This window comes from Microbacterium sp. NRRL B-14842 (assembly GCF_050470785.1).
The window spans coordinates 335,713-445,817 of record NZ_JBFLUM010000001.1 but is presented as its reverse complement, the minus strand read 5'-3'; the positions used below and the strand labels follow the sequence as shown (position 1 = coordinate 445,817).

Genomic DNA, 110,105 nt, shown 5'->3' with positions numbered 1-110,105 from the left:
CTCGGGGACGAGGTCGGCGTTGCGCAGCACGGCGATGTTCTCGACGGCGTACGGAAGCATGTAGACGGTGCCCTCGTAGGTCGCCGCCTGGAGGGCGACGGGGAGGTAGTCCTCCGAGCTGTCGCCGAGCTCGATCGGCGCGACGACACCGTTGGTCGAGAGCTCGCCGAGCCAGTCGTGAGCGCCCATGACCACGTCGGGGCCCTTGCCGGTCGGGACCTGCTGGATGAAGTCGTCCTTCATGTCGTCGACGGACTTCCCCACCAGCTTGACCGTGACACCGGTCTTCTCCTGGTACGCGTCCGCCGCGCCCTGCAGCGCGTCGACCCGCTCGGCGTCGACCCAGACGGTCAGCGTGCCGCCGCTGTCTCCACCGGAGGAAGAGTCGTCGCCGCCGGAGCCGGTCGAGCAGCCGGCGAGCGTCAGAGCCGAAACGATGGCGATGGCGCCCGCGGCGACCATGCCCCTCTTGTTCACCTTCATTGGTGTGTGCCTCTCTCAGTGCTGAGCGCCTGCAAGACTGCAAGCGCTTACAGTATGTATCGTTTCGAGAGGCGATCACAATCCGCGAACGCGCTGATATCAACCTGTGATCGGCCCGACGCGAGGCACGCGTTATGAAAACGCTTCCATATCGGCCGGAGGTCAGACCTCTCGAGGCTCCGCGGCAGAGTCTGCAGGGTTCCGCATGGGGCTCATCTGCGAGAGCATCGCCGGATGGGATTCCACGTTCGACCGTCTGCCGCCGCCCTCGCCGTCATCCTGTCCACGGTCGCACTCAGCGGGTGCACGGCTGCGGGAGGCGCATACTCCGTGCTCGATCGCGAAGCCGAGGCACGGGACGAGGTTCCTGCCGATCTGCCCGGCTACGCGTGGGACGACGTGGACCAGGCGACAGCCCGGTTCGTCGGAGAAGGCGACGGGACGTCCCTGTGGCTCGCTCGCGCTCGTGACGATGCCGCAGCGTGTCTCCTCGCCTACGTCGACGCTGACACGTGGGTGATCGGGTGCGGTGGGAACGGGGCCCCTTTCTCGATCGGAGGCGTCACGGGCACGTTCACCGTGGTCCCCGACGACGCGCCTGCTCCAGACGGGATGACTCGGGTGTCCGACAACGTCTACACGACGACCGGAAGCTAGCGGGCCCCGGCCCGGGCGGGAGCCAGAGGGCCAGCGCGCGCCGGCCCCGAACAGACTCCACGCGCCGGAGTGCGCGTGCCAGGCCAGCAGGAACTGCTCGCCGTCGCGGATGACGGCGGTAACGCCGGGCAGAAGGAGGAAGTCGTGCCTCGCCCACGGGACTTTCCGCACACCCGCGGATACGGTCTACGTTCGGGGCATGGGTTACGAACTCCCTTTCGCCGCCTTGCCCGCCTCCCAGACCGATGTGACCTACGAGTACGGGCCGGACTCCGAGCTGCGCGCCGGCGTGGCCGCTGGCCGTGTCGAAGAGATCACCCATGAAAGCGTCGTCTTCCCGGGGACCACCCGGAAGATCTGGATCCACCGCGCAGCCGGCCATGACCCATCGCGTGCGAGCGCCGTCATGTTCTTCAACGACGGCTGGTGGTATCTCGACCCGGAGCTGAGCGTTCGCGCCGCGATCGTCTTGGACAATCTCGCAGCGGCCAAAGCGATACCCCAACTGATCGGAGTGTTCGTAGACCCAGGTGTCGTCGCCTCCGAAGGAGGGCCGATCAAGAACCGCAACGTCGAGTACGACGCGTTCGACGATCGCTACGCGACGATGCTGATCGACGAGATACTCCCACTCGTAGCGACACGCGCAGTGATCTCGACTGACCCCATGGCACGCGGAATATGCGGCGGAAGCAGCGGAGGCAATGCCGCGATGACCGCGGCGTGGACTCGGTCGGACGCCATCGGCCGGGTGATCGCGTTCAACCCGAGCTTCGCACAGATGCCGGGCGGGAACCCGTACCCGCACTTGCTCACCCAATTCGAGGCTCGCGCGACACGAGTCTTTCTCCACGCTGCTCATCGCGACCTCAACTGGAACTCGACGACAGACAACTGGTTCGCGGAGGGCCTTGAGACCGGCGCGGCGTTGGCCCGCGCGGGGTACGACTTCCGCCTGGTCGTCGGCGATGGCGGCCACAGCCCAAATCATGGCGGCGTTCTGCTCCCCGATGCCTTGCGATGGCTATGGGCCTGACCAGCGGGCCGACCCGTCATAGACTGGCCCAATGGCTGACAGTTCCTTTGACATCGTCTCGAAAGTGGATCGCCAGGAGGCCGAGAACGCCCTGAACCAGGCGCGCAAAGAGGTGGAGCAGCGCTACGACTTCAAGGGGACCGGCGCTTCGATCGCCTGGAGCGGCGAGCAGATCCTCATCACCGCGAACACGGAGGAGCGCGCGAACGCCGTCCTCGACGTTTTCCAGTCCAAGCTCATCAAGCGCGGCATCTCGCTGAAGAGCCTCGACTCGGGCGAGCCCTTCGCCAGCGGCAAGGAGTTCCGCATCCTGTCGAGCCTGAAGGACGGCATCTCGTCCGAGAACGCGAAGAAGATCGGCAAGATCATCCGCGATGAGGGCCCCAAGGGCGTGAAGAGCCAGATCCAGGGCGACGAGCTGCGCGTGCAGTCCAAGAGCCGCGACGACCTTCAGTCCGTGATCGCGCTCCTCAAGGGCAGCGACCTCGACATCGATCTGCAGTTCATCAACTACCGGTAGGGGTTGGCTCTGACCTGGGGTTCTTAGTCGCGAGTCCGCAGGGAGTCCGCAATCCCCAGCACTTCACCCATGAATGTGGCCGTCGCGGAACGCGTCTTGTCTTCCGCCGACGGCCACAGGTGGCTGTAGACATCGAGCGTGATCGACGGCTGAGAGTGCCCTAGCGCGCGTTGCACAGTCACCACGTCACAGCCTGACGCGATCAGGTTCGACGCGAAGGTGTGACGGAGTGCGTGCAGCGTGATCCCTTCGTCGAGGCCAAGAGCTTCACGGACCTTGCGCCACTCATGTCCAGCGTTGTTCCGGTTGTACAGGTGCCCGCGCGGGGTTCGGAACAGGAAGGCATCAGATGAGACGCGTGCTTCACGTGCCAGCATCTCGACGAGCTCCCGCGGCACGAACACTTCGCGCTCCGAACCCGCCTTCGGCGGTGCCACCTTGGTGGATGGAACAGATGTGCCCTGCACCTGCCGACGAACCGCGATCGTTCCCCGGTCGACGTCGATATCGCCCGCCTGTAGCCCCGCGGCCTCGCCCAACCGCAAGCCCGCGAAAGCGCACACTGCAACGAACAGGCGGAACTCCCCCGCCGCCTCGAGTGCTGCCGCCACCTGATCTGAAGTCAGGATCTTGATAGCCGTCTCGGCCTTTTGTTTCCGTGGCGTTTTAACTCGCAATGCAGGGTTGCGGGCGATCACCTGATTGTCGACCGCTGCCCGGAACGCCATCTGCACGTAGTTCAGTCGGGTGCGGATCGTCGAAGCGGCCAACCCCCGATCCCGCTCGACAGCCACCCAGCCCTGCACATCGGCCTGCTTGATATCGCGGATCGAGCGGCGACGCCACGGTACTGACTCCACCGCCGTCAGCGCCGCGCTATGGGTTCCCGGCGCCCACACCTGCATCGCCATCCACGACGACACCCATTCATCCCAGGAGACGCGACCGGCAGCCGGATCCGCCCACTGCCCCGTCACCACCGCGGCCGTCTGCTCGTCTAGCCACCTCTGAGCCTCGCGCTTCGTCTTCCGATGCGCTGAGTGCTCCCTGCCATTCTGATCGCGGTAGCGCGCGCGCCAGACCCCGTTAGGCCTCTGCTTAATGCTCGACACGCCTAGTCCCATCTCCACCGTCTAGAAGGTCGTAGATATCGCCCTCCAACTCCGCGATCCACTCCGCATATGGGGAGTCCGGCGGAATTCGGCCGTCTTCCCGCATTCGGCGAACACTGCTGAGAACCTCGTCCGCCGACTCGGCGCCAATCTTGAAACTCCTGTTGGCGGCAAGCAGTTGACCTCTCACATCTCGGAGCGCAGCGAGGGCTTCGGGCCCGCCATCGCCACCGCTGATCATCAGAGGCAAGGTCACATTGAAGACCCGGGCGAGAGCGAGGGCTTCGTTCAGACGGATCGGACGTTCAAGCTTCTCGGTTCGGCTCACGGTCATCTGTGAGTAGCTGGGCCACCCGGCGGCGACCATTCGGCGCGCCAGCTCGCCCTGACTCCACCCGCGGTCTTCCCGCAGTCTCTGGACGGCTTGGGCGAAAGCGGCTTCTTCAGTGTGTTCCACATATCGAGTCTCCCACACAAGTGTGGGGGTGTTGCAGAATCGTTGGGGGCTATGCAATACTGTTTGCACGCCACAATTTTGATGGAAGGAGAACGCATGACCCTCACCGCACTGCCGGAGCCTGAACTGCTCACGGTCGAGGAGGTCGCCGAACTGACCCGACGCACGCCCGCGTCGGTTCGATGGCTCATCCACACGAACCAGATCAAGTCCGGCAAGATCGCCGGTCGTCGACTTGTCCGCCGCTCGGGCCTCAACGAGTTCATCGAAGCGGGGTTCACGGACGCAGGATGACCCAGACCGCCAAGCGGGCGAAGTTGGACCCGCGCGACGTTGACAGGCTCATCGTCTACGCGATGAACGAACTAGAACGTCACGGAATGTCATTCGTCAATGACAGCGGCTTGTTGGTGTGCATCGGCACCTCAACCGGCCAAATGGCTCGGCTCGCCCGAGACGCCTTGCGGATCTTCGGTCCCGAGAAGGCCCGCCAAACCATCGACGAACACATAGCCAATCTGATCGAGGTAGAACGCGAGTCCTACCGATCCGGCACTAGCCGACCCAAAAAGAAAACCGCCGTCCTGCTGCAACAGGGCGACGGTCGAAGTCACATCGAAGGGAACCGAAAATGACTGGTAACACCAGTATCGCAGATGCGCGCGCCAACCGCACCTTGTTGGCAGCGGGGGCGGAGAGCACAGCGGCAACTCCGCCCCCAACCCGCCGCGATCCCGGCTGGGACGAGTACTCGGCAACCTACCTGCGGGCTCACCCCGAGGTGTCAGCAGCGGCGCCCTCGTGGACCGAGGAGCTCGAGTTCCTGGACATCGAAGACGAGGTGGAGGGGACTGTCTTCTCCTTCTCTCGGACCATCCGGGATGTCGAGCTCTACGGCGGGGGACGCCTCCACCCGGACGGCCGCGTCGAGCTCTGCGACAACGGCATGCCGAACCTCTATATCCGTGCGGAGCTTCGCGCCGACCAAGACCCGGACGTCGCACGTTGGGCGATGGACGTGGCAGAAGACCTCGTGGCCGCTGCGTTGTTGTTGCGAGCAGAGCCGAAGTTGTTGCGGCGGCCCGCTCAGGTCGACGCCGAGTTGCAGAGGCTGGACATCTGATGGCCTGCCGGTTCGGCTGGTGCGATACGCCCGCCAAGATCCACGCCGACGACATCAGCTATCACACGCGGGAGTTGGGGCACGGGATGCTGTTGGCCGTCCAGACCGACGGAACACCGATCAGCAACTGGATGCCCGACTGGGACGAGTGGTGGATCGATGAGCCCGGGGAGATCGACACCGAATACGAGAGCGTCGTCGAGACCCTACGCGCCCTCCCCGACAACTACCGGCGCTTCCGCGCCGAGCTCTTGAACGACCCGCTCTTCGCTGACGAGGTCGCCACGATGCAGGCCAGGGATAAGGAGTTGAGGAACCGTGGTCGAAACCAAGCCTGACCGTGGAGTTGTGCGGGCCTGGGCTCGCACGAACGGTATCCCCGTCTCGAAAACCGGCAACATCGCACGTCATGTTCGAGAGAGCTTTCTGGAAGCCCACCCGGAGATGGGCACCGAGCTGCAAGCGCGCAACTCCCGTCCGGATCTGTTCGCCCTCGCTGACGACATGGTCGAAGCAGAGATGGTGGGCACCGGCCGTTTGAGCTTCGAGCCACCAGCGGACGAACAGCGGCGCGAAGAGCCACGGTCTCTGGCTGCGTGGCTCAGGCTACGCGACGAGCTCGCGGACGCGATCGCACAGCATGTCGGCGGTTCTCCTTCCGTCCGAGAGGCAGCCGAAGCACTCCTTGTGCAGGGCTGGATGCGGAACGTTGCTGCCTGACGGACCGCCTCGTGCCCTAATCCGGTGCCCCTTGTCCCCAGCGATGAGGGGCACCGTCCGTTTCAACTGAACACAGACCCTGGGGAAGGGGACCACATGACCACTCAGAAGAAGGAGAGCGCGTTCGAGAGACGCATGAAGGAGTTTCACGAAGCACGCGAACGGAACGCAGCCAGCCGGCAGCGGTCAAAGGGAGGTGACGATGACCGATCTGTTCACGAAGCTCCCGCACTGGCTGATCAGGGAGAGTGAATACCTCGACGGCAACGAATTGCTGCTGTACATCGCGATGCTGAGCCGCGCGAACTCGAAGGGGATCTGCTTCCCGAGCGTCAGCCTGCTGGCCAAGGAAGCGCGGATGTCGGAGAGCACGGTCCGCCGTACCCGCAAGCGCTTGGTCGATAAAGGTCTCGTGACGGTGACGCGGCGGATGATCGGCGATTCACGGAACGACTCGAACCTCTATCAGGTCGCGTTGCCGAAGCGCCCACCGGTCAAGTTCATCGAGGACGACCCTGTGGATAACTTGCCGCCCGAACCGCATGATGACGTTTCGAATGGCAGTCACAGTGACTGGGGTGGTTCCACGGTGACAGTACCCCCCTTTCAGGGTGACTGGTGGGGTGGTGTCACGGTGACTGGGGAAGAAGAACCATTACAAGAAGATCCATTGAAGAAGACTCTTAGCGTCGAAAACGACGCATTCGAGTTCAGCGACCTGGGGATAACAGAAGCGCAATGGTGGCTTCTGTCCGACCTCTACATTCACCTCACAGGCAAAACGCCTAGTGACCGCACTCAAGCCGAATGGCGCGTACTGAGCTCAGACGACGCACGCGAGCTCATCGGCCGCTTCTACTCAAACGTTGGCAGGAACGACGACTACACCGGACCGGAGTACGGGACGCCCGCCTACGCGGAACTAACCGAGCGCGGCAAAAAGTGGGCCGACGGCGGGATGATCCCCGACAACGTCCTGACCGGAGAAGCCGCATGAACCGACCCGAGGCGTCCGGACCGCAACTCAAAGAAGGGAGAACCCGATGGGCGCAGCAGCCCCGAAGCCACTCAACTTCCGAGCACTAAGCAGCGCATGGGACGACCCACTCGCATTCGCCCGCGAACTGAGCCGCTACTACTCACAACTCGAAGCCTCGGGACACAGGCATCCCACGCGCGACTGGACGGCCGCACTTCGAAAGGAGCAACCAATGAACACCAACGAGGACGACCCCGCAACCGGGCTCAGAGACCCTGCCGGCCTCAACAAGACCGAACCGGGACTGTACGCGCCCGAGGACATGGAGAAGGTCGCACCAGGCCTCTACGCCCCAAAGGAGACCCAGTGACCATCCGGGCCGCAGTCCTCTGCGACGAAGCCGGGTGCGACGCCGTATTCGCAACCACCGAACGGCTCGCACACCACGAACTCATCCGAGAAGCACATGCCGATGGATGGGTATCCACGAACAAGTCGGGGCACTGGACGAACGAGTGCCCGGACCACAACGAATGAACAGGACACACAAGATGACGAAGATTCAGAAGCACACCATCGACCTGCGATCCCCTCGGACAGAAGCACTCGAAGCCGCCGAAGCCGAACTCGAGAACCTCACCGCGCAGACCGACACGCTCAAGGCCTCCGCCCTCGCCGGCAACCTCGGCGCCGAAACACTCGCAGCACACACGGACCGCCTCAACCTCGCCACCATGCGAGTAGACGCAGCCCGTCACGCCGCCGAAGCCGAACTCAACAACCTCGCCGACCGGAACACCATCGCCGACGCGGTCGCTGAACTCCTCGACGACCCGGCTCTCACGACCACTCCCATCGAAGACGCCATCACCCGGCTCCGACAGGCACTCGCCGACATCACCACCGCCAACGAGACCCGCAACAGCGCGATCGCTGCCTGGGTTTCTCGACTTCGGGAACTCGGCATCCCGGATACGGGGCTCACCGTCAACGGCGACGAGGTTCACATCCAGTCGGCAGGCCCGACCGGAACAACCATCACGATCGGCGGTGGCCGCGTCTCCACGATCGGATCCGTTGCTGGCCACATCCGGCACACAACGCAGAAGCACAGCGACAGCGCTCACATGGCCATCGACCCAGCCAACCTGCCAAGCTTCGACACCCGAGGTCGTGCAATCGGAAGCATCACAGCGGTCCGCCTGCTGAGGGACCTCGGCGGACACAAGGCAGGGACTGTGCTCACTACCCGCACACACGTACTCGGTGTCCTCGCGCAGATGGTGCACAACGACAACGCGGAACTCATCGAAGGTGACATCCCCGCGCCGTCCCCGCACGTACTGAAGCGGTTCGGGGTGGACTCCCGCGCACAAGAAGCACCAGAGCACATCACCCCGAGGAACGCCAACGACGCCGCTCTCGTCGAGGCGGCAGTGGCACGCGCGTTCCAGAACTGACCTTGAGCCGGCAAAGAGGGGGTGGGGGTGACTCCTGCCCCCTCTATGCAGGTCGCCGGGGATAGCCGTCCACGTTATACGTGCGCAGCTATCCCGTTTTTTTACCTTCGAGCCGCGGAACTACGCGCTTTTTAGGACTGAAAGGACTTCCGATGACGGATTTGAAGACGCTGATTGAGAAGCAGAAGCGTATGGCTGAGGAGCTGGTGGCTGAGGCTGAGGCGTATTACGAGAAGGTTGGGCCGGTTGAGGTGGAGACCGTGTTCGGTGACAGGCCGGCGTCGTTCCGGGTGCCGTTCATGCATCCGAGCGAGTTCAGTGAGCTCGCTGACCGGTTTGCGCCTCGCCCGGGTGTGGCAGTGGATATGCCGTTGTGGTTCAACTTGGACCTCGTTGCCAAGAACTACCCGGGGGTGACGCTCGTCGTTGATGGCGAGGTGGACGACTTGTTCCGGGTGCGGGAGAAGCAGGCGGTGTATGTGTGGCCGGAGCTGTACCCGCAGATGCCGCCTGAGGATCAGAAGGAGTTCCGGATGGCGGTGTGGGGCCTGAATGTGTGGGAGCCGCAGCAGCGGCGCGAGGCGCTGTTGGCCCGCAAGAAGGAGGAGGCTGCTGATGCCTGAGCGGGTGGTTAAGGTCCGTCTTTCTGCGGTGGTTTCGGACTTTGAGAAGTCGATGCGTGACGCGGCGAATGCGACCGCGACGGTGGGCACGGAGGCGGAGAAGCTGGCGCAGAAGAAGCAGGCTTTCAATCAGCTTGGGGCCGCTGGGGTGGCGATGGGGGCGGTGTTGTCTGCTGGCCTGGCGGTTGCGGTGAAGGCGTCGATGGATTTCGATGCGCAGATGTCGAACGTGCAAGCGGCGACGCATGAGACCGCAGCGAACATGGATCTGCTGCGCCAGGCGGCTTTGGATGCCGGCGAGTCCACGGTGTTCTCGGCCACGGAGTCTGCTCAGGCGATCGAGGAGCTTGCGAAGGCGGGTGTGTCGACGAAGGACATCCTCGGCGGTGGCCTGGCGGGTGCTCTGGATCTGGCGGCTGCTGGCGGTTTGGACGTTGCGACGGCGGCGGGGATAGCGGCTACTTCGTTGCAGCAGTTCAACCTTGAGGGCTCGGACATGTCGCATGTTGCGGACCTGTTGGCCGCTGGTGCCGGCAAGGCGATGGGTGACGTCACCGACTTGTCGCAGGCGTTAAATCAGTCGGCGCTTGTCGCGAAGCAGACGGGTCTCTCGATTGAAGAGACGACGGCGGGTCTGGCGGCGTTCGCGTCGGCCGGTCTTCTCGGGTCGGATGCCGGTACGTCGTTCAAAACCATGCTGCAGGCGTTGAATCCGACGTCCGCTCAGGCGGCGGCGCTGATGGAGAAGTACAACTTGCAGGCGTACGACGCCCAGGGGAACTTCCTCGGGCTGTCGGAGTACGCGGGGCGGCTCAAGGAGGGCCTGTCGGGGTTGTCGACGGAGCAGCAAAACGCAACTCTCAAGACGATCTTCGGTGCTGATGCTGTGCGTGCCGCGACGGTCCTGTACCAGCAGGGGGCGGAGGGGATCGAGAAGTGGACTGATGAGGTCAATGACCAGGGCTACGCGGCCTCCACGGCGGCTATGCGGCTCGATAACCTCAAGGGCGATGTCGAAGCACTCGGTGGTGCTTTTGAGACCGCTCTGATCGATACAGGCTCGACCGCCAATGACACACTCCGGACAATGGTGCAGGCGCTCACAGGCCTGATCGGCATGTACAACGACCTGCCGGAACCGGTTCAAGCGTCGGTCATGGCTCTGGGTGGGGCTGCGGCTGCGGTGGCCCTTACTGGTGGCGCGGCTTTCCTCGCCGTTCCGAAGTGGCTCGAATTCAAGGCGACGGTGGAGGCGTCCACCTGGACGATGAAGGGCATCGGTCTGACAGCCGGCGCCGCGGGTCTCGCTCTCGGTGGGTTGTTCCTCATCGTGGGTGAGCTCGCCTCCCAGCATCAGAAGGCGCAGGCGCGAGCTCAGGCGTACGCGGACTCGATCGAGGACGGCACGAACAAGCTGTCCGACGCTGCACGGTCCACGGCCATTGACGAGTTGCAGAAGGGCGGCGAGCTGCTGACGTTCAACTGGCAGTCGGCGTTCGACGCGGCGGAGAAGCTGGGTGTCGGGGCTGATGTGGTCACGGATGCGGCGTTGAAAAACGCGGATGCGATCGACGAGCTCAGTACCTATTACGACGCTCTGAACGGCGACCAGGAGGCGTTCAACCGTATCCAGGAGGAGACCGGGATGAACGCGTACGAGGCCCGTGCGGCGCTCGAGGCGATGATCGGCGGGATTCAGAAGCAGAACGGCGCAATCGATGAAGCCATCCGGTTGAAGGGGCAGGAGGCGGAGGCAACTTCGACGTCACAGGCGCAGTCTGAGACCGCCGCAGATACGTACCTTGCGCAGGTCGACGCGGTGGAGGCGCTCGAGAGCCAGTTGACTCAGTTGATCGACACGATCAACGCCGCGAATGGTGTCGGGCAGGACTCCATCACGTCGAATATCCGGTACCAGGAGACGTTGGCGGCGGTGAACGATGCCATCGCGAACGGTGCGGCTGGTCTGGATATCTCGACTGAGGCCGGCCGGGCGAACATGGACATGCTTGTTGGGCTTGCGTCTGATTCGCAGGCTGCGGCTGCTGCACAGTTCGAGCTTGATGGTTCGACCCAGGCGTATACGGCGCGGATGCGTGAGGGCCGTGAGGCTTTGATCAACTCTGCGGTGCAGATGGGTGCGACTCGTGCGCAGGCTGTCGCGTTGGCGGACAAGGTGTATGCGATTCCGACTGAGCGGCAGATCAAGGTTCTGGCGGACACGTCTCAGGCGCACGCGAACTTGAACGGGATTCTTAGTCGGTTGAATGAGGCGGTTCGTACGCACTTCAACATCCCGGTGTCGACGGTTGGTGTGGGCACGGTGTTGAAGGCACCTGGGATGTCGGCGGGTGGTCCGGTTCGTGGTCGTGGGCCGAAGGGCAAGGACTCCGAGCTCCGCCTGCTGGCTCCTGGCGAGCACGTCATCCCTGCGGATGAAGTCGACGCGGCAGGCGGACACTCGGCAATCGAGAAGTGGCGAGGGGAACTTGCTGCTGCGGGGCACAGTCTGTCCCAGCAGCAGACCACCTGGGTTCCCTCGCAAACGCCCTTCGTTGTCCAAGCAGCGGCACCTCAGTCGTTGTCGCTTGAGGGCATGTCGATCTCGGGGACGTTGGAGATCGGCGGGGATGGTCTCGCGCGGATCATCGACGGCCGTATCGGTTCCTACGATGCCGCGTCGAAGGCGTGGTCGCGTGGTGGTGTTCGGTTCTAGCCCCTCCGTCTTTCAGGGCCCGTGTCAGTTGTCGGTGACACGGGCCCTTCTCATTTCTTCCGACAGACTCATGATTGGAGTACCTACTTATGGTCAATCGACTTGTAGCAGTAGATGACTCGGACTACCGCCTCCCCGAGCCCGTGCGTCAGGGGATCGCAGCGGACGTTGACGATGTCTCGAGCGAGCTTGGCTCAAGAGTAGAAGCGCGCACCTTCGTCGTGGACACGAACTATGCGTCGCTCGAAGACGCGTTGGCGGCGACACCATCCGGCGGAGTGCTTGAAGTGCGCGGCACCCACGAGCGAGGCACAACGTTCACCGTGGACAAAGCGTGCACGATCCGTTTCACACAGGGCGCCCAGATCACCACCAGCGTCTCAAGCGTCGCTGCGGTCACCGTAACCGCTTCGGGCGTCACCCTTGACGGTCCGGTGCTTGTCGGTACGGGAGGGAACACGGCGGGTACTGGTCGAGGGATATCGGCGGTGGGCACCTTGGGTTCGGCCATCCGTGACCTTCGGGTTTTGAAGCCGCAGATCACACAGTTCAGCGAGTACGGGGTCTACCTCGAGTTTTGCGACGGTTTCCAGGTCGAGGATGTGAGCATCGCAGGCATCGCGTATGCAGGCATCTCGCTCGCATCGTGTGCGAACGGAGTCATCCGCGGCGGGACCATCGCGAACGTCGTGCAGCCGGCCGGGTTCCTGAACTCCTACGGCATCACCGCATCCCGTCGCACGAACTCACCAAGTGAACTGTCAGCGTTCCCTCGTTCCCGCAATATCGTGGTGAACGGTATGACGATCGACGGGGTTCCGCTCTGGGAGGGGCTGGATACCCACGGTGGGGAGAACATTGAGTTCTCCGGGAACACGGTCCGGAACTGCCTCGTCGGTATCGCTGTCGTCGCTTCTAGCAACAACAGCGGCGTATCCACATACGCACCCCTGGGCGTGAAGGTGACCGGCAACACTGTCGTCGGCGCCGGGGACGGGTCGAACTCGGCAGGCATCTGGTTCATCGGAACCGCCACCGAGTACGCGACCGGTTCCATCGTCGACAACCGCGTCATTGACACAGGGGGCGACACTGCAAGCGCGGGCAACAACTGGGGCGGAATCGCAATCGACCGCACCAGCAGCTTGAAGATCGCAGTGAACACACTTGTTCGGTGCGCGGTCGCAGGCATCCATGTGATCGCCGGGAACGTGGGCACCCAGATCGCGAGCAACGTTGTGGAGGACGTCTACTCGAACGTGTCCGGTATCTGCGCGGCTGTCTACGTTCGTTCGTCCCCGAACTCAATCCTTGTGACGGGCACCGAACTCGTCCGCGGGACAAAGACGGCGACACGAGTCAACAACGAGGGCATCCGCTGTAACGCCTCATCGACTCAGCACGATGGCGGCGGCAACCAGTGGTCTCTCGCGGCGACTCCGGTCGTGAACAGTGCCGCGCTCCGGTCGTCGGCGTATGGTGCGGTTCCGGTGGCTCGGGCGGCGGCGATCACCGCACCGCCTGCACCAGGAGCGACATACGACCAGACGCAGATGACCGCGCTGAAGACCGCGCTAGACGCGGCTATCGCGGCGTTGAGGAACTACGGCATCACCCTCTAGGTATAGGCCGCTCGGACCCCCGTCTGAAATCTGCGACCAGAGGGCGGCCCGCATTCGAGCCGGCGCCGACCTAACGGCGCCGGGTCGGTAAATCACGAGGCGCGCCAGAGTCTTCAGCGGACCGCGGTAGGAACTTGGAGTCCCACTAGGGTTGCGCACATGGACGTCAGCTTCTTCATGACCTATATGGGCGCCCTCGCTTCATTCCTTGCGATCGGTGCGATGGTGACCCACCTCCTCCTCAGCAAGGAGATCCTGCCCGCAGGGTCAATGCTCGAAGCTGCGCAATGGACCCTAGCGGTCCTCTCGCTCGGCGCCGCGATCGTATCGATCATCGACACCATGGTTGATGCGGTCGGTCCAGCCGGAGACGCGGTCGGTCCGTCCATCAGCGGGATCGTTCTGTGCGTCGTGCTGACGGTGATAGGCATGGCCGCGTTCGTCGTGGGAGCAGTTGCGCTCGATTCGCGTAAGGAGCGCAAGGCTCAAAACCGTGTCGCATCCTCGGTGGCGATGTAGAGCGACAGCACCCCTGCCCGACGCAAGTCAGACAGGGGTGTTGTCCTCAACCATCACTTGGTTAGCAGGGCTCGTCGGCGAGCTGCTCGTGCTCCTCGTATCCGAGCTCTTCGTCCTGCGCGTGCTCAGCCTCGAGCGCGAGTTCCGACTGTCGACTCATGACTTCCCCGATTCTTCAGTTATGCCCGACCCCAGTGACCGAGAGTCGAAGTCTAGGGCCTCACAGGCATCCCACGGTGATCGGAAGGCCAATATGCTCGCGCCATGGCCGAGGTCTCACTTCGCTCTTGCAGCGACACTTGGATCGTAGAGGATCCCACATGACGCTCATCACCGCGGTGCTGACGGATGAGTACGTAGTCATGGCATCTGATCGACGCGTCACCTGGCGCCATGGCACGAGAACAGAGCGATTCGAAGACTCCGCGATGAAGTGCTTTGTGCTGGGTGGGCACCTGCTGATGGGCTTCACCGGGGTGGCTGTCATCGAAGGCAAGAGCATGGAGCTATGGCTGGGCGAGACTATCAGCCGAGTCGACACGGCCGACATGATCGGAGAACTCCAGAAGCGGATTCAAGAGGTATTCGACCGCACGCCGTCACTGAGCGGCCAGCCACATTCGTTCTTTGCCGCGGGTTTTTTGCGGCGTCGCCCGGATGGCAAGTTCATTCCGGTCGGCATCCTGCTCTCGAACTGCATGAACCGGGCGGGGGTGCCTGATCCGCGACGAGTGAACGGGACGTTCCTGGGTCGCAAGATGCGGCTAGGCAATCAACGTCACCACGTTCTCACGATCGGATGGGATGTACCCGAAGTGGAGCGTCAGAGCCTGGACCGACAAGTCCGGATCGCCCTGAAGGCCAACTCCCGTGATCCTTTGCTCATCGCTGGACCGGTGATCGAGATGATGCGCCGCGTCGCCGGGAAGAGCCGCGGTGGAGTCGGAGAATCCATCCTCTTCTCCAGCATGCCGCGCGTCAGCGTTCCGATAGACGGATGGGCGCTTCCGATCGCCGGCATGAAGCCAGACTCAGCGAACACCCCAATGGCGCTCTACTTCGAGAAGAACACACTCGATCCCGACAGCGCACTCATCTACCTGCCGGCGATGTATTGGAAGGGCTCGGCGGCGGCTGGAATCGAGATCCGGCAGCTTGAACCTTCGACGGACGACGAACGCGGGGTCCCCTGGAGTCGGGACCGGTAACCGAGGACTCCGACGACGGAAGACCTCTCTAGTTCGTGGTGATGTACAGGGGCAGAGCAGCGGCCTGACCGTGCCCAAGAACCGCCGGTGTACTGGGGTCTGGGAGTGACCGGCGATGCTGACCCACGGCTATCCAAGGCTCAAGGCCGGGGAGGGTTCTCAGGGCCGCACACAACGTCGCCGTGTATTCACCCTCGAAGTAGCCAACCCATGTGCCTACCGCCTCAGCGAGCACGTCTACGCGTTCGCCGGCCGCTGCCCTGAGCTCGTCCAGCACGAGCGCCGGGTCAGTCGTGTACCTGTTGCGCGAACAGATCGCATCCAACGCGATACTCAGCTTTACGCTCGCAGAGAGCCCTCGAGAAACCACGGCCAGATGTCCTTTCTCCGGCCGAGGGAACCCGCTCCATACTCAAGAAAATGCGCACAATATCACATTTTCCCCATGAGGTACAATAGAAGACGGCCCCCCGTGTAGGAACGTGGGGCCGTCCAGGCTTGCTCCCGAAGGAACAAGTGAATCAAACTCTCAACCTTGATTCTACTCGTCCTCTCTCGGATCGGCAAGCGCCGCATCTAGTAGAGAGGACGGGACCGTGGAAGCTGTATATCTGCTAATCGTAGTGCTGCTCATCATCGTCGCAGCCAAGAGCTGACCGCTGGAACATGACCTGGGCATGGTCTAGCCCAGCCCAGGTCGTTCCTTTCACCCGCCAAAAGAAGGATCCAACCGTGGCGAGGGGCCGCCCACTCTGGGAACTGGAGATGGGCTGCTCCTCGCTCCTGTGCCGAGCACGTTGTCCGCCTCCGCCGAAGTGTCAGTATTAGCCCGCAACGATTCATTGCCTCGAGGGCAGTCAGACCGGCATACTGGCTCGGTCCCCTCTCTGCCTCCCCGCAGAGGGGGGGGCAGCTTTCAAGACGCCTTTGGTCGTGCTGTTCGAAGCCAGCTAACGCCACCACCTCGGCGGGATGCCCAGCGCCGAAAACGCCCGTGATGCGAGCTAAGACGATGATCGGACGCTCGGAACTACTCGTTCCTCCGTGCCGACCAGCTCGTAGATCAATCTTCCGTCTTGCGTTCGCCCTTTGAAGTGATAGACCTCTACTCGAGTACCGTCGACCTTCCGGTACTGCGGCTCGTCCGGGTCGAAACGGTCAACCTTGCGCTCGTGTACCTCTTCGGGACCGACGAGATGTAGCACCGTCTTGGGGGTCATACAGGCAGAGTAGTAGCGACCCTGTTCCGGGTGCTACCAGTCGCGGCAGTGAACGTGCCTTAGTCCCGCGGGTTCGGCTGAAAGCCGATCCGAGTCGCGGCCGTTTTAAGGTGCCCCCAGGGGTTCTCATGAACACGACGAGCCTCGTCGTCACGGATGATTCGGAACTCTCGCTCAAGCTCGTCGAAGCGATCGCGATCATGCTTGGTGTAGTTACCTGCACTCATCGTCATTCCTCCTCCTACCATCATGCCGCACAGTACCGACATCGACCTACATTTCAAGTTGCTCGCGCGGCTTCAAGCGCCGCGACCAGCACAGCGATACTGGTGAGATACCGGACGTGCAGCTCGCCCAGTCCTCTCTTACGACTGCTGTTGAGCGAGATCATCCCTAGCGGTGATCCATCCTCGCGAAGGATTGGAAGCGAGATGAATGAGCGGTAGCTTCGTTCGACGTCCGCAAGTCGAAGCTCGCGACGGTGCTTCTTCGACCGCACGTCAGTACAGATCGCTGCCACTCCGCCCTTCACGCGCTCGATAACCTGCCGTTCCTCGGCGACGACGTCTGCCGGCCGCCCCCGGGCGATCGTCTCGAATACCGCCCTGGCATTGCCGGCTGAGCGGTTGACTCGGACCAGCCGCCCTCTCTCCAGGAGGTAGACATTCGCATCCGGACTATCGTTGTCCTTCTTGGCAAACAATTGACAACGCGCCGTGAGTTCAGTTATTGCGTCCTCGAACATCGCGTCAGTCACCGGGCGCGGGAGGCGAATGAAGTGGTTAGCGGCCGGCACCAAGGACGACCGGACGGCTACCATGAGCTCCGCTTGACCCTGCACCGTGGCACGCTCGTAGCGCCACGCGCCGAAGATCACGCCGCCGCCCGCGGCGACAGACGCAAGCACAAGTACTGCGGCGGCGATCCAGTCGTCAGCGCCGATGTGGGCGCCCCAGGTCCTGAGGTGATCAAGAAACAAGGGGCTGAGCGCTAAGACTAGGGCCCCCACGATTGCTACCGCATGGGGCCACACGCGATCCAATACTGCACCGATGGCCCTGAGCATCCGCCCAGCATATTGCAGGCCCTCGTCGCGATGGCGGCCTCTGCCGCTTAAGCGTTCGGTGCTCGTCTGTGAGCGCGCGTGTGTAATAGCCCATCAAGGCAACGGCTGAGCGATGATCGATCGAATCTCAGAGGCGATGAGGTCAGATTTTCGAGAGCGAATTCGGGAAAGTTGGTCGAGGGCAGGGAGAATGGCCAGCGTGAGTTCGATGTGGCGGTCACGCAGTTCCGCGTAGCGGCTCGCGATGCCCGGCATGTCGACGTCCGCCCACTGCATCAGAATCCGCCGCATGGCTTGATCTTCCCTCGCCCACCGTTTGACCCTCTTGGCAAACCGATCATCTGCGAAGGTCTCGTCGTCGTACCAAGCTCCGCCCTCTGCCTGACGACGAATACTGAGCTCGTGCTCCTCCCGCTCGCGCTGCGAGACGTAGCTCGTGATTGCGTCCGGGTAACGCCGGCAAAGCTCCTGTACAACACGAGCGACGGTGGGCCAGGGCACGTAGGTGACACCGCCCTCGACGATGGTGTCGGGGTGGCCGGAAAGCTCGCGCGTGGCGATACCTGTCGCTGCGCTGAGTCCGTCGAGGTTGGAGATTTCGAGGGCGGCCGAGCGGAGAGCAGGAGTCGCGATCGACTCCTCAAGGAGCTCAAGGGTGACAAACTCCGCAGCGCGGCGATATGAGGCTTCGGGATCATGTGAGGCCAACCGGGTCCACGCGGCCTTCGTCGCATCAAACGCATCACGCAGACTCCATGGCACCTTGCATCGTCTGGCCGGCACCCACTCTGCTTTCCCACGCATGTCGGCGTCGAGATGTTGGATGCGCACTCGCGTAGGCGACTCGGGGACCGTGAGAAGGATGACCCGATGCCAGCGCTTCCGAGGCGGGTCCCAGTACAACCATTCAGATTCCTCGTCCGCTGGCGCTGGCAGCCGCTCGTAGACAAGCTCCATGGGACACAGATCCTATCTCTGGTCGCTCTCCACACTGTTTGTTGGCCGTCCCGCTACTCTCGACCAGATGGGCGACCAGACCTTCCAATCCGCGGTGGCAGGAGCCGTCAGGGCCGAGCTAGCTCGGGCGAACAAGAAGCCCAGCGAACTCGTAGACGTCCTAGGCCTGACCAGACCAACGATCTACGGCCGTATGTCCGGCGCATACCCCTTCACGACAGCAGAGCTAGAGAAGGTCGCAGCGTTCATTGGCATCACGGCGCAGGACATCATGCTTTCAGCCGCGCTCGCAGAGCGCTTCGGGACGGACCGTCCCTTGGGGGTCGCGCCGCTGTCTGCGCCGAGCCGCGATGCATGGAGCCAGCCACGAGGTTCGTTCAGGCGTCGACGGCTTTCATGAATAATGCGATTCAGTCCGCACGGAGTCCGCAAAACATGCCGATCTGACCATCATCGGCCAGCCACTGCCAACGCCCAATCCCGCGGAATCCCAGCGGACACGTTAGCCAGCAACGATCACCAACCAATCGGGCACTGTTCATCAACTACCGCTGACAACACTCGCGTCGGCGGTCGGGGCTCGGGAGTCATCCCGAGCCCCTTCTTTTCTCCGGTTAACGCATATCGAGATATCGGTGTTCTTCGTCGAGACTGGAAGCGGTCGTGACTCGTCACGACTCCGACGCCATCCCCGTCCGACACCCGATCGCCGCGGTGGATGCGCTTCGAGGATGCCACGCCGACTCAGGGGAGGGAGCGGCGCGGGCCCCCGAAGCTCGCGTCGGCTTGGGGTCTGCCGGCGTCGCACGTCGACCGGTCCCGGGTTCATGACAAGCCTCCCCGCCCGCTGCGCGCCCCCACGCGGATCGGCCCCCCGTGGAGGCATGACGGCAATCCTGCGACCGTCGCTCCCCTCACCGCCCGGGAGTGGACGCCGGTGGCAGACCAAGAACGACCGGGGGCTGGGCCATGGGGCAGATCGAGTCGAGAAGCATCGGAGAGAACAAGCAGCTGCTGGCGGATGAGGTGTTCCACCACATCGGGCGGCTGATCACGGAGGGAGAGTTCGCCGAGGGTGACCGGATCCGGGACGTCGACGTGGCGGACGAACTCCACGTCTCGCGGACGCCCGTGCGCGAAGCACTCCAGCGCCTGGAGCGCCTGGGACTGGTGACGATGTACCCGAGCCGGTACACGGAGGTGACGATGGTCACGCCGCAGGTCGTGGCCGAATCGCTGGAGTTCGCCGGCTATCAGGGCGGGATCACCGCCCGGATGGCGGTGCCGCGACTCAGCGCCGTCCACCGCGAGCGGGTCCTGGAGCTCATCGCGCGGATGCAGGACTCGCTCGCCGACGGCGCATCGACGGCACGGGCGCGATGGGCGGTCTTCGCCTACCTCGCCGACCACAGCGGCAACCGCCAGCACCGGATGCTCATCGGCGATGTCGCCGTGGCCGTGACCCGGAACCTGCGCGGATGGGTCGTGCGTCCCGGCGATCGCGAACGCATGCGCGAGGTGTATGCCGACTTCGCCGAGGCGGTGCGCAGCGGCGACGGCGACGAGGCGGAGCGTCTCGCCCGCGCGATGTACTACGTGTGAGCGGCGCGCCAGCCGACGACCCAGCGGTGCAGGCGACGGTAGGCGTCCTCCCGGGCGTCGTGCCGGGACAGGAAGACGTCGTGCAGGGCGCCGTCGATCCGTTCGACCGTCACCGTGGAGCCCAGCCGCAGGGCTGCGCGGGCGATGTCGTCGACGACGAGAACGGAGTCGGCCGAGGTGAGCTCCTCCGACCAGCGGGTCGGCGGAACGAACCGCGCCGACAGCAGCACGCAGACCGGTGCCGCGATGTTCAGACCTGCCGCGACGGTCTTGTGCCCGGAGAGGATCGCGTTGAGCCACCCGGCGTAGACGGCCATCGTCTGCACCGGGCGCCACGCGGTGTTGACCTCCATCGGGTCGTCCGGGTCGGCCACCTCCTGCTGCGCCCGCGTGTAGTAGCCGAGGTCGATCTGCGGCGCGACGTCGAGCGGCCGGATCCGCGCCTGGAACTCCACCATCGGAGCGATGGCGGCCCGCACGGGGGCGAACTGGAACTCGAGCCAGGGACTGTTGAGGACGAGGGCATCGGCCGCACCGGGATGCCGCGACGCCCATAGGCTCAGTGTCAGGCCCCCGGTCGAGTGTCCGAACAGGATCAGACGACGACCGCTCTCCTCGCCGCCGTCGCCGCGTCCCATGACGTCCAGGGCCGCGGCGATGTCCTCATCATAGGTGGACAGATCGGTGATGTAGCCCGGGGTCTGTCCTTCCCGAAGACTGCGCCCGTACTTGCGCAGATCGAGGGCGAAGAAGCGGGCGCCGCGAGCCGTCCAGAACCGCGCCAACCGCTTCTGGAAGAAGTAGTCCGACCATCCGTGGACGTACAGCACGTCCACGCCCTCCAGCAGCGGGCGACGGCGCCGGGCACGCTCCCACCACGGGACGGGAGTCGGCAGAGCCCGCACGAGAGTGGCGACCACAGGACCCTGCTCGTCGCTGCCGAGGTCGAGGGTGAGCTGGGCGAACTCATCGCCGAGAACATCCGGAACCCACTCGGCCATGCGTCCTCCCCCTCGCGCCCAGGCTAGCCCACGGCGGTCATTGTCCGCCGGGACGGGCCACGGCGAAGTCGTCCGCGATGGTGGCCGCGATCGGCGCGAGGTCGTCGATTCCGGACCCGTCGAACGTCGTGAGACGCAGCCAGTCCGCGCCCACGCGGAGATCCAGCACCGGACGGCGGAGTTCGTCGACGCCGGTGCGGGCGGCATCCGCTCCCTCGACCTCGATCTCCTCCTCGCCCTCGAGCTCGTCGAACGCCCACGCGCCACCGGGCAGCGTGGTGAGCATGATGTACCCCTGCGCGGCGTATTCGTCGTCCCCGGAGGCGTAGTAACAGATCCGCGCACCGTTGCGCTCCTGGTAGACCTCGGCCGGAATGGACCACCCGCCGAACGCGTCGACGACGTACACCTCGGCGTCGACCTGCTCCGCGAGCTCCGTCGCGGTGAGGAACCGCGTGCAGTCCACACCCTCCACCGGGCTCTCCGGCACATCCACCTCCCGCAGCGACGCCACGGCTGCGGTGCCGAGTCCGCGCAGAGCCTCCTCGAACGCCGCGGTGTCGTCCGGCCCCTTCTCCGGGTCCACGACGGTCGCCGACACGAGCACCTCGCCGTCGAGGAGCTGGAAGAAGCAGTACCCGCCGCTCTCGCAGCGGGATTCCTCACCGTAGTAGCCGCCGCGCGACTCCGCGCCCGCGACCGTTTCATCGGCCCCGGGGAGGATCGTGACCTCCCAGTTGTGCTCCGCCGTTCCCGCCGAGCAGGCGATCCCGCCCGCCCGCTGGAACATGTGCTGCGCCGGACCGGGGTACCAGCTCGGCGACGACCACACGCCGAGCACCTCGGCCACCTCACCGCCGACATCGCCGCCGGCGGTCGACATCGCCGCCTCGACATCGGCGCAGTCCACGTCGAAAGCCGGGGTGGGCGCCTGCGCCGCCGCGTCCGTCGGGGCGGGCGTGATCGCGGCCGACGGCGTCCCGGTCGGCTTCACCTCGGGTTCGGGCGCACAGCCGGACAGCAGGAGCACGGCCACGGCGCCGAGGGCCAGGAGTGCACGAGGTCGCATGGCCTCAGCCTAGGGCTGCGGGGACCCGGCGCCGGGAGCACGCCCCGGCGCCGAGACGACTCACTCGCCGCGGGAGACGCGCACCATCTCGTCGCGCGGGACGACCTTCACACGCGCCCGCTCCTGGGGCGCGCCGAGGCCGATCTCGTGCTCGTCGAGGCGGTGCCAGCCGTCCAGATCGGTCCAGGCGACGCCGCGCTCGGCGAGCAGTGCCGGGATGGCCTCCTCGGACGGGTCCTCCGGGTGCCACCACGAGCCCTGGTCGTTGATGAGGTGACGGACGGTCTCCATGGCGTCGGACTTCGTGTGGCCGATGAGGCCGACGGGGCCGCGCTTGATCCAGCCGGTCGCGTACACGCCGGGCACGCGATCGTTGGAGTCCTTCGCGAGCACCTGGCCCTCGTGGTTCGGGATGACGCCGTGCTTCTTGTCGAAGGGGACACCGGGCAGCGGCGAGCCGAAGTAGCCGATCGCGCGGTACAGCGCCTGCACGGGCACCTCGCGCAGCTCCCCGGTGCCGACCGCACCACCCTGGCCGTCCGGCTGGGTGCGCTCGTACACGAGGGCCGCGACACGGCCGTTCTCGTCGGTGCGGACCTCGACCGGGCGGGCCCAGAAATGCAGGTGCAGGCGGCGCGATGCCGTGCCGCCGGAATTGTTGACGGAGTCGCGCGTGCGCCACGACTGCAGGATGCGGTCGATGACCATGACCTGCTTGTTGCTCGCGACCGCGTCCTTCGAGGCCTCGTCGTAGTCGAAGTCCTCGTCGTAGACGACCATGTCGACGTCGCGCAGCTCCCCCAGTTCGCGGAGCTCCAGCGGCGTGAACTTCACCTGAGCCGGGCCTCGGCGGCCGAACACGTGCACGTCCGTGACGGCGCTCGCCTTGAGGCCCTCGTACACGTTCTCGGGGACCTCGGTGACGAGGAGGTCTTCGGCGTGCTTCGCGAGCATGCGGGAGACGTCGAGGGCGACGTTGCCGTTGCCGAGGACCGCCACCGACGCGGCGTCCAGCGGCCACTCGCGCGGCACGTCGGGGTGCCCGTCGAACCAGCTCACGTAGTCGGCGGCGCCGTAGGAGCCCACCGCGTCGATGCCGGGGATGTCCAGCGACGTGTCGCGGATCGCTCCGGTAGCGAAGATGACCGCGTTGTAGTGCTTCTTGAGGTCGTCGAGCGTGATGTCCTCACCGAAGCGGACGTTGCCGAAGAGGCGGATGTCGCCGCGGTCGAGCACGTCGCGCAGGGCGGTGATGATGCCCTTGATGCGGGGATGGTCGGGGGCGACGCCGTACCGGACGAGTCCGTACGGGGCGGGGAGCTGCTCGAACAGGTCGATGGACACGTCGAACTTGCGCTCGGCTTTCAGCAGGATGTCCGCGGCGTAGATGCCCGCGGGGCCTGCACCCACGATGGCCAGTCTCAGCTTGGTCATGGAGGTCCTTTCGTGTGCCGTCGCGGCAGACACCCGGGCCTTCGGCCCGCGCGATGTCAGCTGGAGCGCTCGGCGAGGGTCTCGGCGAATCGGGTGAGCGCTTCGCGCACGGTGCCGCGCGGAAGGGCGGTGAGGGCGTCGATCGCCTCCTGCGTCCAGGCGTGGGCGAGCTCGAGTGTCTTCTGGGTGACGGCGTGGTCGCGGAGCTCGTCCAGCGGTCCGTCGAGGATGGCGGGGTCGGCGCCGTCGGCGATGAGGGCCACGCCGTCGTCGATGCGGGCGGCGAGATCGGCCGCGGCGTCGTCGTCCTCCGCCTTGAGCAGGAGGTACGGCATGGTCGGGACGCCGGCGCGGAGGTCGGTCCCCGGGACCTTGCCGGTCTCCTCGGGCTTGGCCGACAGGTCGATCACGTCGTCGAGCAGCTGGAAGGCGACACCGATCTTCTCGCCGTAGGCGCGCAGCGGCTCCTCGTACTCCGCGGGGGCGTTCGAGAAGATCACGCCGCCCTGGGTGGCCGCCGCGATCAGCGAACCGGTCTTGTCGGCGAGGACCTGGATGTAGAACGCGATCGGGTCGTCGTCCGGCTGCGGGCCGAGGGTCTCGTGCATCTGCCCGAGGACCAGGCGCTCGAACGTATCGGCCTGGAGTCGGATGGCCCGCTCACCCAGGCGGGACATGAGCTGGCTGGCCCGCGAGAAGAGGATGTCGCCGGTGAGGATGGCGATGTTGTTGCCCCACACCGTCTGCGCGGCGGGAACCCCCCGTCGGCGGTCGGCGCCGTCCATGACGTCATCGTGGTAGAGCGACCCGAGGTGCGTGATCTCCAGCGCCTTCGCGACGTCGATCACCTCTCGGGTGTTCCCGTCGCCGAGTTGGGCCGCGAGCAGCGTGAGCACGGGACGGATGCGCTTGCCACCGGCCTCGTAGAGGTAGCGGCTGGCGGCGTCGGCGAGCGGGTCGGCGACGCGGACGTCGTCCGCGAGCCCGGTCTCCACCAGCTCCAGTCCGTCCTCGATGGTGCGGGCGATGCGACGCGCGGCGGGACCGACGAAGACGCGATCGCTGAAGCCGAGACGGCTCGCGAGTCGCGAACCCGGGGCGCTGGGGCTCGAAGTCACGGTCCCAGCCTACCTGCGTCGGGTGCCGCCGTTCGCGCCGTGGTCACGCGGGCTTGCGAGCCCGGTGCAGGGCCACGATGCCGAAGGTGAGGTTGCGGTACGCGACGTCGCGCCAGCCCGCCTCCCTGATCCATTCGGACAGCCGCTTCTGGTCGGGCCAGTCGCGGATCGACTCGTTCAGATAGTCGTAGGCGTCGCCGTTCGTGCCGGCGACGCGGGCCACGCGCGGGAGCACCTGCGCGTTGTAGAACCGGTAGGCCCCGCGGAAGAGCTTCCCGGGCGGCGTGGAGAACTCGTTGATGACGAGGCGGCCGCCCGGCTTGGTCACCCGGTAGAGCTCGCGCAGTGCCTTCTTCGGGTCGTTGACGTTCCGCAGCGCGTAGGACATCGTCACCGCGTCGAACTCTTCGTCCGCGAACGGCAGGGCCGTGGCGTCCGCCTGCACGAAGGAGAGGTTCCGCATCGCTCCGTGGCGGCGCTGACCCTCGGCGAGCATGCCGGGCGAGAAGTCCGCCGCGACGACCTGCGCGCCGCTGCGGGCGAGGGAGGCGGAGGAAGACGCGGTCCCCGCGCCGAGGTCGAGGATGCGCTCCCCCGGCTTCGGGGCGACGGCGCGGGTGGTCGCGGCCCGCCACAGCGCGTCGTTGCCGAACGTCATCGCCGTGTTCGTGCGGTCGTACCCGGCGGCGACCTGGTCGAACATGCCGCTGACGCGGGCGGGGTCCTTGCCGAGATCGGCGCGGTTCTTGTCGTTCGCGGTCACGCGTCCAGTCTAGGCGCGAGCTCCAGCGCTTCCAGCCGGTCCAGCCACGGATCGGCCGTGGCGTCGTCGAACGGCGCCGTGCGCTCCCTGACCCGCGTCTCGAGGTCGAGCGCCAGCTCCTCCAGATGCCGCATGACGGTGGCCGGGTACCCGTAGCGGGCGCTGTGCTCCGCCCATTCGTCCCGGTCATCGACCCAGGTGCCGCGCTCGCCCTCCACGCGGACGACGTCGAGATCCATGTCGATGCCGATCGCGAGCAGGGGATCGTCCGACCACCGGACGTCCCACCCGAGATCGATGTAGACGCGCATGCCCCGGGGGTGGCGGCGATTGACGGTGAGCGCGAAGTCGGCGCTCGGCGGGACGAGGGTGACGTTGGGCGTGGCCGCATGGAACTCCGCCCCCGGACGGGCGCTGTGCCAGCCGGCGGGCTGCCCCACCCAGTCGCCCCACCGGTCGGCGCCGAGGTACACGCACTCGTGACGCCAGTGCGGCGACCCGTCCCACTTGCGCCACTGGAAGATCATCTCGGCACCGGCTGCGGGACGCGCATCGCTCATCCGCCCACCCTACGTCCGCGGGCTCCGCCGACGCCCCGCGGAATAGGCTGGAGTCGTGCAGCACACCCCCCTGGTCGTGGAGACCCGAGAGATCGACCCGGTCGAAGACCTCCTCTCCTTCGCGGACCCCGCCCGCCCGCTCGCCTGGTTCCGCCGCGGCGACGGGATCGTGGCGGTGGGCGAGCCGCTCGCCGAGCTCCGCCCGCCGGCCGAGGAGGGACGCACCCGCGCCGAATCCCTCGCGGCGCTCTGGCAGGGGCTCTCGGCGGAGGCCGCGGTCTCCGATCCGCTGCGACTCCCCGGGACCGGGCTCGTCGCGTTCGGGGCCTTCACCTTCGACGAGGACTCGCACGCCGACAGCGTGCTCGTGATCCCGTCGCGGATCCTCGGCCGCCACGGGGACCGCTTCTGGGAGACCCGCATCCGTCGCAGCGACGACCGTGCGCCGGGCGCCGTCGAGCCCGCGGAGTACGGACCGCACTGGGCCGGCACCGTGGGCCCGGGAGCGCAGAGCCCCCAGGGCTACCAGGACGCCGTGCGGGGAGCGCTCGCCCGCATCGCGGACGGCGAGCTCAGCAAGGTGGTCCTCGCCCGCGACCTCCAGGGCACCATCCCCGCGGGCTCCGACCTGCGGCGACTCGTCCGGGCACTGGCCACCGGGTACCCGGACACCTGGGTCTTCGCGGTCGACGGGCTCATCGGCGCGAGCCCGGAGACCCTCGTCACCGTGCAGGACCGGACGGTGACCGCCCGCGTGCTCGCCGGCACGATCGGACGCGGAGCGGATGCCGACGCGGACACCGCCGCGTCCGCGCACCTCGCCTCCAGCACCAAGGACCTCGACGAGCACCAGTACGCCGTGCAGAGCGTGCTCGCGTCGCTCCGCCCGTACACGAGGGCGCTGGCGGCGAGCGAGCAGCCCTTCCTCCTCAAGCTGCCCAACCTCTTCCATCTCGCGACCGACGTGGAAGGCGAGCTGGAGAACGGCCGCTCGGCCCTCGACCTCGTGCGCGCCCTGCACCCGACCGCGGCCGTCGCGGGCACTCCGACACCGACGGCCATCGCCGCCATCCGGGAGCTCGAGCCGTTCGACCGCGGCCGCTACGCCGGGCCGGTCGGCTGGGTCGACGCGGACGGCAACGGCGAGTGGGCCATCGCCCTGCGGTGCGCACAGTTCACGACGGCCGAGGACGCGATCACGGTCACCGCCTACGCCGGGGCCGGGATCGTCGCCGGATCGGATCCGGAGAGCGAACTCCTCGAGACGCGGGTGAAGTTCCGTCCCCTCGTCGACGCGCTGGCCTGACGTCCGCCGCGGTCAGCTCGCGGCGAGGCGCTTCTTCTCGGCCTCGACATCGAAGTCGGCGACCGGCCACTGGGGATCGATGTCCTCGAGGGCGGCGAGCAGCAGCTCCTGCACGGCCAGCCGCGCGTACCACTTCGCATTCGCCGGCACGACGTACCAGGGAGCGGACTCGGTCGACGTGCGGTCGAAGACGGTCTGGTACGCCTCCATGTACTGCGGCCAGAGCATCCGCTCGTCGACATCGCCGGGGTTGTACTTCCAGTGCTTGTCCGGCCGTTCCAGACGCTCCATGAGCCGCGCCTTCTGCTCCTCCGGCGAGATGTGCAGCATGACCTTGACGATGCGGACGCCGGAGGCCGCGACGCGCTCCTCGAACGCGTTGATCGCATCGTAGCGGCGTTCGATCTCCGCGGGATCGGCCAGCTGCCGCACCCGTCCGATGAGCACGTCCTCGTAGTGCGAGCGGTCGAACACCCCGATGAACCCGGGCTCGGGGAGCCGCTTCTCGACGCGCCACAGGAAGTCGTGCCGGCGCTCCTCCTCCGTCGGCGCCTTGAACGCCGCCAGCGCCACGCCCTGCGGATCGACAGCGCCGACCACGTGCCGCACGATGCCGCCCTTGCCCGCGGAGTCCATCGCCTGCAGCACGAGCAGCACCGCATCCTGCGCCGTGCCCACCCGGCTCTCGGCGAACAGCCGCTCCTGCAGGTCGTTCAGCTGCTCGAGACCCGCTTCGAGGTCGGCCGTGCCGCGGGACTTGCCGTGGTCGTAGCCGGGCTTGCTCTCGGGGTCGACGTCGGCGAGGCGGAAGCCGGGCCGCACCCGCAGGTTCTGCGTCCAGGTGTGCGCGTTCATACGCACATGATGCCAGTCACCGCGGCAGCGGCACCTCGATGATCTGGCGACCGCCGCGCGGCGTCGTCAGCGCCTGGTCGAGAGCGGTGCGCGTGGTGACCCGCTGATACTCCCAGCCGTAGGCGAGCGCGAGGTGCTCCAGGCGGACACCGTGCGGGGTGTAGAACACACGATCCAGGTGCGCGGAGGGGGCGGTGCCCGCCACCTCCAGGCCGTCGAAGATCGTGCCGCCTCCGTCGTTGCCGACGATGACCTGGAGGCGCGGCTCCGTCTCGTCACTCGGGAACAGCAGCGCACCGACGTCGTGGAGGAACGCGAGGTCGCCGAGCAGCACCCGGGTCACACCCGGCGCCCCGGCGGCCTGGCTCGCGACCGCGACGCCCGTGGCGGTGGCGATCGTGCCGTCGATCCCGGCGAGTCCGCGGTTGGCGTGAACGGGGACCTTCTTGCCGCCGAGCACCTCGTCGGCGACGCGGACCAGGCGCGACGATCCGAACACGAGGCGGTCGTGCGGCCAGGTGGCCCGCCACACCGCATCCACGAGGCGCTCGCGGTCGAGCGGGCGGCGCACGGCGTCGAGTTCCGCGCGCACGGCGACGCGGCGGGCGGCGACGTCGGTGGAGGAGAGCCCTTCGGTGTCGGGCGCGTTCTCACTGAGATCCACGGCCTCGGCGGCGGCGGCCCGCATCCACGCTCCGAGCCACTCCCTGTCGGTCTCCCCCGGGGCGACCGCGACGGCCGCGACGGCGCGCGTGCGGTGGTTGAGGTTCAGCTCCTCGCCGCCCTTGCGGACCGCGACCACCTCCACGTCCGCGCGGGAGAGCAGGCGCGCGGCCTCGCGGCTGAGCGTCGGGTGGCCCAGCACGACCACCCGCTCGATGCGCCCGCCGAGGTCGTCGCGGGACAGCAGCCGCCGGTACCCGTGGACCACCTGGCGCCCGAATCGCGCGCCGCTGACGATCTCCGCGATGAGCGGCCAGCCGCCGACGTGGGCGACCTCCTCCGCCTCAGCGCCCGCATCGGCGCCCGCCAGGACGACCGTCCGGGGACCGCGCTCCAGCGGGAACGCCTCCGGCTCCGGAAGCCGCGGCGGCTCCCCCGGTGTCAGCGTGCGTGAGGGCATCGCGCCCGACAGCGGCTCGCGGGAGGGCAGGTTCAGGTGCACGGGGCCGGCCACGCCGGGAAGCCCGGACTCGGCATCCGCCGCTCCGAGCGCGAGGGCGACCACTCGCGCGGCGAGGCCGTCCCAGTCGCCGTCCCCGGGGACGGCGGCGTCGATCTGCGCCCGCACCCAGGGGTGGAAGAGCCCCTCCTGGACGGTGGCCTGATTCGCACCGACCCCCCGCAGCTCGGGAGGCCGATCCGCGGTGAGCAGCAGCAGCGGCACTCCGGAGTGGAAGGCCTCCATCGTGGCCGGGAGGAGGTTCGCGACGGCCGTGCCGCTGGTGCACACGACCGCGACGGGGACGCGGGTCTCCCTGGCGATGCCCAGGGCGGTGAATCCGGCGACCCGCTCGTCGATCCGCACGTGCACGCGGAGCGGGCCCTCGTCGGCGAAGGCCGCCGCGGCGAGCGCAAGAGCCTGCGAACGCGACCCCGGCGAGAGGACGACGTCACGCACGCCGTGGGACACGAGGTCGGCGAACAGGGAGGCCGCGGCCTCCATCGCCGGCGACGAGGTCACGGGCGCGGATCCGCGGCGGGCGGCTCGTCGGTCTCCTCGTCGAGCCGCGCGAGCTCCTCCTCGAGGCGACGGATCCGGGCGTCCTGCTCCGCTTTGCTGATGCTGCGGAGGAACGCGGGGTCGTCGTCCGGGGCGACGGTGCGCGGCACACCCTGGTCGTTCGCCCGGCGACGGCCGATGACGAACCAGAGGATCCCGCCGATGACGGGGATGAGGACGACGATGGCGACCCAGGCGGCCTTGGGCACGCCGCGGTGCCGCGTCGCCGGCTGCACGGCGCAGTCGACGATGCTGTACACCCAGAACACGGCGGCGAGGAAGCCGCCGATGATCAGTAGTCTCGCCACCCCTCCAGTCTAGGCACGTCGGGGCCGGTCGGGCCCGGAGACGGCAAAGGCCTCGTTGCTAGACTGCGCGGGACATGCCGCCCCTCGCCCCCGTCCCGACGCCGCGAGCGCGCGCCGAGCGGATCCTGCCGAGCCGGATCATGATCGCCGTCGGCCTCGCGCTCCTCCTCGTCGTCGGTGCCTGGTCGGCCTCCCACGGGTCGGTGGATCCGCATGCGACCCTGTGCCTCGCCCCCGGCGTCTCGCAGCCCGCCGACGCCACGGCAGCCGGAGTCCCGCTCGTCGATGGCCCCTCGGCCGATCTGGCTTCCGATGCGGCGGCGTGCGCAATGGCGGCCCTCTGCTGCGTCGCCCTCGTCCTGCTCCTCCGGCACCTGCGCACCCGCGGCGGCGTCCGTCTCCGCGGTCTCCTGCCCCGGGCGACCGCACGCCTCCGCGCCGGCCCTCGCCCGCTCCTCCCCGCGGTCTCGCTCGTCCAGCTCTCCATCTCCCGCACCTGATCCGACGCCGGCCCCGGCCGCGTCTGCGGCACCCCTCGTCGTATCCCCCGTGTTTGGAGACCCCATGAAGACCCCCGTCAAGGCGACCCTGATCGCCGTCGCCGTCGCCGTCGTGCTGCTCGTCGCCGGCATCGTCTACGCCCTCAGCCAGCAGCCCGCGAAGCCCGATCCCGAGGCCGGCGAGAAGCTGCCCACCGTCCGCACCGACTCCCACGTCCTCGATGAGGGCGGCCCCGACGCCGTCACGGTCGTCGAGTTCCTCGACTTCGAGTGCGAGGCCTGCGGCGCGTTCTACCCGATCGTGGAGGAGCTGCGCGAGACCCACGACGGCGACATCCGGTACGTCACCCGGTACTTCCCGCTGCCAGGGCACGTGAACTCGACGCAGGCCGCGCTGGCCGCCGAGGCCGCTGCACAGCAGGACCGCTACGAAGAGATGTTCCACCGTCTGTTCGAGACGCAGGCCCAGTGGGGCAAGCAGTCGACGGAGACGCCCGAGGTGTTCCGCGCGTTCGCCGAGGAGCTCGGGCTCGACATGGCCGCGTACGATGCCGCGGTCGCCGATCCGGCGACCCTCGCCCGCGTGCAGCAGGACAAGCGCGACGGTGAGCGGCTGGGGGTGAGCAGCACCCCGACTTTCTTCGTCGACGGCGAGAAGGTCGAACTCGTCGAGTGGAACGACCTGGAGGAGGCGATCGCGGCGGCCGTCGCCGAGTGACCCCGCCGGTGGGGTCGCCGTGCGGCGGCCCCACCTCTACGCTGAGCGCATGACCTCGGAGCGCCCCTCGTCGGCCCGTCTCCTGTTCGGGGCCCTGCGGACCACGCCGGCGACGCTGACGATGATCGGCCTGGTCCTGCTCACGGGCGTGATCTGGCAGGGGCTGTGGCGGCCGTTCGAGGACTCGGCGCTCTTCCCCGCCGTCGCCTACGGGCTGCCGAGCCTGGCCGAGGGCAAGTGGTGGACGCCGGTCACGGGGACGTTCTTCGTCAACGAACCCTGGGTGTACCTCTTCACCATCGCCGGGTTCTGGGGCATGGGCTACCTGGAGCACCGCCGCGGCACCCGGGTCGCCCTCGCCTACTTCACGGTCGGGCAGCTCTTCGCGATCTTCGCGACGGCTCTGTTCCTCCTCCTCGTATCGCAGCTTCCGTGGGCGTGGGCGCAGACTCAGGCGCAGGCCCTCGACGTCGGCGCATCCGGCGGGACCATGGCCTGCATCGCCGCCGCCGTCGGCCTGTTCCGTCCGCCCTGGCGGGTGCGCGCGTGGCTGGTGCTCCTCGGATTCGTGTTCGTCGCGATGATGTTCTGGGGAGAGCTGGCCGACCTCGAGCACCTGTTCGCGGTCCTGCTGATCCTCTTCGTGGACCGGAGTCTCCGCGTGCGGCGCACCACGGTCCGGGAGCAGCGACTGATCGCCGTGATGGCGGTGCTCACGCTCGTGGCCATCGAGATCATCACGGTCCTCGTGCCGACCGACGGCCCGTTCGGTCCCACCGATCCCGCTTCGGGCGGTTTCATCGACACGGCGATCGACGTCGCGGTGATCCTCTTCATCGCGAACGGCCTGCGGCGCGGTCGCCGCTGGGCGTGGGTCGTCGCCGTCATCCTCGGCCCGCTCAACGTGCTCGCCGCCACGCTCGTGCTGGTCCTCATCATCCTCACGAGCGAGGCACAGCTCGAGACGGTGATCGATGCGGAGACCGAACTCACGCTCGCCACCGGGATCCTCTGGGCGCTGGTGCTCACCTATCTGATCGCGGTACGCCGGGCTTTCCGTGCGCGCCGCTCGACGGCGCTCGGCCGGCAGCCTGTCCCGACGGGAGACGAACTCCGGCGCGAACTGCGGGCACATGGCGGGGGCACGCTCTCCTGGATGACGACATGGGAAGGCAACGGCTATGCCCGCGTGGACGGCGGGATCGTCGCGTACCAGCGCCGCAACGGCGTCGCCCTGGCCCTCGCCGATCCGATCGGCCCGGCGGAGTCCCGTGTGACGGCGGTGCGCGACTTCATCCGCACGGCCGAGGACGCCGGACTCGTGCCGTGCTTCTTCAGCGCGGACGAGGCGACGAGGGCGGCAGTCCCGGAGACGTGGCGCAGCCTCGTGGTGGCGGACGACACGATCGTCGACCTTCCCGGCCTCACCTTCACCGGCAAACGCTGGCAGCCGGTGCGCACATCGCTCAACCGGGCCGGGCGGGAGCAGATGACCTTCCGGCTCACCCACCTGGCGGCGGAGACCTGGGGCCTCCGTCAGCAGCTCCGTGGGATCTCCGAGGCGTGGGTCGGCGACAAGGACCTTCCGGAGATGCGGTTCACCCTGGGAACCCTGGAGGAGGCGGAGGACCCCGAGGTGCGGCTCGCCCTCGCGATCGCTCCGAACGGCGACGTCGACGGCTTCCTCTCGTGGTTGCCCGTGTACGGGGAGGGCGGGGTGGTCCGCGGCTGGACCCTCGACCTCATGCGGCGTCGCGAGGGCGGTTTCGGACCGGTGATGGAGTATCTGATCGGCGCCTCCGCGCAGCAGTTCTCGGAGGAGGGAGCCGAGTTCATGTCACTCTCCGGCGCTCCCCTCGCGCACGACTACCCGCCGGACGCCGGTGTGATCGCCGCGTTGAGCGACCGGCTCGCCGATGCGCTCGAGCCCGTGTACGGCTTCCGCTCGCTGCACCGCTTCAAGGAGAAGTTCCACCCCCGCTACGAGACCATGTACCTCCTCTTCCGCGACGAGAGCGACCTCACCCGCATCGGCGGAGCGCTCACCCGGGCCTTCCTCCCCGACGCCACGCTGCGGCAGTTCGCCGGGGCCGGGCTGGAGCTCGTCCGCGGCGAGCACTGATCCTCGCGCCCGGGCCCTATCGAAAAACCGCCGATGGGAGTACATTCCAGGCAGGACATCTGGTCATGCTGTCGCGAACGCGAGTGGAGTGGTGATGGACCCTCAGAACGTGTTGCCCTTCCCCCCGACCCCCTCGGCGAGCACCGCGGGCCCGACCATCGCAGAATCCACCTACACGCCACGCGTGAAACCCGATCGACTGCCCCCGGATGCCCCGAATGTGCTGATCATCCTGATCGACGATGCCGGTCCCGGCCTCCCTGACACGTATGGCGGCGAGGTGCGGACCGACACCCTCTCCCGGGTCCAGGGCGAGGGGGTAGGTTTCAACCGATTCCACACCACCGCGATGTGCTCGCCGACACGCGCATCGCTGCTCTCCGGCCGCAATCACCATCGGATCGGCAACGGACAGATCGCGGAGCTCGCCAACGACTGGGACGGGTACGCGGGCGAGATCCCGAAGAGCAGTGCACTGGGTGCAGAGGTGTTGAAGGACTACGGGTACGCCACCGCGGCGTTCGGCAAGTGGCACAACACACCGGCGGTCGAGACCGGCGCCTCAGGGCCGTTCCACAACTGGCCGACCAGCATCGGCTTCGAGTACTTCTACGGCTTCCTCGCGGGCGAGGCTTCCCAGTACGAGCCGAATCTCGTCCGCAACACGACGAGCGTCCGCCCGGGGAAGACCCCCGAGGACGGGTACCACCTCAGTGAGGACCTCGCGGACGACGCGATCCATTGGCTGCGCACGCACAAGGCTCTGCAGCCGGACAAGCCGTTCTTCCTGTACTGGGCGACCGGATGCCTGCATGGTCCGCACCACATCATGACGGAGTGGGCGGACAAGTACGCCGGCGCGTTCGATGACGGCTGGGACGCCTACCGCGAGCGCGTGTACGCCCGCGCCAAGGAGAAGGGTTGGATCCCGCAGGACGCCGAGCTGACCCCTCGTGACCCGCGTCTGCCCGCATGGGACGACATTCCCGAGGACGAGAAGCCCTTCCAGCGGCGGCTGATGGAGGTCGCGGCGGGATTCGCCGAGCACGCCGATGTGCAGGCGGGCCGCCTCGTCGATGAGCTGGAGCGGTTGGGGTACGACGAGAACACGCTCATCCTCTACATCTGGGGCGACAACGGCTCCTCCGGAGAGGGACAGAACGGCACGATCAGCGAACTGCTCGCGCAGAACGGCATCCCGTCCACCATCCCGCAGCACATCCAGGCGATGGAGGAGATGGGCGGACTCGATGTCCTGGGCACGGCGAAGGTCGACAACATGTACCACGCGGGCTGGGCATGGGCAGGCAGCACGCCTTACAAGGGGATGAAGCTGCTCGCGTCGCATCTCGGCGGCACCCGCAACCCGATGGCCGTGCGCTGGCCGGCGCGCATCACCGCCGACCCGACGCCTCGGACGCAGTTCGTGCACTGCACTGACGTCGTGCCGACCCTCTACGACCTGATCGGCATCGCACCGCCGGACGTGGTGAACGGCATCCCGCAGGATCCGATCGACGGCTCGAGCTTCGCCGCGGCCCTCACCGACCCCGCGGCACCGGAAACCCATCGCACGCAATACTTCGAGATCATGGGAAGCCGCGCGATCTACCACGACGGCTGGATGGCGTCCGCCTTCGGGCCGCGGGCCCCTTGGATCCCCGGTCTGCCGGAGGGCATCTTCGAGTGGTCCCCCGACCACGACACCTGGGAGCTGTACGACCTGGAGCACGACTGGTCGCAGGCGAGAGACCTCGCCGAGGAGAGGCCGGACAAGCTCGACGAGATGAAACGGCTCTTCGCTTCCGAGGCCGCGCGGAACAGCGTGTATCCGGTCGGCGGTGGGCTCTGGGTGCCGGTGTTCCATCCAGAACTGCGGATCTCCACGCCGTACCGCGAGTGGAACTTCGCGGGCGACATCACCCGCGTACCCGAGTTCATCGCTCCCGCACTGGGCACCCGCGCCAACCGCGTGACGATCACCACGACTCCCGGCGCCGCTCCCACAGGGGTCCTCTACAAGCTGGGCGGTGCGGGCGGAGGGCTGACGCTCTACGTCGACGACGGGCATCTCTGCTACGAGTACAACCTGTTCCTCATCCAGCGCACGAAGATGCGCTCGGAAAGGACTCTGCCCGCCCACGGGGTCACGATCTCCGTGGTCACGAGCTACATCGACCCCCGACCGGGTGGTCCTCTGTCCGTCACGATCGAGGTCGACGGCGAGGAGTGGGCCACAGGCACCGTACCCGTCAGCGTCCCGGTCCTGTTCACCGCGAACGACTGCCTCGATATCGGCGTCTCGCTCGGGGGCTGCGTCTCGTCGGACTACCTGGATCGGGCCCCATTCCCGTACTCGGGCACCATCGACGACGTTCACGTCGTCTACGGATCGTGAGCGATCCGGCGCCCGCGCGGGGACCGGCCGCCGCGGCCTGGAACGAGGCGAGGGTCCGCCGCCGGTTCGTCAGCCCTGAACTGGTCTCCGGCATCGTCCTGGTCAGCGTCGTCATCGCCATCGCGGACGAGGCCGGCGGCATCCTCGACGTGTTCGCGGTGACCGTCCTCAGCGTCCTGGTGTTCTGGGTCAGCGACGTCTTCGCGCACACGGTCGCCGCGCAGCGACGGCGGGCGGATGACGAGCCGGTCGACCTGCGGACCTCCCTGGCGACGGCGCTTCGGGAGTCACACGGCTATCTCCTCGCGGCCGTCGTCCCGGTGGCGTTCCTGCTGGTCGGCCTCCTCGGTCCCTACGACGGGAGAGGGGCGTACTGGATCGCACTCTGGGTGCAGGTCGCCGTCCTCGCCGTCGTGGGCTGGATCGCCTTCGGGGGACGCGGGATGCCCTGGCCGCAGCGCGTCGTGGGAAGCCTGGCCACCGCTGCTCTCGGGGTGCTCGCGGTCCTGCTGAAGATCCTCGTGCACTGACGGTCGCCCGCGGACGTCAGCAGTCGAACGGCTCGCGCCGGGCCTGCGCGTCGCCGGACTCAGGCCCGCGCCTCGGCCACCTGCCCGGCGACCTCCCCGGCGACGCCATCCCGAGTCTCCGCGGCCGGACGCTTCGCCGTGTTCGCGATGTGCGCCCGCGCGACGACGAGCGCGGCGACGACCATGATCCCGACGCCGAGCCCGTACGGCGCGGCATGGCTGACGGCGGTGTAGAGGGCGGCCGCGATCAACGGGGCGACGGTGCTCATCGCGGCGTTGAGGGACTGGGTGGCACCTCCGAGCCAGCCCTGTTCGTCGTCGCCCACGGCGTTGGACATCGCGCCGTCCATCGCGGCCTGGGCAGCGCCCTGACCGGCGGCGAGCATCAGCGCGCCGACGATGAAGAGCCACGGCTGGGCGAGCAGCGAGGCCACGATCGCGAGACCGGCGAGACCGATCGCCTGCGCGACGATGGCGCTGACGATCACGCCGCGCTCCCCCATCCGTGGCAGCAGGATGCCGAGCAGCACCCCCTGGATGAGGATGTCGATGATGCCGACCCCCGCCGTGAGCAGGCCGATCTGCGTCGGCCCCCACTGGATGGCGTCGAGGGCGAGGACGCTGAAGTTGTTCACGAAGAACCCGAACGGTAGGGCGAGCAGCGCGAACGCGATCATCAGCCCGCGGAGCTCGGGGCGGCCGAAGGCTGTGCGGAACACCCCGAACGGCTGGACGTCGCGGAGGGCGATCCTGGCGATCCGGTTCTCCGGTCGCAGGCTCTCCGGCAGCAGGAAGATGCTGAGGATCGCTATCGTGAGGCCGACCGCCGCAGTGAGGAAGACAGGCAGACGGAGATCGATCGCGGCGAGCAGACCGCCGATGGCGGGACCGATCATGGTGCCGATGCCGGTCAGTGCGCCGAGGAGGCCGAAGCGCTGCGCGCGCTTCTCGGGCGGCGTGATGTCGGCCAGGTAGGCGAACAGGGCAGGGAGGTCTCCGGCCGTCAGCCCCTGGATGACACGGGCGAGCACGAGCACCCAGATCGCCCCGCCCACGCCGAACAGCGCCATGGAGAAGGCCGCGCCGAACGCCGCGACGATGATGACGGGTCGTCGTCCGAACCTGTCGGAGAGCCGCCCGAGGAGCGGGGCGGCGAGGAAGGCGCACAGCCCGTTGACCGCTTCCAGCACCCCGACCCAGAGGGCGAGGTCGTGTTCGTGCGCGACGTACTGCAGCACGACGAACGGCAGCACGGGCAGGACGACGGTCATGCCGATGACCGTGAGCATCGTCAGGACGACGAGCATGACCCACGCGCGGCCGGCGCCGCGAACGGGAGAAGGAGGTGAAGTCATACCGAAAGTGTAGTGATACCGGTTTTGGTGTCAATACACTTTCTGGTCGAGTGCACGATAGGGTGGCCGCATGACGACGCCCCCGCCCCTGGGTCGCCGCGAGCGCAAGAAGGCCGCGACCCGCAAGAACATCTCCGACGTGGCCACCCGGATGTTCCTGGAGCGCGGGTTCGACAACGTCAGCATCCGCGAGGTCGCGGACGCCGCCGATGTCTCCCCCACCACCGTGTTCGCCCACTTCCCGCAGAAGGAGGCGCTCGTCTTCGACGAGGACGACGAGCAGCGCGACCGCCTCGTCTCGGCCGTGCGCGGCCGGTCGACCGATGTGACGATCAACAAGGCCATCCACGACTTCTATGCGGCCGAGATCGCCGCCAACCTCGATGAGCACGGCGACGACGTGGCCCGCATCTTCCTGCGCTTCCTCAACGAGACACCGGCGCTCCGGGACTACGCGTCGAAGATGTGGCTGCGCCACGAGGACGCGCTCGCCGAGGCCATCGCCGACGAACTCGACATCCCGGCCCCCACCCCCGAGGTCCGCGTGTACGCGCGGTTCGTCCTGCAGATGCAGATCCTCGTCACCGAGAGCGACGACCAGCAGAGCGTGCTCGACGCCGGCTCGGCCCTTCTCGAACACGGCTGGGCCCCGATCGAGGAGCAGCTCGTCGGCTCGCGGAGCGAAGAGAGATCCGCGGACCTCAGTCCTCGCGGGGGCGCCGCCGCAGGCTCTTGACGTCGGTGCGGCGATGCTTCGCCGTCAGCCGACGCTCCTTCGACCCTCGACTCGGCTTCGTCGCCCGCCGCGTCGGCGCCGGCGGACGCACGGCCTCCGCGACGAGCGCAGCGAGCCGTTCTCTGGCCGCTTCCCGATTGCGCAGCTGCGCGCGGTGCTCGGACGCGGCGATCGTCAGCACACCGTCGACCAGGCGCCCGCGGAGCCGCTCCCGGAGCCGGTCGCGCTGCGTCGGCGACAGGGCCGCGGAGTTCGCCGCATCCCAGACCAGCTCCACCCGGGAGTCCGTGGTGTTCACGCCCTGACCGCCCGGCCCCGACGATCGCGAAAAACGCCACGACAGTTCGGCCTCCGGGATCGTCAGACCCGCGGAGACGCGGAGTCCGGGGCGAGGGGCGGAAGGCATGCCTCCATCATCGAGGATGAACGGCCGCGAGCGCCGAGTGGACGCGACGGCGGGAGTCGAACCCGCAACGCCTCCGGATATGAGCCGGGGCCCGGGACCGCCCGGATCGCCGCGATGGGGATGACGTTACCCGGCCGTGATCCTTCCCACCAGGACCGTTCCCTGGGATAACGCCATGAGTCGCCGGATGACGCGGACGGCTAGCGTCGCCGCCGCTCGTCGTCAACCGGTTCGACCACTCCCGACCCTCCCCGTACCGTCGCTCGCACCGATGACGTCCGAGCAGGAGGCCGACATGTCCGAATCTCAGCACAACGACAAGACCCCGACGCCGATGGCGGAGGCCGGGGATCCGCAGGCGCGGCTGGAGGCCGAGGCCCGCCGCGCGATCGTGACCGGGGCCGACTCCGGCATCGGCCGCGCGACCGCCGTGGCCCTCGCCGCGGCGGGCATCGACGTCGGCATCACGTGGCACAGCGACGAGGCCGGGGCCCAGGAGACCGCGGACGAGGTGCGCAGCCACGGCGCCCGGGCGGTGGTGACCCAGCTCGACGTCTCCGACATCCCCGCCTGCGGCGACGTGATCGACGGGCTGATCGCGGAGCTCGGCGGCGTCGACGTGTTCGTCAACAACGCCGGCGCCGGGCTCCAGACCCCGTTCCTCGACGTGACGCTCGACGAGTGGAACCGGGTGCTCGACACCGACCTCACCGGAGCCTTCGTCTGCCTGCAGCGGGCGGCCCGGTCGATGGTCGCCGCAGGTCGGGGCGGACGACTCATCTCCGTCACCAGCGTGCACGAGCACCAGCCGATGGTGGGGGCGAGCGCGTATGACACGGCCAAGCACGGCCTCGGCGGGCTCATGAAGAACCTCGCGCTCGAGCTCGGCCGGTACGGGATCAGCGCCGTCAGCGTCGCCCCGGGTGAGATCGCGACCCCGATGACCGGGCAGACGGACACCGACCCGCACGCCGAGGATCGCCCCGGTATCCCGCTCGGACGCCCTGGCGACGCCCGCGAGGTCGCTGCGCTGATCGCCTTCCTCGCCTCGCCGGAGGCCGCCTACATCTCGGGGGCCTCGGTCGTGATCGACGGCGGCATGCTGCAGATGGGACCGCAGGCGGGCGCGGCGATCGAGAGCCACGACTGGCGCACGGTCTGAGCGCAGGTCAGCGGCGGATCGAGTCCCGGAACGGGTTCGGTTCGAGCGTGTAGTCCGTGGTCGGGTCCGCCCAGGTGTCCTGGGCGGACCGGTGGCGGCCCGAACGCAGGGCGGAGAGCGCATGCGTCGCAGGCACGCCTGCGGCGAGCGCGAGGCGGCCGGTGAGGGAGCGGTCCGCGCGGCCGAGCACGCTCGCGCGATGCCAGGCCTCGTGCAGCGCCCCGCCCCGGGCCGCGGGCACCCGTCGATGCGGCAGAGCGCCGGCCCGACGCAGCGCCACGAACTCCTGCACCCGATCCCACCAGTCCGCCTCCGACTCCGGGTGGAAGTAGTTGTCGCGGAGCCAGGACGGGTGCGGGTGGCGGAACCGGCCGGCGACGACCTCGCCCGCGCCGCCCAGCAGACCGCTGCCGATGAAGACCGTGTTGAGGAGACTCTTGTGCACCCCGAAGCGGTCGAGCGCGATCACGGGGACCCCGTGGGCCAGCGCCTCGACCGCCGCCGTCGAGCTCACCGTGACCAGACCGGCGGCGGACTCGAGCGCGGTCGCCATCGGCGCGTGCGAGAACACGAGGTTCGCCGGGCGGCCCGCCGTGAAGAGACGGGTGTACGGATCACGGTCGAGGTGGGTCTCGGCCTCCCCCGGCCGGGACCGCACCTTGACGACCACCCGGCGCGACGGATCGGCCTCCGCGGCGCGCACGAGGATGGCCGCGATCGCTGCGCGCTCCTCCGGCCGTCGGGGCACGAGGGCCTGCGCGGCGAAGACGACGTCCGTCGCCCCGGGCCGACGGACCGCCGCGGGTGCTCCGTCGACAGGACGTTCCGCCAGAGCGATGCCGCCCGCACCCCCGGAGAGCACTCCGGCCGCCGCGGACTCCCGGAGACGGCTGCCACTCCACCGCTCGCGACCCCGCGCGAAGGGCAGGGTCGCCAGAGCGAGCGGCGTCCGCACCCCGATGCGCTCGCCGAGCTCGGCGAAGGCACGGCGCTCGCGGTGCGAGTGCACGATCAGCAGGTCGGTGTGTCGCCGGTAGTCGAGCGCCCCGCGCTGGGCGGGGATCGCCATGCCGGGGAGCCCCGAGACGGTCACCGGACGATGCCCCAATGCATCGACGACTCGGCCCAGGAGGCGGACGAACGGTCCCCGCCCGGCGAGCAGCACCACGTCCGGGCGCTGGACTTCGAGCCATCCGGCCACGCGCTCGAAGTCGAGCCGGGTGACGTCGGCGGCGCCCAAGCCGGTGCCCGCCAGCGCCGCATCCTGCTGCGCGACGCTCACCGTCAGCGGCGTGCGCACCAGCAGGAGCTGCGACCGCAGGTCGGGCACGGCCCCCAGCAGCGATGCGGCCCACTTCACGAACGAGTCGGCGTCCGCGATGGCGACGACGCGCATCCCGGCGCCGGCGGTCATGCGGGCACGCGGCGGAGCTTCGCCATCGGCGCCCGCTCGCTGTCGAAGACGCGCTTGACGCCGTCGCCCACCGCGCTCTCGATGACGCGGATGTCGCGGACCAGGTGTTCCAGGCCCCCGGGCTCCAGGGATGCGGCGTGATCAGAACCCCACATCGTCCGATCCAGGGTGATGTGGCGCTCCACGGCGACGGCTCCCATCGCGACCGCGGCGAGGGAGATCTGCAGGCCGCGCTCGTGTCCCGAATAGCCGACCGGGATCCCCGGATAGCGGTCCCGCAGGGTCGCGATCACCCGAAGGTTCGCCTCCTCGGGCTCGAGCGGATAGGTCGAGGTCGCGTGCATGAGGACGACGCGGTCGGTGCCGAGCGTGTCCAGCGCGCGGTCGATCTGCTCCATGGTGGACATGCCCGTCGAGAGGATGACCGGCTTCCCGGTCTCGCGCAGCGCGACGAGCAGCTCGGTGTCGGTCAGACTCGCCGACGCGACCTTGTGCGCCACGACGTTGAGGTCTTCGAGGAAGGCGACGCTCGGCACGTCCCACGGCGAGGCGAACCAGTCCAGGCCCTGCATCGTCGCGTGGTCGCCGATCTCGACGTACTCGTCGCGGCCGAACTCCACTCGGCGCCGGTAGTCGAGGTAGCTCATGGTGCCCCACGGCGTCTCCCGCGGCACGTCGCGCATGTGCTCCGGGGTGGAGATCTCGGGCGTGCGCTTCTGGAACTTCACCGCGTCCGCGCCGGCTCGGGCCGCGACGTCGATGAGGCGCTTGGCGATGTCGACGTCGCCGTTGTGGTTGAGGCCGATCTCCGCGATGACGTAGGCGGGACGGCCGCCGCCGATCACGTGTGATCCGATGCTGACAGTCATGATTCCTCCGGTCGTCGAACGGTCAACCACCCCGTCCTTCCTGAGTACGGGCCGCGGGTGAACACCGATCGACCGGACGGTTACCGGGGGCGGTCAGCTCGACAACACCCGTTCGACGAGCTCCCGCACGGCCCCGTCCCCGCCTCGCCTCCCCAGCACGACGCGCGCCTCCGCACGGACGAGCGGGTGGGCGTTCGCGACGGCGACCGGCCAGCCCACGACCCGCATGGCGGGAAGGTCGTTGACGTCGTTGCCGAGGTAGGCGATGTCGGCGAGCGCCACATCCTGCGCCTGCGCCCACTGCCGCAGCGCGGCCTCCTTGTCGGCGATCCCGTGCAGGACGGGGACGCGGAGCTTGTCGGCTCGGGCTCGCACCACGGAGTTCACCTCGGTAGAGAGGATCAGCATCGGCACCCCCGCCCGCCGCAGGAGCGAGACGCCCATCCCGTCCTCCCGGCTGACCCGCACCCGCTCTCCGCCATCCGCGTCGATGATCGCCGTGTCGTCGGTATGCACGCCGTCGAAGTCGGTGACCACGGCGCGGACGGGGATCCGCACCGGGCTCTCATGCAGAACGGCAAGGGCCCGTGCGGCCTGAAGCTGCGCGGCATCGTCGATCTCGATCGCGGTCTCCTCGGACACGGGGGCGATCCCGATCCGCCCGAAGAAGCGGTGGCGGTGGGTGCGGAATCCGTCGACCCGGAACACGTAGAAGGCTCCGGTCTCCAGATAGTGCGGCTCTCGGTCCTGGCGGCGAGGGCGGTGGCCGGCCTCGTGGTTGATCGCCTCGGCCGTGCCGTCGGCTCCCCGGCGCCAGAGGAAACCGTAGGTCTCGACGGCGGAGAAGACGCTGTCGGACTCTCCCTGCTGCACCTCGGCGACGGCATCGGCCAGCGCGGCGCTCGGGAGGAAGGGCGACGTGGCCTGCAGGAACGCGACGACCTCGAACCGCTCACCCTCGCGCTCCAGCTCATCGAGCGCATGGAGGATCGCCGCCTCCGAGGTCGCGGTGTCTCCGGAGAGCTCGGCCGGTCGCCGGATCACCCGCGCGCCCGCCTCCTCGGCCGCCACGGCGATCTCGTCGTCGTCGGTCGAGACGATCACGAGGTCGAAGCACGCCGCCGCCCGCGCAGCGTGCACGGCTCTGGCGACGAGGGGGACACCTCCCACACGCTCGAGGTTCTTCCGCGGGATCTGCTTCGATCCGCCCCGCGCGGGGATGATCGCCACCGCCGTCTGCAGGCGCTCGTCCATGTCGTGTCTCCTCATCGTCCGCGGATCTCCCGCCAGGCACGGCCCACGCGGCGTCGGGCGCCGACAGCGGTCAGCCGCCATTCCTCTATCCGTCCCACCCCGCCGCGCGGAGCCAGCAGGCGGCGCACGCCCCGCGGCGCCGACCCCCCGGGGAGGGCGAGCGCGGTCAGCCGGTCCGGTGCGAAGTACCGCCGACGCTCCTCGCGGTCGAGGCCGTCGAGCAGCTCCTCCGCCCTGGCTCGAAGGTGCCCCGCGATCTCCGGTTGCATCGTGTAGCCCACCGCGTCCACGAGGAGCTGCAACCGATCCGGATCGGCGTAGGGGGAGAGCGTCCGTGTGAGCGCATCGACGATCGTCAGGGGGATGCGGTTGCTGTTCTCCACCGGGGTCAGGGTGCGGAGCAGCTCCGTCGCGCCCGCGGCGCCGATCCTCCGCCCGAATAGGGTGCGGACCGTGGGCAGAGCCGTCGAGAAGGTCGCCACGACGGCGCGCGCGTCGAGGCGCTCCGCCAGGAGTTCGGCAGCCAGACGACCGCGGTCCTCCACGAACGCCAGACCGCGACTCTCCGCGTGCGCGCGCACGGCGCGGGCGAGCTGCGGCGGTGCTGCGGGATGGGGCTTGAAGACGATGCGCCCCGGGTGCTCTTCCGCCGCCCGGTCGACCAGGCGCTGCTGGAGCGCGACCTCCTCCGTCGCGGTCATCAGACCGAGGGCCGCGAGGTACTGTCCCAGCACGAGCACGGTCGCCGGTCCTGCGGCGGTCGACCCTCGCGACGACTCTCCCGTCTCCTGCAGCGCTGCCGCGAAGGGCTCCGGAGGCACCGGGACCGCCACCGCGTGCGGAGAGGCCACCAGCGGACGGACGCCGGGCACCACGTCGGCGTACACGACCCGTTCGATCCGCGCCGTGACCGCGTGCGGCAGCCGTACCCGCATCGGCGCGTAGGTCATGAGGCCGTCGCCGACGATGGTCACCCGCGCCTCGGGGAACACGGAGAGGAGAGTACGGGCCGGTGCGACCTGGGGGCTCTGCACGAACAGCTCGATCTCCCGCGGGTCGAGCCGCCACGCTCGCGCGAGGAGTCGCCCCAGCACGGGGAGGTCGGCGTCCGCGGGTTCCCAGGCGCTCGGATGCAGGGGTCCCAGCACGTCGGCCAACGGCTCGACACGATGGAACCGGCCGCGGAGGGAGTGCAGCGCGGGATCCGTGTCGATGCCGACGACCGTCTCCGGGACCCGCGACGAGGTGAACGGCACGAGCACCCGCTCCGGGGCGCGAGCGCCCGCGCCGGAGCCCGCGTCGAGCAGGCCCGCATCGATCGCGGCGGCCGCGGTCGCGAGTCCGTAAGCGCTGTGCAGGGCGAAGAGGCGGGTCATGTCGCGTGGCCTCCGCCGCGCAGGCTGCGCGCGAGCACCCGACGTCGCGGACCATCGAGCCGGGCGAGCACCGTGGCGACCTCCGCCGCCGGGAGGTCGTGCAGCAGCGCGCGGATCCGCCTCCGCATCTCGCGACGCACGGGTGGCGCCATGCGCCGCGAGCGCACCAGGTGATGCGCGCTGAGGGCGAGCGCGGTCCAGACGGCCTTCGGGAGGAAGCGGTCGGCATCGCGGTCTTTCCGGACGAGCTCGATCACCTCCGCCAGCGCGGGGGCGAAGTCGAGCTGGCGGCGGTCGTGCACCTGCGTGAGCGACGTCTCGACGCCTCGGCGGTAGAGCAGCGCCGGGGCGTCCACCACGGCGAACGAGGCCGCGTCCAGATGCAGGCGCCAGATCCACGGGCGGTCCTCGGCCGTGAAGAGGCCGGAGGGGAACGCGGCGAGCCCCCGGTCGAGCAGACGGCGGTGCAGGAGTCCCGCCCAGGCGAAGGGGTAGTCCACCATGCTCGGCTCATCGACCGGAAGGATCGCCTCCCGGGGTGGCACGACCCGCTCCCTCCACGGATACGGAGCACGGACGAGCGCACGCCGCGTCCCGGTGACGGTGACATGATCCGTCCGGAGGAAGTCGCACCGGAGCTCTCGCAGGCGCGCGGCGAGGACCGCGAGGCGCTGCGGCTGCATCCAGTCGTCCCCGTCGACGAAGCAGAACGCCTCGCCCTCGACGTGGGCGAGCCCCTGGTTGCGTGCCGACGCCAGCCCGCGCGGCTCGGCGTTCCGCAGCACCTGGGCGTGCGGGAACCGCTCCGCATAGTGCGCCATGAGCGCGCCGGTGTCGTCGCGGGAGCCGTCGTCGATGGCCACGAGCTTCAGAGCGGCGGGATCGTCGAACTGCCGGGTGAGCGTCTCGAGGGTGGTGCCGATGTACGGGCCGGCGTCCTTCGCAGGCAGGATGACGGTGACGAGGGGCGTGCGCACGGAGCTCCCGGAGTGGGCGATGGGCTCGTCATCGTGGCAGGCGACGGTGGCCGGAGAGCGACCGTGCGGTGAACGTCCGGTGACGCGCGAGGTGAACGCTGAGGTGTGGCCCGCACCCGAACGAGCCACACCCCCAGTGCGTTGCACTGCCGGATGCGAACACCCGGTGAACCGTCACCGTGAGGCGACGGCCACCTCGCGGCGGTACTGGCCCCCACCAGCGAACCGCGAGGCGTCGTCGAGAGCGACTCCATGAAGATCAGCACTCAACACGTAACACGATACAACCGTCTGTTCGATCGCGCGAATCGACCTAGGTCAATCCGTGAAAATTCGCGCCGAGCCTCCGGATCGGCGACGATGGACGGATGCGGTGGCCCTGGAGCACGATGTGGCGCCCGATGTGGCGGCGCCAGCGCGTCGGAGGCATCGAGCTGCGCTGGCTCACGGCACGGTCGTGGACCCAGCGCTGGTACCCCCAGGGCATCGACGTCGGCGAGCGCCGCGGACGACGCGCTCTCGCGGTGAGCTGGTTCCGACAGGACCCGTCGGGGCGCCACCTCGCCTCGCGCGTGACCCTCGTGGATCGCGAACGCGCCCGCCGCCTCGACATCGTGCTGGCCGTCGCCGACGACGACGGCGTCCTGCAGCCCGCACCGATCCATGCGGGAGGACTCGCCTGGTTCGGCGACCGCCTGTTCGCGGCGGCCACCGGGCAGGGCATCTGGGAGTTCGACCTCGGTGCACTCCGGCGGGTGCACGGCACCGAGGCACAGCGGATCCGAGGAGGCACGAGCCGCCGCGATCGGCGTACGACGGTGGCGGCCGTGCGGACCCGTCGCCACCCGGTGACGCTGCGGTGTTCCTTTCTCGGTCGCGTGTTCGACGAGGACGGGACGCCGCTCCCCCGCGTGCTCATCGGCGAATACCGCGGCCAGGAGACGGGAGCGGTCGGCGAGTTCACCATCCCCCTCGCACCCGACGACGGCTTCGTCGAACTCGAGCGCTTCACTCCGGGCATCCGGCACATGCAGGGAGCCGTGCGGTGGGGTGACCGCTACCTCGTCTCGCAGTCCGATCACCTCCGGCCCGGGGTGCTGTGGTCCGGCGGCCACGATGCACTCACCCGGCACCCGATGGCTCTGCCCGTCGGCTGCGAGGATCTGGCCCTCGACCCCGACGACGAGCTGCTGTGGACGCTGGGTGAGCATCCGTGGCGGCGCGTGGTGAGGGGCATCCCCTTCGTCAGCCTCGGGCTCCGGGTTCCCGGCGGGGCCACGGGACCGCGAACGTAGACTGAGGGGGTGAAGAAGCCCGCCCCCCTCCTCGTCTACACCGTGCTGCGCCTGCTGGCGTTCCTCGTCCCGCTGGCCATCCTGTGGTTCTTCTTCCCGATCTTCCGCGAGTTCTGGTGGCTCGCCGCGATCTTCGCCGCCCTCATCGGCGCGAGCATCTCGATGCTCTTCCTGCGCACCCCGCTCTCGGACGCCTCCGCCCGCCTGCACGAGCGCCGGCAGGGCAAGGTCTCCGGACAGCAGGCCGACGCCGACGCCGAAGACGAACTCGTCGACCGCTCCCCCGACGAGCGCCCCTGACGCCCTCTTCCGTCGCGCACCCGCGCACAACTTCGGAGATCCGCCGCGGCACGCCGCCCGCGCGGTCATCAACGCGGCGTGTCGTCCACCGTCTCCGAAGTCGTGACCGGCCCTGTCCGCGTCTCCATTGTTGGACTCGGTCTCAAAACTCTCGGCTAAGCCATAGGTTCGACCGACATCTCGGCCCCCTGTGCAGGGGTCACCGGGAACGGGAGACGGGGAGCGGAGTCAGCCGGCGAAGGCCCAGAACAGGGCGCCGGCGTAGAGCAGCGAGGTGAGCGACGTCAGCGCGAGGGCGATGACCAGTTCCCGCGGTTGACGGTAGGTCCAGACGATCACGATCGCGGGAAGCCCGGCCAGCAGCGCGAGCAGGGAGATCCAGGCGATCGGGAATAGCAGCGCGAGGAACACGGCGATGCCGAACGGCACGAGCACGAAGAGCGTGAAGAGGACCTGCGTGGCGCGGCGGCCGATGAGGACCGTCAGGGTGCGCTTGCCGACCTCGCGGTCCTGATCGATGTCGCGGAGGTTGTTGGCCAGCAGCACCGCGCAGGCGAACAGTCCGGCGGCGATCGCTCCCAGCCAGGCCTGCTGCGGGAGCATGAAGACCTGCACCCACGTGGTACCGAGGGTGGCCACGAGCCCGAAGAACACGAAGACGAAGACCTCGCCGAGGCCGTAGTACCCGTAGGGCCGCTTCCCGCCGGTGTAGAACCAGGCGGCGACGATGCAGGCCGCGCCGACCGCGAGCATCCACCACTGCCCGGTGCGGACGACGATCGCCACACCGACCACGGCGGCGAGCGCGAAGAAGACGAGGCCGATGACGAGCACCGTGCGCGGCTTCACGCGGCCGGAGGCCGTGAGCCGCGCCGGGCCGACCCGATGGGCGTCGGTGCCGCGGATGCCGTCGCTGTAGTCATTGGTGAAGTTCACGCCGATCTGCAGCAGGACCGCCACAGCGAGGCACGCGAGCGCAATCACCCAGTGGAACTCCGGACCCGTACTACGTGCGGCCCCCGTGCCGATGACGACGGGGGCGATCGCGAGGGGCAGCGTGCGCAGACGCGCCGCACCGATCCAGTCGCCGATCGTCACGGGACCCGCTTCGACGACCGGCCGTTTGGCCGGGTTTCCGCTGGTGCGCGGCGGGGTGCGCCGACCGGACTTCTTCTTGCGCTGGGAGGATGCTGCCACCCACGGAATCCTAGTCGTCGCGGCGAGGCGGCGAGCTCAGCGGTGCGGGTTGCTGTCCTTGCCGTCGAGCCAGAGCTCGTCGGTCTTGTCGGCGTGCGCCCCGGTCGTGCCGACGTGTTTGTCGCTGATCTTCGGCCCCTTGAGGATGACGTGGACCATGGCCTGCGCGTGGCCGTGACCGAGGCCGTACTCCTGCTTGAGCCAGTTGAGGACGACGGTGGATTTCGTGCTCTCGTCGAACCCCTGCTCGTGGGCGAGGGCGATGAACTGCCGCGGCGTGAGGCCGGTCTGGGTCTCGACCTTGTCGAGGTATGCCTGGAAGGACATGGTTCTCTCCACTCTCCGTCCCCGTCGAGGAACGTCTGGATGATGATCCCACGTCGCCCGGTCTACTCGGCGGACGCGACCGGGATGATGGGCCGGTGCTCGTAGTAGGTCTGCAGGACCACGGTCGTGCGGGTGCTCACGTTCGCCGCGAGCCGGACATCGCGGACGAGCTGTTCCAGGTCGCGCGGCGTCGGTACGCGGACGAACAGCATGTAGCTCGCGTCCCCGGCGATGGAGTGACACGCCTCGATCGCGTCGAGGTGCTCCAGGAGCTCGGGGGCGTTGTCGGGCTGGGCCGGATCGAGCGGCGTGATCTCGATGAAGGCGGACAGCGGAGTCCCCGCCTGCTCCGGGTCCAGGATCGCCCGGTAGCCGGTGATGACGCCGCGGGTCTCGAGTCGCCGCAACCGGGACTGCACCGCCGACACGGACAGCCCGACGGCCTCGGAGAGCTGGGACAGCGTCGCCCTCCCGTCACGGGAGATGGTCGCCAGGATCGCACGGTCGACAGAATCATCCATAGCTGTAAGATTATCGTCAGGATTCCGTTATCACCGGAATCTTTCCGTTTTTCACTGCGATCGGAGGTTCCGATGTCCCTCGTTTCCGCCAACAGTTCCGCTGTTCAGGCCATCGTCGGCGAACCCGAGGTCGTCGAAGATGCGTCGATCGTCGAAAACTCCGCCGCCTGGGCGCAGCTCAAGCAGGCGACGATCGCCATCCGCGAGCTGCAGATCAAGGACGGCTCGATCCCTGGCGCTTCGACAAGCTCGGCGACCCTGGACCAGGCGACCGCGCTGGTCGGGGAGATCACCGCCGCGATCCGGGCCCTCGCCCCCGCCTTCCCCCACGACGCGGAGTACCTCTCCGCCTCCATCGCCGACTTCGAGCGCTGGGCGGCCGAGGGCTTCGGCGTGCCGGACTTCCTCGACTCGCTCGTGGCCTTCCAGCCGCAGCAGCATCGCGTCGACGGCATCCGCCACCTCGTGGTCTTCCCGATGTACACCCAGAACGGCTCGAGCGACCGCCTGGTCGAGGCGCTCATCGTCGAGACCATCTGGCCGGAGTTCATCGCCGCGCTCGAGGCCGGCGATTACGGCAACAAGCTCTTCGTCTCGCTTCGGCTCGTGGACTTCACGCCCGGCTACGACACGAACTCCGCCGTGCTCTTCCCGGAGACCGTCGCCATGCGCGAGATCCCGACGTTCACCTGGGGCGCGATCTTCCAGGACCGCGAGGCCGCCCGCTACCGCCGCGTGGTCCGTGCGGCCTCGGAGATCACCAACCTCGACCTCCCCGAGCGCGCGGCGGCGATGCTGGAAGACCAGGAGGTCGCCGAGAAGACCTTCGTGATGTGGGACATCATCCACGACCGCACCCACATGCGCGGAGACCTGCCCTTCGACCCGTTCATGATCAAGCAGCGGATGCCGTTCTTCCTCTACTCGCTGGAAGAGATGCGCTGCGACATGACGGCGTTCCGTGAGTCGGTGAAGATCGAGCGGGCGCTGGATGCCCGGGTCGCCGCGGGCGAAGAGCTCACGGAGACCGAGCGGGAGATGCACGAGTACGCGCACCTCGTGCAGTACGCCGTGATCTTCGACCGCATCTTCCGCTTCGCCATCACCGGCACGCGCGTGCGCAACTACGACGCGGTGGGCGGCCAGCTCCTGTTCGCGTGGCTGCACCAGCGCGGCGTGCTGCACTGGACCGACACGGCGCTCGCCTTCGACTGGGAGAACGTGCCGGACGCCGTCGTGGCGCTCGGTGACGCGATCGACGACCTGTACTGGCACTCGATCGACCGCCCCAAGGTCGCGCACTGGCTCGCCGCCTACGAGCTGGTCCGCAGCACGCTGACGCCGCACCCCGCGTCGCAGTGGGCCCGCGGACTGTCGGACGAGATCCTCGCCGGGGCACCGAAGGGCTACACGGACGCGGTCCTGGACGACGAGTTCCCGCTGTCGATGTTCTTCGAGACGCTCGACAAGAAGATGAAGCCGGTCATCGAGTCGACGGTCGGCATCCGCGGCACGGACGACTGATCCGCACCGCTCCGTTGTGACGCTGGGGCGCACCACCTCTGCGGCCGGAGACCCGGATCCCGGGTCCGGCCGCAGAGGCATCTCCGACCGAGAGGACACCGCATGACGACGCCGACGAGCCGGGAAGCGCAGGGCCGCGTGGTCGTGCTGGCGGGGGCCACGAGCGCAGCGGGACTGGCGGCGACGAGGGCCTTGCGCGATGCCGGCGCCCGGGTGGTCGCCACCGGCCGTACGTCCGAGCGACTACGCGCCCTGGCCGAGGCGGGCGCCGAGACGGCGGTCGCCGACGCGACCTCCCTCGCCGACATGACGGCGCTCGCCGGGCGGCTCGAGACGGTCGATGCGGTCGTGCCCCTCGTGGGCGGGTGGCGAGGTGGAGGCGGACTCGCCGGGCAGACCGACGAGGACTTCGCGGCGCTGCTCCCGGCGCTGGAAGCGGTGCGGGCGACGAGCCGGGCCTTCGACGGCCGTCTCCGCGCCTCGGCCGCCGGACGGTTCGCGATCGTGTCGTCCACCGCCGTCGCACGGCCCCTCGCCGGCGGAGCGAACTACGCGGCGGTCAAGGCGGCGAGCGAAGCCTGGACCCGTGCCGTCGCCCAGGGGTACGCCAAGACGGCCCGCGAGGCCGACGAACCGCTGCGCGCCGCTGCCGTCGTGTTCCGCGCCAAGGCGCTCGATCCCGATGCCCTCGCCGCGCGTCTCGTCGGACTCTGGGACACCGGCGCCGCCGACCTCAACGACCGCGTGCTCGACCTGGGCTGAGTCCCGGTCCGCGCCGTCATTCGCCGTCACCGGGACTCGGGCGGTATCCCGGGGACGATCGGCGGGGCGTCGCGATGCGTGTCCGGCCTGTCGTTCACCCCTTCCGCGTCGTCGACGGCGGGATCCTGAGCCTGCGCCTCCTCCGGTGCCGGATCCGGGGCGGTGGCGTACAGCTCGGTGAGGGTGCGGTACGACCGGGTGAAGAAGGCCAGGCTCGCGGCGACCACCATGATCAGCCCCGCGAAGAGGCAGATCAGTGCGATGCCCCGCGCCTCGCCTTCGCCGAGGAGCCACCCCCACTGCCGCTGCCCCTGCGCGCTGTCCATGTACGGGATCACGAGGAACTCGGCGATCGGGGCGATGAGGAAGGCGGTGATCGGAGCCGCCGCCGCTTCCATCGCGGCCGCAGTACCGAACACCCGTCCCTGGCGCGCGAACGGCACGACCTTCTGGATGACGGTCTGCTCCGCGGCCTCGACGGGCGGCACGAGCGCCATGTACACCCACATGCCGAGGACGTACAGGGGCCACCACTCGCGCAGCATGAAGATCGCGCCGAGGAGCCCCATCGCGATCACGACGAGGAGCATCGTGCGGACGGGCTTCCTGCCGAGGCCGAACTTGGCCACCAGTCCCCCACCGATGAGGAAACCTGTCGAGGCGAAGGCCAGGGCGAACCCCCACATCTGCGCGTCGAACAGCGTGAGTCCGTACGGATCCATGAGCGCCATGTAGACGCCGCCGATGAGGTTGTTGAAGGTCGAGAAGACGATGAGCGCGAACAGTCCGGGCGCCTGGCGGATCGCCTGGACGCTGCCGCGGAAGTCGACGGCGCTCTTCGCCTCCGGATCGACCTCGGGCTCCGCCTCCGGTATCCGGATGAACAGCAGGTGCGCGAACGTGAGGGCCATCGCCGCGATCGCGATTCCCAGCGTCCACCCCATGCCGAGGAAGCCGATCGACAGGCCGGAGAAGACGCTCGTGACGAGGAACGCGATCCCCTGAACGGTGCCGACGAGACCGTTGGCGTTGGCCCGTTTCTCCTCCGGCACCAGCAACGTCACCGTCGTGGACAGCGCGATGTTGCGGAGCTGCTCGATCACCCCGCCGAACAGGATGACGCCGGAGAAGAGCCAGAACCACGGTCCGCCGAGGTCGAGCAGGGAGGCCTCGGGCTGCCAGAGGTAGAGCACGCCTGCGACGAGGAACGCCGCCGCGGAGATGACGCTCGACAGCAGCATGACGCGGTGCTTGCGGTGCCGGTCGACGATGGTGCCGAACATCATCGCGAAGAACGCGACGAACAGCATGTACGCACCACCGATGATGCCCGTGGCCAGCACGGACCGGGTCTCGATGTAGACCCAGAACGTGAGGGCGAACCACAGGAAGCTCGTCGTGACGTTGGCGATCAACGTGTTGACGAGGACGTTCGCGAAAGCGGTCTTCGCCGCGCTGCGCTCCATGGGTTCGAGGGTAGAGCGGGCTTCCGACATCCGGTAGGGGAAGGCGATTAGGCTTGTCCGGTGAGCATCCCGCACGACCCCGCCATCCGGGGCTTCGCCAGTGACAACTACTCCGGCATCCACCCCGAGGTCCTGGCGGCCCTCGCGGCCGCGAACGGGGGCCACCAGGTGGCCTACGGCGAGGACGCCTACACCGCCCGCCTACAGGAGGTGTTCCAGGCGCACTTCGGCGACACCGCCGCGGCGTACCCCGTGTTCAACGGCACCGGGGCGAACGTCACCGGCCTGCAGTCGATGCTGCCGCGCTGGGGTGCCGTGATCGCGGCCTCGACCGCCCACATCAACGTCGACGAAGGCGGAGCGCCCGAGAAGATCGGCGGCTTCAAGCTCCTCACCGTCCCCACCGACGACGGCAAGCTCACCCCCGACCTCATCGACCGCGAGGCCTGGGGCTGGGGCGACGAGCACCGCGCGCAGCCGCTGGTGGTCTCGATCACGCAGTCCACCGAGCTCGGCACGCTGTACACGGCGGAGGAGATCCGCACGATCGCCGGTCACGTCCACGCGCGCGGCATGAAGCTCCACGTCGACGGCGCGCGCCTGTCGAACGCGGCCGCCGCCCTCGACCTCCCGCTGCGGGCGTTCACGACCGACGTCGGGGTGGACGTGCTGACCTTCGGCGGCACGAAGAACGGCGCGATGCTCGGCGAGGCCATCGTCGTGCTGAACCCGGAGGCCGCCGTCGGCCTCAACTACGCGCGCAAGTTCAACATGCAGCTCTCGTCGAAGATGCGGTTCGTCTCGGCGCAGCTCATCGCCCTGCTCGACGGCGACCTGTGGCTGCGCAACGCCCGGCACGCCAACGCCATGGCGGCCCGGCTCCGCGGGCGGATCGAGGACGGTCTCGCCGACGGGTCGATCGTCGGAGTGGAGTTCACGCAGCCGACGCAGGCGAACGGCGTGTTCGCGACTCTGCCGGAGGGCGTCGCCGATCAGCTCCGCGACGTGTTCCGCTTCTACGACTGGGACGCCGCGCGCCGCGAGGTGCGCTGGATGTGCGGCTTCGACACCGAGGAGTCCGACGTGGACGCCTTCGTCGACGCCCTCGCCCGCCTCACGCGCCCCTGACACCCCGGGTTCGCGTCGAGACCCCGGGGCGCTCGCACGTCTACGCCGGGGTGTGGGCGCGAAACCGGGGTCTCGGCGGGAGAAGGTCGCCTAGCGCTTCGACTTGCGGTAGCCGGCCTTGACGGCGGCGCTCTCCGTGGAGAAGCACGCCTCCGGCTTCGTCTTCGCGTAGTACGCCCCGCTCCGCACGTGATAGATCATCGACTGCGCGTTGCCCTTGATGGGAGCCCACGCGGGGCAGTTCCAGGTCGAGATCGGCGTGGTGCGCCCCGGATAGACGACGGCGGCCGTACGAGCCGATGTGCGCGCGGCGGAGATGTAGCCGCTCTTCGTGCCGGTGACCCGGACCGTGATCCTCGCCTTCACCATCGCCGGGGTGACGACGAGCGTCGAGCCGGTCGCACGGGAGATCGCCCGCCCGTTCATGTACCACTGGTAGCTCAGCCGGGTGCCGCTCGTCCAGGTGTACGGGACGGCCGTGAGGCGGGAGCCCACGATCGCGGATCCGGTGATCCGAGGCGTCGGTGCGGACAGGATCCCCTTCACCGCGGCCGTCGGCTTCGAGCGCCGTGATGCGGCGGCGTACCCGGCTTTGGTCCCGGAGACGACGACGGTCACCGTCTTCACGGCCGCCGACGACGGAAGCGTGAACGAGGCCGCGGTGGCTCGTGCGACAGCGGCACCGTTGATGTACCACTGATACGTCAGCCGTGTCCCCGCCGTCCAGGTTCCGGTCCTGACCTTGAGGGTCTGCCCGACGGTGGGCGTGCCCGTGATCGACGGTGTCGGGGAGACGAGCGGGCGGAGCACCGCGGCCGTCGCAGCCGAGCCGACCGTCGCCGACGCGAAGGCGGCCTTCTTCCCGGTCACCCTGACGGTGATGCGCGTCCCCGCGTGCGCCGTCGTCAGCGCGAGGGAGGAGGCCGTCGCCTTGGCGATCGCCTTTCCGTTCGCGTACCACTGGTAGCTGAGCGCGGCACCCGCGGTCCAGGCCCCCGGAAGCGCTCGAAGGGTCTGTCCGACGACGGGCGTACCGCTGATCGTGGGTACCGAGGTCTCCATGCGGTGCAGCGCCTCGAGTGCGGCATCGATCCCCGGCCGCGCCTCCCCTGCAGCCAGCACGAGCGGCCGCGCCTTCTCGAATCGAGATGCGTCCTGCCACCACTCCGAGACCGCGCCCGCGACCGACGATACGAAGGCGACGCGATACTCGCCCGCCGGCAGCCCTCCGACCGCGAACGTACCGGCGTCCGTCACGACGTTGGCGGCGGTGACCGCGGCCCCGGCTCCGGCCACCGGGTAGACGGCGACGACGACCCGCTGCCCGGTGATGTCCACGCCGGTCGGCGCGGTGAGGCGCCCGGAGACGAGGGCGGAGCGCTCGAGCACCACGTCGCGCACGAGCCCGTCGGGCCCCACGGACACGACCTCGCCGGCCTGCGGGCCACCCTGATCGAAGACGGCGCGTCCCTCCGACACCACACCGAGGACGACGTCGCCCTGCGGGACGCGCAGGGAGTACGACCCGTCTGTCACGCCGACGGCCGCGAGCGGGGAACCGGCATCCGCCCCGGGTGCATAGGCCGCGACGAAGGTCCGTCCCGTGCTCAGATCGATGCCGTCCGGGAACGTGACCTGTCCGGAGACGACGGCGGAGCCATCCGGATCCGTCTCACCGGGAGCGGCGGCGATCTCCGCGGCCGCTTCCACTGCCGTGGGAAGCGCTTCGGCGACCCCGGGGAAGGCCGGGTCGGGCGCAACCGCCGCGCCGGCGGGGGCCGCGACGAAGACGAGCCCGGAGGCGAGGAGCGCGGCGGCGACCGTGACGGCCAGCGCGCGGAGGGTGCGGAGAGGAGCGGCGAACGCCATGAGCATCCTTCGGGACGGACGCGGTCGACGACCGCGCGGATCAGGGCGTTCTGAACAGATCACCTTCGTCATGAATACCGCTCCCGCGCTCCGAGGACAAGCTCGGATTCCGGCCCCTTTCGCCGAGACCCCGCGCCGCCGTCGAAACCCCGCGTTCCGCGCGGGTCGAGCCCGGGGTCTCGACGCGAAGCCGGGGTCTCGGCGGGGAGGGCGCGAAGAGGGTCAGCGGAGGAGGCCGAGGCTGGCGAGCGCGTGCCGGATGAGGGTGCCGCGGCCGCCCTCCATCTCGGCGGCGACGGCATCGGAGGCCGCGGCCTCCGGGGAGAACCACGTCACCTCCAGCGCGTCCTGACGCGGCTCGCACGTGCCGGTCACAGGCACCACGAAGGCGAGGGAGACGGCGTGCTGACGGTCGTCGTGGTACGCGCTCACCCCCGGGATCGGGAAGTACTCGGCCACCGTGAACGGCAGGGGCTGCGGCGGCAGCAGCGGAAACGCCATGGGTCCGAGGTCGTTCTCGACATGACGGAACAGCGCGTCGCGGATCGTCTCTCCGAAGCGCACGCGGCCCGACACGATCGTGCGCGTGATCTCGCCGAGCGGGGTGGAGCGCAGCAGCACGCCGATCTCGGTGACCTGACCGGAGCCGTCCGTGCGCACGGGGATCGCCTCGACGTAGAGCATCGGCAGGTGGCGCCGCGCCTCCTCCAGCTCGACGTCGCTCAGCCAGCCGGGGTTCGCGTCCGGGCTCGGCGGGTTCGCGTCGCGGAACGAACCGAGGCCCTCGTCGTCGGGCTCCGGCTCCGGATCGGGTGTGCGCACCGCCATGCCTCCTTTCTACCAGCCGTCCTCGTCGATGGGGAGCACCGGCGCGAGCCCTGGCAGGATGACGGTGTGACCGAGAACCTGACGATCGACGCTGCCGCGACGCGCTGGTCGCCCCCTGACCCCGCCGGGCTCCCGCTGCTCGTCCTGCTGCACGGGTACGGCGCCGACGAGCACGACCTCTTCGGCCTCGTCCCGTATCTGCCCTCCGGCATCGCCGTGGCCTCAGTCGCTGCTCCGCTCGCCCCGCCGTGGCCGACCCCCGGTCGCTCCTGGTACCCGATCGAGGGGCTCGACGGACGCAGCTCCGCCGCCGTCACCCTCGCGGCCGAGGCGTTCCTGCGCTGGCTCGACGAGGCCGCGGCGGACGCGCCGTCGGTGGCGCTGCTCGGGTTCTCCCAGGGTGCCGCGGTATCCCTCCAAGCCCTGCGGCTCGCGCCCGAGCGGTTCGGTGCGGTCGTCGCACTGAGCGGGTACGCCGCCCCGGACGCCCTTCCCCAGGACGAGCATCTGGCGGAGGTCAGCCCTCCGGTGTTCTGGGGCCGCGGCACGCACGACGACGTCATCCCCGCACCGCTGATCGCCCACACGGCGCAATGGCTCCCCGCGCACACGACCCTCTCCGGTCGCGTCTACAGCGGTCTCACCCACAGCATCTCCGAGGAGGAGCTCGGCGACGTGCACCGCTTCCTCACGACCTGGGTCGCGGGGATCGACGCGGATCAGGCGGAGGGGCCTCGGCCGTCCTGAGTGTCGTCGCCGGAGTCCGGGTCGTCGACGGCGTCGGCGCCGTCCGACCCTTTCTCAGTGCTGCCTCCCGATCCGCGGAAGGCCACGGACAGCGCGATGCCGATGGCGACGCCGAAGACGAGGCCGAGGGCCCAGTTCTGCAACGCGACGCCCATGGAGACACCGATGGCCGTGCCGACCGCGAGACCGATGCCGAGGCCGGTCCTGGCGCGCATCTCCTCCGGGCTGGGGTTCCGATCGTCTGCCATGCCTCCACGGTAGAAGCCCGCGAGCGCCCCCGCATCCCCCGCGCGACGGACCCGCGACACGCCCGGGAGTTGCACGACGCGACACGCCCGGGTATCGTCGTGGCGTCCTGTCCGCCGTGTCTGGAAGTCCTTTGATCTGAATCGTCGCCTCCGCGCCCCTCTTCTCGCGCGCTGACCCGACGATCGCCGACTCCCCGGCAGACGCCCTCCTCCGCTTCCGTGACTCCACGGCCCGGCAGGGGCTCGGTGTCAGTGCACCCTCGCACTCGACAGGAGACACCCCATGTCACACCCCTCTTCCTCGCACGCCTCGGTCGTCCTCGACCGGCTCTCCTTCACCTGGCCGGACGGCACGGTCGCGCTCGACGGCGTCTCCGGAGCCTTCGGTGCCGGGCGCACGGGCCTCGTCGGCCGCAACGGCGCCGGCAAGTCCACCCTGCTCCGACTGATCGCCGGGGAACTCGAGCCCACTTCCGGATCCCTCAACACCTCGGGCGAGGTCGCCTTCCTCCCCCAGCAGCTCACGCTCGACGTGGACCGCCGGGTGTCCGACCTCCTCGGAGTGACGGCGGCCCTCGACGCCGTGCGCGCCATCACGGCGGGCGACGTCGACCCGGCGCACTTCGACGCGGTCGGCGACGACTGGGACATCGAGGCACGGGCGGAGGCTTCCCTCGCGGAGGCCGGGCTCGTCCCCGCGTTCCTCGACCGCACGGTCGGCGAATTGTCCGGCGGGGAGGCCGTGCTCGTCGCGATCGCCGGGATCCGGCTGCGGCGGGCACCCATCACGCTCCTCGACGAACCGACGAACAACCTCGATCGCGACGCCAGGGCCACCCTCGCCGCGATGGTGCAGTCGTGGAAGGGCACGCTCATCGTCGTGAGCCACGACCTCGCACTGCTCGAGCTCATGGACGACACCGCCGAGCTCTACGGACGGAACCTCTCGGTGTTCGGCGGGCCGTACTCCGAATGGCGCGCGTGGCTGGATGCGGAACAGGACGCGGCGAAGCAGGCCGAGGTCGCCGCCGCCCAGGTGCTCCGCAAGGAGAAGCGGCAGCGGATCGAGGCCGAGGTCAAGCTCGCTCACCGGGCCCGCACCGCCAAGAAGGCCGAGGTCGAGAAGCGCGTTCCGAAGATCATCGCGCACGGTCGGAAGATGGCCGCCGAGGTGTCCGCAGGGAAGCTGCGCACCGAGGTCGGCGCGAAGGAGGACGCGGCACGTGCGGCACACGATGCGGCGGGACGGCGGGTGCGGTCCGACGCATCGATGAAGATCGAGCTTCCGGATCCCGACGTGTCGCGGAGCCGGCGGATCGCCGAGCTGAGCGGGCCCGAGCGGTCGTGGGTGATCCAGGGGCCGGAGCGCGTGGCCCTCGTCGGACGCAACGGCGCCGGCAAGACGACCCTGCTGGAGCGGCTGGTCGACGGGGCCGTGCACAACTCAGGAGAAGAGGCGCCGGAACGTCCGAATCCGACGCCGGAGGCGGAGATCGGGCGCGATCTCCTGAGTTGTGAACGGCCGGAGCTCCGGGCGGAGGCGCTCACTGACCGGATCGGCTACCTCCCGCAGCGCGTCGACGGTCTCGACGAGAGCCTCTCCGTCTTCGCGAACGTCGCCGCCGCGGCACCGCAGGTCCCGGAGAAGGAGCTCCGCAACCGGCTCGCGCGGTTCCTCATCCGGGGCGGGACGGCCGACCGCCCGGTGTCCGCGCTGTCCGGCGGGGAGAGGTTCCGGGTCGCTCTGGCCCGGCTGCTCCTCACGGATCCGGCTCCGCACCTCGTCGTCCTCGACGAGCCGACGAACAACCTCGACCTCGACACGGTCGACCAGCTCGTCGAGGCGCTGCGGGCCTACCGCGGCGCGGTGCTCGTGGTGAGTCACGACGACGCCTTCCTCGACCGGCTCGACCTCGACCTCACGCTCGAGATCGACGCGGACGGCGTGCTGCAGGAGGTCGTGTGACCTCGTCATCCATTCCGTCTGCACGACCCTTGTCCGCCTGCACGACCGGAACCACGGTTCGGTCGTGCGGGCGGGACCGGGTCGTGCGGGCGGGAGAGGGGGCTGTCAAGGTCCGAGCCGGATGTCGGTGGGGTCGGGAATGATGGAGGCATGAGCGACGTGCTCGACCGCTTCACCCCGGCCACACAGGACTGGTTCCGGGGTGCCTTCACCGCACCCACACCGGCCCAGGCGGGCGCGTGGGAGGCGGTCTCCGCCGGCAAGCATGCCCTCGTCGTGGCGCCGACAGGATCCGGCAAGACGCTGTCGGCGTTCCTCTGGGCCATCGACAGCGTGTTCCGCGAGCGCGCCGACGCGCCGGAGGAGCCGAAGAAGGACGGGTCCCGGACGCGGATCCTCTACATCTCCCCGCTCAAGGCCCTCGGCGTGGACGTGGAGCGCAACCTGCGTTCGCCGCTCATCGGCATCGGGCAGTCCGCCCGGCGGCTCGGCCTCACCGCCCCCGGCATCACGGTGGGCGTCCGCTCGGGCGACACGACATCGAGCGATCGGCGCAAGCTCGTGTCCGATCCGCCCGACATCCTCATCACCACGCCCGAGTCGCTGTACCTGATGCTCACGAGCAGGGCGGGCGAGACGCTGCGCGACGTGCACACCGTCATCATCGACGAGGTGCACGCCGTCGCCGCCACCAAGCGCGGCGCGCACCTCGCGGTGAGCCTGGAGCGCCTCGACGCCCTCCGTCGCTCCCACGGTGCGGAGACCGCAGCGCAGCGGATCGGCCTGTCCGCCACCGTGCGCCCCATCGACGAGGTGGCGCGCTTCCTCGGCGGCGGTGATCCGGTCGAGATCGTCGCCCCGCCGGCATCGAAGACCTTCGAACTCGGCGTCGTCGTGCCGATGGACGACATGACCAACCCGCCGCCGCCACCCGGGGCCCCGCCGGAGGCGCCGGGCATCGACGCGGAGTACACCGAGGTCACCGGGTCGGTGTGGCCGCACGTCGAGGAGGCGATCGTCGACCGCATCCTCCAGAACAACTCGACCATCGTCTTCGCGAACTCCCGCCGCCTCGCCGAACGGCTGACCGGACGGTTGAACGAGATCTACGCGGAACGGATCGGCGTCGCGCTTCCGGAGCCGACCGTGCCCGCCGCGATGATGGCGCAGGCCGGGTCCACCGCGGGCGCCGATCCCGTGCTCGCCAAGGCCCACCACGGCTCGGTGTCGAAAGAGCAGCGTGCGCAGGTCGAGGAGGAGCTGAAGTCGGGCGTGCTCCGGTGCGTCGTCGCCACGAGCAGCTTGGAGCTCGGCATCGACATGGGTGCCGTCGACCTCGTGATCCAGGTGGAGGCGCCGCCGTCCGCGGCCTCCGGACTCCAGCGCGTGGGTCGCGCCGGGCATCAGGTCGGCGAGATCAGCCGCGCGGCCCTGTTCCCCAAGCACCGCGGCGACGTGCTGCACACCGCGATCGTGACGGAGCGGATGCTGGCGGGGAAGATCGAGGCGATCCAGGTGCCGCGGAATCCGCTCGACATCCTCGCCCAGCAGACCGTCGCGGCCAGCGCCCTCGGCGCCATCAGCGTCGAGGAGTGGTTCGAGACCGTCCGCCGTTCCGCCCCCTTCCAGTCACTCCCCCGTTCCGCCTACGAGGCCACGCTCGACCTGCTGGCCGGCCGTTTCCCCTCCGACGAGTTCGCCGAGCTGCGGCCGCGACTCGTCTGGGATCGCGATGCCGGCACGCTCACCGGCCGCCCGGGCGCACAGCGGATCGCGGTCACCAGCGGCGGCACCATCCCCGACCGCGGGCTCTTCGGCGTCTTCGTGGCGGGCGAGTCCACGGGCGCCCGAGTGGGCGAGCTCGACGAGGAGATGGTCTACGAGTCCCGCGTCGGCGACGTGTTCACCCTGGGGACCACGAGCTGGCGCATCGCCGAGATCACCCATGACCGGGTCAACGTCATCCCCGCCTACGGCCAGCCGGGAAAGGTCCCGTTCTGGCACGGCGACGGCATCGGGCGTCCGTTCGAGCTGGGCGAGGCACTGGGGGCGTTCTCCCGCGAGGTGTCCGCGGCGAAGCCGGAGAAGGCGGAGCAGCGCCTCATCGCCGCCGGACTCGACGAACAGGCGCGCGCGAACCTCCTCGCCCACCTCTCCGAGCAGCGGGAGGCCACGGGCACCCTGCCGACGGACCGCACGCTGACCGTCGAGCGCGGACACGACGAGGTCGGCGACTGGCGCGTCATCCTCCATTCCCCGTACGGCATGAAGGTGCATGCGCCGTGGGCGCTGGCGATCAACGCACGGGTGCGAGAGCGCCTCGGCGTCGAGGGCTCCGCGGTGGCGAGCGACGACGGCATCATCGTCCGCATCCCCGACGCCGAGTCGGAACCGCCCGGCGCGGAGCTGTTCGTCTTCGATCCGGATGAGCTCGAACAGCTCGTCACGCAGGAGGTCGGCGGCTCGGCGCTCTTCGCCTCCCGGTTCCGCGAGTGCGCCGCGCGGGCCCTGCTCATGCCGCGCACGAACCCCAACCGCCGGACGCCGCTGTGGCAGCAGCGCCAGCGCTCGGCGCAACTCCTCGAGGTCGCACGCCGGCATCCCACCTTCCCCGTCATCCTGGAGACCCTGCGCGAGGTGCTGCAGGACGTCTACGATCTGCCGTCGCTGCGCAAGCTCGCGACGAGCATCGCCGACCGCCGCATCCGCCTCGTCGAGACGCAGCCGGGGCAGCCGTCGCCCTTCGCGCGCGACCTCCTCTTCGGCTACGTCGGGGCGTTCATGTACGAGGGCGACTCACCGCTCGCGGAACGCCGCGCCGCCGCTCTCTCCGTCGACCCGGCGCTGCTGGGCGAGCTGCTGGGCACGGTCGAGCTGCGCGAGCTCCTCGACCCCGACGTCATCGCCCAGTTCGAGCGCGAGGCCCAGCGGCTCGATCCGGAACGCCGGGCGCGCGGCCTGGAGGGCGTCGCCGACCTGCTCCGACTGCTCGGCCCGCTCGATGCCGACGAGGTCGCCGCGCGCCTCGATCCCGACTCCACCGCCGGGGCGACCGCGGCGGCACTGCTCGACGACCTCGTGACCGCGCGGCGGGCCATCCCGGTCACGATCGCCGGGGTGTCCAGGGTCGCCGCGATCGAAGACGCAGGGCGCCTGCGAGATGCGCTCGGGGCCGCCCTGCCGACCGGCATCCCCGTCGCGTTCCTCGAGCCCCTGGCGGATCCTCTCGGCGACCTCGTGGCCCGTCACGCCCGCACCCACGGCCCCTTCACGACCACGGCCGTCGCCGAGCGGTTCGGCCTCGGCGCCGCCGTCGCGCGGCACACCCTGCAGCGCCTGGAGACGAACGGCCGCCTCACGAGCGGGTACTTCCTCCCCACCGCGGCCGGCAGCGGCGACGACATCGAGTGGTGCGACACCGAGGTCCTGCGGCGCCTGCGCATGCGGTCGCTCGCGGCGATCCGCGGATCCGTCGAACCCGTCTCGCCCGAGGCGTACGCGCGGTTCCTTCCGGACTGGCAGCATCTCGGTCGGCCCCTGGAGGGCATCGACGGCGTGCTCACGGTGATCGAGCAGTTCGCCGGCGTCCCGGTCCCGGCCAGCGCCTGGGAGTCGCTCGTCCTGCCATCGCGGGTGCGCGACTACTCCCCGGCGATGCTCGACGAGCTCACGGCCGCGGGCGAGGTGATCTGGTCCGGACACGGCACGCTCCCCGGGCGCGACGGGTGGGTCTCGCTGCATCCCGCCGATCTCGCCCCGTTCACGCTGCCCGATCCGGACGCGGAGATCGCCGCGGAGTCGCTCGAAGCGCGCCTCCTCGCAGCCCTCGCGGCGGGCGGCGCCTACTTCGCGGCGCAGCTCAAGGAGATGACCGGCGCCGAGAACGAGCAGTCCGTGCTGGAGGCGCTGTGGTCTCTGACCTGGTCGGGGCATGTGACGAACGACACGTTCGCGCCGATCCGCTCGCTGCTGACCGGCGGCTCCCAGGCCCATAAGGTCAAGCGCCGTGCTCCGCGTGCGCGCACCTATCGCGGCATGTCCCTCACGCGCACGGCTCCTCGACCGACCTCGATCGGCGGACGCTGGTCGTTGCTCCCCGAGGTCGAGACCGACCCGGCGCGCCGCGCGACCGTCACCGCCGGCCTGCTCCTCGACCGGTATGGCGTCGTCACCCGCGGCGCCGTGCAGTCGGAGGGCGTGCCAGGCGGGTTCGCGCAGGCGTACCGTGTGCTGGCCGGATTCGAGGAGGCGGGGCACTGCCGCCGCGGCTACGTGATCGAGAAGCTCGGCGCCGCACAGTTCGCGGCATCGGCCACGGTCGACCGTCTGCGGACCTACGCCGGTCTCGCCGATCCGCCGCCGCGGAAGGCCGTCACCCTGGCGGCCACCGACCCCGCGAACCCCTACGGCGCGGCGCTCGGGTGGCCGAAGCTCGAGGGCGTCTCGCATCGCCCGGGGCGCAAGGCCGGCGGGCTCGTGGTGCTCGTCGACGGCGCGCTCGTTCTGTCGCTCGAGCGCGGCGGACGGACCGTGCTGTGCTTCACGGACGACGAGGAAGTGCTGCAGGCCGCCGCCGCCGACCTCGCGACGACAGCCAGGGACCGCCGCCTCGACACCCTGACCGTCGAGAAGGTGAACGGCGAGGGGGTGTACGGCACGATCCTCGGGCGGGCTCTGCAGGAGGCGGGCTTCGTGCAGACGCCGCGCGGCTTCACCCTCCGCAAGGCCGTCTGACCCGGCCTCACCACGACCACCACCGATCCACCCCTACCCTGGAGCCATGATCCGAGAGTTCGCCGCCGGCGTCCGCACCCTGTTCCGCGGGTTCGGCGTGTGGCGCACCCGTCCGGGGCTGATGGCGCTCGGGCTCGTCCCCGCGATCATCGCGCTCGTCCTCCTCGCCGCCGTCCTCGTGCCGCTGATCCTGTCGATGCCCTCGCTGGCAGCCTGGCTCACCCCGTTCGCCGACGGCTGGGTGGAGCCCTGGCGTGGCGTCCTGCGGACCGCGGTCGGCCTCGTCGTGGTCGCCGCCGCACTCGCTCTGGCCAGCTCCGTGTTCAGCGCTCTCACCCTCACGATCGGCGACCCGTTCTACCAGCGCATCTGGCACGCCGTCGAGAAGGACCTCGGCGACCCGCCTCCTGCGGATGGCGGCAGCTTCTGGACGACCGTCGGCGAGGGCCTCCGGCTCGTCGTGCTCGGCATCCTGATCGCGCTCCTCGTGCTCCTCATCGGCCTGGTGCCCGGCGTCGGCGGTGTCCTCGGAGCGGTCTCCGGTGTCGTCCTCACGGGCCGCCTGCTGGCGCGGGAGCTGACCGGTCGCGCCTTCGACGCCCGTGACCTCAGCCCCGCCGCCCGCGCCGCGCTGTTCTCCGGCAGTCGCGCCCGCGTGCTCGGCTTCGGCGTCGCGACCCAGCTGTGCTTCCTGATCCCCGGGGGTGCCGTCGCCGTGATGCCGGCCGCGGTCGCGGGGAGCACGATGCTGGCGCGAGACATGCAGGCCCGCACTCCACTCGCCGCCGCCCAGTCGACGGCGAGGGCGGCCGTGCCGCACGACCGCACACCCGGGATCGCCTGATGCCCGAGGGCGATACCGTCTTCCGTACCGCACGCCGCCTGGACGAGGCCCTCGCGGGCGGGGAGGTCACGCGCTTCGACCTCCGCGTTCCGCGCTTCGCGACCCTCGATCTGACCGGCCAGCGGGTGCAGGGCGCCGTCCCCCGCGGGAAGCACCTGCTGCTGCGGATCGGCGAGAGCACGCTGCATTCGCATCTGCGCATGGACGGTGCGTGGTTCGTGTACCGGCCCGGTGAGAAGTGGCGGCATCCCGCGTTCAAGGTGCGGGCGATCGTCGGCACGGCCGAACGCGAGGCCGTGGGCGTGGACATCGCCGAAGTCGAGGTCGTCCCCACCCGCGACGAGGACGACCTCGTCGGCTACCTCGGCCCCGACCCTCTCGCGGCCGACTGGGATCCGATCGAGGCCGCACGGCGGCTCGGCGCCGACACCCGGGCCATCCACGTCGCGCTGCTCGATCAGCGCAACGTCGCGGGTTTCGGCAACGAGTACGCGGCAGAACTCCTGTTCCTCCGCGGAATCCTGCCGCCCACGCCGAGTCCCGAGGTCGACGTGGCCGCCCTTCTCGACCTGGGCGTGCGGACCATCCGCGCGAACCGCGACCGCCGCAACCGCACCTTCACCGGCATCGACCGCCCGGGGCAGTCCACATGGGTGTACGGACGCGCCGGACGCCCCTGCCGACGCTGCGGAACGCTCATCCGTCGCGGCGAGCTGGGGGCGGATCCCACCCGAGAGCGGATCACGTTCTGGTGCCCCCGGTGCCAGCGCTGAGCGGTATCCATCCGCGGGAATGAATCTCCCCCTCCCGTGGTTGTTGATATATCCGGAGAACTCCGGAGCACGGGAGGAATCGTGGGCAAGAACTACGTCGACATCGAGAACGACCACGGAGCGACGCTGCGGTACCGCAAGCACGCCAACGGTCGCGGTCTCGTCGCGCATGGCGCCAAGGTGCATCCGAAGGCGCACATCGAGGCGGGAGCCTACATCGAACCGGGAGCACGCGTCGGGGCGGGGGCCATCATCGCCCGCGGTGCGTGGGTGGACGAGGATGCTGTGATCGGCGAAGGCGCGTACATCGACGCCCACGCGCACGTCGGCCAGGGCGCGGCGGTCGGCGACCACGCGCACGTCGGGGTCCGCACCGACATCGGGGCCGGGGCCCGCATTGTGCGGGGCGCCCGCATCGGCGACGACGAGACCGTCGCAGCGGGGCTCACCGTCGCCACCGATCAGAAGGGTCTCTGGCTGGCCGCCTGATCGCTCTCAGAGCAGGCGCCGCTCCGACGCCCACGCGGTGAGCTCGTGGCGGGAGGAGAGCTGCAGCTTGCGCAGCACCGACGACACGTGCGTCTCGACGGTCTTGATCGAGATGAAGAGGGCCGCGGCGACCTCCTTGTACGCGTAGCCGCGGGCGATCAACCGCATCACCTCCTGCTCGCGCGAGGAGAGGCGGTCGAGTTCGTCCGTCGCGGTGGCGGTCTCGCCGGCGACGGCGCCGAACGCGTCGAGCACGAAACCGGCGAGCCGCGGCGAGAACACCGCGTCCCCCTCGGCGACGGCGTGCACGGCGGCGCTCACCTCGCCGCCTGACGAGCCCTTCGTGATGTAGCCACGCGCCCCGGCCCGGATGACCCGCACGACATCGGCCGCGGCATCGGAGACGCTGAGGGCCAGGAAGCGCGTGGTCGTCGGTCCCGTCCCTCGGATCACGGCTTCCCCGCCGGTCGCGTCGTCGCCCTCCCCGCCCGGAAGGTGCACATCGAGGAGCACCACGTCGGGCGCCGTCTCCGCGATCACGGCGATCGCCGTGGGCACGTCTGCGGCCTCCCCCACGACCTCCACGCTCGCATCGAGGTCGGCCCGCAGGCCTGAGCGGAAGATGGAGTGGTCGTCGACGATCACGACGCGGAGACGGTCAGCCACGGGGCTCCTGTCGGCCGGCGCCCCGCTCCGGGGACGAGACGGTGGGCAGGCGCAGATGCACCTCGGTACCGGCGTCGTCGCTGCGCACCGAACCCGTGCCACCCGCGCGACGCAGGCGCCCGATGATCGACTCCCGCACACCGAGGCGATCGCCGGGCACGTCGGCGAGCCGGAACCCGGGACCCCGATCCCGGATGAACACGTCGACCCCGTCGATGCGCCCCTCGATGTACACCGAGATCTCGCCGCCGGCGTGCCGCGCGGCGTTCAGCATCGCCTCGCGCGCCGCGGCGGCCAGCTCGCCGCTCGCCCGCTCCGCCGACAGCCCGGCCGAGACCACATCGATCCGGACCGGGTGGTCGATCTCCAGCGCCGCTGCGTAGTCGCGCAGGTCGGTCGGCAGGTCGCTGTCCGCCGGGGCGTCCCCGTCGTAGAGCCACGCGCGCAGCTCCCGCTCCTGCGCCCGGGCCAGCCGTGCCGCCTCGCTCGATGCCCCGGCCCGGTTCTGGATGAGGGCGAGCGTCTGCAGCACCGAGTCGTGCAGGTGGGCGGCCATCACGCTGCGCTGCTCCTCCCGGATGCGGCGCACGCGCTCTCCGGCCAGCTCCCGCCAGCGCGGAATGAGGGCCGAAGCCACCACCGCGACCAGCCCGGTCAGCGGGAGCAGCACGAGCACGACGCCCGAGCGGGCGATCGGCCACGAGAGGAGCAGGAGGACCACGAGGCCGAGGATGAGCACCGCGAGGATGCGGACGGTGGTGGTGTGCCGGGGGCCGCGCGCCGTGTCTGTGCGATCGATGAGCGTCGCCCACAGCCCGGAGGCGGTCGCGCACAGCGTGGTCCCGCCGACCACCACGGCCGCCGTCCCCGGAGGGATCGAGCCGTTCAGCCAGTCGCTGCCCCCGCGCCACACCACGATGACGAGGGCGCCGACGGCCGCGGGGACCAGCAGGAGCCAGGCGACCGGGAGGCGACGCGTCGGCGCCGTCGTCCCCTCCGTCCACGGCATGAAGGTCCAGCACCAGGCGTACAGGAGCACGCCCGCACCCCCGCAGAGCGTCAGGGCGACGAACAGCGCCCGCACCAGGCCCACGTGCACTCCGAGGTGCCGCGCGAGCCCGGCGCTCACTCCGGTCACGAGAGCGTCGCGGTCGCGGGTCAGCGCCGGACGCACGGTCGCCAGCGCGGGGCCGGGGAGTGTGGAGACGGCGGAGGGCATACCGTCATCCAATCATCCTGTCCCCCGCTCGGGGTCCTCCCCGGCGCGGAATCAGGGTGCGCTCAGGGGATCCCCCCATGGCCTCACGGCGCCGGCGACCGCGAGGATCGACTCATGACGATTCCGACCGCTCCGCCGCCGCCCGCCGAGCCCGCCCCGTCGACGCCGGACACCCCTCGCGCACCGCGCGGCGCCGACCGCTTCCTGCTGTGGGTCGCCGGCCTCGGCGTCGTCCGCACCGACGGGTGGCTCGGCGGCGTGGCCGCGGGCATCGCGATCCGGCTGCGCATCGATCCGCTGATCGTGCGCGGAATCCTCGTCGTCGCCGCCCTCTTCGGTCTTCCGGCCCTGTTCCTGTACGCCCTCGCCTGGGCCGTGCTGCCCGACGTCGACGGCCGCGTGCATCTGCGTGATCTGCTGCAGCGCCGGTACGACCCCGTGCAGCTCGGCATCCTCGCCCTCGCCGTGATCGGCCTCTTCCCGACGGCCCCGCTCACCGGGCGCCTGTTCGGACTCGGCTACGACGGCTGGTCGGCACTGTCGACCTTCACCTGGGTGGTCGGGCTCGTGCTCGCCGCCGCCTTGCTCTTCCTCATCGTGCGTGCCGCGCGCCGCACCCCGGGCGCTTCCGCGCCGGATCTGCCGGGGGCTTCCGCAGATCCGGCGGCCCCGGCCGCGTCCGCCCCCCTCGCGGGTTCGGGTCCCGCCACGGGGGCGGACGCCACTCCTCCCGCGGCGACGGATGCGCCTCCCCCGCTTCCGCTCGCCGACGCCGTCGGGCACGACGTCCTCGCCATCCCCGCGCCTCCGGCCCCCCTGCCACCCGGCACGCAGGACCCCGCCGCGCTGGAAGCCTGGCGCGCCCAGCACGCCGCCTGGAAGGAGCAGGATCAGGCGTGGCGCCGTCAGCAGCAGGATTTGGAGCGCGCCGCACGCGACCAGCTCCGCCGGGAGCGTCAGGCCGAAGCCGCCGTGTTCGCCGCCGAGGCCGCGGAGCGCCGACGCCTCCGCCGCGCATCGAACCCGCGCGCCGGCTTCCCGTTCGTCATGACCGCCCTCGGCCTCGCCATCGTCGTCGGCGCCGGGGTGGGACTCGCCGTCGGAGAACCCGTCGGTGGGGCGCTGGGGCTGTTGTCCGGCGCTCTCGTCCTGGCCCTGGCGATGATCACGGCGGGAGCCCTCCGTCGCCGCAGCGGCGCGCTGGCCTTCCTCACGGTGCTGACGCTGGCCGCGGGTCTCCTCACGGGCTTCCTGTCCACGATGCCCGGTCTCACCCTCGGGTACGCCTCGCTCACGAACAACCAGGAGGCGCACGTTCGACAGCCGTTCGGTGATCTGTACCTGCAGCTCCACCCGCACGACGGCGGCCCCCGCCCCATCGAGATCGAGAAGGGATCGGGGCGGACCGAGATCTTCGTCGACGCCGGCGTGCAGCTGCAGCTCCGCGGCACTGTCGGCGACGCCGTGGAGGTGAGCTGGCTCCGCGTCGATCCGGACGATCCGATGGTCATGGACACCGGCGTCATCTCGACCCGGCCACGGGGCGAGGAGAACGTCCTCACCGCGAACATCTCCGCCGAGGAGGGCAGCCCCTCCACGATCCAGCCCGTGACCATCGACCAGTCGAGCGGCGTCATCGTCGTGACCCTGCAGGAGCCCGAGGAGGGCCAGGAATGAGCACCGAGACAATCACAGCACCACGGGTGCGCTGGGCATCCATCATCTGGGGCACGACCTTCGCCGCGATCGCCGCAGGGGCGCTGTGGTTCCTCGCCGACGCGGATCGCCGCGCCGCGCTGGCCGACGGCGTGGGGACGATGACTCCCGCCACCCTGCTCACGATCGTGCTCCTCACCGCGGGGGCCCTGTTCCTCGTGGGCGGTGTCGCCGGACTGGTCCGCCGGACTCAGCGGAACTCCCCCGCCGAGGACTCGGAGGACCCCGAGTAGCCTGGATCCCATGGCGCACCAGGGACGACGACCCGCGAAAGGCTCCGGCAAGGGCTCACCCGCCCACCGGGGCCGTGCCGCGGGCGGCGGCTCACGCCAGGGGAAGCCGGCTCCGCGCCGCTCACCCCGCGCCGAGAAGGTCGTGTTCGACGCTCCGACCGCCACACCCGAGGAGCCGCGGACGTTCCGCCTCGGCGCCGTGCCCGGAGCGACGCCGGGCAAGTGGATCGACACGTGGAAGCGGCGCCTGCCCCACGTGGCCCTCGAGCTCGTCGCGATCGAGGTCGCCGGGCAGCGAGAGGCGCTCGATGATCTCGACGCCGCCCTCGTGCGCCTCCCGCTGGACGACGACGCCCTGCACGTCATCCCGCTGTACGACGAGGTCCCCGTCGTCGTGGCCTCGACCGATTCGCACCTGCTCGCGGCGGACGAGCTGACGACCGCCGACCTCGACGGCGAGGTGCTGTTCTCCCTGTCCGACGACGTGCTCGGGCCGGTGGGGGTGCCGGGCACCATCCCTGCACGCGTCGGACCCCTGTCGACCGCCGACGCGATCGCCACGGCGGCGACGGGTGTGGGCGTCGTCGTCGTCCCGATGTCACTGGCCCGACTGCACCACCGGAAGGACGCCGACTATCGGGTCCTCGCCGACGGCCCGGTCTCGACCGTGGCCCTCGCCTGGCCGCGCGACCGAACCACGCCTGACGTCGAGACCTTCGTCGGGATCGTCCGAGGACGCACCGCGAACTCGTCCCGCTGAGCCGTCGGGCCGGGACGCTCCCCCTCGTTAGAATCGCCTGATGGCCTCGCTTCTCTACGTCTGCGTGCGACCCGAGACCGGGGCGGCGGATGCCGAGCACGCTTCGTTCCGGCGGGCCCTCGGGGTCGACGTGGTCGATCGTCTCGACCTGCTCCACGAGCCGCTGACCGCGGCCCACCTGGATCGCTACCGCGGCGTCGTCATCGGCGGTTCGCCGTTCAACGTCACGGACGTCGAGAAGACCCCGGTGCAGCGCCGCGTGGAGGCCGATCTGGAGACGCTCGCCCGCGCCGCACGGGAACAGCGGATCGCCGCCTTCTTCACGTGCTTCAGCATCGGGGTGCTCACCCGCCTCCTCGGCGGCGAGGTCGTGACGACCATGCCGGAGGCGGCGAGCGCGACCGTCATCGACACGACGCCGGAGGGCGCCGTCGATCCTGTGTTCGGCCCGTCCGGCCCCGCGCTCACCGTCTTCACCGCGCACAAGGAGAGCGCCGCCACGACTCCGCCGGGAGCCGTGCTGCTCGCCACCAACGCGGCCTGCCCCGTGCAGGCCTACCGGGTGGGCACCCACCTGTACGCCGCGCAGTTCCATCCCGAGCCGACGCCGCGCGACTTCGCCGACCGCATGACGTTCTACCGCACGACGGGGTACTTCGATCCGGCGCAATTCGACGCGGTGCAGCAGGAGGTCCTCGCGGCCTCGGTCACCGAGGGTGCCGCCCTGCTCCGCCGCTTCGCCGAGCTGTTCGGCTGAGCGATACCCGGCGCGTAGAGGTGGCGTCGACGGCAGAATGCAGGGATGAAGTCTGTATGGATCGTGTTCGACGACGAGGATGACGCTGGCATCTACGGCGTCTTCGACAACCGCGAAGACGCGGATGCCTATGCCGATGAGGTCAGTCACATGTCCTCGAATGGTATGAAGATTGCGGATTTTCCGGTGCCATGGCGCCTGACGGACAGGGCCACTCGCATAGAGATCTAACACCGCGCGATGGGTCGGAGCGCATGCGCTAACTCCGACCCGTAGGCAGAATGGCGGACGGACATGAGCTCAGACTGCTGCAACTCGAGTGTGGCGAGGCGGTAGAGGCGGGTGCAGTTTCGGTGACGAGCAGCAGGTGTCCGCGCGACCTCCTTTCGGGGAACCCATCACCGGCGCCAGGCAATGAACCGTGCTGAGATTGATCAGGCGACGGTCGACGCCGAGATGTTCGGCTGAGATCAGGTCGGCGCGTCGCCGCGGAGCAGCGGGATGCGCTCGCGCAGGTAGGCCTCCAGCGGCATGAACCCGCCCGCCTGGCTCCAGCGCACCGACGGCACGCCGTCGATGAGCGCGAGCGGACCGGAGGAGCCTCCGGCATCCACCGCGTCGACGTCGATCACGCTCCAGCCGACGTGCACGACATCCCCCTCATGGAAGCCGCCCCGGAGCGCGAGGGCCCGGCGCTCGGCCCGTGCCCGCGCCGACTCGGCGGTGTATCCCCGACGCCCCGGGTCCGCCGCGCGGAGCACCTCCGCCGTCGCCAGGGCATGCGTGTCGGTGAGCAGGATGACGCCGAGGTGCCAGGCCTCGCCGACACGGACGATCCGCCGCCCGCGCCAGCGCGAGTCCTTCTCCTCGCCGAGGCCCTCGCGGGGTGCGCCGGCGAGCTCCTGCACGGCCTGGGTCAGCAGGGCGGAGGCGGTGGTCACAGCTCCCCCAGCGTGGTCTGGTCGGCGAGGCGCGGGCCCGCGACCTGCGCACGATCGCCCCGCAGCGTCATCCCGATCAGCGGGTACAGGAGCACCGACAGCATGCCCGCCCCGACGAGCGCGGCCGCGGTCCCCGAGTCGAGCATGTCCTGGTCCACGCCGATCGCGGTGACCGCGACGATGATCGGCAGTCCGGTGGCCGCGAGCAGGCCGAGGGCGGCGCGGTCACGCCCGCTGGCGCCCGCCGGGGCGGACAGCTGGGCGGCCGATCCGCGGATCACCAGGAGGGCCAACAGGAACACCGGCACGAGCGACATCGCCGTGGGAGACGTCAGCAGCGCCTGCAGGTCGAAGGTCACGCCCGTGTAGAGGAAGAACACCGGCACGAGGAAGCCGAACGCGAGCCCCTCGATCTTGCTCTCGACCTCGGCCGCGTCCTTCTCGGGTGCCCGCGCCATGATGATGCGCCAGATGGCCCCCGCGACGAAGGCGCCGAGGAGCATGTCCAGGTCGAGCATGACGCTGAGGCCGACGAGGGCCGCGATGAGGAGGATCACGAAGCGCACCCCGAACTGGTCGGAGGTGTGGAGGGTCGCGCGCACGATGCCGTGCAGGCGCCCGTGCGGCACCCGGTGCGCGACGAGGACGGCGAGGCCCGCCAGCACGACGAAGGTCAGCAGCACCGCGGTGGCCAGGGGCGTCGTCCGGGTGCTGAGGAAGATCGAGATCGCGATCAGCGGCAGGAACTCCCCCACGGCGCCGATGGTGCTGATGGCACGGCCGAACGGGGTGTCCAGCTCCTTCGCATCACGCAGGATCGGCATCAGCGTGCCGAGGGCGGTCGAGCTCAACGCGATCCCGATGACGACCATGCCCTCGCCCGGGGCGAAGAAGAATCCGAGCCCGATGCCCAGCAGCACGCTGAGCAGCCAGCCCAGCGACGCCCGGGCCAGGGGCTTCCCGGCCACTTGGCGGAAGTCGATCTCGGAGCCGGCGACGAAGAACAGCACGGCCAGGCCGAAGTCGCTGAGCTTCTCCAGGAGGGGCCCTGGCTCCACCCAGCCGAGCACCGCAGGACCGACGAGGATCCCGAGGACGAGCTCGAACACGACGATCGGCACCCGGACGAGCGGACGGACGCCGCGTGCGAGAAGCGGTGCGGCCACCGCCAGCAGCGGGATCAGCACCAGTCCGACGTCGCTCGCATCCACGGTCTCAGGGTAGCGACGCCGCGGGCGATTCGCTCCCCGCCCGCGCGACACGGCAGAATCGATGCACACCCCGAGGAGCAGCCATGACCCAGCCCGATACCGCCCGACTGCTGATCGCCTGCGACGACCAGCCCGGCATCGTCGCCGCGGTCGCCGGCGTGCTCGCCCGGCACGGGGCGAACATCATCTCGCTCGACCAGCACTCGACCGACTCCGAGGGTGGCCGATTCTTCCAGCGGACGGTCATCCACCTCGACGGCCTGTCCGCCGCGCGCCCCGCCCTGGAGGCCGACATCGCGGCGGTCGCGGAGCGCTTCGGCATGGAGTGGTCGCTGCACGACGTCGCCCGGCGCAAGCGCGTGGCGATCTTCGTCTCGAAGTACGACCACTGCCTCATGGAGCTGCTCTGGCGCACGCAGCGGGGGCAGCTCGACATCGACATCACCATGGTCGTCTCGAACCACCCCGACCTCGCCGAGGCGGTCCGCTCCTTCGGAGTGCCGTTCGTGCACATCCCCTCGACGGACAAGCAGGCGATGGAGGAGCGTCAGCTCGACCTCCTCCGCGGCAACGTCGATCTCGTCGTGCTCGCCCGGTACATGCAGATCCTCAGCGACGACTTCATCACGCGCCTCGAGGCCCCGGTCATCAACATCCATCACTCGTTCCTGCCCGCCTTCATCGGCGCGAACCCCTACGCCAGGGCGAAGGAGCGCGGCGTGAAGCTGATCGGTGCCACGGCGCACTACGCCACAGCCGACCTCGACGAGGGGCCGATCATCGAGCAGGACGTCACGCGGGTCACGCACTCCGAGTCCGCGGCCGAGCTGCAGAGCCGGGGCGCCGACGTCGAGCGTCTGGTGCTCGCCCGTGCCGTGCAGTGGCATGCCGAGGACCGCGTGATCGTGCACGGCCGCTCGACCGTCATCCTGTAGCGCTCCGCCGCTCAGCGGTCGGCGTTCTCAACGGCCGGGGACTCCGGCGGCGAGCTCTGCGAAGACCTCGGCGGCGGTCGTCCCGCGCGCGAGCGGGGCGGCCTGCCCCATCCACAGCGACTGCAGCTCGCCGAGATTCTGCTCTCCTGCCGCCGCGCGGAAGCGTCCGGTGAGCCAGTTCTGCATCGGGAACGGAGCGATCGTGCCGCTGGCCTCGATCGCGCGGACTGCGCGGTTGCGGGCTCCGCGGGCGAGGCGTCCGCTCATCGCCTTCGTCAGCACGGTCTCGTCGGCGGCAGTGGTCCGGATGGCGTCGCGGTGCGCTGCGGTCGCGGCGGACTCGGCGGTCGCGAGGAACGCCGTCCCCACCTGCACGCCGGAGGCACCGAGGGCGAAGGCCGCCGCGACCCCACGGCGGTCGGCGATCCCGCCGGCGGCGATGACCGGCACGTCGACGGCGTCCACGACCTGGGGCACGAGCGCGATGGTGCCGACGAGCGACTCGGTCGCGGGGCGCAAGAACGACACGCGGTGCCCGGCCGCCTCGGCTCCGGACGCGACGACGGCATCGACACCGGCTTCGGCGAGCGCGACCGCTTCGGCGACCGTGGTGGCGGTGCCGACGACCCGGATGCCGCGGTCGCGGGCCTCGGCGACGACGGCGGGCGACGGCACCCCGAACACCACGCTCAGCACGGCGGGGGCGACCTCCCAGACCGCGTCGAGCTGCTCGTCGAGGTCGGGCATGTAGCGCTCGGGGCGTGCCGGCACCGGAACCCCGACGGCCTCGTAGAACGGCTCCAGCGCCTGCGCGAAGACCGTGTGCTGCGGGTTCGGCACGGCCTCGTCACCCAGGGGCAGCCAGATGTTCAGCGCGAAGGGGCGGTCGGTGGCGCGGTGCAGCTCGGCCCCGACCTCCCGGATCCGGTCCCCGTCGTAGCCGTAGAGACCGTAGGATCCGAGCCCGCCGGCCGCGCTCACCGCCGCCGTCAGCTCCACCGACGAGGTCCCCCCGAACGCCCCCAGCACGATCGGATTCTCCACTCCCAGAAGTTCTTCTGTCGCCATACCCCGACGGTACGCCTTCGAATCGCCTGAATGGCTCCATCGGCGGCCCGGATACAGCGATTCAGGCGATTCGAACGGGGTAAGCTCGCGGCATGAGCGAGTGGTTCGGGCAGATGCTCGGCTTCGTCGCGGCCGCGATCGGCCTTGTGACGATGCCGGATGCCGCCGCGCTCGGCCTCGCGATCGCGCTGCTCGCCGTCACCGTCCTCACGCTCGCACTCGCACTGAGCGTGCGCCACCAGACCTCCGCCGATGCCCCGCACCCGCTGCGGGCGATCGATGTCGGAACGCTCCTCCCGCAGAGCGATCCGGATGCCGCCGGGCACCCTCGTCCGCGAGCGCCGGGAGTCGCGACCGCCGCGTAGTCCGTCCGACCGGGACCGCGCGGCCTTCGCCGACCCTTCCCGACCTCATCGAACGGACCTTCCCGTGGACATCTTCGCCTTCCCTCCCCTCGCCGCGCTCCTGGACGCCGCCTACGGTGCCTTGAACGGCCCCTCCACCCTTCTCGAACCCCTCGCCGGCCCCTCCGCCGCCGCCCTCGCCGTGGTCCTGGTGACCCTCCTCGTGCGCGCCCTCCTCATCCCTGTCGGCATCTCCCAGGCCCGAGCCGAGCAGACCAGAGCCCGCCTCGCCCCGAAGCTGCGCGCGCTGCAGCAGCGCCACCGGAAGAACCCGGAGCGCCTGCAGCAGGAGATGATGGCGCTTTACCGGGCCGAGAACACCTCGCCCTTCGCAGGGATGCTGCCCGTGCTGGCGCAGGCACCCGTCGTCGGGCTGTTGTACACCCTGTTCCTGCGACCGGAGATCGCCGGACACCCGAACGAGTTGCTCACCCACGACCTCTTCGGTGCCCCGCTCGGCACGAGCCTGGTGTCGGCCCTCTTCGGCGGCACCGCGACCCCGGCGACGTTCGCGGTCTTCGGCGTGCTGCTGGCCGTGATGATCGCCGTCGCCGAGGTCACCCGGCGGGTGTTCCGGCCGGTCCCCGTCGAAGGCGACGACTCCCCGCTCAGCTCCCCCGGCATGCTGCGGATGATGTCGGCGCTGCACTACCTCACCGCGGTGTTCGCGGCCTTCGTCCCCCTGGCCGCCGCGCTCTATCTCACGGTCACGGTGGTGTGGACCCTCGTGCAGCGGGTGATCCTGCGCCGCCGCTACCCGCTGCCGCAGCCTGCCGTCGTCCGGGCGTGAGAGCCGCTCGGCCGGAGGGGTCAGTCCGGAAGCGGGATCGGAGCGGTGAACGGTCCCGCGGCACCGTCGCCCCTCCGGTCGCGGCGCACGCCGAGAGTGGTCCCGACGCTCGCCGCGATCACGAGCGCCACCGCGAGCAGCCGCAGCGGCGTGGCGTCCTGTCCGAGGATGAGCCACCCGGCGAGGGTCGCGAACGACGGCTCGAGGCTCAGCAGCACCCCGAACACCCGCTGCGGGAGCCGACGGAGCGCCGCGAGCTCGAAGCTGTACGGGATGACGGACGAGAGCACCGCGGTGACCGCCGCGAGCAGGAGGAGCTGCGGGTCCAGCGCCACGGTCGCCGCCGCGGGCACACCCACGGGGATGAGGAGCACGGCCGCGACGACGAGCCCCATCGCGAGCCCGCTGCTGCCGGGGATGAGGGCGCCGACGCGCGCGCTCATCCGGATGTACATGACCCAGAATCCGGCCGCGATGAGGATGAAGACCACGCCGAGCGGGTCGAGGGGCTCGGCTCCGACGAGGCCGTCCACGCCGAGCAGCGCCATGCCGAGCAGGGCCACACCCACCCACACCGCATCCCGGAGACGACGGGTCAGCACAGCGGCGAGCACGAGCGGCCCGAGGAACTCGATCGCCACGGCCGGCCCCAGGGGGATGCGGTCGATGGCCGCGTAGAAGAAGCCGTTCATCGCCGCGAGCGACACCCCGAACAGCACCGCGGCGAGCCACTGCGACCGGGTCCAGGCGCGGGGCCGCGGTCGCACGATGACGACCAGCAGCAGCGCGGCGATCGCGACGCGGAGCGATGTCACGCCCCACGGCCCGAGGACGGGGAAGAGCTGCGCGGCGACGGCGGCGCCGAACGGCAGGGAGAGGCAGGATCCGATGACGAGGGCGACGCCCACGAGGGGTCCGGATGTCGCGGGTCTCTGCACCAGACAAGCTTAGGCGGCGGGGTCCTGCCTCCCCGCCGCCTGCGCCCTCCTCACGCGGATCAGAGCGGCTTGCCGCCCGTCACCGCGAGGACTGCTCCGGACACGTACGACGACTCCGCCGAGGCGAGGTACACGTAGGCTCCGGCGAGTTCCGCGGGCTGGCCGGCGCGCCCCAGCGGCGTGTCCTGCCCGAACGTCTCCAGGCGCTCCGGCCCCCATCCGGTCGCGGGGATCAGCGGCGTCCAGATCGGACCGGGCGCGACGGCGTTGACGCGCACGCCGCGCGGCCCTGCCTCCTCTGCGAGCGCCTTGACGAACGCGACCTGTGCTGCCTTCGTCATGGCGTAGTCGATGAGACCCGGTGACGGCTGCGCCGACTGCACCGACGAGGTCACGATGATGCTGGATCCGGGCTCGAGGTCAGGGAAGGCGGCACGTGCCGAGAAGACGAGACCGGCGAGGTTCGTGTCGAACACTCGACGCATCTTCTCGGTGTCGAGGTTCTCGAAGCCGTCGATGTCGTGCTGGTAGGCCGCGTTGAGGACGAGCACATCGAGTCCGCCGAGTTCGCGGCGCGCGCGGTGCACGGCGTCGGTCGCGAAGGCCTCCTCGCGGACGTCGCCGGGGATGCTGACGCCGGTGCGACCGGCCTCGCGGACGAGCGCGAGCGTCTCCTCCGCATCCTCCTGCTCCTCGGGCATGTGCACGATGGCCACGTCTGCGCCCTCGCGGGCGAAGGCGATCGCGACGGCACGCCCGATCCCCGAGTCGCCGCCGGTGATGAGGGCACGCCGCCCCTCGAGCCGCCCGTGGCCGACGTAGGACTGCTCGCCGTGGTCGGGCTCCGGGGTGGTCTTCTCGGTGAGGCCCGGCTGGTCCTGGCTCTGCGCCGGGAACCCGTCCTCGTGGTGCGCGTGTCGGGGGTCGGTGAGGCCGCCGTCGCGGGTGGTGTCGGTCATTTCCGCTCCTCCTGTCATGGGGCTGACGATCAGGTCGTGATCGAGCCTCGCGGCTTCGGAGGGCGGACGGCAGGGGGTTGACAGCCCCGGGCGCTCTCCGGGAAACCGGCCTCAGCCGGCGGAGGGGGCGTCGCCGTGCGGGGGCTCGGCGTTCTCGGCGGGCTCGGGAACGAGGTAAAGCCCGGTGGGAGCGTTGGCGGTGAAGGCGAGCGCCTCGATCCAGGCTCGGTTGACGGCGGGCTGCCGGCTGCCGAAGTACTTGAAGACGAGCGAGCTGCCCGGCTGGATCCAGACGGTGGTCCGGCCGCCGCCCACGCTGGCGTCCTCACGCCAGCTGAACGGGAACGGCTCGCCGCGGCGCAGCTTGGCCGTGATCACGAGCTGCAGGTGCGTGAGCGCCCGATCCTCGATCTCGGTCTTCACGCTGCCTTCGTAGATGAACTTGCCCATCGGGTGATGCTCCTCGGTCGGGTGGTCCTCAGCCCGGCGGACACTGCCGGGATCGGCCTATGGGTAGAGGGTAAGCCCTCGGACGGGGCGCGCGGCAAATCGGCCTCGGAGGGCGACGCAGGCGTCGAAGTCAAGGCCCTGCGCACGATCCATGCGGGGGTTAGCCTCGAATCATCGACACCCGAGGAGGGCACCGCCATGACTGACCGCCACATCGACGACCGTCCCGAGGAGGGCTACACGCCCGGCACCACCCACGCCGAGCGCGGCGCGGGCAACCCGCGACTGCGCGTGCGGCGCGACGACGAGCGCACGGAGTTCGCGCTCGACATGGAGGAGGTGCGCATCGGTTCCGCCGCAGGGAACGAGCTGCGCCTCGCCGACACCGAGCCCGTGCACGCGACGGTCGTGCACGACGACCGCGACGAGTACGTGGTGACCCTGCACGCCGACGGCGAGATGAACTCCAACCCCGACGCGGACGCCACCCACCCCGGCGAGCGCACCGAGACGCTGCGCACCGGATCCCGCTTCACGGTGGGCCCGTGGGAGCTGGTCTTCGCCCGCGAGGAGTTCGCCGACCACGGCCGGCCCTTCGGCGGACGCCTCGGTGGTGAGTTCTCCGACCAGCCGCTGCAGGAGGCGCGTCCGGGCTACGACGCCGACGACGAGCGGCTCTCGCAGGCCGACGTCAACGACGAGCTCTCTCAATCGGACTCCAAGGCCGACTGATGGTGCGGGGTGCCGACGGGCTTGGACTCCGCTGACCCCCGCTGCCGGAGGTAGATCGCGAACGCGACCATCGTCCCGACCGCGAGGAACTCGGACTGCCAGTTCTGCAGCGTGCGGTCCCAGAAGTCCGAGCTGGTCACGTAGTCGGCCCAGGTGATCGCGGCGACGCCGTGCATCGCGTTCTCCTCGTTCATGACGACCGTGCCGGCGAGCGACTGCGCGAACCAGGACAGCACGAACACCGCCCCCATCACGATCAGCAGCGAGTTGCCGAACACGGCGGCTCGCCATCCGCCCGCCCGGGCCCACCGCGGCGAATCCGGGCGGGCGTGCGGGCCGACGAGCTGATCCGCATCGCTGCCCGGCCCCTCATCGCCGGGCTTCTTCGACTCCGGCGATCCCTTCTGCACGAACCAGATCGTCGCAGCGATGAAGAGGAAGAACTGCAGGAACTCCGACTGCCAGTTCTCGGCGACGTCGACGGCGAAGTCGGACGACCAGAGGAAGTCCCCGAAGCCGATCGCCCGCTGCCCGTGGTCGAGGAGCTCCTCGTTGTTGCGGAGGTAGCCCGCGAGCGCCTGGCCCGCGAGCGCGAGCGCGAACAGCGCGAGGAAGAAGAGGCTGAGGGCGTGGTCCTTGATCCGCGAGCGCATCGTCATCGCCCTCCCAGCGGCAGGCCGATCATCACGGCGAGCCCGACGCCGATGATCCCCGCCCAGATCCAGAAGACCGCCCGCATTCCCGCGGTGTCGCGCGCATCCTCCGCCATGTCCGCCTCCTTCGTCGGTGTGACCACGGTCCGACGATGGCGCGCAGGATGAGTGCCCTCCAGGGGCTTGACGCGGCCACGGTTGTCAATCCCCTCCATCAGGGCTCCGCGGCACCCGTAGCCTGGCGGAACCGATGAGAGGAGCGCCCGATGACCGCACCGAACGAGACCCCCGACCTCGAACGCCTCGGCGAGCTCGCCCGCAGCCGAGGCCTGCGCGTGAGCGTGGCCGAGTCGCTCACGTCCGGACGCCTCGCGAACACGATCGGCGCCGGCGAGGGGGCCTCCGGCTGGTTCGCCGGCGGCATCGTCGCGTACTTCACGGAGGTGAAGGAGCGGGTGCTGGGGTTGACCCCGGGGACCGACCCGACCTCCGCGGCCTGCGCCGAGCAGCTCGCCACGGGAGCGCGGGAGCTCTTCGACGCCGACATCTGCGTCTCGACCACCGGCGTGGGCGGGCCGGGTCCGGAGGGCGGTCACCCCGCGGGCACGGTCTACCTGGGCTGGGCGACCGCCGACGATGCGGGGCACCGGAGACTGGCCCTGACCGGCGATCCGGACGAGATCCTGTCGGCGAGCGTCGACGCCGCGGTGCGACTGCTCGCCTTCCACGCCGAGGGGCTGCACCCTGCGGGGCCCCGGCGCACCGGGTCCGACTGAGGTCTCAGCGCCCCGGCACGAGACCGACCCGCAGCGGGGCTCCCGGCGCTGTGGCTTCCGTGAGGGCGGCGTCGATGTCGAGGAGCGATCGCACCGCACCCACGGCCTCGCTGAACGGATACGCGCGCCCGCGCCCCGCGAGGAACGACGCCGCTGCAGCGAGGTCGTCGGCACCGTAGTTGTGTACCCCCGCGACCGTGATGAGTCGGCGGACGAGATCCTCCGCGTCCAGCGGGACCGGGGCTGCGGGGAACACGCTGCCGACGAGGACCGCCGTCCCGCCGACGGCGACGCCCGCGAGGGCCTTCCCGACGGCATGCCCTGAGGCCTCGATGACGACGTCGGGGTCGCGGTCGAGCGCGGTGGCCCCGAACCGGGAGGCGAAGGCGCGCCGGTCGTCGTCCGGATCGCGCACCTCGACGACGGCACCGTGCTCGGCGGCGATCGCGGCGGCACTGATCCCCACGAGACCCGCGCCGTGGATGCGCACCGCGGCGCCGTCGAGGTCGATGTCACGGGCGGCACGCGCCACCGCGGCCCACGCGGTCGCTGTCGCGCAGGCGGCCGGCGCCAGCACCGCAGCGGGCAGCGCCTCCGGCACGCGCACGATCGCGGTGCCCGCCCGCAGCTGCACGTGGCTGGCGAACGCCCCTGTCAGGTCGCCGTGGGCGCCGACACGGTCGTGGCCGTACTTGCCGAGAACACGGCACTTCTGCGTGAGGCCGCGCCGACAGCGGTCGCAGGTGCCGCACGACACCGTCACCGACCACACCACACGGTCGCCGATCCGCAGCGGCGTGCCGTCCACCGCGTCCGCACCGTCATCGCCCATCGCGATGACGCGACCGACGCTCTCGTGCCCGAGGACGAGCGGCGCCGGCGCGGACCGGCGCCCCTGCACGGTGTGCACGTCCGACCCGCAGATCGTGGACATCTCCACGGCGACGAGCACGTCCTGATCGCCGAGCGCGACCCCCGGGACCGCGATCGTCTCGTGCGGATGCCCTTCGCCGACCCAGACCATCGCGGTGGCCGCGGGGCGCAGCGCGACGTCCCTCCGGTGTCCGGGCGGGCGGATCAGCAGCGTTCCCATGACTCGACTCTCAGACGGAGGCGACGGCAGCGGGAAGGAGCTCTCGCTGGGCCAGAGCCCCCCGCAGCGCCGTGACGTCGGGGAGCACGGCGTGGGCGCCCGCTCCGCTCAGAGCCGCGCGATCGTGGGCGCCGGTGAGCACTCCTGCGACGAAACCGGCACCCGCGCGGCGGCCCGACTCGACGTCGCTCACGGTGTCGCCGGCGACGGCCACAGCCTGCACCGCGGACGCTCCCGTGCGCAGAAGGGCGGTGAGGACGAGGTCGGGCGCGGGGCGTCCGCGGCCGGCGTCGACCGGGGAGAGCGCGAGGTCGATGAGCCCTCCCCACCCGAGGCCGTCGAGGATCGCCTGTCGGGTGACCGGCGCGAACCCGGTGGTCAGTGCGACGGTGAGCCCGGCGTCCTTCAAGCCCTGGATCGCGTCCGCCGCCCCGGGGATCTCCGCGACGCCGTCTTCGGCGACGATCTCGGCGTACGCGGCCTCGAACGCCGCCGTGGCCTGCCGTGCCGCGACCGCATCGCCGTCGGCCAGGTGCAGGAAGACATCGAGCTTGGACTGTCCCATGGTCTTCCTGACATAGCCGAGGGCATCGTCCCAGGGCAGCCGTGCGGCGACGCCGGTGCGTTCGGCGGCGCGCTGGAACGCCTGCTCCACCACGCCGTCGTCCACGACGGTGGTGCCGGCCATGTCGAGGACGACGAGTTCGATGGGAGTGGTCATGGGGTTCCTTCCAGAGCAGGGGTGCCGCCGAGGGCGGCGGTGAGGTGCAGGTCGGCGAGCCCGAGGCCGCAGGTCATGCCGATGCCGGTGGTGGCGGCGAGCACGAGCGCACCGTCGTCTCCGCGGTCGACGAGGAACTCGCCGGGGGCTTTCGCGTACACGCCCTGCCACCGCTCGATGATCCGTGGTGCACCCCACTCGAACAGGGCCTCGGCCTCGCTGAGGAACGCGGTGAACGCGGCCTCGGGCTGGAACGGCGAGGGGGCGGCGCCGGTGGCATGCGAGTCACCCAGGATGAGCGTGCCGTCGGGAAGCTGCGTGTACATCTGGTTGAGGTCGAGGGCCGCGAGGTCGGGGCGCTCGGCGTGCAGACGCTCGCGCAGGACTCGGGCCTCCGGTCCATCGGCGAACCGCCCGTACCGGATGAGCGACCAGCCGGTCAGCAGGGGCGCGGTCAGCGGTCGCGGGAACGAGACCGCCGCCCGCATCATGTCGAGCGCACAACGCATCACGCCGTGGCGCTCGGCGACCTCGGGCAGGAGCTGATCGATGTCGTGGTTGACCGCCACCACGACGGCCCCGGCGTCGATCGCACCGCGCGTGGTCTCCACCCGCCCTGCGCCGAGCGCCGTCACCGCGGTGCGGAAGCGGAACTCGACGCCCCGGGCCGTCAGGTGCCGCACGATGGCCGTCGCCGCGGTCCGCGGGTCCGTCTGCAGGTCGGCCTCGATGAGGGCGCCGCCGACGAGGCCGTCCCGACGCAGCGGGGCGCGGCGGAGGAGCTCATCGGCCTCCAGCATCCGGATGCCGCCGTCCTGCGCCGCCGCGGTCATCACGGCGAGCTCGTCCTCATGCCGGGCCGCGACGAGCGTGCCCGACTCGCGGATCCAGAAGCCCGCGTCCCTGGCGAGCTGCAGCCAGAGATCGCGCGAGGCATCCGCGTATCGCCGTGCCTCCCCGCCCTGCGCGCCGATGCAGAGGTGGCCGAAGTTCCGGATCGTGGCGCCGGTCGGGGTCGCGCTGCGGTCGACCACAACGACGCGGAGCCCCCGGCGCACGGCCGCGTACGCGGCCCCGAGGCCGACGATGCCTGCACCGACGACGACGACGTCGGGGTTCTGCTTCGCCCCGTTCATCGGAACACCTTCCTCATCCACATCGCGAGCCCCTCGACGGCGAGCACGGTCACGAGGATCATCAGCACGATCGCGGTCACCGTCTCGTAGCGCGAGCCCTGGCTGGCGTTCAGCAGGTAGTAGCCGACCCCGCCGCCGCCGACGATGCCGAGGATCGTGGCTGCGCGGATGTTGGTGTCGAGCATGTAGAAGCTGTGCCCGATGAGCGCGCGGGTGCCCTGCGTCAGCGTGGCCGACGTGTACGTCTGCATCCGGGTGGCGCCCACCGCCCGCAGAGCGCGCTCGGGCCCGCGGTCGACCTCCTCGAAGGAGTCGGCGATGAGCTTGCCGAGCAGTCCGACCCCGCCGATCGCGAGAGCGATGACGCCGGCCTGCGCGCCGAGACCCGTGATGACGACGAGGACGATGGCGAGGATCAGCTCCGGGATGCCGCGGATGCCCACGAGGAGCAGACGGGCGGTGCCGCGCCCTGCGGCATGCGGGGCCACGTTGCGCGCGGCGAACGAGCCGAGCAGCAGCGACGGCAGGAGGGTGAGGACGGTGGCCGCGAGCGCGATCGCGACGGTCTCCCGCATGGCCTCCAGCATCGCGACCGTGTCGTAGCTGCCGAACGACGGCGGCCAGAACCGGGCGGCGACGTCGGGCAGCTTCGCCCAGAAGGTGAAGAGATCCGACCAGGTGATCTGGCTCACGACGACGCTGCCGACCACGACGAGGACCGCGACGATCCCGGCGGCCGTGTGACGCACCCGCTGGGCGGTCCACGGACGGCGCACCGCGGTCTGCGGGCTCTCCGCCCACGCGGGGCGATCGGCGGCGGAGGCGGACGGCCGCCGGCGCATGCGCGGATGCACGATCCGGTCCATCCAGGACCGCGTCTGCTTCTGCTCGCCGAGCATCGCGCCGCGCACCGTGCTCGAGACGATCTCCATCACGATGCAGAGCACGAAGATCACGAGCGCGATCCCGAGGCCCTTGCCGTAGTTCAGCGACTTGAAGGCGTAGGACATCTCGAGCCCGAGGCCGGCGACGCCCACGTAGCCGAGCACGACGCTCCCGCGCAGATTGATGTCGTTGCGGTGCAGCACTGTGGCCACCCAGCTCGGCAGCACCTGCGGCAGGATGCCCGCCGTGAACTCCTGCAGCTTCGAGCCCCCGGCGGCGCGGATCGCGAGACGTGGCCCTTCGTCGATCTGCTCGATGGCGTCCGCGAACATCTTGGAGATCATGCCGATCGAGTGGATGCCGATGGCGAGGATGCCGGGCAGCGTGCCGAGCGAGAACATGAGCACGAACGCCATGGCCAGCACCACGTCCGGCAGCGCGCGGGTGAGGACGCCGATGAATCGGGCGGCCGCGCGCCAGCCCGCGCCCGGGGTGGTGTTGGCGGCGGCGAGGTAGGCGATGGGCACGGAGAGCACGGCCGCGAGCAGCGTGCCGACGAGCACAAGGCCGACGGTCAGCGCGATGAGCCAGGCGAGGTCGGCCGGCGCGGGGAAGGAGAGCCCGCCGACGCGGCCGAGGAAGTTCTCGGCGTTGCCCCAGCTCTGGACCATCGCCGGGATCGAGATCCCCACGTCGCGCACCGCGAGGATGCCGAGCACGACGAGGACGAGGAGAGTGAGTCCCGCTGCGATGCGCTCCGCGGACAGCGGCCGCTTCGGCGCCCGCTCCGCGACGCTCCCGCCACCCCGGGCCACTGAGCCGCCACCCCGGGTCGCTGAGCCGCCACCCTGGGTCGCTGAGCCGCCACCCTGGGTCGCTGAGCCTGTCGAAGCGCCCCGTGTCGACGCCCCCACCGCCGTCATGACGCCCCCACCGCGGTCACGGCGTCGACGAGCTCCACCTGCACGGCACGGATCTCCGCCGTCGTCGTCGCGACGCGGCCGTAGATCTCCATCACCTCGGCTTTGGAGAGTCCGTCCGTCGGGGTGTCCAGGACGACCTCGCCGTGTCGGAGACCCACGATCCGGTCGGCCCAGCTGATCGCGAGGTCGACCTGGTGGAGGCTGCACACGACAGTGAGTCCTTCGTCGGCGGCGATCTCGCGGATGAGGGCCATCACCTGCTCGCTCGACTCCGGATCGAGCGAGGCGACGGGCTCGTCGGCGAGGAGGATCGCCGGCTTCTGCATGAGCGCCCGGGCGATCGCCACCCGCTGCTGCTGACCCCCGGACAGGGTGTCGCTGCGCTGATAGGCACGGTCGAGGAGGCCGACGCGGTCGAGATGCTCCAGCGCGGTCAGCTTCGCGGCGCGGGGGTAGCTCCACAGCCCGAGCCGCGGGCCGCGCATCCGCGACAGCGATCCGGTCAGCACGTTCTCCAGAACGGTCAGGGAGGGCACGAGCTCGAACTGCTGGAAGATGAAGCCCACGCTGCTGCGGAGTTCCCGCAGCGCCCGACCTTTCGTCGAGGGAACGGATGCGCCGAGCACCTCGACCGACCCGGAGCTGGGGAGCTCCAGGCCGTCGAGATGGCGCAGCAGCGTGGACTTGCCGGAACCGGAGAGCCCGAGCAGCACGACGATCTCTCCCCGCGCCACCTCGAGCGTGACGTCCTTCAGGGCGGTGGTGCTGCCGAAGGTCTTGGTGACGCCGGCGAGGCGGATGAGGGTGTCGGATGCCGCGGTCATGGCTTCTCCTGTCGTCAGGCGCGGGGCGTCAGCCCTGGCACTGCTCGGCTTCGGTCTCGGCGCAGATGTCGCGGATGAGGTCGTAGTAGGCGTCGTCCACCGGCTTGGTGGCGAAGAACACGCTGCGGAACGCGTCGGAGTCCGCGCTGTCGATGCCCGCCGCGATGATGTCGTCGATCGTGACCTCGCCGAGGGCGTCGACGAGCTGCTTCGCCACGTCATCCGGCAGGGACGAGGAGTAGACGAGCGGAGCACCCGGGACCATGGTCTCGGCGATGACCTTCACCTTGTCGGACTTCTCGACCTCGGAGTCCTCGGCGAAACCGGCCTCGCACTCGACGCCCTCGCCGACCTTCTGCACGCTCACATCGTGCTTGCCCGCGAACACGGGCGTGATGTCGGACTTCGGGTCCACGCCCGCCTCGATGAGGTTGTACGACGGGAAGAGGTAGCCGGAGGTGGACGAGGGGTCCACGAAGCACACCTTCTTGCCCGCGAAGTCCTCGAGGCTGGAGATGTCGCTGTCCGCCGGGACGATCGCCTGCGAGTAGTAGCCGGGCTCCTGGCCCTCCTCGGTGACGATGGACGAGATCGGGGTGAGCTTCGCGCCGTTGTTGGTCGCGGTGACGTAGGTGAATCCGGAGAACGAGGCGACGTCGACCTTCCCGGCGACGGCGGCCTCGATGAGCGCGGCGTAGTCGGTGGACTCGTGGTACTCGACGGTCTTGCCGGTGACCTCGGCGATGTAGTCCATGAGCGGCTGGTAGTTCGTCTCGGTGTCCACCGAGTCGGGGACGACGCCGAAGACGAGGGTGTTCTCGTCGACGGCGAATCCACCGGCCGACTGTGCGTCGCCGGGGGCGTCGGTGGCATCGGCCGATCCGGAGCAGGCGGCGAGGCCGAACGCGAGGATCGCAGCGCCGGCGAGGGCGGGGAGAGCGCGGAGCTTCATGAGGACCTTTCAGGGTGGGAGGAGTGATCCACGGACGACTCTCCCAGCAGCCTCGCTGAGATGTATACCTATCTCAGAAGAGTTCAGTCGGCGTTCACCCGCCATTCGCCTGGATGAACAGCGCCACAACACCCTCGCGACCCTGTGACCGGACGAAGTAATGTACCTATGTGGCCGAAGCTGTGTACACCCAGATCGCCGACGACCTCCGTTCGCGGATCGCGGACGGCACGCTCCGCCCCGGCGATGACGTGCCCACGGAAGCCGAGCTCGCGGAGCACTGGCGCACGTCGCGCGGTCCGATCCGCAACGCGCTGGCGGCCCTTCGCGCGGAAGGCCTCATCGAGACGACCCGCGGCCGGCCGGCGCGCGTGGTGGCGCGCAAAGCGAATCAGGCCGTGGACGTCTCCGTCCCGTTCACCCGATGGGCGCGCGACCTCGGCGTCACCCCTGGCGCGCAGACACAGGAGCTGAGTCTGCGGCGCGCGGGCGATCTCGGCCCGGCGCTGGGTGTCGGACGCGACGACACCATCGTGAGCGTGGTGCGCCTGCGGCTCCTCGACGGCCGTCCCACGATGCTGGAGCGCCTCGCGTACACCGAGGACGTCGGCCGTCGGCTGTTCGAAATCGACCTCGACGCGGTGTCGATCACGGAGTACCTCGCGTCGGTCGGGCATCCGATCGTCGCGCTGCAGCACGTCATCGACGCGGTCGCCGCCGACGATCAGGACGCCGCGCTTCTCCGCGTGCCGCGAGGAACGCCCATCCTGCGGCTCACGCGCACGTCGCGGGACGCCGAGGGGCGCATCTTCGAGGCATCGGAGGACCGCTACCTCAGCGAGGTGGTGCGCTTCACCGTGGCGGCGTCCGGGATATCCACGGACGGACACTACATGAGAGCAGTGGGCGGCTGAGGCCGGAGACAGATTCGCGACCGCGGGCGCGGGAGTGTAAGAAGCCAGAAAGATCGCGCCCGCGATCGCAGCGCTGGGGACGCTTTATCTGGGGAGCCTTCAGGATATGTCGGCGCCGCGAAGCCTCTGAAGTGCCGAATGTCGAGACACTCGTAGACTTTCGTCTACGGCCTCGGGGGCGGAATCACGGGCGTCGTCTCAGGATACGCGGGGCTCAGACCACCGGCAACACGGCGGACACGAGCCAGTGTCCGTCCACCTCCCCGGCGCTGAACTCGCCGCTGGCGCCCATCACGCGTTCGGCCATCCGCCCCAGGCCGGTCCGACTGGAGGAGAGCTCCCGACGCGGCGTCGTGGGGAGCGGACTGCGCAGTGAGAGGTGCGCCTTGTCGTCGTCCACCGCGAGACGGATCTCGACGGTTCCGGGGCCGGCATACTTCAGGACGTTCGTGGCCGACTCGCGCACGATGCGCGCGAGCACGATCTCGACCGCGCGGGGAATGCGCTCGTCGCCGGGGTCGCCGTCGAGGATGACGTCGTGCCCGGCCGCTTCGAATTCGGTCCGCGCTTCCTCGACCGCGGCGACGAGGTCACCGGTCGGCATGCCCGCAGCGCGCGGGCCGTCGTCGGCGAGGTCGATCACGAAACGGAGGTCTGTCATGGCCTTGCGGGCGGCGACGCGGATCGCCTCCCGGGAGCCATCGCTGGCGTCGGGGTCTTCGAGCATCTGTACGTGCAGCGACACCACGGTGAGGTGGTGCGCGATGCTGTCGTGCAGCTCGCCGGCGATCCATCGTCGCTCGGCGAGGACGGCTTCCCGTTCCTGCTCAGCCGCTGCCTCCAGCTCGTGCTCGAGGCGACGTCCGCGGTCGAAGGCCAGCCGGAGTCCGAGGCCGATGGCCCCGGCGACGGTGGCCGCGATCAGGTAGATGCCGACGTTGACCGGGACGTCCGAGTCGCCGTACGCCATGACGGACGCAGCGACGAGAAAGACTCCCGTGTAGGAGAGGACAAGAGGGGTCCACCCCAGGCGCATGACCAGCGCAGACGCCAGGGCGGCGGTGATGAGGACCTGCGATTCGGTCCCCGTGAAGAACGAGGCCACCAGAACGATGCCGATCGCACAGGTGGCGATCAGAGGCGACCAGAGGAACAGAGCGGTAGCGAGAGTCGAGGCGATGCTCACCGCGGAGGCGAGGGGATTCACGGTGGGGTCCGTGAAAAGAGTGAAGACGTCGATCGCAACCATCACGCTGATGATCGCGAGGATGACGATGCTCTCTACGCGTGTGAGGCGTTCGCCGCGTGCGAGTCGGAAAATATCAGGCACCGCCCGTTTTGACTGGTCTAAGGCCATGGTGCACTGTCTCCTATTCGCCAGCTATCCTAGCGAGTGAAACCGAAAAGCTTGCCAACCTGCTGCCAGAAAGTCATTACATTCACCTCCGTTCTAGTGCCGTTTGTCGATGTCTGTATTCATCTTCTCGGCGGCGCGCGGAGCGCACATCTGGCCTTCGTCCAGACCTCGATAGCCAAAGGTCTACATCCTCAGAGCGCCCGCTTCACGCCGTTAGGCTTCCTCCATGCAGGAAATCCGCGTCGTGATCGTCGATGACGATCCTCTGGTCCGCTCCGCGCTGTCGCACTTCGTGTCGCGCGCGCCCGAGATCACGGTCGTGGCGCAGGCGGAGGACGGCCTGGAGGCCCTCACGACGGTCGAGCGCGAGAAGCCGGACGTCGTGATGATGGACGTCCAGATGCCGGAGATGAACGGCATCGAAGCGACCGCGGCGATCGCCGAACGATGGCCGGACGTCCGCATCCTCGCCGTCACCACGCTCGACGGCAGCGACACCGTGCTGCCCATGCTGAGCGCCGGCGCCTCCGGCTACCTGCTGAAGGATTCCAGCGCGGAGGAGATCGTCACGGGTGTTCGCGAGGTGTTCGCCGGAGCGAGCTCGCTGTCGCCCCGCATCGCGTCGATGTTGATCCGCCACGTGCGCGACTCCACTCCCACCGCAGCCGCGGAGACCCTCGAACCGCTCACCGAGCGCGAGGAGGAGGTGCTCCAGTGCCTCGCGAAGGGCATGTCCAATGCCGAGATCGCGAAGGCGCTCATCGTCTCCGAGGGGACGGTGAAGGCCCACCTCGGCCGCATGATGTCGAAGTGGCACCTGCGCGACCGCGTGCAGATCCTCGTCACGGCCGCCCACGCCGGACTCGTCACCTTCCGCTGAGCCGCGGCCTCAGAGCGCGAGCAGCACGATCCCGACGAGGACGATCAGCGAGGCGCCGATCCGCCATCCCGGCCGGGACTCGCGCAGGACGAAGGCGCCGAACAGGCTCACGAGCACGACGCTGACCTCCCGCAGCGGTGCGACGAGGGCCACGGGAGCGATCTGGATGGCGGTCAGCACGAGGATGTAGGACAGCGGCGACAGGATGCCGAAGGCCAGGATGCGGCGCCACTGCGTGCGCCCCAGCGCCACGACCGCACCCCATCGTCCGCGCACCGCCACGGAGTAGAACGGCACCTGCAGCAGCGTGGTGCCGACCATGAACGCCACGGGTGACAGCTCCCACTCGCGCACGGCGTGGGCGTCCCAGATCGTGTAGACCGCGATCGCCACGCCGGTGAGGGCGCCGAACAGCAGACCGGGGTCGATGCGGCGCCCGCTCCCTGTCGGCCGGCGGTCGACGAACCCGATCGCGACGACCCCGACGATCACCGCGGCGACGCCGACGAGCGCCAGGGCCGAGGGGCGTTCCCCCAGCAGGAGCACGGCGACGATGACCGAGAGGAAAGGCCCGGTGCCCCGCGCCGTCGCGTAGACCGTCGACAGACTGCCCTCCCGGTAGCCGCGCTGCAGCACGGCCATGTAGGCGACGTGCAGGACCGCGGAGACGGAGACTCCGAGCGCGAACGAGCCGAGGTCGGCCGCACCGAGTCCGCCCGTGAACGGTACGGCCCCGATCCAGACGACCGTGCTGGCGACGGCACCCCACCACAGGAACGGCGAGCCGGCGCGGCTGATGCCGTGCGCGATGACGTTCCAGGACGCGTGGGCGATCGCGGCGGCGAGGACGAGGACGAGAGCGACGGCGGACACGGCAGACCCTTCCCTCCGCCGCGGGCGCGACGAATCGGGTCCTCCGGGCTTTTGTCCTGTCAGATGACGACCCTCCTGCGGAGGAGGACCGTGGCGCCGCTCGGACCAGACGGGTGCAGACCCCGGAACCCTAGGCGCTATCGCCACCACCCTATCCCCGACCGGGAAGGCCGCGAGACGGGGTTCGTGACGGGGCGCGACTACGCTCGAAGGACACCCCGCGCAGGAAGGTCACGCCATGCCCGTCACCCCGGACGCCCTCGCCCACGCCGAGGACCTCGCCGACTTCGTCGCCGCCTCCCCGTCGAGCTATCACGCAGCCGCCGAGACGGCCCGCCGTCTGGAGGAGGCCGGATTCACACGGTTGCAGGAGGAGGACGCCTGGCCCGCGCAGCCCGGAGGCCGGTACCTCGTGGTCCGCGACGGCGCGACGATCGCGTGGGTGGTGCCGGAGGGGGCGACCGCCACGACGCCCGTGCAGGTGTTCGGGGCGCACACCGACTCCCCCGGCTTCAAGCTCAAGCCACAGCCGACCACCGGAGCCCGCGGCTGGCTGCAGGCCGCCGTCGAGGTGTACGGCGGTCCGCTGCTGAACTCCTGGCTCGACCGGGAGCTGCGCCTCGCCGGCCGGCTCGCCCTCGCCGACGGTCGGGTCGTCCTCGCCGACACCGGAGCCCTGCTGCGCCTCCCCCAGCTCGCCATCCACCTCGATCGGGGGGTCAACAACGGCCTCGCGCTCGACAAGCAGACCGAGACGCAGCCGGTGTGGGGTCTCGGCGACCCGACCGAGGCCGACGTGCTGGCCGAGCTCGCGGCATCCGCCGCCGTGGACCCCGCAGAGATCCGCGGCTACGACGTCGTCGTCGCCGATGCCGCGCGGGGCGCGGTGTTCGGCAAGGACGACGCGTTCTTCGCCTCCGGCCGGCTCGACGACCTCGCCTCCGTGCACGCGGGCGTGGTGGCCCTCGCGGCCCATGAACCCGAGGCGGGAGCCCCCGTCGCGATCCTCGCCGCGTTCGACCACGAAGAGCTCGGCTCCGAGTCGCGCTCCGGCGCCGCGGGCCCCTTCCTCGAGGATGTGCTGGAGCGGCTCTACGCAGGGCTCGGGGCCGACGGCTCCGCCCGCCGCCAGGCGTACGCGTCGTCGTGGTGCCTGTCCAGCGACGTCGGGCACTCCGTGCACCCGAACTACGTCGGCCGACACGACCCCGTCGTTCAGCCCGTGCTCGGCTCCGGGCCCATCCTCAAGCTCAACGCCAACCAGCGCTACGCGACCGATGCGGTCGGCGCCGCGTCCTGGCGGAACTGGTGCGATCGGGCCGGGGTGGTGACGCAGGAGTTCGTCTCGAACAACAGCGTGCCGTGCGGCTCGACCATCGGACCGATCACCGCGACACGGCTCGGCATCCGCACGGTCGACGTGGGGATCCCCATCCTCTCGATGCACTCCGCGCGCGAGCTCGCCGGGGTCTCGGACCTGCACGACCTGACGCGCGTGGCCGGGGCTTTCTTCGCCGGCTGAGCCGCGCGCCCGGCGCGGTGCCCTGATCCACGTCACGAGTGCGCTCGCGGAGTGCCAGGATGTGAGGATGACCGACATCAGGCCGGCTCTCATCGAGCGCGCAGGCATCGAGATCATCCCCGAGTCCGAGCGGACCGCCACGCCCCGCGACCTGTTCTGGCCGTGGTTCGCGGCGAACGTCTCGGTGTTCGGGATGTCCTACGGCTCGTTCGTGCTCGACTTCGGCATCTCCTTCTGGCAGGCGACTTTGGTCTCAGTCGTCGGCATCGTCGTGTCATTCCTGCTGTGCGGACTCATCGCGATCGCGGGCAAGCGGGGGTCGGCGCCGACGATGGTGCTCTCCCGGGCCGCGTTCGGCGTCCAGGGGCAGAAGGTCCCCGGGATCGTGTCCTGGCTCACGTCGATCGGCTGGGAGACCTTCCTCGCGATCATGGCGGTACTGGCGACGGCGACGGTCATCACGCAGCTCGGCGGCGACGGGGACAGCCTCTGGCTGAAGATCCTCGCGACCGTGATCGTCGCGGCACTCATCGTCGCCGCCTCGGTGCTCGGCTACCACACGATCATGCGGCTCCAGTCGGTGCTGACCTGGATCACGGGCGTCGTGACGGTGGTGTACATCATCCTCGCGGCGCCGAGTATCGACCTCGCTGCGGTGATGGCCCGTCCCGACGGCGGCATCGGCCAGGTCGTCGGCGCGCTCGTGATGGTGATGACCGGGTTCGGACTGGGGTGGATCAACATCGCCGCGGACTGGTCGCGCTACCAGAAGCGCACCGCGTCCGACGGGGCGATCGTCGCCTGGAACACGATCGGCGGCTCGGTGGCACCGGTCATCCTCGTCGTCTTCGGTCTGCTCCTCGCGGGATCGGACGCCGAGCTCATGGACGCGATCGCCGCGGACCCGATCGGCGCGCTGGCGAGCATCCTGCCGGTGTGGGTCCTCGTGCCGTTCCTGTTCACGGCCGTGCTCGCGCTCGTCTCCGGCGCGGTGCTCGGCATCTACTCCTCCGGCCTGACCCTGCTCAGCCTCGGCATCCGCATCCCGCGGCCGTCGGCGGCGGCGATCGACGGCGCGATCCTCACGGCGGGCACCATCTTCGTGGTGTTCTTCGCGACCGACTTCCTCGGCCCGTTCCAGAGCTTCCTCATCACCCTCGGCGTGCCGCTGGCCTCCTGGGCCGGCATCCTCATCGCCGACATCCTGCGCCGTCGCAAGGACTATGACGACGAGGCCCTCTTCGACAGCCGCGGACGCTACGGCGCCTGGGACTGGACGTCCATCGGCACCATGGTCGTCGCGAGCGTGATCGGCTGGGGTCTCGTCCTCAACGGCTTCGCGGACGCCGCGCCGTGGAACAACTGGCAGGGGTACCTCCTGTTCCTCGTCGGCGGGACGGACGGGGACTGGGCGTACGCGAACCTCGGGGTGTTCGTGGCGCTGGTGCTGTCGTTCCTCGTGACCTGGTTCGCCCGGGCGGGGAAGATCCGGCGGCAGGAGTCGTGAGCCCTTCGGCAGACTCAGGGACCCAGGAGGCGGCAGGCTCAGGGGCCCCGGAGGCGGCAGGCCCAGGGAGCGAGAGCTGGCTCGTGGTGGTCGATCCGCAGGTGATCTTCGCGTCGCCCGACTCCGCCTGGGGCTCGCCGTTCTTCGCTGAGGCGATGGCGAACATCCGTCGGCTCGCGGAGGCCTTCGGCGAGCGCGTGCTCGTGACCCGGTGGCTTCCGACGGCCGACCGCTCCACCTCCTGGGGCGAGTACTTCGCGGCGTGGCCGTTCGCCGACCGGTCCGCCGACGACGCGCTCTATGCACTGGTCCCCGAGGCGGAAGGCCTGTCTCCTCATCCGACCGTCGACCTGCCCACGTTCGGCAAGTGGGGCCCGGAGCTCGAGGCGATCGTCGGGCACGGTGGCCGTATCGTGCTGGCGGGGGTGTCGACGGACTGCTGCGTCGTGTCCACCGCTCTCGCCGCCGCCGATGCCGGAGCACGGGTGACGCTCGCCGCCGACGCCTGCGCCGGCTCCACGGCCGAGAACCACGCCGCCGCCGTGCAGGTCATGAGGCTGTATCCCCCGCAGATCACCGTGACCGACACCGCCACCCTCCTCTCCCGCTGACCCTCTCCCCCTCCCCGCCCGTGCGGGACGGAAATCGCACCTCCGCGCGCCCCATCCGGCCCGTTTTCGATCCCGGCACGAGGTGCAGTCCGGCCGCGGGACGGATTCCACTCCTTGAGAGGGTCCATCGGGAACGGTTTCGATCCCGCGCGGAGTGTCCGTCGCGGGACGCGAAACGCACCTCCGCCGCGCGACTGCGGTGCGGTATCGATCCGGCACTGGGGTGTGGCGTTCGGGCGGGACGCGAAGCGCGCCTCGGCAGCCACGGGGAGGAGCGTTCTTGAGCTCGGCAGGGGCGGCGGGTCAGGCGTGGGCGCGGACCGCGGCGGCGATGTCGGCGGGAGTTCCGCGCCAGGGAGCACCATGACCGGGAAGGACCCACGCGGCGTCAAGTGCCGCGAGGCGGTCGAGCGAGGCCAGGGCTTCCGTGGGCTCGTCGGTGAACGGGGCGGGTTGCGCGCCCTCCTCCCCCGTGAGCACATGCCGCGTGGTCAGGGCATCGCCGACGAATACCGCGCCGACCGCCGGGACATGCACCGCGATGCTCCCCGGCGAGTGCCCCGGAAGCCCCACGACGACCGGAGCCCCGGGGAGGTCGAGCACATCACCGTCCGCGACCTCGGAGACCTCGGTGACGTGGCGCGTGCGGAGGGCGCTCTTGCGGAGACCGTAGGCGAGGAAGCCGAGCATCGGACCGGGCCGTGCAGGGCCCATCGGAGTCTTCGGCTTCTCCCCTGTACGCACGCGGTGAGCATCGGCGCCGTGGATGTAGACCGGAACGCCGGCCTCGCGGCGCAGCCGTTCCGCGAAACCGATGTGGTCGCTGTCGCCGTGGGTCAGCACGAGTCCGCGGATGTCGGACAGCGGTCGGCCGATCACGGCGAGCTCTCGCTGAAGGTCGTTCCAGTGCCCGGGCAACCCGGCGTCGACGAGGGTGATGCCCTCGGGCAGGTCGATGAGATACGAGGCGACGATGTCGTTGCCGAGGCGGTGGAGGTGGGGAGCGAGCTTCATGATGATCCTCTCGGGCGGTTGCGCTGGCTACGTTACGTAGCTATCATGGCTACTGTCAATAGCCATCGAGGAGGATCCATGCCCACCCCCGAACGCACATCGATCGATGCCATCGTCGCGGCCGGCCAGGAGATCCTCGAGGCCGACGGCCCTGCGGGACTCACGATGCAGGCGGTCGCGGAGCGCGTGGGCGTGCGTGCCCCCTCCCTCTACAAGCGCGTGCGGGATCGTGAGGCCTTGCGTGTCGCGGTCGCCACGGCCTCCGTCGATGCCCTCGCAACCCAGCTCGAGGCGGCGGGCGACGACCTCTCCGCCCTCGCCCGGACCTATCGCACCTTCGCCCACGCGCACCCGGAGGGCTTCCGCCTCATGTTCAACGCCGCGGTCTCCCACGAGACCCTGGAACGCTCCGCCGCCCCCGTCATCCGCGCCTGCACCACCGCGGTCGGCGAGGCGGACGCCCTCGACGCCGCACGCCTCTTCACCGCCTGGGCCACAGGATTCCTGCAGATGGAGCTGTCCGGGGCGTTCCGACTCGGCGGCGACGTCGACCGCGCATTCGACTACGGCCTCCGGCGCCTCATCGCGAGCCTCGCCGATTGACGACGCTGGTCATTCCCTGTCCACGACGGCGGATACTGGCACACTGAGGCCGTGGAAGACTCCCGCAGCACCGCCGGTACCGTGGCCGCGAAGACCGGCCGGTCGCCCTGGCGTCGCACGAAGATCGCCGTGGGCGTCCTCGCCGCGGTCGCCGTCGTCGCGATCATCGGGGCGCTCACGCCGTGGCCATCCGCGATGATCATCCGCTCGGTGTTCACGAAGGGCGGCGACGAGACCGCGGCGGAGATGACGAAGCACGTCCCGGACACGCCTCTCGACGAACGGAAGGACATCGCCTACGGGGATGCCGGCGCGGACACGACGATGGACGTCTTCCGCCCCGCCTCCGCCGACAGCGCGCTGCCGACTGTCGTGTGGATCCACGGAGGTGCCTGGATCTCGGGCTCGAAGGAGGACGTCGATCCCTACCTCCGCATCCTCGCCGCGGAGGGCTACACGACCATCGGCGTGAACTACACCCGCGGACCCGAGGGCGTGTACCCGCTCGCCGTCCACCAGCTCGACGAGGCCCTCGCCTACATCGACGCGCACGCGGCGGAACTCGGCGTCGACCCGCGTCGCATCGTGCTGGCGGGGGACTCCGCGGGCGCTCAGCTCGCCAGCCAGATGGCCACGCTCATCACGAATCCGGACTACGCCGAGATCCTCGGCATCCGCCCGTCGATCCGCGCCGACCAGCTCGTCGCGACCGTGCTGAACTGCGGCGTCTACGACCTCGCCGCACTGGCCGAGCTCGACGGAGTCCCGGGGTGGGGCTTCAAGTCGGCGATGTGGGCGTACTCCGGGACGAAGACCTGGGCGGAGGACTCGACCGGCGCCACGATGTCGACCGTGGACTGGGTCACCTCCGACTTCCCCGCGACGTACATCTCGGGCGGCAATGGCGACGGGCTCACCTGGCTCCAGTCGATCCCGATGGCGAAGCGGCTGCAGGAGCTCGGCGTCGATGTGACGCCGGTGTTCTGGCCCGCGCCGCACGAGCCCGCCCTCCCGCACGAGTACCAGTTCCACCTCGATCTGCCCGAGGCTCGGAAGGCCCTGGCGGACACCATCGCCTTCCTCGACGCGCACACCCGCTGACCCGGCCCCTTTCGTCCGGCGGGGCTGCCACGGTCGCACGATCCCGACACGACGGCACGACTCGTTCGGCCGGACGTCTGTTCATCCGTTCCCCGGTCGTGCAGGCGGACCTCGGCACGGGTGGAAACGGACCCGGGCACAGGTGCACGACCCGGGGACGGGTGCACGACCCGGGCACGGGTGCACGACCGAATCCGGGAGAAACCCGTGCCACTGGCGCCGGGTCGTGCAAGCGGGGCGGGATCTGGACATAACATGTCTGTGACGATCGGCACGGAAGTGATATGTTCGCGGGATGCACACGGAGAACGAACGCGCACTCGAGTCGGGGATCGTCACGGATCTCTCCGGGCGTATGACCTACGGCTCGTACCTCGCGCTCGACCAGCTCCTCACGGCACAGCATCCGGTGAGCGACCCGCAGCACCACGACGAGATGCTGTTCATCATCCAGCATCAGACGACGGAACTCTGGCTGAAGCAGCTGCTGCATGAGCTCAGCTCGGCGCGGGAGCTGCTCGCGGCGGACGACCTGCGCGAAGCCCTCAAGCGCATCGCCAGGGTCAAGCGGATCCAGGACGTGATGACGCAGCAGTGGTCGGTGCTCGCGACGCTGACCCCGACGGAGTACGCCCAGTTCCGCGGCGCCCTCGGCAACTCGTCCGGCTTCCAGTCGGTGCAGTACCGGGCCGTCGAGTTCGCGCTGGGCAACAAGAACGAGAAGATGCTGAGCGTCTTCCGCGACCACCCGGCGAATCTCGCGCTCCTCACGGCCGAGTGGGAGAAGCCCACGCTGTACGACGAGTTCCTCCGCTACGCCTCTCGCCGCGGCCTCCCGATCCCCCGCGAGATCCTGGACCGCGACGTGCGGGAGCCCTACCGCGAGACCCCGGACCTCGTACCTGCCATCCGTGCGATCTACCAGGACCCGCGCACCCACTGGGACCTCTACGAGGCCTGCGAGGACCTCGTCGATCTCGAGGACAACTTCCAGTTCTGGCGCTTCCGTCACCTCAAGACCGTGTCCCGCACCATCGGGATGAAGGTCGGCACCGGCGGGTCGAGCGGCGTCGGCTTCCTGCAGCGCGCCCTCGACCTGACCTTCTTCCCCGAGCTCTACACCGTCCGCACCGAGATCGGTTCCTGATGCTCACGGCGACGTTCTTCGACGGCGAGCGCTGGCGGGACGGCGTCGTCGGACTCGGCGAGGACGGGCGCCCCCGGCTCGGTGAGGAGACACCCGCGCCGGGGGGCCCGGTCCTCTCCGGCCGCATCGTCGGGGGCTTCACGGACCACCACGTGCACCTGCAGCTCGTCGACCACGCCCTCCTGGCCTCGTCCCGCCTCGGACGAGTGGTCGACCTCGGCGGCGATCCGTCCACGGTGGCGCGGATCGCCGTTCACAACTCAGGAGTTTCGACCGGCGGAGGCGCTTCCGAGGCGGTTCCGGGTGCTCCTGGGCCGGATTCTCCTGAGTTGCGAACCGTCGACTTCGCCGGCGCGTTCCTCACGCCTCCCGGTGGATACCCCTCGGACCGCGCCTGGGCGCCGGCGGGTTCGGTGCGGGAGATCGCCGACCCCGCGGCAGCGGCGACCGCGGTCGAGGAGATGGCAGCGGCCGGTGTCTCCTGCGTCAAGGTCGCGAGCAACAGCACCGCCGGCCCGGTCTTCTCCGACGCCCTCTTCCGCGCGATCGCCGACCTCGCCGCAGCCCGAGGCCTCCCGGTGATCGCCCATGCGGAGGGCTCCGGCGAAGCGCAGCGCGTCGTCCGCCTCGGAGCGACGCAGCTGGCCCACGCCCCGTTCTCCGAGCGCCTGGACGACGAGGAGATCGCGGAGCAGGCCGCCCGCATTTCCTGGATCAGCACCCTCGCCATCCACGACTCCCACGCGCGGGCCATCGCGATCGACAACGTCGCCCGCTTCCACGCCGCCGGCGGCATCGTCCGCTACGGCACCGACATGGGCAACGGCCCGACCCCCGTCGACCTGAACCCGGCTGAGGTCGCCGCCCTCCGCACCGCCGGCCTCGACGACGACGCCCTCCTCCGCGCCCTCGCGCCCGTCGACCCGCTCGATCCCCGCTCTCTCCTCCTCCTGCTGCCACCCGGATCCGCCGATCCTCTGGCCGCCCGCCCCCTCACCCCCGCCGACCTGAAGGTGTGACATGACCGACCGCTCCGCCGACACCGCCCTCCTCGATGCCGCCCGCGCCCTGGACGCGTCCGACCCCCTCGCGGCCCACCTCGACGCCTTCGTCGAGGCCCCGGGCGTCACGGCCTATCTCGACGGCAACTCGCTCGGCCGCCCGCTGCGCGACGTGCCGGAGAAGCTCGCCGCGTTCGTGCGCGAGGACTGGGGCACCCGCCTCATCCGCTCCTGGGACGAGCAGTGGATGGCGCTGCCGATGGAGCTCGGCGACCGCATCGGCGCCGTCGCCCTCGGGGCGGGTCCGGGACAGACGGTCGTCTCCGACTCCACGAGCGTCCTCATCTACAAGCTCATGCGGGGCGCCCTTCGACAGGCTCAGGGACCCACGGGCGCGGCTCAGGGACCCACGGGCGCGGCTCAGGGACCCACGGGCGCGGCTCAGGGACCGACGGGCGAGGCTCAGGGACCCACGGGCGCGGCTCAGGGACCCACGGGCGCGGCTCAGGGACCCACGGGGCGGACGGAGCTCGTGATCGAGGAGGGGAACTTCCCCACCGACCGGTTCCTCGCCGAAGGCGTCGCAGCGGAGATGGGGGCCACGCTGCGCTGGATCACGCCCGATCCGGTGCACGGCGTCACGATCGACGACGTCGCGGCCGTGGTCTCGGAGCGGACGGCGCTCGTCTCGCTCAGCCACGTCGACTACCGCTCTGGCGCCCTCGCCGACATGCCGGGCATCACCGCCGTCGTCCACGAGGCCGGGGCACTGATGATGTGGGACCTCTGCCACTCGGCGGGTGTCGTGCCGATGCAGCTCGACGACTGGGGCGTCGACATGGCGGTCGGCTGCACGTACAAGTACCTCAACGGCGGCCCGGGGTCGCCCGCGTTCGCCTACCTCCGCCACGACCTGCAGGGCGTGCTGCGGCAGCCGATCCAGGGCTGGTGGAGCGCCGCCGACATCTTCGCCATGGGCCCCGAGTACGTCCCGGCGGACGGCATCCGTCAGCTCCTCAGCGGCACGCCGCCGGTGACCTCGATGCTCGCGATGAAGGGCATGATCGACCTCATCGAACAGTCGGGGATCGACGGCGTGCGCGCGAAGTCGGAGTCGCTCACCGCGCTCGCGGTCCGGGCGTACGACGAGCTGCTCGCGCCCCTGGACGTCCGCCTGCTCAGCCCTCGCGACCCCGCGCTGCGCGGTGGACACATCACGATCGGCCACCCGGACTTCCGGGAGGTCACCCGGAGGCTCTGGGCCGACGGCGTCATCCCCGACTTCCGCTTCCCGGACGGGATCCGGCTCGGGCTGTCGCCGCTGAGCACGTCGCACGCCGAGACCGTCGCCGGGGTGCTCGCGGTGAGGGACGCACTGGAGTCCGGTGTCTCCTGACCCCGCGGCACCGGTGGTGCTCGATGACATCGACGCCCGCCCCGGCAGCACCGCCTCGCTCCTGCGCACCCTGATCGGCCTGTATCTGCGCCCGCTCGGCGGCTGGATCTCCGCTGCCGATCTCGTGGCGCTGGCCGGCGACCTCGGAATCCCGGCGGCTCCCGCCCGGACGGGCATCGCCCGTCTCAAGCAGAAGGGTCTGCTCATCCCCGAGCGCCGCGACGCGATCGGCTACCGCCTCAGCCCTGCGGCGGTGCCGATGCTGGAGCGGGGCGACCGCCGGATCTTCCGGATGCGGGAGATGACCGACGACGATCCGTGGTGTCTCGTGTCGTTCTCGATCCCGGAGAGCGCACGCAGCGTGCGCCATCAGCTGCGGCGCCGACTGCACTGGATCGGCGCCGGCGTCGTCTCCCCCGCCCTGTGGATCTGCCCCGGACATCTCCGGGAGGAAGCGGAGCAGATCCTCGACGAGCTGGATGCCCGCCGCTGGGCGACCCTGTTCGACGCGTCGGCCCCGGCCCCGGCGGGGACCCTGGCCGAGGCCGCCGCGGCGTGGTGGGACCTGGACGGGCTGCGCGCCGAGCACGAGTCCTTCCAGACATCGCTCGCGGCCCTGCCCGACGCGCCGTTCCCGGCCTACGTGCACCTCATCGACCGGTGGCGGGTGCTGCCCTACACGGATCCCGGGCTGCCCCCGGCGATGCTGCCGGCCGACTGGCCGGGCGGACGCAGCTTCGAGACGTTCGCCCGGCTGTCGGCGGCGTGGGAGGCACCCGCCCTCGCCCACGTGCGCGCCGTGACGGCCTAGAGGGTCAGACCGGCGACCTCGCGGACGAACCCGGTCACGTGCTCCTGCAGCCGCAGGATCCGCATCTCGCGCGCGAGCTCGCGGTCGTACCCCGGATAGGCCAGCGGCGGGAGCCTGCGCACCGCGACATTGCACCCGAACTCCGCACACGCCAGCACGCCGACGGTGTCGCCCTTGCGACCGGCGGCCCCGGCGCGGCGGGCGACGTACAGCTGCACGTCGTTGCGGAGCGTCACGTCCTCGCACCAGGAGCACTGCGCGCGGGCGAGCACGCGCTGCTCGGCGCGCTGCAGCACGACGCCGACCGGCTCGTCGTCGATCCACGTGACGACGTAGGAGCGACGAGGCAGCTTCGGGTCGACCCAGCCGAGGTAGTCGAGCCGGTCGAAGTCCGTCTCGGCGAAGCCGGGCGGCAGGGTGATGTCGGAGATCTCCTTGCGAGAGGCGTTGCGGAAGGAGGCGCGCAGAGCGCGCTCGTCGATGGGACGCATGGGGGAAGAGCTTTCGGTGTGATCGCCGGAACGGCGAGACGGATCGGAGGATCACCCGGACGGTACCGGGGTACGACGCAGCACCGGGGACGGGGTTCCGCCTCCGGCCGGTCCTCAGCCTCTGCCTGCGGCGCTGAACGCGCCTGCAGCTCCGCTCCGCGCCCCGAGGGCGCTCATCGACGACAGCACCCGGCGAGCCTACACCCGTTTGTTTCGTCGCGTGTCGGGGGCGCTGCGGGATCCCGACCCGGTCGACGTACTCTGGCGGGACGCCGATCCGAAGGAGTCCCCGTGTCCACGCCGCTGCACCGCCGTCCGCCCCTCGAGGTGCGTGAGCGTGCGACGTGCATGTGCGGGAACGGCGGCCGCTGCTCGTCGTCGGCACCCGGCCACGCCCTGCACCTGATCCAGGAGCGCCTCGCGGCGGCGACTCCGGCAGGGTGGGCGGACGCGTTCGTGATCGCGGCGGATCCGGTCGCCGGAGACCTCGTCGTCCGCACGCTCGACGGCACCACGCACACGCTGTGGAACGGCTCCGGCGCCGCGCTGGAGGCCGCGATCGGCAGCCCGGTCGCCCTCCACCTCGACTACGCCGTCCTCGCCGTCGGGCGCACCCGCTTCAACGTCGCCGTCGTGTGACGATGCCCTGATCCCCTCGGGTCAGGCGCTCGCCATCATCATGTCGCGGACCGCCATGCAGGCGTTCATGCAGGCCTGACACGCCTGAGCGCAGAGCCGGCAGACGTCGCTGTGATCGGCGTGCTGCATGCACTCGTCCATGCACATCTGGCACATCGCGATGCAGGCGTCCAGCATCGCCATCATCGTGGCCGGCGTCATCCCCTGCATGCGGAGCATCGACCGCATCATCGTGTGACACATGTCCGCGCAGTTCATGCAGGCCGGAGCGCAGTCCATCTCCTGGGTCGCGCACACGGTGCAGGCCTGCTCGCAGGCGGCGCAGGCATCCATGCAGGCCTGCAGCACCGACATGTCCATCATCGCCATGTCCGGCATCGACTCCATGTTCTTGGACATGGCACCCATCATCATCGCGTCCATCGCACACCGCTCCCTTCGTCGAGGACGACGGGCAGGACACCCGCCTGGCGCCAGGCTAACCCCTGCGGACGGGAGTCGATGGTCGCGGGACGCTGACACGCCGCTGCGCGAATGTCAATCCCGTGGACGGTGCGGAGGGCCGGTGGGAGGCTCGAAGAGCAATCGATCCGTCAAGGAGAGGAGCCTCTTATGAGTGGCGCAGATGACATGAAGAACTCCGCCGAGAAGCTGGGTGGCAAGGCCAAGGAAGGCTTCGGCAAGCTGACCGACAACGAGAAGCTCGAGGCCGAAGGCCAGGCGGATCAGGTGAAGGCCGACGCGAAGCAGGCCGGCGAGAACGTCAAGGACGCCGCGGGCAAGGCCGGCGACAGCGTCAAGGACGCGTTCAACCGCTGATCCCCCACCCGCTGAACCCATGAAGAGGGGGAGGCTCGCCGATGGCGAGCCTCCCCCTCCGCACTCGGGTCAGACCTTGCGGCTGCCGGTGATCGCTCGGATCAGCCAGGCGATCACGGCGATGGCCAGGAGCACCAGACCGACCCACAGCAGGAACTGGAGCGACTGCACCAGTCCTCCGGTGATCGCGAGGATCACGGCGATGACGATGACGATGATCAGGAGGATGTTCATCGGTCTTTCCCTTCTCTGGGGGCGCGGGCGCCCGACTGCGGTGACACCACGCTAGACCCGAACCACACCCTCCCTGGAGGGGGTTGACTTCGACCCTCTCGATGCGCGAAGGAGCAGAGCAATGCCAGGACGACGCAACAATTCCCTGAAGGATCCGGAACTGTACGAGGAACTCCGCGACGACGGCGCTTCGAAGGAGAAGGCCGCCCGTATCTCGAACGCCGCCGCACGCGACGGCCGCAGCTCGGTCGGTCGGCGCGGCGGGGAGCACGGGGACTACGAGGACTGGACCGTCCCCGAGCTGCGGAAGCGCGCGAAGGAACTGGGCCTCACGGGCTACAGCGGCAAGCGCAAGGCCGAGCTCATCTCCGAACTGCGAAACCACTGACCCGGATGACGCGCTTCGGGATCGAGGAGGAGTTCCTCCTGCTCGATGAGGATTCGCTCGTCCCCGTCGCCCTCAGCGGTGACATCCTGGAGCGCATCGGCGGCGAGGTCGCCGCCGGACGCGTGACCACCGAGTACCTGGCCTCACAGCTCGAGGCCCTCACCGATCCGGTGCGGACCGGAGCCGAGGCCCTGCAGCAACTGACGACACTGCGGGCTGCCATCGGCGCGGAGGCCCGCGCGCGGCGCGCGATCGCGGCGCCGACCGGCTCGCCGTTCACCACTCTCCGCTCTCCCCGGCTCTCGCCGTCGGCGCACTACGACGACGTCGCCCGGCGCCTGGCGCACCTCACCCGCGAACACGAGGTGAACGGGCTGCACGTGCACGTCGAGGTCCCGGACGAGGAGGAGCGGGTCCGTGCGCTGAATCGACTCCGCGCGTGGCTGCCCCTGCTGCTCGCCCTCAGTACGAACAGTCCGTTCGGCAACGGCATCGACACCGGCTTCGCGAGCTGGCGGAGCATGCTCATCCGCCGGCTCCCCTCGTCGTGGTGCCCGCCCCGGTTCGCCGATGTCGACGCCTACCGCACGCGCGTGGACCAGCTCCTCGATCTCGGGACCATCGGGGAGGCGACCTCCCTCTCCTGGGCGGTGCGCCTGTCCGAGCGCTACCCGACGGTCGAGGCGCGCGTCGCGGACACGCAGCTCACCGCGGAGGACGCCGTTCTCTCCGCGCTGCTGACCCGCGGCATCGCCCTGTCGTCCGCGCAGCGGATCGTCGCCGACGAGACGGAGACGATCGACGCGTCGATCTGGATGGCGTCGAGAGCGGGGATGACGGCCCGCATCCTGGATCCGCTCACGGGCGAGGTCGCCCCGGCCTGGACCGTGGCCGAGCACCTGCTCGACGACATCGGCCCGGTGCTGGACGAGCAGGGCGATGCGGACACCGTGCGAGCGGGACTCGCCCGGATGCGGGCGGACGGCACCGGCGCGGCGCGGCAGCGCGCGGCGCACGGACGGGACGGCCTCCCCGCACTCCGACGGCTGCTGGCGGAAGGTACCGGGACATCGGCTGACTGACCGGCCCCTCGCGTCCGACCCCGGGAGTAGGGTCGGCCTGTGTCATCCTTCGCCCCGCTCCAGCGGCTCGTCATCGCGATCGCCGTGCTGGCCTCGTTCGTCACGTTCCTCGACGGAACGGTGGTGAACGTCGCGCTTCCCGCCATCAGTGAAGAGCTGGGCGGCGGGATCACCACGCAGCAGTGGGTGGTCGACGCGTACCTCATCACCCTCAGCGCGCTGATCCTGCTCGCCGGGTCCCTGTCCGACGCCTACGGCCGGGTCCTGGTGATGCGGATCGGGCTCATCGCCTTCGGCATCGCGTCGGTCGCGGTCGCCGCAGCGATCGATCCGCTCATGCTCATCGTGGCCCGCGGAGCGCAGGGAGCGGCCGGCGCCCTCCTCGTCCCGAGCTCCCTCGCCCTCATCACCGCGACCATGCGCGGCGACCTGCAGGCGAGGGCCATCGGCGTCTGGACCGCCTTCACCACGGCGGCCCAACTGGTCGGCCCCCTCCTCGGCGGGCTCTTCGTCGACTTCCTCTCCTGGCGCTTCGTGTTCCTCATCAACGTCCTCCCCATCGGAGTGACGCTGCTGCTGCTCGCCCGCCTGCACCTGCCGGAGCACCCTCGGGGCGTCCGGGTGGACTGGTGGAGCGGAGCACTGTGCGCGCTGGGCCTGGGCGCCATCGTCTTCGCCCTCATCGAGCAGCCGAACCTCGGGTGGGCCTCCCCCGCGATCTGGATCCCCGCCGTGGTCGGGGCCGCGCTCTTCGCCGTCTTCCTGTGGCGGCAGAGCCGCTCGGCCACGCCGCTCATGCCGCTCTGGCTGTTCCGGGTGCGCGACTTCGGGTGGGGCAACCTCGCCACGCTCTTCGTCTACGCCGCGCTCTCGCTCAACGGCTTCGTCGTCGGCGTCTACCTCCAGCAGGGGGCGGGACTCAGCGCGACGGCGGCGGGACTCGCGAGCCTGCCGATGACGATCCTGATGATCCTGCTGAGCTCCCGCGCCGGCGGGTGGGCGGGGCGCTGGGGCCCGCGCATCTTCATGACCGTCGGGCCGCTGATCATGGCCGTCGGAGCGCTGATGCTGCTGACCGTGAACACCGCCTTCGACTACTGGGCGCAGGTGCTCCCGGCCATGATCGTGATGGGGCTGGGCCTGTCGCTCACCGTCGCCCCACTGACGGCCGCGATCCTCGGGGCCATCGACGAGAACCACTCCGGCATCGCCTCCGCCGTGAACAACGCCGTCTCCCGCGTCGCGGGGCTGCTGGTCGTCGCGATGCTGTCGACCATCGTCGGCGGCTCCCTCGACCTCGACGGGTTCCACAACGCCGCCTGGGTCACCGCGGCGCTCCTCGTGCTCGGCGGCGTCGTGTCGTGGATCGGGATCCGCCGGAACCCCTCGGAGGCGGCGGCGCCGCCGGTCGACGCCCCCGCGCAGCCGACGCCTCAGCCGCGATGACCGCGCCGCGCTCTCGACGCGGTCGAAGAACGGCACGCGTGTCCCTGGCGCCGGCGGCGTGCGTCGCGATGGGAATCCTCGCTCTCGCCGGCTGCGCCGCCCCGACCGCCCTCCCTGCGGAGGGAACGGGGTCATCGGCCGGCGTCGTGCTTCCTCCGGCCGGAGCCCTTCCGGACTACCAGCTCGGCGGCGCGTACGATCCGGCCGAGGGCGTGGGCATCGTCGGGCGAGACCGCAGCGCGGAGCCGGTCGCGGGACTCTACTCCGTCTGCTACGTCAACGGATTCCAGACCCAGCCGGGCGAGCTCGCCGAGTGGCCCGACGACCTTCTCCTGCATGACGGTGACGATGTGGTCTTCGACCCGGAGTGGCCCGACGAGGCCCTTCTGGATACCGGCAGCGCAGCGCAGCGGTCCCGCATCGCGGAGATCGTGATCCCCTGGATCGAGGGCTGCGCGGACTCCGGCTTCCAGGCGGTCGAGTTCGACAACCTCGACTCCTTCTCACGCTCGCTCGGCCTCCTGACTCTGGACCACAACCTCGCGCTCGCAGAGCTCCTCGTCGACGCGGCGCACGGCGTCGGGCTCGCCGCCGGACAGAAGAACGCGGCCGAGCATGCGGAGGCCCTGAAGGAGCGCGCGGGCTTCGACTTCGCCGTGACGGAGGACTGCGCCGCGTACGCCGAGTGCGGCGCATACACCGCGGTCTACGGGCCGCACGTGATCGACATCGAGTACACCGACCAGCTCCCGCGGTCGTTCGCGGAGCTGTGCGCCGACCCGGACGCCCCGGCATCCCTGGTGCTCCGCGATCGCGACCTCGTCACGCCGGACGACGAGGAGTACGTCTTCGCCGGGTGCCCCTGACGATCGACGGAGGCGCTTGCCTGCCGAGCGCCTCGGCGTCAAGTCCCTGGTGGCCCCCGTTCGCGCGGACGAGGATATCGGTGATCGACTCGATGGGAGCCCCTCCTCATGACCGTTTCCACCCTCGACCCCGATACCGCCGTCGCCTTCTCGCCGCGCGGTCCTCTGTCGGGCGCCGTCCTCGACGTCCTCACCGGTCGCGGCGAGGACGCCGCCGCCCTGCCCGACCTCGCCACCACAGCCGTCGCTGAGAGCAGCGATGTGGTCCGGGACGACGACATCCAGCTCGCCCTCTTCGTCCTCTATGCGTCCTCGTACGGCTCGCTGCCGCAGCTCGATGCGGCGCTGGAGTGGGAGGCCGGGGTGGTCACCGCGCGCCGGATCCTCGAGGACGCCTTCGAGGCCGCACTGCGCGAGACCGTGCCCGTGCCCGAGCTTCCGGAGCCGACAGTCGACGCCGTGGGGCGCGCCCTGTTCGCCCTCGCCGCTGCGGACACGGGCCCCAGCCTGTCGCGGCACATCGCCAGGAAGGCCACCCGCGAGCAGGCCGAGGAGTCGCTGATCCTCCGTTCCGTGTACACGCTGCGGGAGGCCGATCCGCACTCCTGG

The 110,105-nt window shown here is 69.9% G+C and carries 114 protein-coding genes and 1 tRNA gene (2 of these 115 only partly in view); 65 read left to right on the top strand and 50 right to left on the bottom strand.

From position 1 onward, the window contains the following. Positions 1-483: the beginning of a sugar ABC transporter substrate-binding protein gene (locus tag AB1285_RS02200; RefSeq protein ID WP_187662260.1), read on the bottom strand. It extends 729 nt beyond the left edge of the window; only the first 483 of its 1,212 coding nucleotides appear in the window; its start codon is at positions 481-483; its stop codon lies off the left edge, out of view. Positions 484-717: 234 nt separating this feature from the next. On the opposite strand from AB1285_RS02200, the gene AB1285_RS02195 reads away from it, so the two are divergent. The 3 genes from AB1285_RS02195 (at position 718) to AB1285_RS02185 (ending at position 2,696) form a co-directional block, all read left to right on the top strand. Continuing rightward, entirely contained in the window at positions 718-1,140 is a 423-nt protein-coding gene (locus AB1285_RS02195) for a hypothetical protein (RefSeq protein WP_187662261.1), read from the top strand. 199 nt (positions 1,141-1,339) lie between these two features. Further along, a complete protein-coding gene (locus AB1285_RS02190) occupies positions 1,340-2,176 on the top strand; it encodes an alpha/beta hydrolase (protein WP_187662262.1) in 837 nt (278 codons plus the stop codon). Between the two features lie 31 nt (positions 2,177-2,207). Continuing rightward, complete coding sequence (locus AB1285_RS02185; RefSeq protein WP_187662263.1) at positions 2,208-2,696, top strand: YajQ family cyclic di-GMP-binding protein; 489 nt, start codon at positions 2,208-2,210, stop codon at positions 2,694-2,696. A gap of 23 nt (positions 2,697-2,719) precedes the next feature. Here AB1285_RS02185 and AB1285_RS02180 read toward each other — a convergent pair whose 3' ends face one another. Continuing rightward, complete coding sequence (locus tag AB1285_RS02180) at positions 2,720-3,619, bottom strand: tyrosine-type recombinase/integrase (protein ID WP_370428658.1); 900 nt, start codon at positions 3,617-3,619, stop codon at positions 2,720-2,722. Between the two features lie 175 nt (positions 3,620-3,794). Next, positions 3,795-4,265 (bottom strand): helix-turn-helix domain-containing protein, encoded by a 471-nt coding sequence (locus AB1285_RS02175; protein ID WP_370428657.1) that lies wholly within the window; start codon positions 4,263-4,265, stop codon positions 3,795-3,797. A 96-nt stretch (positions 4,266-4,361) separates the two neighbouring features. Between AB1285_RS02175 and AB1285_RS02170 the strand changes: the two genes are divergently transcribed. The 13 genes from AB1285_RS02170 (at position 4,362) to AB1285_RS02110 (ending at position 15,235) form a co-directional block, all read left to right on the top strand. Then, positions 4,362-4,559, top strand: coding sequence for a helix-turn-helix domain-containing protein (locus tag AB1285_RS02170; protein ID WP_370428656.1), 198 nt, complete (start codon positions 4,362-4,364; stop codon positions 4,557-4,559). Continuing rightward, on the top strand, positions 4,556-4,900 hold the full coding sequence (locus tag AB1285_RS02165; protein ID WP_370428655.1) for a hypothetical protein: 345 nt from the start codon (positions 4,556-4,558) through the stop codon (positions 4,898-4,900). Before AB1285_RS02170 ends, AB1285_RS02165 begins: the two co-directional genes overlap by 4 nt. Next, on the top strand, positions 4,897-5,388 hold the full coding sequence (locus tag AB1285_RS02160) for a hypothetical protein (RefSeq protein ID WP_370428654.1): 492 nt from the start codon (positions 4,897-4,899) through the stop codon (positions 5,386-5,388). The genes AB1285_RS02165 and AB1285_RS02160 overlap by 4 nt, the downstream gene beginning before the upstream one ends. Further along, positions 5,388-5,726 (top strand): hypothetical protein, encoded by a 339-nt coding sequence (locus AB1285_RS02155; RefSeq protein ID WP_370428653.1) that lies wholly within the window; start codon positions 5,388-5,390, stop codon positions 5,724-5,726. Before AB1285_RS02160 ends, AB1285_RS02155 begins: the two co-directional genes overlap by 1 nt. Then, positions 5,707-6,108 carry an Lsr2 family DNA-binding protein gene (locus tag AB1285_RS02150; protein ID WP_370428652.1) on the top strand — a complete coding sequence of 134 codons (402 nt, stop codon included), beginning with the start codon at positions 5,707-5,709 and terminating at the stop codon, positions 6,106-6,108. Before AB1285_RS02155 ends, AB1285_RS02150 begins: the two co-directional genes overlap by 20 nt. A 202-nt stretch (positions 6,109-6,310) precedes the next feature. Then, positions 6,311-7,105 carry a helix-turn-helix domain-containing protein gene (locus AB1285_RS02145; protein ID WP_370428651.1) on the top strand — a complete coding sequence of 265 codons (795 nt, stop codon included), beginning with the start codon at positions 6,311-6,313 and terminating at the stop codon, positions 7,103-7,105. A gap of 214 nt (positions 7,106-7,319) precedes the next feature. Then, on the top strand, positions 7,320-7,457 hold the full coding sequence (locus tag AB1285_RS02140) for a hypothetical protein (RefSeq protein ID WP_370428650.1): 138 nt from the start codon (positions 7,320-7,322) through the stop codon (positions 7,455-7,457). Positions 7,458-7,638: 181 nt separating this feature from the next. Continuing rightward, positions 7,639-8,547, top strand: a complete 909-nt coding sequence (locus tag AB1285_RS02135; protein ID WP_429977417.1) for a hypothetical protein — start codon at positions 7,639-7,641, stop codon at positions 8,545-8,547. Between the two features lie 152 nt (positions 8,548-8,699). Next, positions 8,700-9,170, top strand: a complete 471-nt coding sequence (locus AB1285_RS02130; RefSeq protein WP_370428648.1) for a hypothetical protein — start codon at positions 8,700-8,702, stop codon at positions 9,168-9,170. Then, entirely contained in the window at positions 9,163-11,886 is a 2,724-nt protein-coding gene (locus tag AB1285_RS02125) for a phage tail tape measure protein (protein WP_370428647.1), read from the top strand. The genes AB1285_RS02130 and AB1285_RS02125 overlap by 8 nt, the downstream gene beginning before the upstream one ends. Positions 11,887-11,975: 89 nt before the next feature. Beyond that, positions 11,976-13,508: a right-handed parallel beta-helix repeat-containing protein gene (locus tag AB1285_RS02120; RefSeq protein ID WP_429977416.1), complete on the top strand. Its 1,533-nt coding sequence runs from the start codon at positions 11,976-11,978 to the stop codon at positions 13,506-13,508. 159 nt (positions 13,509-13,667) lie between these two features. Beyond that, positions 13,668-14,027 (top strand): hypothetical protein, encoded by a 360-nt coding sequence (locus tag AB1285_RS02115; RefSeq protein WP_370428645.1) that lies wholly within the window; start codon positions 13,668-13,670, stop codon positions 14,025-14,027. A gap of 320 nt (positions 14,028-14,347) precedes the next feature. Further along, positions 14,348-15,235: a hypothetical protein gene (locus AB1285_RS02110; protein WP_370428644.1), complete on the top strand. Its 888-nt coding sequence runs from the start codon at positions 14,348-14,350 to the stop codon at positions 15,233-15,235. Between the two features lie 1,500 nt (positions 15,236-16,735). Here AB1285_RS02110 and AB1285_RS02105 read toward each other — a convergent pair. Next, positions 16,736-17,521, bottom strand: a complete 786-nt coding sequence (locus AB1285_RS02105) for a GAF domain-containing protein (protein WP_370428643.1) — start codon at positions 17,519-17,521, stop codon at positions 16,736-16,738. A gap of 93 nt (positions 17,522-17,614) precedes the next feature. After that, on the bottom strand, positions 17,615-18,478 hold the full coding sequence (locus AB1285_RS02100) for a hypothetical protein (protein WP_370428642.1): 864 nt from the start codon (positions 18,476-18,478) through the stop codon (positions 17,615-17,617). 67 nt (positions 18,479-18,545) lie between these two features. Between AB1285_RS02100 and AB1285_RS02095 the strand changes: the two genes are divergently transcribed. Continuing rightward, entirely contained in the window at positions 18,546-18,878 is a 333-nt protein-coding gene (locus AB1285_RS02095; protein WP_370428641.1) for a helix-turn-helix domain-containing protein, read from the top strand. A gap of 569 nt (positions 18,879-19,447) precedes the next feature. After that, positions 19,448-20,080: a GntR family transcriptional regulator gene (locus tag AB1285_RS02090; protein WP_370428640.1), complete on the top strand. Its 633-nt coding sequence runs from the start codon at positions 19,448-19,450 to the stop codon at positions 20,078-20,080. Here the strand turns inward: AB1285_RS02090 and AB1285_RS02085 are convergent. From AB1285_RS02085 to AB1285_RS02060, 6 genes are read right to left on the bottom strand one after another with little or no spacing between them, the layout of a single operon-like run. Then, positions 20,071-21,081 carry an alpha/beta hydrolase gene (locus AB1285_RS02085; RefSeq protein WP_370428639.1) on the bottom strand — a complete coding sequence of 337 codons (1,011 nt, stop codon included), beginning with the start codon at positions 21,079-21,081 and terminating at the stop codon, positions 20,071-20,073. The two genes, AB1285_RS02090 and AB1285_RS02085, sit on opposite strands and share 10 nt — an antisense overlap. A 37-nt stretch (positions 21,082-21,118) precedes the next feature. Then, positions 21,119-22,150: a hypothetical protein gene (locus AB1285_RS02080; RefSeq protein WP_370428638.1), complete on the bottom strand. Its 1,032-nt coding sequence runs from the start codon at positions 22,148-22,150 to the stop codon at positions 21,119-21,121. Positions 22,151-22,210: 60 nt separating this feature from the next. Then, positions 22,211-23,584 carry an FAD-dependent oxidoreductase gene (locus AB1285_RS02075; protein ID WP_268776655.1) on the bottom strand — a complete coding sequence of 458 codons (1,374 nt, stop codon included), beginning with the start codon at positions 23,582-23,584 and terminating at the stop codon, positions 22,211-22,213. A gap of 56 nt (positions 23,585-23,640) precedes the next feature. Then, positions 23,641-24,702 carry a polyprenyl synthetase family protein gene (locus AB1285_RS02070; protein ID WP_187662288.1) on the bottom strand — a complete coding sequence of 354 codons (1,062 nt, stop codon included), beginning with the start codon at positions 24,700-24,702 and terminating at the stop codon, positions 23,641-23,643. Between the two features lie 43 nt (positions 24,703-24,745). After that, a complete protein-coding gene (locus AB1285_RS02065; RefSeq protein WP_187662289.1) occupies positions 24,746-25,465 on the bottom strand; it encodes a class I SAM-dependent methyltransferase in 720 nt (239 codons plus the stop codon). Beyond that, on the bottom strand, positions 25,462-26,025 hold the full coding sequence (locus tag AB1285_RS02060) for a hypothetical protein (protein ID WP_187662290.1): 564 nt from the start codon (positions 26,023-26,025) through the stop codon (positions 25,462-25,464). The genes AB1285_RS02065 and AB1285_RS02060 overlap by 4 nt, the downstream gene beginning before the upstream one ends. A gap of 55 nt (positions 26,026-26,080) precedes the next feature. Here AB1285_RS02060 and AB1285_RS02055 point away from each other — a divergent pair, with 55 nt between their 5' ends. After that, a complete protein-coding gene (locus AB1285_RS02055; protein WP_292794174.1) occupies positions 26,081-27,331 on the top strand; it encodes an isochorismate synthase in 1,251 nt (416 codons plus the stop codon). A gap of 12 nt (positions 27,332-27,343) precedes the next feature. On the opposite strand, the gene AB1285_RS02050 is transcribed toward AB1285_RS02055, so the two are convergent. From AB1285_RS02050 to AB1285_RS02040, 3 genes are read right to left on the bottom strand one after another with little or no spacing between them, the layout of a single operon-like run. Next, entirely contained in the window at positions 27,344-28,186 is an 843-nt protein-coding gene (locus AB1285_RS02050; protein WP_370428637.1) for a polyphosphate kinase 2 family protein, read from the bottom strand. A gap of 16 nt (positions 28,187-28,202) precedes the next feature. Next, positions 28,203-29,852: a 2-succinyl-5-enolpyruvyl-6-hydroxy-3-cyclohexene-1-carboxylic-acid synthase gene (gene menD / locus AB1285_RS02045; protein WP_259955228.1), complete on the bottom strand. Its 1,650-nt coding sequence runs from the start codon at positions 29,850-29,852 to the stop codon at positions 28,203-28,205. Between the two features lie 14 nt (positions 29,853-29,866). Next, complete coding sequence (locus AB1285_RS02040) at positions 29,867-30,217, bottom strand: PLD nuclease N-terminal domain-containing protein (protein WP_101848410.1); 351 nt, start codon at positions 30,215-30,217, stop codon at positions 29,867-29,869. 74 nt (positions 30,218-30,291) lie between these two features. Here AB1285_RS02040 and AB1285_RS02035 point away from each other — a divergent pair, with 74 nt between their 5' ends. The 5 genes from AB1285_RS02035 to AB1285_RS02015 all read left to right on the top strand — a co-directional run bounded on the left by AB1285_RS02035 (position 30,292) and on the right by AB1285_RS02015 (position 36,485). Beyond that, positions 30,292-30,717 (top strand): hypothetical protein, encoded by a 426-nt coding sequence (locus AB1285_RS02035; protein ID WP_259955219.1) that lies wholly within the window; start codon positions 30,292-30,294, stop codon positions 30,715-30,717. A gap of 64 nt (positions 30,718-30,781) precedes the next feature. Then, complete coding sequence (locus AB1285_RS02030) at positions 30,782-31,435, top strand: DsbA family protein (RefSeq protein ID WP_370428636.1); 654 nt, start codon at positions 30,782-30,784, stop codon at positions 31,433-31,435. Between the two features lie 49 nt (positions 31,436-31,484). Continuing rightward, complete coding sequence (locus AB1285_RS02025) at positions 31,485-33,557, top strand: bifunctional lysylphosphatidylglycerol flippase/synthetase MprF (RefSeq protein ID WP_370428635.1); 2,073 nt, start codon at positions 31,485-31,487, stop codon at positions 33,555-33,557. A gap of 184 nt (positions 33,558-33,741) precedes the next feature. After that, a complete protein-coding gene (locus AB1285_RS02020) occupies positions 33,742-35,955 on the top strand; it encodes an arylsulfatase (RefSeq protein WP_370428634.1) in 2,214 nt (737 codons plus the stop codon). Further along, positions 35,952-36,485, top strand: a complete 534-nt coding sequence (locus AB1285_RS02015) for a hypothetical protein (RefSeq protein ID WP_370428633.1) — start codon at positions 35,952-35,954, stop codon at positions 36,483-36,485. The genes AB1285_RS02020 and AB1285_RS02015 overlap by 4 nt, the downstream gene beginning before the upstream one ends. 59 nt (positions 36,486-36,544) lie before the next feature. On the opposite strand, the gene AB1285_RS02010 is transcribed toward AB1285_RS02015, so the two are convergent. Next, complete coding sequence (locus AB1285_RS02010; RefSeq protein WP_370428632.1) at positions 36,545-37,840, bottom strand: MFS transporter; 1,296 nt, start codon at positions 37,838-37,840, stop codon at positions 36,545-36,547. 70 nt (positions 37,841-37,910) lie between these two features. Here AB1285_RS02010 and AB1285_RS02005 point away from each other — a divergent pair, with 70 nt between their 5' ends. Continuing rightward, entirely contained in the window at positions 37,911-38,576 is a 666-nt protein-coding gene (locus tag AB1285_RS02005) for a TetR/AcrR family transcriptional regulator (protein WP_370428631.1), read from the top strand. Here AB1285_RS02005 and arfB read toward each other — a convergent pair. Further along, the gene (gene arfB / locus AB1285_RS02000) at positions 38,542-38,982 is read right to left on the bottom strand and encodes an alternative ribosome rescue aminoacyl-tRNA hydrolase ArfB (protein WP_187662297.1); all 441 of its coding nucleotides are present in this window, start codon (positions 38,980-38,982) and stop codon (positions 38,542-38,544) included. The two genes, AB1285_RS02005 and arfB, sit on opposite strands and share 35 nt — an antisense overlap. Positions 38,983-39,020: 38 nt before the next feature. Next, positions 39,021-39,096, bottom strand: a tRNA-Met gene (locus AB1285_RS01995). A gap of 220 nt (positions 39,097-39,316) precedes the next feature. Between AB1285_RS01995 and AB1285_RS01990 the strand changes: the two genes are divergently transcribed. After that, positions 39,317-40,144, top strand: a complete 828-nt coding sequence (locus AB1285_RS01990) for an SDR family oxidoreductase (protein ID WP_187664219.1) — start codon at positions 39,317-39,319, stop codon at positions 40,142-40,144. Between the two features lie 7 nt (positions 40,145-40,151). Here AB1285_RS01990 and AB1285_RS01985 read toward each other — a convergent pair whose 3' ends face one another. The 5 genes from AB1285_RS01985 to AB1285_RS01965 form a co-directional block, all read right to left on the bottom strand. After that, on the bottom strand, positions 40,152-41,558 hold the full coding sequence (locus tag AB1285_RS01985; protein ID WP_370428630.1) for a DUF6716 putative glycosyltransferase: 1,407 nt from the start codon (positions 41,556-41,558) through the stop codon (positions 40,152-40,154). Continuing rightward, a complete protein-coding gene (locus AB1285_RS01980) occupies positions 41,555-42,427 on the bottom strand; it encodes an N-acetylneuraminate synthase family protein (protein WP_197971849.1) in 873 nt (290 codons plus the stop codon). Before AB1285_RS01980 ends, AB1285_RS01985 begins: the two co-directional genes overlap by 4 nt. A gap of 93 nt (positions 42,428-42,520) precedes the next feature. Continuing rightward, positions 42,521-43,681 (bottom strand): cytidylyltransferase domain-containing protein, encoded by a 1,161-nt coding sequence (locus AB1285_RS01975; RefSeq protein ID WP_370428629.1) that lies wholly within the window; start codon positions 43,679-43,681, stop codon positions 42,521-42,523. A gap of 11 nt (positions 43,682-43,692) precedes the next feature. After that, positions 43,693-45,057, bottom strand: a complete 1,365-nt coding sequence (locus AB1285_RS01970) for a polysialyltransferase family glycosyltransferase (RefSeq protein ID WP_370428628.1) — start codon at positions 45,055-45,057, stop codon at positions 43,693-43,695. Beyond that, complete coding sequence (locus tag AB1285_RS01965) at positions 45,054-46,034, bottom strand: glycosyltransferase family 2 protein (protein WP_370428627.1); 981 nt, start codon at positions 46,032-46,034, stop codon at positions 45,054-45,056. Before AB1285_RS01965 ends, AB1285_RS01970 begins: the two co-directional genes overlap by 4 nt. A gap of 368 nt (positions 46,035-46,402) precedes the next feature. On the opposite strand from AB1285_RS01965, the gene AB1285_RS01960 reads away from it, so the two are divergent. Both AB1285_RS01960 and AB1285_RS01955 read left to right on the top strand, forming a co-directional pair. Next, a complete protein-coding gene (locus AB1285_RS01960; RefSeq protein WP_370428626.1) occupies positions 46,403-47,329 on the top strand; it encodes a hypothetical protein in 927 nt (308 codons plus the stop codon). 9 nt (positions 47,330-47,338) lie between these two features. Then, entirely contained in the window at positions 47,339-47,629 is a 291-nt protein-coding gene (locus AB1285_RS01955) for a DUF4229 domain-containing protein (protein ID WP_259954334.1), read from the top strand. Positions 47,630-47,857: 228 nt separating this feature from the next. Here AB1285_RS01955 and AB1285_RS01950 read toward each other — a convergent pair whose 3' ends face one another. From AB1285_RS01950 to AB1285_RS01940, 3 genes are all read right to left on the bottom strand, one after another. After that, the gene (locus AB1285_RS01950) at positions 47,858-48,826 is read right to left on the bottom strand and encodes a 1,4-dihydroxy-2-naphthoate polyprenyltransferase (RefSeq protein WP_187662303.1); all 969 of its coding nucleotides are present in this window, start codon (positions 48,824-48,826) and stop codon (positions 47,858-47,860) included. 36 nt (positions 48,827-48,862) lie between these two features. Next, complete coding sequence (locus AB1285_RS01945; protein ID WP_060922391.1) at positions 48,863-49,153, bottom strand: DUF4287 domain-containing protein; 291 nt, start codon at positions 49,151-49,153, stop codon at positions 48,863-48,865. A 62-nt stretch (positions 49,154-49,215) separates the two neighbouring features. Continuing rightward, complete coding sequence (locus AB1285_RS01940) at positions 49,216-49,674, bottom strand: Lrp/AsnC family transcriptional regulator (protein WP_187662305.1); 459 nt, start codon at positions 49,672-49,674, stop codon at positions 49,216-49,218. A gap of 72 nt (positions 49,675-49,746) precedes the next feature. Between AB1285_RS01940 and AB1285_RS01935 the strand changes: the two genes are divergently transcribed. Together AB1285_RS01935 and AB1285_RS01930 are read left to right on the top strand one after the other, a co-directional pair. Beyond that, a complete protein-coding gene (locus AB1285_RS01935) occupies positions 49,747-51,198 on the top strand; it encodes a DUF6421 family protein (protein ID WP_370428625.1) in 1,452 nt (483 codons plus the stop codon). 102 nt (positions 51,199-51,300) lie between these two features. Next, on the top strand, positions 51,301-51,960 hold the full coding sequence (locus AB1285_RS01930) for an SDR family oxidoreductase (RefSeq protein WP_366237511.1): 660 nt from the start codon (positions 51,301-51,303) through the stop codon (positions 51,958-51,960). A gap of 26 nt (positions 51,961-51,986) precedes the next feature. Here the strand turns inward: AB1285_RS01930 and AB1285_RS01925 are convergent, their stop codons facing one another. Further along, positions 51,987-53,426, bottom strand: a complete 1,440-nt coding sequence (locus AB1285_RS01925) for an MFS transporter (protein WP_370428624.1) — start codon at positions 53,424-53,426, stop codon at positions 51,987-51,989. A gap of 60 nt (positions 53,427-53,486) precedes the next feature. Here AB1285_RS01925 and AB1285_RS01920 point away from each other — a divergent pair, with 60 nt between their 5' ends. After that, positions 53,487-54,554 (top strand): threonine aldolase family protein, encoded by a 1,068-nt coding sequence (locus AB1285_RS01920; RefSeq protein ID WP_370428623.1) that lies wholly within the window; start codon positions 53,487-53,489, stop codon positions 54,552-54,554. A gap of 90 nt (positions 54,555-54,644) precedes the next feature. Here AB1285_RS01920 and AB1285_RS01915 read toward each other — a convergent pair whose 3' ends face one another. Together AB1285_RS01915 and AB1285_RS01910 are read right to left on the bottom strand one after the other, a co-directional pair. After that, positions 54,645-56,423, bottom strand: coding sequence for a hypothetical protein (locus tag AB1285_RS01915; RefSeq protein WP_370428622.1), 1,779 nt, complete (start codon positions 56,421-56,423; stop codon positions 54,645-54,647). Between the two features lie 222 nt (positions 56,424-56,645). Further along, complete coding sequence (locus AB1285_RS01910) at positions 56,646-57,251, bottom strand: DUF4916 domain-containing protein (RefSeq protein WP_268776644.1); 606 nt, start codon at positions 57,249-57,251, stop codon at positions 56,646-56,648. 66 nt (positions 57,252-57,317) lie between these two features. Between AB1285_RS01910 and AB1285_RS01905 the strand changes: the two genes are divergently transcribed. After that, on the top strand, positions 57,318-57,998 hold the full coding sequence (locus tag AB1285_RS01905) for an alpha/beta hydrolase (RefSeq protein WP_187662312.1): 681 nt from the start codon (positions 57,318-57,320) through the stop codon (positions 57,996-57,998). On the opposite strand, the gene AB1285_RS01900 is transcribed toward AB1285_RS01905, so the two are convergent. Beyond that, on the bottom strand, positions 57,971-58,246 hold the full coding sequence (locus AB1285_RS01900) for a hypothetical protein (protein ID WP_280564930.1): 276 nt from the start codon (positions 58,244-58,246) through the stop codon (positions 57,971-57,973). The genes AB1285_RS01905 and AB1285_RS01900 overlap by 28 nt on opposite strands. Before the next feature lie 283 nt (positions 58,247-58,529). Between AB1285_RS01900 and AB1285_RS01895 the strand changes: the two genes are divergently transcribed. The 5 genes from AB1285_RS01895 (at position 58,530) to AB1285_RS01875 (ending at position 67,052) form a co-directional block, all read left to right on the top strand. Next, the gene (locus tag AB1285_RS01895; RefSeq protein ID WP_370428621.1) at positions 58,530-60,212 is read left to right on the top strand and encodes an ABC-F family ATP-binding cassette domain-containing protein; all 1,683 of its coding nucleotides are present in this window, start codon (positions 58,530-58,532) and stop codon (positions 60,210-60,212) included. A 150-nt stretch (positions 60,213-60,362) separates the two neighbouring features. Next, positions 60,363-64,946, top strand: coding sequence for an ATP-dependent helicase (locus AB1285_RS01890; protein ID WP_370428620.1), 4,584 nt, complete (start codon positions 60,363-60,365; stop codon positions 64,944-64,946). A gap of 46 nt (positions 64,947-64,992) precedes the next feature. Then, positions 64,993-65,790, top strand: coding sequence for an EI24 domain-containing protein (locus AB1285_RS01885; RefSeq protein ID WP_370428619.1), 798 nt, complete (start codon positions 64,993-64,995; stop codon positions 65,788-65,790). Beyond that, positions 65,790-66,563, top strand: a complete 774-nt coding sequence (locus AB1285_RS01880) for a DNA-formamidopyrimidine glycosylase family protein (protein WP_370428618.1) — start codon at positions 65,790-65,792, stop codon at positions 66,561-66,563. Before AB1285_RS01885 ends, AB1285_RS01880 begins: the two co-directional genes overlap by 1 nt. 81 nt (positions 66,564-66,644) lie before the next feature. After that, a complete protein-coding gene (locus tag AB1285_RS01875; protein WP_363446675.1) occupies positions 66,645-67,052 on the top strand; it encodes a DapH/DapD/GlmU-related protein in 408 nt (135 codons plus the stop codon). Positions 67,053-67,058: 6 nt separating this feature from the next. Here AB1285_RS01875 and AB1285_RS01870 read toward each other — a convergent pair whose 3' ends face one another. Together AB1285_RS01870 and AB1285_RS01865 are read right to left on the bottom strand one after the other, a co-directional pair. Further along, positions 67,059-67,718 carry a response regulator transcription factor gene (locus tag AB1285_RS01870; protein WP_363446673.1) on the bottom strand — a complete coding sequence of 220 codons (660 nt, stop codon included), beginning with the start codon at positions 67,716-67,718 and terminating at the stop codon, positions 67,059-67,061. Then, positions 67,711-68,937 (bottom strand): ATP-binding protein, encoded by a 1,227-nt coding sequence (locus AB1285_RS01865; protein WP_370428617.1) that lies wholly within the window; start codon positions 68,935-68,937, stop codon positions 67,711-67,713. The genes AB1285_RS01870 and AB1285_RS01865 overlap by 8 nt, the downstream gene beginning before the upstream one ends. A gap of 114 nt (positions 68,938-69,051) precedes the next feature. Between AB1285_RS01865 and AB1285_RS01860 the strand changes: the two genes are divergently transcribed. Genes AB1285_RS01860 through AB1285_RS01840 form a run of 5 tightly spaced genes read left to right on the top strand, consistent with a single transcriptional unit; the run spans position 69,052 to position 72,634 of the window. Then, positions 69,052-70,614 carry a PspC domain-containing protein gene (locus tag AB1285_RS01860; protein WP_370428616.1) on the top strand — a complete coding sequence of 521 codons (1,563 nt, stop codon included), beginning with the start codon at positions 69,052-69,054 and terminating at the stop codon, positions 70,612-70,614. Then, a complete protein-coding gene (locus AB1285_RS01855; RefSeq protein WP_280564945.1) occupies positions 70,611-70,886 on the top strand; it encodes a hypothetical protein in 276 nt (91 codons plus the stop codon). Before AB1285_RS01860 ends, AB1285_RS01855 begins: the two co-directional genes overlap by 4 nt. Before the next feature lie 10 nt (positions 70,887-70,896). Next, on the top strand, positions 70,897-71,646 hold the full coding sequence (locus AB1285_RS01850) for a LysR substrate-binding domain-containing protein (protein ID WP_370428615.1): 750 nt from the start codon (positions 70,897-70,899) through the stop codon (positions 71,644-71,646). A gap of 40 nt (positions 71,647-71,686) precedes the next feature. Beyond that, positions 71,687-72,403, top strand: a complete 717-nt coding sequence (locus AB1285_RS01845) for a glutamine amidotransferase-related protein (protein ID WP_315638392.1) — start codon at positions 71,687-71,689, stop codon at positions 72,401-72,403. A 45-nt stretch (positions 72,404-72,448) separates the two neighbouring features. After that, positions 72,449-72,634 (top strand): hypothetical protein, encoded by a 186-nt coding sequence (locus AB1285_RS01840; protein WP_280564951.1) that lies wholly within the window; start codon positions 72,449-72,451, stop codon positions 72,632-72,634. 239 nt (positions 72,635-72,873) lie between these two features. On the opposite strand, the gene AB1285_RS01835 is transcribed toward AB1285_RS01840, so the two are convergent. Together AB1285_RS01835 and AB1285_RS01830 are read right to left on the bottom strand one after the other, a co-directional pair. Beyond that, positions 72,874-73,344, bottom strand: a complete 471-nt coding sequence (locus AB1285_RS01835) for a glutaminase (protein WP_187662324.1) — start codon at positions 73,342-73,344, stop codon at positions 72,874-72,876. Beyond that, positions 73,341-74,555 (bottom strand): cation:proton antiporter, encoded by a 1,215-nt coding sequence (locus tag AB1285_RS01830; RefSeq protein WP_370428614.1) that lies wholly within the window; start codon positions 74,553-74,555, stop codon positions 73,341-73,343. Before AB1285_RS01830 ends, AB1285_RS01835 begins: the two co-directional genes overlap by 4 nt. A gap of 83 nt (positions 74,556-74,638) precedes the next feature. Here AB1285_RS01830 and purU point away from each other — a divergent pair, with 83 nt between their 5' ends. After that, a complete protein-coding gene (gene purU, locus AB1285_RS01825; protein ID WP_187662325.1) occupies positions 74,639-75,490 on the top strand; it encodes a formyltetrahydrofolate deformylase in 852 nt (283 codons plus the stop codon). A gap of 27 nt (positions 75,491-75,517) precedes the next feature. Here the strand turns inward: purU and AB1285_RS01820 are convergent, their stop codons facing one another. Next, the gene (locus AB1285_RS01820) at positions 75,518-76,558 is read right to left on the bottom strand and encodes an NAD(P)H-dependent flavin oxidoreductase (protein ID WP_187662326.1); all 1,041 of its coding nucleotides are present in this window, start codon (positions 76,556-76,558) and stop codon (positions 75,518-75,520) included. A 92-nt stretch (positions 76,559-76,650) separates the two neighbouring features. Here AB1285_RS01820 and AB1285_RS01815 point away from each other — a divergent pair, with 92 nt between their 5' ends. Continuing rightward, a complete protein-coding gene (locus AB1285_RS01815; RefSeq protein WP_280564960.1) occupies positions 76,651-76,923 on the top strand; it encodes a DUF6412 domain-containing protein in 273 nt (90 codons plus the stop codon). A 64-nt stretch (positions 76,924-76,987) separates the two neighbouring features. After that, on the top strand, positions 76,988-77,752 hold the full coding sequence (locus AB1285_RS01810) for a YidC/Oxa1 family membrane protein insertase (RefSeq protein ID WP_280564962.1): 765 nt from the start codon (positions 76,988-76,990) through the stop codon (positions 77,750-77,752). A gap of 20 nt (positions 77,753-77,772) precedes the next feature. Here AB1285_RS01810 and AB1285_RS01805 read toward each other — a convergent pair whose 3' ends face one another. The 3 genes from AB1285_RS01805 to AB1285_RS01795 all read right to left on the bottom strand — a co-directional run bounded on the left by AB1285_RS01805 (position 77,773) and on the right by AB1285_RS01795 (position 80,099). Next, complete coding sequence (locus AB1285_RS01805) at positions 77,773-78,690, bottom strand: EamA family transporter (RefSeq protein WP_370428613.1); 918 nt, start codon at positions 78,688-78,690, stop codon at positions 77,773-77,775. 59 nt (positions 78,691-78,749) lie between these two features. Then, positions 78,750-79,649, bottom strand: a complete 900-nt coding sequence (locus tag AB1285_RS01800) for an SDR family oxidoreductase (protein WP_259954306.1) — start codon at positions 79,647-79,649, stop codon at positions 78,750-78,752. Between the two features lie 111 nt (positions 79,650-79,760). Beyond that, the gene (locus AB1285_RS01795; RefSeq protein WP_187662330.1) at positions 79,761-80,099 is read right to left on the bottom strand and encodes an ATP-dependent DNA ligase; all 339 of its coding nucleotides are present in this window, start codon (positions 80,097-80,099) and stop codon (positions 79,761-79,763) included. Positions 80,100-80,297: 198 nt separating this feature from the next. On the opposite strand from AB1285_RS01795, the gene AB1285_RS01790 reads away from it, so the two are divergent. Continuing rightward, complete coding sequence (locus tag AB1285_RS01790; protein ID WP_187662331.1) at positions 80,298-80,831, top strand: FHA domain-containing protein; 534 nt, start codon at positions 80,298-80,300, stop codon at positions 80,829-80,831. On the opposite strand, the gene AB1285_RS01785 is transcribed toward AB1285_RS01790, so the two are convergent. After that, on the bottom strand, positions 80,807-81,484 hold the full coding sequence (locus AB1285_RS01785; RefSeq protein ID WP_315638431.1) for a DUF6766 family protein: 678 nt from the start codon (positions 81,482-81,484) through the stop codon (positions 80,807-80,809). The two genes, AB1285_RS01790 and AB1285_RS01785, sit on opposite strands and share 25 nt — an antisense overlap. Positions 81,485-81,750: 266 nt before the next feature. Here AB1285_RS01785 and AB1285_RS01780 point away from each other — a divergent pair, with 266 nt between their 5' ends. Continuing rightward, positions 81,751-82,260: a CinA family protein gene (locus AB1285_RS01780; protein ID WP_363589837.1), complete on the top strand. Its 510-nt coding sequence runs from the start codon at positions 81,751-81,753 to the stop codon at positions 82,258-82,260. Between the two features lie 4 nt (positions 82,261-82,264). Here the strand turns inward: AB1285_RS01780 and AB1285_RS01775 are convergent, their stop codons facing one another. The 6 genes from AB1285_RS01775 to phnD are packed head-to-tail and all read right to left on the bottom strand — an operon-like array spanning position 82,265 to position 88,794. Then, positions 82,265-83,353 (bottom strand): alcohol dehydrogenase catalytic domain-containing protein, encoded by a 1,089-nt coding sequence (locus AB1285_RS01775; protein WP_370428612.1) that lies wholly within the window; start codon positions 83,351-83,353, stop codon positions 82,265-82,267. Positions 83,354-83,363: 10 nt separating this feature from the next. Continuing rightward, a complete protein-coding gene (locus tag AB1285_RS01770) occupies positions 83,364-84,074 on the bottom strand; it encodes an HAD family hydrolase (protein ID WP_187662334.1) in 711 nt (236 codons plus the stop codon). Further along, a complete protein-coding gene (locus tag AB1285_RS01765; protein ID WP_363446659.1) occupies positions 84,071-85,210 on the bottom strand; it encodes a TIGR03364 family FAD-dependent oxidoreductase in 1,140 nt (379 codons plus the stop codon). The genes AB1285_RS01770 and AB1285_RS01765 overlap by 4 nt, the downstream gene beginning before the upstream one ends. Continuing rightward, positions 85,207-87,018 carry a phosphonate ABC transporter, permease protein PhnE gene (gene phnE, locus AB1285_RS01760; RefSeq protein WP_370428611.1) on the bottom strand — a complete coding sequence of 604 codons (1,812 nt, stop codon included), beginning with the start codon at positions 87,016-87,018 and terminating at the stop codon, positions 85,207-85,209. The genes AB1285_RS01765 and phnE overlap by 4 nt, the downstream gene beginning before the upstream one ends. Continuing rightward, the gene (phnC, locus tag AB1285_RS01755; protein ID WP_268776633.1) at positions 87,015-87,842 is read right to left on the bottom strand and encodes a phosphonate ABC transporter ATP-binding protein; all 828 of its coding nucleotides are present in this window, start codon (positions 87,840-87,842) and stop codon (positions 87,015-87,017) included. Before phnC ends, phnE begins: the two co-directional genes overlap by 4 nt. A gap of 28 nt (positions 87,843-87,870) precedes the next feature. Further along, complete coding sequence (gene phnD, locus AB1285_RS01750) at positions 87,871-88,794, bottom strand: phosphate/phosphite/phosphonate ABC transporter substrate-binding protein (protein WP_187662337.1); 924 nt, start codon at positions 88,792-88,794, stop codon at positions 87,871-87,873. Between the two features lie 170 nt (positions 88,795-88,964). Here phnD and AB1285_RS01745 point away from each other — a divergent pair, with 170 nt between their 5' ends. After that, positions 88,965-89,708, top strand: coding sequence for a GntR family transcriptional regulator (locus AB1285_RS01745; RefSeq protein ID WP_232089093.1), 744 nt, complete (start codon positions 88,965-88,967; stop codon positions 89,706-89,708). 214 nt (positions 89,709-89,922) lie between these two features. On the opposite strand, the gene AB1285_RS01740 is transcribed toward AB1285_RS01745, so the two are convergent. Further along, positions 89,923-90,957, bottom strand: a complete 1,035-nt coding sequence (locus tag AB1285_RS01740; RefSeq protein WP_259954296.1) for a sensor histidine kinase — start codon at positions 90,955-90,957, stop codon at positions 89,923-89,925. 334 nt (positions 90,958-91,291) lie between these two features. On the opposite strand from AB1285_RS01740, the gene AB1285_RS01735 reads away from it, so the two are divergent. Further along, positions 91,292-91,945 (top strand): response regulator, encoded by a 654-nt coding sequence (locus AB1285_RS01735; RefSeq protein WP_232089094.1) that lies wholly within the window; start codon positions 91,292-91,294, stop codon positions 91,943-91,945. 9 nt (positions 91,946-91,954) lie between these two features. Here the strand turns inward: AB1285_RS01735 and AB1285_RS01730 are convergent, their stop codons facing one another. After that, a complete protein-coding gene (locus AB1285_RS01730; protein ID WP_259954295.1) occupies positions 91,955-92,818 on the bottom strand; it encodes an EamA family transporter in 864 nt (287 codons plus the stop codon). Positions 92,819-93,056: 238 nt separating this feature from the next. Between AB1285_RS01730 and AB1285_RS01725 the strand changes: the two genes are divergently transcribed. The 3 genes from AB1285_RS01725 to AB1285_RS01715 all read left to right on the top strand — a co-directional run bounded on the left by AB1285_RS01725 (position 93,057) and on the right by AB1285_RS01715 (position 96,458). Then, positions 93,057-94,340 (top strand): M18 family aminopeptidase, encoded by a 1,284-nt coding sequence (locus AB1285_RS01725; RefSeq protein ID WP_187662340.1) that lies wholly within the window; start codon positions 93,057-93,059, stop codon positions 94,338-94,340. A gap of 67 nt (positions 94,341-94,407) precedes the next feature. Beyond that, on the top strand, positions 94,408-95,847 hold the full coding sequence (locus tag AB1285_RS01720; RefSeq protein WP_259954293.1) for a purine-cytosine permease family protein: 1,440 nt from the start codon (positions 94,408-94,410) through the stop codon (positions 95,845-95,847). Between the two features lie 83 nt (positions 95,848-95,930). Further along, a complete protein-coding gene (locus tag AB1285_RS01715) occupies positions 95,931-96,458 on the top strand; it encodes a cysteine hydrolase family protein (protein WP_370428659.1) in 528 nt (175 codons plus the stop codon). A 303-nt stretch (positions 96,459-96,761) separates the two neighbouring features. Here the strand turns inward: AB1285_RS01715 and AB1285_RS01710 are convergent, their stop codons facing one another. Next, a complete protein-coding gene (locus tag AB1285_RS01710) occupies positions 96,762-97,472 on the bottom strand; it encodes an MBL fold metallo-hydrolase (protein WP_187662342.1) in 711 nt (236 codons plus the stop codon). Between the two features lie 78 nt (positions 97,473-97,550). Here AB1285_RS01710 and AB1285_RS01705 point away from each other — a divergent pair, with 78 nt between their 5' ends. From AB1285_RS01705 to AB1285_RS01680, 6 genes are all read left to right on the top strand, one after another. After that, complete coding sequence (locus AB1285_RS01705; protein WP_370428610.1) at positions 97,551-98,075, top strand: TetR/AcrR family transcriptional regulator; 525 nt, start codon at positions 97,551-97,553, stop codon at positions 98,073-98,075. A gap of 51 nt (positions 98,076-98,126) precedes the next feature. Further along, the gene (locus tag AB1285_RS01700; RefSeq protein ID WP_370428609.1) at positions 98,127-99,176 is read left to right on the top strand and encodes an alpha/beta hydrolase; all 1,050 of its coding nucleotides are present in this window, start codon (positions 98,127-98,129) and stop codon (positions 99,174-99,176) included. 295 nt (positions 99,177-99,471) lie between these two features. Continuing rightward, positions 99,472-100,323, top strand: coding sequence for a tryptophan 2,3-dioxygenase (locus AB1285_RS01695; RefSeq protein ID WP_187662345.1), 852 nt, complete (start codon positions 99,472-99,474; stop codon positions 100,321-100,323). Then, a complete protein-coding gene (locus tag AB1285_RS01690; RefSeq protein ID WP_280564995.1) occupies positions 100,323-101,342 on the top strand; it encodes an amidohydrolase family protein in 1,020 nt (339 codons plus the stop codon). Before AB1285_RS01695 ends, AB1285_RS01690 begins: the two co-directional genes overlap by 1 nt. Position 101,343: 1 nt before the next feature. Then, on the top strand, positions 101,344-102,720 hold the full coding sequence (locus AB1285_RS01685; protein ID WP_370428608.1) for a kynureninase: 1,377 nt from the start codon (positions 101,344-101,346) through the stop codon (positions 102,718-102,720). After that, positions 102,710-103,531: a PaaX family transcriptional regulator gene (locus AB1285_RS01680; RefSeq protein WP_370428607.1), complete on the top strand. Its 822-nt coding sequence runs from the start codon at positions 102,710-102,712 to the stop codon at positions 103,529-103,531. Before AB1285_RS01685 ends, AB1285_RS01680 begins: the two co-directional genes overlap by 11 nt. Here AB1285_RS01680 and AB1285_RS01675 read toward each other — a convergent pair. Beyond that, entirely contained in the window at positions 103,528-104,022 is a 495-nt protein-coding gene (locus AB1285_RS01675; RefSeq protein ID WP_187662349.1) for an FBP domain-containing protein, read from the bottom strand. The genes AB1285_RS01680 and AB1285_RS01675 overlap by 4 nt on opposite strands. Positions 104,023-104,313: 291 nt before the next feature. On the opposite strand from AB1285_RS01675, the gene AB1285_RS01670 reads away from it, so the two are divergent. Then, entirely contained in the window at positions 104,314-104,661 is a 348-nt protein-coding gene (locus tag AB1285_RS01670; protein WP_268776623.1) for a hypothetical protein, read from the top strand. A 21-nt stretch (positions 104,662-104,682) separates the two neighbouring features. On the opposite strand, the gene AB1285_RS01665 is transcribed toward AB1285_RS01670, so the two are convergent. Next, a complete protein-coding gene (locus AB1285_RS01665; protein ID WP_025102514.1) occupies positions 104,683-105,084 on the bottom strand; it encodes a hypothetical protein in 402 nt (133 codons plus the stop codon). Between the two features lie 189 nt (positions 105,085-105,273). On the opposite strand from AB1285_RS01665, the gene AB1285_RS01660 reads away from it, so the two are divergent. Beyond that, complete coding sequence (locus AB1285_RS01660) at positions 105,274-105,480, top strand: CsbD family protein (protein WP_101848342.1); 207 nt, start codon at positions 105,274-105,276, stop codon at positions 105,478-105,480. A 69-nt stretch (positions 105,481-105,549) separates the two neighbouring features. Here the strand turns inward: AB1285_RS01660 and AB1285_RS01655 are convergent, their stop codons facing one another. Continuing rightward, positions 105,550-105,714 (bottom strand): hypothetical protein, encoded by a 165-nt coding sequence (locus AB1285_RS01655; protein WP_164498167.1) that lies wholly within the window; start codon positions 105,712-105,714, stop codon positions 105,550-105,552. Between the two features lie 121 nt (positions 105,715-105,835). Between AB1285_RS01655 and AB1285_RS01650 the strand changes: the two genes are divergently transcribed. From AB1285_RS01650 to AB1285_RS01630, 5 genes are all read left to right on the top strand, one after another. Continuing rightward, positions 105,836-106,102 carry a DUF7218 family protein gene (locus AB1285_RS01650; RefSeq protein ID WP_187662351.1) on the top strand — a complete coding sequence of 89 codons (267 nt, stop codon included), beginning with the start codon at positions 105,836-105,838 and terminating at the stop codon, positions 106,100-106,102. A gap of 5 nt (positions 106,103-106,107) precedes the next feature. Beyond that, on the top strand, positions 106,108-107,184 hold the full coding sequence (locus AB1285_RS01645; protein WP_370428606.1) for a carboxylate-amine ligase: 1,077 nt from the start codon (positions 106,108-106,110) through the stop codon (positions 107,182-107,184). Between the two features lie 39 nt (positions 107,185-107,223). Further along, on the top strand, positions 107,224-108,630 hold the full coding sequence (locus tag AB1285_RS01640) for an MFS transporter (protein WP_370428605.1): 1,407 nt from the start codon (positions 107,224-107,226) through the stop codon (positions 108,628-108,630). Positions 108,631-108,668: 38 nt separating this feature from the next. Beyond that, complete coding sequence (locus AB1285_RS01635) at positions 108,669-109,496, top strand: endo alpha-1,4 polygalactosaminidase (protein ID WP_370428604.1); 828 nt, start codon at positions 108,669-108,671, stop codon at positions 109,494-109,496. 108 nt (positions 109,497-109,604) lie between these two features. Further along, positions 109,605-110,105, top strand: partial view of an iron-containing redox enzyme family protein gene (locus tag AB1285_RS01630; RefSeq protein ID WP_268776619.1) — the beginning only. It continues 546 nt past the right edge of the window; 501 of the gene's 1,047 nt are visible here — the first part of the coding sequence; its start codon is at positions 109,605-109,607; the stop codon falls past the right edge of the window.

Excerpts from the sequence above, each read along its gene's own strand:
- AB1285_RS01895 (WP_370428621.1), top strand. The coding sequence starts at position 58,530 with ATGTCACACCCCTCTTCCTCGCACGCCTCGGTCGTCCTCGACCGGCTC.
- AB1285_RS02120 (WP_429977416.1), top strand. The coding sequence starts at position 11,976 with ATGGTCAATCGACTTGTAGCAGTAGATGACTCGGACTACCGCCTCCCC.
- AB1285_RS01915 (WP_370428622.1), bottom strand. The coding sequence starts at position 56,423 with ATGGCGTTCGCCGCTCCTCTCCGCACCCTCCGCGCGCTGGCCGTCACG.
- AB1285_RS01735 (WP_232089094.1), top strand. The coding sequence starts at position 91,292 with ATGCAGGAAATCCGCGTCGTGATCGTCGATGACGATCCTCTGGTCCGC.
- AB1285_RS01880 (WP_370428618.1), top strand. The coding sequence starts at position 65,790 with ATGCCCGAGGGCGATACCGTCTTCCGTACCGCACGCCGCCTGGACGAG.
- AB1285_RS01695 (WP_187662345.1), top strand. The coding sequence starts at position 99,472 with ATGCACACGGAGAACGAACGCGCACTCGAGTCGGGGATCGTCACGGAT.
- AB1285_RS01790 (WP_187662331.1), top strand. The coding sequence starts at position 80,298 with ATGACTGACCGCCACATCGACGACCGTCCCGAGGAGGGCTACACGCCC.
- AB1285_RS02190 (WP_187662262.1), top strand. The coding sequence starts at position 1,340 with ATGGGTTACGAACTCCCTTTCGCCGCCTTGCCCGCCTCCCAGACCGAT.
- AB1285_RS02060 (WP_187662290.1), bottom strand. The coding sequence starts at position 26,025 with ATGAGCGATGCGCGTCCCGCAGCCGGTGCCGAGATGATCTTCCAGTGG.
- AB1285_RS01910 (WP_268776644.1), bottom strand. The coding sequence starts at position 57,251 with ATGGCGGTGCGCACACCCGATCCGGAGCCGGAGCCCGACGACGAGGGC.
- AB1285_RS01925 (WP_370428624.1), bottom strand. The coding sequence starts at position 53,426 with ATGGAGCGCAGCGCGGCGAAGACCGCTTTCGCGAACGTCCTCGTCAAC.
- AB1285_RS01665 (WP_025102514.1), bottom strand. The coding sequence starts at position 105,084 with ATGGACGCGATGATGATGGGTGCCATGTCCAAGAACATGGAGTCGATG.
- AB1285_RS02080 (WP_370428638.1), bottom strand. The coding sequence starts at position 22,150 with ATGCGACCTCGTGCACTCCTGGCCCTCGGCGCCGTGGCCGTGCTCCTG.
- AB1285_RS01765 (WP_363446659.1), bottom strand. The coding sequence starts at position 85,210 with ATGAACGGGGCGAAGCAGAACCCCGACGTCGTCGTCGTCGGTGCAGGC.
- AB1285_RS02125 (WP_370428647.1), top strand. The coding sequence starts at position 9,163 with ATGCCTGAGCGGGTGGTTAAGGTCCGTCTTTCTGCGGTGGTTTCGGAC.
- AB1285_RS02115 (WP_370428645.1), top strand. The coding sequence starts at position 13,668 with ATGGACGTCAGCTTCTTCATGACCTATATGGGCGCCCTCGCTTCATTC.
- AB1285_RS01990 (WP_187664219.1), top strand. The coding sequence starts at position 39,317 with ATGGCGGAGGCCGGGGATCCGCAGGCGCGGCTGGAGGCCGAGGCCCGC.
- AB1285_RS01650 (WP_187662351.1), top strand. The coding sequence starts at position 105,836 with ATGCCAGGACGACGCAACAATTCCCTGAAGGATCCGGAACTGTACGAG.
- AB1285_RS01785 (WP_315638431.1), bottom strand. The coding sequence starts at position 81,484 with ATGCGCTCGCGGATCAAGGACCACGCCCTCAGCCTCTTCTTCCTCGCG.
- AB1285_RS02130 (WP_370428648.1), top strand. The coding sequence starts at position 8,700 with ATGACGGATTTGAAGACGCTGATTGAGAAGCAGAAGCGTATGGCTGAG.
- phnD (WP_187662337.1), bottom strand. The coding sequence starts at position 88,794 with ATGAAGCTCCGCGCTCTCCCCGCCCTCGCCGGCGCTGCGATCCTCGCG.
- AB1285_RS02135 (WP_429977417.1), top strand. The coding sequence starts at position 7,639 with ATGACGAAGATTCAGAAGCACACCATCGACCTGCGATCCCCTCGGACA.
- purU (WP_187662325.1), top strand. The coding sequence starts at position 74,639 with ATGACCCAGCCCGATACCGCCCGACTGCTGATCGCCTGCGACGACCAG.
- arfB (WP_187662297.1), bottom strand. The coding sequence starts at position 38,982 with ATGCCTTCCGCCCCTCGCCCCGGACTCCGCGTCTCCGCGGGTCTGACG.
- AB1285_RS01860 (WP_370428616.1), top strand. The coding sequence starts at position 69,052 with ATGACGATTCCGACCGCTCCGCCGCCGCCCGCCGAGCCCGCCCCGTCG.
- menD (WP_259955228.1), bottom strand. The coding sequence starts at position 29,852 with ATGGAGGCCGCGGCCTCCCTGTTCGCCGACCTCGTGTCCCACGGCGTG.
- AB1285_RS01815 (WP_280564960.1), top strand. The coding sequence starts at position 76,651 with ATGAGCGAGTGGTTCGGGCAGATGCTCGGCTTCGTCGCGGCCGCGATC.
- AB1285_RS01855 (WP_280564945.1), top strand. The coding sequence starts at position 70,611 with ATGAGCACCGAGACAATCACAGCACCACGGGTGCGCTGGGCATCCATC.
- AB1285_RS02010 (WP_370428632.1), bottom strand. The coding sequence starts at position 37,840 with ATGACTTCACCTCCTTCTCCCGTTCGCGGCGCCGGCCGCGCGTGGGTC.
- AB1285_RS02075 (WP_268776655.1), bottom strand. The coding sequence starts at position 23,584 with ATGACCAAGCTGAGACTGGCCATCGTGGGTGCAGGCCCCGCGGGCATC.
- AB1285_RS01840 (WP_280564951.1), top strand. The coding sequence starts at position 72,449 with ATGAAGTCTGTATGGATCGTGTTCGACGACGAGGATGACGCTGGCATC.
- AB1285_RS02005 (WP_370428631.1), top strand. The coding sequence starts at position 37,911 with ATGACGACGCCCCCGCCCCTGGGTCGCCGCGAGCGCAAGAAGGCCGCG.
- AB1285_RS01900 (WP_280564930.1), bottom strand. The coding sequence starts at position 58,246 with ATGGCAGACGATCGGAACCCCAGCCCGGAGGAGATGCGCGCCAGGACC.
- AB1285_RS01940 (WP_187662305.1), bottom strand. The coding sequence starts at position 49,674 with ATGGATGATTCTGTCGACCGTGCGATCCTGGCGACCATCTCCCGTGAC.
- AB1285_RS02145 (WP_370428651.1), top strand. The coding sequence starts at position 6,311 with ATGACCGATCTGTTCACGAAGCTCCCGCACTGGCTGATCAGGGAGAGT.
- AB1285_RS01890 (WP_370428620.1), top strand. The coding sequence starts at position 60,363 with ATGAGCGACGTGCTCGACCGCTTCACCCCGGCCACACAGGACTGGTTC.
- AB1285_RS02185 (WP_187662263.1), top strand. The coding sequence starts at position 2,208 with ATGGCTGACAGTTCCTTTGACATCGTCTCGAAAGTGGATCGCCAGGAG.
- AB1285_RS02095 (WP_370428641.1), top strand. The coding sequence starts at position 18,546 with ATGGGCGACCAGACCTTCCAATCCGCGGTGGCAGGAGCCGTCAGGGCC.
- AB1285_RS02170 (WP_370428656.1), top strand. The coding sequence starts at position 4,362 with ATGACCCTCACCGCACTGCCGGAGCCTGAACTGCTCACGGTCGAGGAG.
- AB1285_RS01740 (WP_259954296.1), bottom strand. The coding sequence starts at position 90,957 with ATGGTTGCGATCGACGTCTTCACTCTTTTCACGGACCCCACCGTGAAT.
- AB1285_RS01685 (WP_370428608.1), top strand. The coding sequence starts at position 101,344 with ATGACCGACCGCTCCGCCGACACCGCCCTCCTCGATGCCGCCCGCGCC.
- AB1285_RS01645 (WP_370428606.1), top strand. The coding sequence starts at position 106,108 with ATGACGCGCTTCGGGATCGAGGAGGAGTTCCTCCTGCTCGATGAGGAT.
- AB1285_RS01850 (WP_370428615.1), top strand. The coding sequence starts at position 70,897 with ATGGCGCACCAGGGACGACGACCCGCGAAAGGCTCCGGCAAGGGCTCA.
- AB1285_RS02090 (WP_370428640.1), top strand. The coding sequence starts at position 19,448 with ATGGGGCAGATCGAGTCGAGAAGCATCGGAGAGAACAAGCAGCTGCTG.
- AB1285_RS01725 (WP_187662340.1), top strand. The coding sequence starts at position 93,057 with ATGCCCGTCACCCCGGACGCCCTCGCCCACGCCGAGGACCTCGCCGAC.
- AB1285_RS01845 (WP_315638392.1), top strand. The coding sequence starts at position 71,687 with ATGGCCTCGCTTCTCTACGTCTGCGTGCGACCCGAGACCGGGGCGGCG.
- AB1285_RS01690 (WP_280564995.1), top strand. The coding sequence starts at position 100,323 with ATGCTCACGGCGACGTTCTTCGACGGCGAGCGCTGGCGGGACGGCGTC.
- AB1285_RS01795 (WP_187662330.1), bottom strand. The coding sequence starts at position 80,099 with ATGGGCAAGTTCATCTACGAAGGCAGCGTGAAGACCGAGATCGAGGAT.
- AB1285_RS02165 (WP_370428655.1), top strand. The coding sequence starts at position 4,556 with ATGACCCAGACCGCCAAGCGGGCGAAGTTGGACCCGCGCGACGTTGAC.
- AB1285_RS02100 (WP_370428642.1), bottom strand. The coding sequence starts at position 18,478 with ATGGAGCTTGTCTACGAGCGGCTGCCAGCGCCAGCGGACGAGGAATCT.
- AB1285_RS02155 (WP_370428653.1), top strand. The coding sequence starts at position 5,388 with ATGGCCTGCCGGTTCGGCTGGTGCGATACGCCCGCCAAGATCCACGCC.
- AB1285_RS01960 (WP_370428626.1), top strand. The coding sequence starts at position 46,403 with ATGCGGTGGCCCTGGAGCACGATGTGGCGCCCGATGTGGCGGCGCCAG.
- AB1285_RS02110 (WP_370428644.1), top strand. The coding sequence starts at position 14,348 with ATGACGCTCATCACCGCGGTGCTGACGGATGAGTACGTAGTCATGGCA.
- AB1285_RS02085 (WP_370428639.1), bottom strand. The coding sequence starts at position 21,081 with ATGGCCGAGTGGGTTCCGGATGTTCTCGGCGATGAGTTCGCCCAGCTC.
- AB1285_RS01975 (WP_370428629.1), bottom strand. The coding sequence starts at position 43,681 with ATGGACGAGCGCCTGCAGACGGCGGTGGCGATCATCCCCGCGCGGGGC.
- AB1285_RS02140 (WP_370428650.1), top strand. The coding sequence starts at position 7,320 with ATGAACACCAACGAGGACGACCCCGCAACCGGGCTCAGAGACCCTGCC.
- AB1285_RS01720 (WP_259954293.1), top strand. The coding sequence starts at position 94,408 with ATGACCGACATCAGGCCGGCTCTCATCGAGCGCGCAGGCATCGAGATC.
- AB1285_RS01710 (WP_187662342.1), bottom strand. The coding sequence starts at position 97,472 with ATGAAGCTCGCTCCCCACCTCCACCGCCTCGGCAACGACATCGTCGCC.
- AB1285_RS02050 (WP_370428637.1), bottom strand. The coding sequence starts at position 28,186 with ATGAACGCGCACACCTGGACGCAGAACCTGCGGGTGCGGCCCGGCTTC.
- AB1285_RS02195 (WP_187662261.1), top strand. The coding sequence starts at position 718 with ATGGGATTCCACGTTCGACCGTCTGCCGCCGCCCTCGCCGTCATCCTG.
- AB1285_RS02035 (WP_259955219.1), top strand. The coding sequence starts at position 30,292 with ATGCCGCCCCTCGCCCCCGTCCCGACGCCGCGAGCGCGCGCCGAGCGG.
- AB1285_RS01935 (WP_370428625.1), top strand. The coding sequence starts at position 49,747 with ATGTCCCTCGTTTCCGCCAACAGTTCCGCTGTTCAGGCCATCGTCGGC.
- AB1285_RS01775 (WP_370428612.1), bottom strand. The coding sequence starts at position 83,353 with ATGGGAACGCTGCTGATCCGCCCGCCCGGACACCGGAGGGACGTCGCG.
- AB1285_RS01655 (WP_164498167.1), bottom strand. The coding sequence starts at position 105,714 with ATGAACATCCTCCTGATCATCGTCATCGTCATCGCCGTGATCCTCGCG.
- AB1285_RS01660 (WP_101848342.1), top strand. The coding sequence starts at position 105,274 with ATGAGTGGCGCAGATGACATGAAGAACTCCGCCGAGAAGCTGGGTGGC.
- AB1285_RS01800 (WP_259954306.1), bottom strand. The coding sequence starts at position 79,649 with ATGACCGACACCACCCGCGACGGCGGCCTCACCGACCCCCGACACGCG.
- AB1285_RS01820 (WP_187662326.1), bottom strand. The coding sequence starts at position 76,558 with ATGGCGACAGAAGAACTTCTGGGAGTGGAGAATCCGATCGTGCTGGGG.
- AB1285_RS02025 (WP_370428635.1), top strand. The coding sequence starts at position 31,485 with ATGACCTCGGAGCGCCCCTCGTCGGCCCGTCTCCTGTTCGGGGCCCTG.
- AB1285_RS01770 (WP_187662334.1), bottom strand. The coding sequence starts at position 84,074 with ATGACCACTCCCATCGAACTCGTCGTCCTCGACATGGCCGGCACCACC.
- AB1285_RS02160 (WP_370428654.1), top strand. The coding sequence starts at position 4,897 with ATGACTGGTAACACCAGTATCGCAGATGCGCGCGCCAACCGCACCTTG.
- AB1285_RS01705 (WP_370428610.1), top strand. The coding sequence starts at position 97,551 with ATGCCCACCCCCGAACGCACATCGATCGATGCCATCGTCGCGGCCGGC.
- AB1285_RS01980 (WP_197971849.1), bottom strand. The coding sequence starts at position 42,427 with ATGACTGTCAGCATCGGATCACACGTGATCGGCGGCGGCCGTCCCGCC.
- AB1285_RS02030 (WP_370428636.1), top strand. The coding sequence starts at position 30,782 with ATGAAGACCCCCGTCAAGGCGACCCTGATCGCCGTCGCCGTCGCCGTC.
- phnE (WP_370428611.1), bottom strand. The coding sequence starts at position 87,018 with ATGACGGCGGTGGGGGCGTCGACACGGGGCGCTTCGACAGGCTCAGCG.
- AB1285_RS01865 (WP_370428617.1), bottom strand. The coding sequence starts at position 68,937 with ATGCCCTCCGCCGTCTCCACACTCCCCGGCCCCGCGCTGGCGACCGTG.
- AB1285_RS02105 (WP_370428643.1), bottom strand. The coding sequence starts at position 17,521 with ATGCTCAGGGCCATCGGTGCAGTATTGGATCGCGTGTGGCCCCATGCG.
- AB1285_RS01985 (WP_370428630.1), bottom strand. The coding sequence starts at position 41,558 with ATGACCGCCGGCGCCGGGATGCGCGTCGTCGCCATCGCGGACGCCGAC.
- AB1285_RS01945 (WP_060922391.1), bottom strand. The coding sequence starts at position 49,153 with ATGTCCTTCCAGGCATACCTCGACAAGGTCGAGACCCAGACCGGCCTC.
- AB1285_RS01885 (WP_370428619.1), top strand. The coding sequence starts at position 64,993 with ATGATCCGAGAGTTCGCCGCCGGCGTCCGCACCCTGTTCCGCGGGTTC.
- phnC (WP_268776633.1), bottom strand. The coding sequence starts at position 87,842 with ATGACCGCGGCATCCGACACCCTCATCCGCCTCGCCGGCGTCACCAAG.
- AB1285_RS01780 (WP_363589837.1), top strand. The coding sequence starts at position 81,751 with ATGACCGCACCGAACGAGACCCCCGACCTCGAACGCCTCGGCGAGCTC.
- AB1285_RS01970 (WP_370428628.1), bottom strand. The coding sequence starts at position 45,057 with ATGACCCGCCTCTTCGCCCTGCACAGCGCTTACGGACTCGCGACCGCG.
- AB1285_RS01675 (WP_187662349.1), bottom strand. The coding sequence starts at position 104,022 with ATGCGTCCCATCGACGAGCGCGCTCTGCGCGCCTCCTTCCGCAACGCC.
- AB1285_RS01930 (WP_366237511.1), top strand. The coding sequence starts at position 51,301 with ATGACGACGCCGACGAGCCGGGAAGCGCAGGGCCGCGTGGTCGTGCTG.